At 64.1% G+C, this 107,938-nt stretch carries 103 protein-coding genes, 1 other RNA gene and 1 pseudogene; 54 read left to right on the top strand and 51 right to left on the bottom strand.

Annotated elements, in window-relative coordinates; translation table 11 throughout:
- Nucleotides 1–190: 190 nt before the first annotated feature.
- Entirely contained in the window at nucleotides 191–1,300 is a 1,110-nt protein-coding gene (locus D3I60_RS07310; protein ID WP_262775475.1) for a mannose-1-phosphate guanylyltransferase, read from the bottom strand.
- A 345-nt stretch (nucleotides 1,301–1,645) separates the two neighbouring features.
- Here D3I60_RS07310 and sdhC point away from each other — a divergent pair, with 345 nt between their 5' ends.
- The 6 genes from sdhC (at nucleotide 1,646) to D3I60_RS07280 (ending at nucleotide 7,179) form a co-directional block, all read left to right on the top strand.
- Nucleotides 1,646–2,023 carry a succinate dehydrogenase, cytochrome b556 subunit gene (sdhC, locus tag D3I60_RS07305; RefSeq protein ID WP_081770431.1) on the top strand — a complete coding sequence of 126 codons (378 nt, stop codon included), beginning with the start codon at nucleotides 1,646–1,648 and terminating at the stop codon, nucleotides 2,021–2,023.
- Nucleotide 2,024: 1 nt separating this feature from the next.
- Complete coding sequence (locus D3I60_RS07300) at nucleotides 2,025–2,474, top strand: succinate dehydrogenase hydrophobic membrane anchor subunit (protein WP_025778711.1); 450 nt, start codon at nucleotides 2,025–2,027, stop codon at nucleotides 2,472–2,474.
- Between the two features lie 9 nt (nucleotides 2,475–2,483).
- Nucleotides 2,484–4,244: a succinate dehydrogenase flavoprotein subunit gene (sdhA, locus tag D3I60_RS07295; protein ID WP_262775474.1), complete on the top strand. Its 1,761-nt coding sequence runs from the start codon at nucleotides 2,484–2,486 to the stop codon at nucleotides 4,242–4,244.
- Nucleotides 4,244–5,032, top strand: a complete 789-nt coding sequence (locus D3I60_RS07290) for a succinate dehydrogenase iron-sulfur subunit (protein WP_101546859.1) — start codon at nucleotides 4,244–4,246, stop codon at nucleotides 5,030–5,032. Before sdhA ends, D3I60_RS07290 begins: the two co-directional genes overlap by 1 nt.
- Nucleotides 5,033–5,404: 372 nt before the next feature.
- The gene (locus D3I60_RS07285; protein WP_262775473.1) at nucleotides 5,405–6,631 is read left to right on the top strand and encodes a D-alanyl-D-alanine carboxypeptidase family protein; all 1,227 of its coding nucleotides are present in this window, start codon (nucleotides 5,405–5,407) and stop codon (nucleotides 6,629–6,631) included.
- Between the two features lie 377 nt (nucleotides 6,632–7,008).
- Nucleotides 7,009–7,179 carry a hypothetical protein gene (locus D3I60_RS07280; RefSeq protein ID WP_262775472.1) on the top strand — a complete coding sequence of 57 codons (171 nt, stop codon included), beginning with the start codon at nucleotides 7,009–7,011 and terminating at the stop codon, nucleotides 7,177–7,179.
- A gap of 229 nt (nucleotides 7,180–7,408) precedes the next feature.
- Here D3I60_RS07280 and nrdF read toward each other — a convergent pair whose 3' ends face one another.
- From nrdF to nrdH, 4 genes are all read right to left on the bottom strand, one after another.
- Complete coding sequence (gene nrdF, locus D3I60_RS07275; protein WP_139908554.1) at nucleotides 7,409–8,380, bottom strand: class 1b ribonucleoside-diphosphate reductase subunit beta; 972 nt, start codon at nucleotides 8,378–8,380, stop codon at nucleotides 7,409–7,411.
- Between the two features lie 145 nt (nucleotides 8,381–8,525).
- The gene (nrdE, locus tag D3I60_RS07270) at nucleotides 8,526–10,652 is read right to left on the bottom strand and encodes a class 1b ribonucleoside-diphosphate reductase subunit alpha (protein ID WP_259357927.1); all 2,127 of its coding nucleotides are present in this window, start codon (nucleotides 10,650–10,652) and stop codon (nucleotides 8,526–8,528) included.
- 5 nt (nucleotides 10,653–10,657) lie between these two features.
- Nucleotides 10,658–11,071: a class Ib ribonucleoside-diphosphate reductase assembly flavoprotein NrdI gene (nrdI, locus tag D3I60_RS07265; RefSeq protein WP_262775471.1), complete on the bottom strand. Its 414-nt coding sequence runs from the start codon at nucleotides 11,069–11,071 to the stop codon at nucleotides 10,658–10,660.
- Nucleotides 11,072–11,073: 2 nt separating this feature from the next.
- Nucleotides 11,074–11,319, bottom strand: a complete 246-nt coding sequence (gene nrdH / locus D3I60_RS07260; RefSeq protein WP_025778731.1) for a glutaredoxin-like protein NrdH — start codon at nucleotides 11,317–11,319, stop codon at nucleotides 11,074–11,076.
- Nucleotides 11,320–12,021: 702 nt separating this feature from the next.
- On the opposite strand from nrdH, the gene D3I60_RS07255 reads away from it, so the two are divergent.
- The 7 genes from D3I60_RS07255 (at nucleotide 12,022) to D3I60_RS07225 (ending at nucleotide 18,512) form a co-directional block, all read left to right on the top strand.
- Nucleotides 12,022–13,017, top strand: a complete 996-nt coding sequence (locus D3I60_RS07255) for an AAA family ATPase (RefSeq protein WP_262775470.1) — start codon at nucleotides 12,022–12,024, stop codon at nucleotides 13,015–13,017.
- Between the two features lie 12 nt (nucleotides 13,018–13,029).
- Complete coding sequence (locus D3I60_RS07250) at nucleotides 13,030–13,914, top strand: DUF58 domain-containing protein (protein ID WP_262775469.1); 885 nt, start codon at nucleotides 13,030–13,032, stop codon at nucleotides 13,912–13,914.
- Nucleotides 13,901–14,353: a hypothetical protein gene (locus tag D3I60_RS07245; RefSeq protein ID WP_262775468.1), complete on the top strand. Its 453-nt coding sequence runs from the start codon at nucleotides 13,901–13,903 to the stop codon at nucleotides 14,351–14,353. The genes D3I60_RS07250 and D3I60_RS07245 overlap by 14 nt, the downstream gene beginning before the upstream one ends.
- Nucleotides 14,344–15,318: a vWA domain-containing protein gene (locus tag D3I60_RS07240; RefSeq protein WP_262775467.1), complete on the top strand. Its 975-nt coding sequence runs from the start codon at nucleotides 14,344–14,346 to the stop codon at nucleotides 15,316–15,318. The genes D3I60_RS07245 and D3I60_RS07240 overlap by 10 nt, the downstream gene beginning before the upstream one ends.
- Nucleotides 15,315–16,472, top strand: coding sequence for a vWA domain-containing protein (locus D3I60_RS07235; protein WP_262775466.1), 1,158 nt, complete (start codon nucleotides 15,315–15,317; stop codon nucleotides 16,470–16,472). The genes D3I60_RS07240 and D3I60_RS07235 overlap by 4 nt, the downstream gene beginning before the upstream one ends.
- Entirely contained in the window at nucleotides 16,469–17,254 is a 786-nt protein-coding gene (locus D3I60_RS07230; RefSeq protein WP_262775465.1) for a hypothetical protein, read from the top strand. Before D3I60_RS07235 ends, D3I60_RS07230 begins: the two co-directional genes overlap by 4 nt.
- A gap of 70 nt (nucleotides 17,255–17,324) precedes the next feature.
- Entirely contained in the window at nucleotides 17,325–18,512 is a 1,188-nt protein-coding gene (locus D3I60_RS07225; RefSeq protein ID WP_262775464.1) for a histidinol-phosphate transaminase, read from the top strand.
- Nucleotides 18,513–18,566: 54 nt separating this feature from the next.
- Here D3I60_RS07225 and D3I60_RS07220 read toward each other — a convergent pair whose 3' ends face one another.
- The gene (locus D3I60_RS07220; RefSeq protein ID WP_262775463.1) at nucleotides 18,567–19,988 is read right to left on the bottom strand and encodes a PucR family transcriptional regulator; all 1,422 of its coding nucleotides are present in this window, start codon (nucleotides 19,986–19,988) and stop codon (nucleotides 18,567–18,569) included.
- 145 nt (nucleotides 19,989–20,133) lie between these two features.
- Here D3I60_RS07220 and speB point away from each other — a divergent pair, with 145 nt between their 5' ends.
- From speB to D3I60_RS07200, 4 genes are all read left to right on the top strand, one after another.
- A complete protein-coding gene (speB, locus tag D3I60_RS07215) occupies nucleotides 20,134–21,144 on the top strand; it encodes an agmatinase (protein ID WP_262775462.1) in 1,011 nt (336 codons plus the stop codon).
- The gene (locus D3I60_RS07210) at nucleotides 21,145–22,848 is read left to right on the top strand and encodes a thiamine pyrophosphate-binding protein (protein WP_262775461.1); all 1,704 of its coding nucleotides are present in this window, start codon (nucleotides 21,145–21,147) and stop codon (nucleotides 22,846–22,848) included.
- 24 nt (nucleotides 22,849–22,872) lie between these two features.
- Nucleotides 22,873–24,447, top strand: coding sequence for a sodium:solute symporter (locus D3I60_RS07205; RefSeq protein WP_262775460.1), 1,575 nt, complete (start codon nucleotides 22,873–22,875; stop codon nucleotides 24,445–24,447).
- A gap of 250 nt (nucleotides 24,448–24,697) precedes the next feature.
- A complete protein-coding gene (locus tag D3I60_RS07200) occupies nucleotides 24,698–26,374 on the top strand; it encodes a thiamine pyrophosphate-binding protein (RefSeq protein WP_262775459.1) in 1,677 nt (558 codons plus the stop codon).
- On the opposite strand, the gene D3I60_RS07195 is transcribed toward D3I60_RS07200, so the two are convergent.
- The 11 genes from D3I60_RS07195 to prfB all read right to left on the bottom strand — a co-directional run bounded on the left by D3I60_RS07195 (nucleotide 26,355) and on the right by prfB (nucleotide 36,314).
- Nucleotides 26,355–27,485: a DUF418 domain-containing protein gene (locus D3I60_RS07195; protein WP_262775458.1), complete on the bottom strand. Its 1,131-nt coding sequence runs from the start codon at nucleotides 27,483–27,485 to the stop codon at nucleotides 26,355–26,357. The genes D3I60_RS07200 and D3I60_RS07195 overlap by 20 nt on opposite strands.
- A gap of 167 nt (nucleotides 27,486–27,652) precedes the next feature.
- Nucleotides 27,653–28,291 (bottom strand): response regulator, encoded by a 639-nt coding sequence (locus D3I60_RS07190; protein WP_262775457.1) that lies wholly within the window; start codon nucleotides 28,289–28,291, stop codon nucleotides 27,653–27,655.
- Nucleotides 28,288–29,496: a sensor histidine kinase gene (locus D3I60_RS07185; protein WP_262775456.1), complete on the bottom strand. Its 1,209-nt coding sequence runs from the start codon at nucleotides 29,494–29,496 to the stop codon at nucleotides 28,288–28,290. Before D3I60_RS07185 ends, D3I60_RS07190 begins: the two co-directional genes overlap by 4 nt.
- Nucleotides 29,497–29,575: 79 nt before the next feature.
- A complete protein-coding gene (locus D3I60_RS07180) occupies nucleotides 29,576–30,133 on the bottom strand; it encodes a hypothetical protein (protein WP_262775455.1) in 558 nt (185 codons plus the stop codon).
- Between the two features lie 232 nt (nucleotides 30,134–30,365).
- Nucleotides 30,366–30,752 carry an SdpI family protein gene (locus D3I60_RS07175; protein ID WP_262775454.1) on the bottom strand — a complete coding sequence of 129 codons (387 nt, stop codon included), beginning with the start codon at nucleotides 30,750–30,752 and terminating at the stop codon, nucleotides 30,366–30,368.
- A gap of 169 nt (nucleotides 30,753–30,921) precedes the next feature.
- Nucleotides 30,922–31,299: a transfer-messenger RNA gene (ssrA, locus tag D3I60_RS07170) on the bottom strand.
- 221 nt (nucleotides 31,300–31,520) lie between these two features.
- Nucleotides 31,521–31,991 carry an SsrA-binding protein SmpB gene (gene smpB, locus D3I60_RS07165; protein WP_101547462.1) on the bottom strand — a complete coding sequence of 157 codons (471 nt, stop codon included), beginning with the start codon at nucleotides 31,989–31,991 and terminating at the stop codon, nucleotides 31,521–31,523.
- Between the two features lie 163 nt (nucleotides 31,992–32,154).
- Nucleotides 32,155–33,384, bottom strand: coding sequence for a peptidoglycan DD-metalloendopeptidase family protein (locus tag D3I60_RS07160; RefSeq protein ID WP_262775453.1), 1,230 nt, complete (start codon nucleotides 33,382–33,384; stop codon nucleotides 32,155–32,157).
- 1 nt (nucleotide 33,385) lies between these two features.
- Nucleotides 33,386–34,300: a permease-like cell division protein FtsX gene (gene ftsX, locus D3I60_RS07155; RefSeq protein ID WP_262775452.1), complete on the bottom strand. Its 915-nt coding sequence runs from the start codon at nucleotides 34,298–34,300 to the stop codon at nucleotides 33,386–33,388.
- Nucleotides 34,297–34,986, bottom strand: coding sequence for a cell division ATP-binding protein FtsE (ftsE, locus tag D3I60_RS07150; RefSeq protein ID WP_262775451.1), 690 nt, complete (start codon nucleotides 34,984–34,986; stop codon nucleotides 34,297–34,299). Before ftsE ends, ftsX begins: the two co-directional genes overlap by 4 nt.
- Nucleotides 34,987–35,189: 203 nt before the next feature.
- Entirely contained in the window at nucleotides 35,190–36,314 is a 1,125-nt protein-coding gene (gene prfB, locus D3I60_RS07145; protein WP_139908580.1) for a peptide chain release factor 2, read from the bottom strand.
- Nucleotides 36,315–36,708: 394 nt separating this feature from the next.
- Between prfB and D3I60_RS07140 the strand changes: the two genes are divergently transcribed.
- Together D3I60_RS07140 and D3I60_RS07135 are read left to right on the top strand one after the other, a co-directional pair.
- The gene (locus tag D3I60_RS07140) at nucleotides 36,709–37,188 is read left to right on the top strand and encodes a hypothetical protein (protein WP_262775450.1); all 480 of its coding nucleotides are present in this window, start codon (nucleotides 36,709–36,711) and stop codon (nucleotides 37,186–37,188) included.
- Nucleotides 37,189–37,425: 237 nt separating this feature from the next.
- Complete coding sequence (locus D3I60_RS07135) at nucleotides 37,426–39,120, top strand: nucleobase:cation symporter-2 family protein (protein ID WP_262775449.1); 1,695 nt, start codon at nucleotides 37,426–37,428, stop codon at nucleotides 39,118–39,120.
- Between the two features lie 510 nt (nucleotides 39,121–39,630).
- Here D3I60_RS07135 and D3I60_RS07130 read toward each other — a convergent pair.
- Nucleotides 39,631–41,244, bottom strand: a complete 1,614-nt coding sequence (locus D3I60_RS07130; RefSeq protein ID WP_262775448.1) for an amidohydrolase — start codon at nucleotides 41,242–41,244, stop codon at nucleotides 39,631–39,633.
- Entirely contained in the window at nucleotides 41,241–42,725 is a 1,485-nt protein-coding gene (locus tag D3I60_RS07125) for a purine-cytosine permease family protein (RefSeq protein WP_262775447.1), read from the bottom strand. Before D3I60_RS07125 ends, D3I60_RS07130 begins: the two co-directional genes overlap by 4 nt.
- A 93-nt stretch (nucleotides 42,726–42,818) precedes the next feature.
- Between D3I60_RS07125 and D3I60_RS07120 the strand changes: the two genes are divergently transcribed.
- Nucleotides 42,819–43,478, top strand: a complete 660-nt coding sequence (locus D3I60_RS07120) for a TetR/AcrR family transcriptional regulator (protein WP_262775446.1) — start codon at nucleotides 42,819–42,821, stop codon at nucleotides 43,476–43,478.
- 609 nt (nucleotides 43,479–44,087) lie between these two features.
- On the opposite strand, the gene D3I60_RS07115 is transcribed toward D3I60_RS07120, so the two are convergent.
- Together D3I60_RS07115 and D3I60_RS07110 are read right to left on the bottom strand one after the other, a co-directional pair.
- Entirely contained in the window at nucleotides 44,088–44,828 is a 741-nt protein-coding gene (locus D3I60_RS07115; RefSeq protein ID WP_262775445.1) for an ankyrin repeat domain-containing protein, read from the bottom strand.
- A 34-nt stretch (nucleotides 44,829–44,862) separates the two neighbouring features.
- Nucleotides 44,863–45,384 carry a nucleoside deaminase gene (locus tag D3I60_RS07110; protein WP_262775444.1) on the bottom strand — a complete coding sequence of 174 codons (522 nt, stop codon included), beginning with the start codon at nucleotides 45,382–45,384 and terminating at the stop codon, nucleotides 44,863–44,865.
- Nucleotides 45,385–46,421: 1,037 nt separating this feature from the next.
- Here D3I60_RS07110 and D3I60_RS07105 point away from each other — a divergent pair.
- The 8 genes and pseudogenes from D3I60_RS07105 to D3I60_RS07080 all read left to right on the top strand — a co-directional run bounded on the left by D3I60_RS07105 (nucleotide 46,422) and on the right by D3I60_RS07080 (nucleotide 50,153).
- Complete coding sequence (locus D3I60_RS07105) at nucleotides 46,422–46,847, top strand: transposase (RefSeq protein ID WP_262775443.1); 426 nt, start codon at nucleotides 46,422–46,424, stop codon at nucleotides 46,845–46,847.
- 12 nt (nucleotides 46,848–46,859) lie between these two features.
- Nucleotides 46,860–47,282: an IS3 family transposase gene (locus D3I60_RS19345; RefSeq protein WP_369415278.1), complete on the top strand. Its 423-nt coding sequence runs from the start codon at nucleotides 46,860–46,862 to the stop codon at nucleotides 47,280–47,282.
- Nucleotides 47,216–47,443, top strand: a pseudogene (locus tag D3I60_RS19340) (DDE-type integrase/transposase/recombinase); the annotation flags it as partial. The gene D3I60_RS19345 and the pseudogene D3I60_RS19340, both read left to right, overlap by 67 nt.
- On the top strand, nucleotides 47,444–47,692 hold the full coding sequence (locus tag D3I60_RS19335; RefSeq protein ID WP_369415279.1) for an integrase core domain-containing protein: 249 nt from the start codon (nucleotides 47,444–47,446) through the stop codon (nucleotides 47,690–47,692).
- A 137-nt stretch (nucleotides 47,693–47,829) separates the two neighbouring features.
- A complete protein-coding gene (locus tag D3I60_RS07095) occupies nucleotides 47,830–48,180 on the top strand; it encodes a PadR family transcriptional regulator (RefSeq protein ID WP_262775441.1) in 351 nt (116 codons plus the stop codon).
- A gap of 2 nt (nucleotides 48,181–48,182) precedes the next feature.
- Nucleotides 48,183–48,551, top strand: a complete 369-nt coding sequence (locus D3I60_RS07090) for a DUF1048 domain-containing protein (RefSeq protein WP_262775440.1) — start codon at nucleotides 48,183–48,185, stop codon at nucleotides 48,549–48,551.
- Nucleotides 48,548–49,405, top strand: coding sequence for an ABC transporter ATP-binding protein (locus tag D3I60_RS07085; RefSeq protein ID WP_262775439.1), 858 nt, complete (start codon nucleotides 48,548–48,550; stop codon nucleotides 49,403–49,405). The genes D3I60_RS07090 and D3I60_RS07085 overlap by 4 nt, the downstream gene beginning before the upstream one ends.
- The gene (locus D3I60_RS07080) at nucleotides 49,383–50,153 is read left to right on the top strand and encodes an ABC transporter permease (RefSeq protein ID WP_262775478.1); all 771 of its coding nucleotides are present in this window, start codon (nucleotides 49,383–49,385) and stop codon (nucleotides 50,151–50,153) included. The genes D3I60_RS07085 and D3I60_RS07080 overlap by 23 nt, the downstream gene beginning before the upstream one ends.
- A gap of 60 nt (nucleotides 50,154–50,213) precedes the next feature.
- Here the strand turns inward: D3I60_RS07080 and D3I60_RS07075 are convergent, their stop codons facing one another.
- Nucleotides 50,214–50,555: a histone-like nucleoid-structuring protein Lsr2 gene (locus tag D3I60_RS07075; RefSeq protein ID WP_262775438.1), complete on the bottom strand. Its 342-nt coding sequence runs from the start codon at nucleotides 50,553–50,555 to the stop codon at nucleotides 50,214–50,216.
- A gap of 619 nt (nucleotides 50,556–51,174) precedes the next feature.
- Nucleotides 51,175–51,423: a hypothetical protein gene (locus D3I60_RS07070; protein ID WP_262775437.1), complete on the bottom strand. Its 249-nt coding sequence runs from the start codon at nucleotides 51,421–51,423 to the stop codon at nucleotides 51,175–51,177.
- A 130-nt stretch (nucleotides 51,424–51,553) separates the two neighbouring features.
- On the opposite strand from D3I60_RS07070, the gene D3I60_RS07065 reads away from it, so the two are divergent.
- The 9 genes from D3I60_RS07065 (at nucleotide 51,554) to D3I60_RS07025 (ending at nucleotide 60,960) form a co-directional block, all read left to right on the top strand.
- A complete protein-coding gene (locus tag D3I60_RS07065) occupies nucleotides 51,554–51,748 on the top strand; it encodes a hypothetical protein (RefSeq protein ID WP_262775436.1) in 195 nt (64 codons plus the stop codon).
- Nucleotides 51,749–52,147: 399 nt separating this feature from the next.
- Complete coding sequence (locus D3I60_RS07060) at nucleotides 52,148–53,371, top strand: CpaF family protein (protein WP_262775435.1); 1,224 nt, start codon at nucleotides 52,148–52,150, stop codon at nucleotides 53,369–53,371.
- The gene (locus D3I60_RS07055; RefSeq protein ID WP_262775434.1) at nucleotides 53,368–54,342 is read left to right on the top strand and encodes a type II secretion system F family protein; all 975 of its coding nucleotides are present in this window, start codon (nucleotides 53,368–53,370) and stop codon (nucleotides 54,340–54,342) included. The genes D3I60_RS07060 and D3I60_RS07055 overlap by 4 nt, the downstream gene beginning before the upstream one ends.
- A complete protein-coding gene (locus D3I60_RS07050; RefSeq protein ID WP_262775433.1) occupies nucleotides 54,339–55,277 on the top strand; it encodes a type II secretion system F family protein in 939 nt (312 codons plus the stop codon). The genes D3I60_RS07055 and D3I60_RS07050 overlap by 4 nt, the downstream gene beginning before the upstream one ends.
- 101 nt (nucleotides 55,278–55,378) lie before the next feature.
- Nucleotides 55,379–55,657, top strand: a complete 279-nt coding sequence (locus D3I60_RS07045) for a hypothetical protein (protein WP_276584439.1) — start codon at nucleotides 55,379–55,381, stop codon at nucleotides 55,655–55,657.
- Nucleotides 55,658–55,715: 58 nt separating this feature from the next.
- Entirely contained in the window at nucleotides 55,716–56,114 is a 399-nt protein-coding gene (locus D3I60_RS07040; protein WP_262775432.1) for a TadE/TadG family type IV pilus assembly protein, read from the top strand.
- On the top strand, nucleotides 56,107–56,556 hold the full coding sequence (locus tag D3I60_RS07035) for a hypothetical protein (RefSeq protein ID WP_262775431.1): 450 nt from the start codon (nucleotides 56,107–56,109) through the stop codon (nucleotides 56,554–56,556). The genes D3I60_RS07040 and D3I60_RS07035 overlap by 8 nt, the downstream gene beginning before the upstream one ends.
- A gap of 1 nt (nucleotide 56,557) precedes the next feature.
- Entirely contained in the window at nucleotides 56,558–57,043 is a 486-nt protein-coding gene (locus tag D3I60_RS07030; protein WP_262775430.1) for a pilus assembly protein TadG-related protein, read from the top strand.
- 146 nt (nucleotides 57,044–57,189) lie between these two features.
- The gene (locus tag D3I60_RS07025) at nucleotides 57,190–60,960 is read left to right on the top strand and encodes an FtsK/SpoIIIE domain-containing protein (protein ID WP_262775429.1); all 3,771 of its coding nucleotides are present in this window, start codon (nucleotides 57,190–57,192) and stop codon (nucleotides 60,958–60,960) included.
- Here D3I60_RS07025 and D3I60_RS07020 read toward each other — a convergent pair.
- Entirely contained in the window at nucleotides 60,934–61,974 is a 1,041-nt protein-coding gene (locus D3I60_RS07020; RefSeq protein WP_262775428.1) for a GNAT family N-acetyltransferase, read from the bottom strand. The genes D3I60_RS07025 and D3I60_RS07020 overlap by 27 nt on opposite strands.
- Nucleotides 61,975–62,018: 44 nt before the next feature.
- Between D3I60_RS07020 and D3I60_RS07015 the strand changes: the two genes are divergently transcribed.
- The 3 genes from D3I60_RS07015 to D3I60_RS07005 all read left to right on the top strand — a co-directional run bounded on the left by D3I60_RS07015 (nucleotide 62,019) and on the right by D3I60_RS07005 (nucleotide 65,224).
- Entirely contained in the window at nucleotides 62,019–62,828 is an 810-nt protein-coding gene (locus D3I60_RS07015) for a purine-nucleoside phosphorylase (protein ID WP_262775427.1), read from the top strand.
- A gap of 61 nt (nucleotides 62,829–62,889) precedes the next feature.
- The gene (locus tag D3I60_RS07010) at nucleotides 62,890–64,713 is read left to right on the top strand and encodes a phospho-sugar mutase (protein WP_262775426.1); all 1,824 of its coding nucleotides are present in this window, start codon (nucleotides 62,890–62,892) and stop codon (nucleotides 64,711–64,713) included.
- Nucleotides 64,714–64,807: 94 nt separating this feature from the next.
- Complete coding sequence (locus tag D3I60_RS07005; protein ID WP_262775425.1) at nucleotides 64,808–65,224, top strand: hypothetical protein; 417 nt, start codon at nucleotides 64,808–64,810, stop codon at nucleotides 65,222–65,224.
- Nucleotides 65,225–65,294: 70 nt separating this feature from the next.
- Here D3I60_RS07005 and deoC read toward each other — a convergent pair whose 3' ends face one another.
- The 8 genes from deoC to D3I60_RS06965 all read right to left on the bottom strand — a co-directional run bounded on the left by deoC (nucleotide 65,295) and on the right by D3I60_RS06965 (nucleotide 73,385).
- Nucleotides 65,295–65,942: a deoxyribose-phosphate aldolase gene (gene deoC / locus D3I60_RS07000; protein WP_262775424.1), complete on the bottom strand. Its 648-nt coding sequence runs from the start codon at nucleotides 65,940–65,942 to the stop codon at nucleotides 65,295–65,297.
- Between the two features lie 134 nt (nucleotides 65,943–66,076).
- Complete coding sequence (locus tag D3I60_RS06995; protein WP_262775423.1) at nucleotides 66,077–67,366, bottom strand: thymidine phosphorylase; 1,290 nt, start codon at nucleotides 67,364–67,366, stop codon at nucleotides 66,077–66,079.
- Entirely contained in the window at nucleotides 67,363–67,512 is a 150-nt protein-coding gene (locus tag D3I60_RS06990; RefSeq protein ID WP_262775422.1) for a hypothetical protein, read from the bottom strand. The genes D3I60_RS06995 and D3I60_RS06990 overlap by 4 nt, the downstream gene beginning before the upstream one ends.
- Entirely contained in the window at nucleotides 67,496–68,002 is a 507-nt protein-coding gene (locus D3I60_RS06985) for a cytidine deaminase (protein ID WP_262775421.1), read from the bottom strand. The genes D3I60_RS06990 and D3I60_RS06985 overlap by 17 nt, the downstream gene beginning before the upstream one ends.
- 74 nt (nucleotides 68,003–68,076) lie before the next feature.
- The gene (locus D3I60_RS06980; protein ID WP_262775420.1) at nucleotides 68,077–69,360 is read right to left on the bottom strand and encodes an ABC transporter permease; all 1,284 of its coding nucleotides are present in this window, start codon (nucleotides 69,358–69,360) and stop codon (nucleotides 68,077–68,079) included.
- 1 nt (nucleotide 69,361) lies between these two features.
- Nucleotides 69,362–70,594: an ABC transporter permease gene (locus tag D3I60_RS06975; protein WP_262775419.1), complete on the bottom strand. Its 1,233-nt coding sequence runs from the start codon at nucleotides 70,592–70,594 to the stop codon at nucleotides 69,362–69,364.
- Nucleotides 70,591–72,249, bottom strand: a complete 1,659-nt coding sequence (locus D3I60_RS06970; RefSeq protein WP_262775418.1) for an ABC transporter ATP-binding protein — start codon at nucleotides 72,247–72,249, stop codon at nucleotides 70,591–70,593. The genes D3I60_RS06975 and D3I60_RS06970 overlap by 4 nt, the downstream gene beginning before the upstream one ends.
- 74 nt (nucleotides 72,250–72,323) lie before the next feature.
- Nucleotides 72,324–73,385 (bottom strand): BMP family lipoprotein, encoded by a 1,062-nt coding sequence (locus D3I60_RS06965; RefSeq protein WP_262775417.1) that lies wholly within the window; start codon nucleotides 73,383–73,385, stop codon nucleotides 72,324–72,326.
- Nucleotides 73,386–73,722: 337 nt separating this feature from the next.
- On the opposite strand from D3I60_RS06965, the gene D3I60_RS06960 reads away from it, so the two are divergent.
- The 4 genes from D3I60_RS06960 to D3I60_RS06945 all read left to right on the top strand — a co-directional run bounded on the left by D3I60_RS06960 (nucleotide 73,723) and on the right by D3I60_RS06945 (nucleotide 78,680).
- Nucleotides 73,723–75,582, top strand: coding sequence for an ABC-F family ATP-binding cassette domain-containing protein (locus D3I60_RS06960; RefSeq protein ID WP_262775416.1), 1,860 nt, complete (start codon nucleotides 73,723–73,725; stop codon nucleotides 75,580–75,582).
- A complete protein-coding gene (locus D3I60_RS06955; protein ID WP_262775415.1) occupies nucleotides 75,583–75,933 on the top strand; it encodes a TraR/DksA family transcriptional regulator in 351 nt (116 codons plus the stop codon).
- Nucleotides 75,934–76,046: 113 nt separating this feature from the next.
- Entirely contained in the window at nucleotides 76,047–77,408 is a 1,362-nt protein-coding gene (locus D3I60_RS06950; protein ID WP_262775414.1) for an acyltransferase family protein, read from the top strand.
- Nucleotides 77,409–77,630: 222 nt separating this feature from the next.
- Entirely contained in the window at nucleotides 77,631–78,680 is a 1,050-nt protein-coding gene (locus D3I60_RS06945; protein WP_262775413.1) for a homocysteine S-methyltransferase family protein, read from the top strand.
- 191 nt (nucleotides 78,681–78,871) lie between these two features.
- Here D3I60_RS06945 and D3I60_RS06940 read toward each other — a convergent pair whose 3' ends face one another.
- Entirely contained in the window at nucleotides 78,872–80,014 is a 1,143-nt protein-coding gene (locus tag D3I60_RS06940) for an alanine--glyoxylate aminotransferase family protein (protein ID WP_262775412.1), read from the bottom strand.
- A gap of 184 nt (nucleotides 80,015–80,198) precedes the next feature.
- Nucleotides 80,199–81,641: an NADP-dependent phosphogluconate dehydrogenase gene (gene gndA / locus D3I60_RS06935; RefSeq protein ID WP_262775411.1), complete on the bottom strand. Its 1,443-nt coding sequence runs from the start codon at nucleotides 81,639–81,641 to the stop codon at nucleotides 80,199–80,201.
- Between the two features lie 125 nt (nucleotides 81,642–81,766).
- Between gndA and D3I60_RS06930 the strand changes: the two genes are divergently transcribed.
- A complete protein-coding gene (locus D3I60_RS06930; protein WP_262775410.1) occupies nucleotides 81,767–82,279 on the top strand; it encodes a gluconokinase in 513 nt (170 codons plus the stop codon).
- 50 nt (nucleotides 82,280–82,329) lie between these two features.
- Nucleotides 82,330–83,733, top strand: coding sequence for a GntP family permease (locus D3I60_RS06925; protein WP_262775409.1), 1,404 nt, complete (start codon nucleotides 82,330–82,332; stop codon nucleotides 83,731–83,733).
- 38 nt (nucleotides 83,734–83,771) lie between these two features.
- Here D3I60_RS06925 and D3I60_RS06920 read toward each other — a convergent pair whose 3' ends face one another.
- From D3I60_RS06920 to rsmA, 3 genes are read right to left on the bottom strand one after another with little or no spacing between them, the layout of a single operon-like run.
- Nucleotides 83,772–84,545, bottom strand: coding sequence for a FadR/GntR family transcriptional regulator (locus D3I60_RS06920; protein ID WP_262775408.1), 774 nt, complete (start codon nucleotides 84,543–84,545; stop codon nucleotides 83,772–83,774).
- A gap of 2 nt (nucleotides 84,546–84,547) precedes the next feature.
- Nucleotides 84,548–85,495 (bottom strand): 4-(cytidine 5'-diphospho)-2-C-methyl-D-erythritol kinase, encoded by a 948-nt coding sequence (locus D3I60_RS06915; protein WP_346659556.1) that lies wholly within the window; start codon nucleotides 85,493–85,495, stop codon nucleotides 84,548–84,550.
- Nucleotides 85,492–86,430 (bottom strand): 16S rRNA (adenine(1518)-N(6)/adenine(1519)-N(6))-dimethyltransferase RsmA, encoded by a 939-nt coding sequence (gene rsmA, locus D3I60_RS06910; RefSeq protein ID WP_262775407.1) that lies wholly within the window; start codon nucleotides 86,428–86,430, stop codon nucleotides 85,492–85,494. The genes D3I60_RS06915 and rsmA overlap by 4 nt, the downstream gene beginning before the upstream one ends.
- A gap of 115 nt (nucleotides 86,431–86,545) precedes the next feature.
- On the opposite strand from rsmA, the gene D3I60_RS06905 reads away from it, so the two are divergent.
- The 3 genes from D3I60_RS06905 to D3I60_RS06895 all read left to right on the top strand — a co-directional run bounded on the left by D3I60_RS06905 (nucleotide 86,546) and on the right by D3I60_RS06895 (nucleotide 89,903).
- Nucleotides 86,546–87,763 carry a class I SAM-dependent methyltransferase gene (locus D3I60_RS06905; protein ID WP_262775406.1) on the top strand — a complete coding sequence of 406 codons (1,218 nt, stop codon included), beginning with the start codon at nucleotides 86,546–86,548 and terminating at the stop codon, nucleotides 87,761–87,763.
- A gap of 47 nt (nucleotides 87,764–87,810) precedes the next feature.
- Entirely contained in the window at nucleotides 87,811–88,644 is an 834-nt protein-coding gene (locus tag D3I60_RS06900) for a sulfurtransferase (RefSeq protein ID WP_262775405.1), read from the top strand.
- A gap of 386 nt (nucleotides 88,645–89,030) precedes the next feature.
- The gene (locus tag D3I60_RS06895) at nucleotides 89,031–89,903 is read left to right on the top strand and encodes a C40 family peptidase (protein WP_262775404.1); all 873 of its coding nucleotides are present in this window, start codon (nucleotides 89,031–89,033) and stop codon (nucleotides 89,901–89,903) included.
- Between the two features lie 126 nt (nucleotides 89,904–90,029).
- Here D3I60_RS06895 and D3I60_RS06890 read toward each other — a convergent pair whose 3' ends face one another.
- Together D3I60_RS06890 and D3I60_RS06885 are read right to left on the bottom strand one after the other, a co-directional pair.
- Nucleotides 90,030–91,667, bottom strand: coding sequence for a glycoside hydrolase family 3 N-terminal domain-containing protein (locus D3I60_RS06890; RefSeq protein WP_262775403.1), 1,638 nt, complete (start codon nucleotides 91,665–91,667; stop codon nucleotides 90,030–90,032).
- Between the two features lie 38 nt (nucleotides 91,668–91,705).
- A complete protein-coding gene (locus D3I60_RS06885; protein ID WP_262775402.1) occupies nucleotides 91,706–92,071 on the bottom strand; it encodes a hypothetical protein in 366 nt (121 codons plus the stop codon).
- A 95-nt stretch (nucleotides 92,072–92,166) separates the two neighbouring features.
- Here D3I60_RS06885 and D3I60_RS06880 point away from each other — a divergent pair, with 95 nt between their 5' ends.
- Both D3I60_RS06880 and D3I60_RS06875 read left to right on the top strand, forming a co-directional pair.
- A complete protein-coding gene (locus tag D3I60_RS06880) occupies nucleotides 92,167–92,379 on the top strand; it encodes a hypothetical protein (protein ID WP_262775401.1) in 213 nt (70 codons plus the stop codon).
- A 171-nt stretch (nucleotides 92,380–92,550) separates the two neighbouring features.
- Nucleotides 92,551–93,678, top strand: a complete 1,128-nt coding sequence (locus tag D3I60_RS06875) for a glutamate--cysteine ligase (RefSeq protein ID WP_262775399.1) — start codon at nucleotides 92,551–92,553, stop codon at nucleotides 93,676–93,678.
- A 245-nt stretch (nucleotides 93,679–93,923) separates the two neighbouring features.
- On the opposite strand, the gene D3I60_RS06870 is transcribed toward D3I60_RS06875, so the two are convergent.
- From D3I60_RS06870 to D3I60_RS06855, 4 genes are read right to left on the bottom strand one after another with little or no spacing between them, the layout of a single operon-like run.
- Nucleotides 93,924–94,478: an NUDIX domain-containing protein gene (locus D3I60_RS06870; RefSeq protein ID WP_262775398.1), complete on the bottom strand. Its 555-nt coding sequence runs from the start codon at nucleotides 94,476–94,478 to the stop codon at nucleotides 93,924–93,926.
- A complete protein-coding gene (tsaD, locus tag D3I60_RS06865; RefSeq protein WP_262775397.1) occupies nucleotides 94,465–95,544 on the bottom strand; it encodes a tRNA (adenosine(37)-N6)-threonylcarbamoyltransferase complex transferase subunit TsaD in 1,080 nt (359 codons plus the stop codon). The genes D3I60_RS06870 and tsaD overlap by 14 nt, the downstream gene beginning before the upstream one ends.
- On the bottom strand, nucleotides 95,541–96,116 hold the full coding sequence (locus D3I60_RS06860; protein WP_262775396.1) for a hypothetical protein: 576 nt from the start codon (nucleotides 96,114–96,116) through the stop codon (nucleotides 95,541–95,543). The genes tsaD and D3I60_RS06860 overlap by 4 nt, the downstream gene beginning before the upstream one ends.
- On the bottom strand, nucleotides 96,113–97,060 hold the full coding sequence (locus tag D3I60_RS06855) for an aldo/keto reductase (RefSeq protein ID WP_262775395.1): 948 nt from the start codon (nucleotides 97,058–97,060) through the stop codon (nucleotides 96,113–96,115). Before D3I60_RS06855 ends, D3I60_RS06860 begins: the two co-directional genes overlap by 4 nt.
- Nucleotides 97,061–97,215: 155 nt before the next feature.
- On the opposite strand from D3I60_RS06855, the gene D3I60_RS06850 reads away from it, so the two are divergent.
- The gene (locus D3I60_RS06850; RefSeq protein WP_262775394.1) at nucleotides 97,216–97,854 is read left to right on the top strand and encodes a heme oxygenase (biliverdin-producing); all 639 of its coding nucleotides are present in this window, start codon (nucleotides 97,216–97,218) and stop codon (nucleotides 97,852–97,854) included.
- Here the strand turns inward: D3I60_RS06850 and D3I60_RS06845 are convergent.
- Genes D3I60_RS06845 through alr form a run of 4 tightly spaced genes read right to left on the bottom strand, consistent with a single transcriptional unit; the run spans nucleotide 97,851 to nucleotide 100,850 of the window.
- Nucleotides 97,851–98,303 carry a GNAT family N-acetyltransferase gene (locus D3I60_RS06845; RefSeq protein ID WP_262775393.1) on the bottom strand — a complete coding sequence of 151 codons (453 nt, stop codon included), beginning with the start codon at nucleotides 98,301–98,303 and terminating at the stop codon, nucleotides 97,851–97,853. The two genes, D3I60_RS06850 and D3I60_RS06845, sit on opposite strands and share 4 nt — an antisense overlap.
- On the bottom strand, nucleotides 98,300–99,034 hold the full coding sequence (gene tsaB / locus D3I60_RS06840) for a tRNA (adenosine(37)-N6)-threonylcarbamoyltransferase complex dimerization subunit type 1 TsaB (protein WP_262775392.1): 735 nt from the start codon (nucleotides 99,032–99,034) through the stop codon (nucleotides 98,300–98,302). The genes D3I60_RS06845 and tsaB overlap by 4 nt, the downstream gene beginning before the upstream one ends.
- Nucleotides 99,031–99,639: a tRNA (adenosine(37)-N6)-threonylcarbamoyltransferase complex ATPase subunit type 1 TsaE gene (gene tsaE / locus D3I60_RS06835; RefSeq protein WP_262775391.1), complete on the bottom strand. Its 609-nt coding sequence runs from the start codon at nucleotides 99,637–99,639 to the stop codon at nucleotides 99,031–99,033. The genes tsaB and tsaE overlap by 4 nt, the downstream gene beginning before the upstream one ends.
- Nucleotides 99,636–100,850, bottom strand: coding sequence for an alanine racemase (gene alr / locus D3I60_RS06830; RefSeq protein ID WP_262775390.1), 1,215 nt, complete (start codon nucleotides 100,848–100,850; stop codon nucleotides 99,636–99,638). The genes tsaE and alr overlap by 4 nt, the downstream gene beginning before the upstream one ends.
- A gap of 152 nt (nucleotides 100,851–101,002) precedes the next feature.
- On the opposite strand from alr, the gene D3I60_RS06825 reads away from it, so the two are divergent.
- On the top strand, nucleotides 101,003–101,680 hold the full coding sequence (locus tag D3I60_RS06825; RefSeq protein WP_262775389.1) for a hypothetical protein: 678 nt from the start codon (nucleotides 101,003–101,005) through the stop codon (nucleotides 101,678–101,680).
- 15 nt (nucleotides 101,681–101,695) lie between these two features.
- Here D3I60_RS06825 and D3I60_RS06820 read toward each other — a convergent pair whose 3' ends face one another.
- Both D3I60_RS06820 and D3I60_RS06815 read right to left on the bottom strand, forming a co-directional pair.
- A complete protein-coding gene (locus D3I60_RS06820) occupies nucleotides 101,696–103,225 on the bottom strand; it encodes a bifunctional ADP-dependent NAD(P)H-hydrate dehydratase/NAD(P)H-hydrate epimerase (protein WP_262775388.1) in 1,530 nt (509 codons plus the stop codon).
- A gap of 106 nt (nucleotides 103,226–103,331) precedes the next feature.
- Nucleotides 103,332–104,648, bottom strand: a complete 1,317-nt coding sequence (locus D3I60_RS06815) for a M20 metallopeptidase family protein (RefSeq protein WP_262775387.1) — start codon at nucleotides 104,646–104,648, stop codon at nucleotides 103,332–103,334.
- Between the two features lie 115 nt (nucleotides 104,649–104,763).
- Here D3I60_RS06815 and D3I60_RS06810 point away from each other — a divergent pair, with 115 nt between their 5' ends.
- Nucleotides 104,764–105,288: a GNAT family N-acetyltransferase gene (locus D3I60_RS06810; RefSeq protein ID WP_262775386.1), complete on the top strand. Its 525-nt coding sequence runs from the start codon at nucleotides 104,764–104,766 to the stop codon at nucleotides 105,286–105,288.
- Nucleotides 105,289–105,366: 78 nt separating this feature from the next.
- Here D3I60_RS06810 and D3I60_RS06805 read toward each other — a convergent pair whose 3' ends face one another.
- Together D3I60_RS06805 and glmS are read right to left on the bottom strand one after the other, a co-directional pair.
- The gene (locus tag D3I60_RS06805) at nucleotides 105,367–105,837 is read right to left on the bottom strand and encodes a holo-ACP synthase (RefSeq protein WP_262775385.1); all 471 of its coding nucleotides are present in this window, start codon (nucleotides 105,835–105,837) and stop codon (nucleotides 105,367–105,369) included.
- A 73-nt stretch (nucleotides 105,838–105,910) separates the two neighbouring features.
- Nucleotides 105,911–107,785: a glutamine--fructose-6-phosphate transaminase (isomerizing) gene (gene glmS / locus D3I60_RS06800; RefSeq protein ID WP_262775384.1), complete on the bottom strand. Its 1,875-nt coding sequence runs from the start codon at nucleotides 107,783–107,785 to the stop codon at nucleotides 105,911–105,913.
- Nucleotides 107,786–107,938 lie beyond the last annotated feature (153 nt).

Raw genomic sequence — 107,938 nt, 5'->3', positions numbered from 1 at the left:
CTCGATGTCATAAATGTGCCCATTGCGACCAATTTCGACATACTTCGCATCCTGCTTCCCGCCCTCGCCGAGGCGACCGCCCCCTTCATAGCCGCCCACCCCTGGCGCGCACGACCAGGTTGAGCTCCGTCCACACTTGCCGTGCCCGGCCAGGTTCGCATCCGTCCGCCCCCGGAGGCGGGCGTCAGGATCAGAGCAGTTCGTCGAGTCCGCGCTCACCGGCGACGGACACTGCCTTCTTCACATCCTGGGCGTGTGAACGGGAGGTGATGAGCAGGACGTCGTCGGTGTCGACGACGACGAGGTCCTCGAGTCCGACGATCGCCACCGTCCTCGGTCCTTCGGAGAACACGACTCCCGAAGCATCGACTTCGAGCAGGTCGGTGTTCCCGCCGATCGAGATCACTCCGCGCGGCTCCCCGGGAACCGGCTGGCGCAGTCGGGCCACCGAGTCGAAGTCGCCGACGTCGTCCCAGCCGAAGTCGCCGGGGATGACGATGACACGACCGGCCGCGGCCGCGGGCTCGGCCACCACATAGTCGATGGCTCGCTTCTCCAGTCCGGGCCACACTGCACTGACGACCTCGTCGTGGTCAGGGGTGTCCCAGGCCTCAGCGATTCGGGCCAGTCCCGAATAGAGCGGCGGGTCCTCCTCGGCGAGGATGTCGAGAAGGGAGGATGCCTTGGCGATGAACATGCCCGCGTTCCAGCGGTAGCGTCCGGAGTTCACATACTGACGAGCCGTGCTCGCCTCCGGCTTCTCCGCGAATGCCAGCGCCCGCCTGGCCGTGGGCGCCCCGTCGAGCCCGAGCAGCTCACCGGTCTCGATATAACCGTAGGCGGTGGCGGGGTTGCGGGGCATGATGCCGATGGTGACGATGTCACCGGTCTCCGCGGCAGCGACGGCCTGGTCGATGACGAGACGGAATTCGTCGACGTTCGTGATCGAATGGTCGGCGGAGAACGAACCGACGATGGCGTCAGGGTCCTCACGGGCGATGATCATGGCCGCCAGTCCGATGGCGGCGGCAGAGTCCTTCGGGGAGGGTTCGGTGATGATCTGGGCGCGAGCGATATGCGGCAGCTGCTCGGCGACCTGATCGAAGTGACTCTCACCGGTGACCACCCAGACCCTGTCTTCGCCGACGATCGGCGCGACCCGGTCCCAGGTGGCCTGGATGAGGCTGCGGCCGAGGCCGAGGACATCGTGGAGGAACTTCGGCGTCGCCCGGCGAGACAGCGGCCACAGGCGCGTTCCGGATCCGCCGGCGGGGATGATGGCGTGGAAGTGCGTGTTCACGATTTCAGTGTCTCAGAGTTCGGGCACACCTTCCCCGAGGTTGCCCGCCGTGTCGGATGAGCCGATCCCCAGGCATACGGTGGGGATCTCCCCACCTCAGAGCCGCCTCGGTGATGGTGCGCCTGAGTTCCTGGGCCGCCCAGGTCAGGACAGGAGCGCAAGAATTTAGAGCACACGACTGTGATGTAATTGAAATTTCGTGAGACGCGAAATCCCAGTTTTGAGGGAATTGCCAGGGTTGCGGTGTGATCCGGGACGCTCAGCTGTGTCTCGACTGGCACGGAAGCGGTCTTCGGCGTAGTTTCTAGACGTACACACCCGAATATTCAAGATGGAGGATGCTCCGTGGCCAAAGCGTCTACGGGCACTCTGTACCGAGGAAACGAAGGAATGTGGTCCTGGGTCGCGCATCGCGTCACAGGCGTCGGAATCTTCTTCTTCCTTCTGGTCCACGTGCTCGATACTGCACTCGTCCGCGTCTCGCCCGAGGCCTACAACGCAGTGATCGGAACCTATAAGACACCGGTCATGGCATTCGGTGAGATCGCGCTCGTCGCCGCCATCGCATTCCATGCGTTCAACGGTCTGCGCGTCATTCTCGTCGATTTCTCGAAGAGTGGCCCGAAAAATCAGAAGAAGCTGTTCTGGGGAGTCATGGTTGTGTGGCTCATCATCATGATCGCCTTCATTCCCCGCCAGCTGATGCACACCTTCGGAGGCTGACATGAGCACAACATCCATTCCGGCTCCGCGGACCGGCTACTCCCGGCACAAATCGACGCGTTCGAAGTTCGAGATGTTCGCATGGCTGTTCATGCGCATCTCCGGCGTCGTGCTCGTCATCCTCATCTTCGGCCACCTGTTCGTGAACCTCTGGGCCGGCGACGGCGTCCAGGCCATCGACTTCGGCTTCGTCGCAGGCAAGTGGGCCAGCCCGTTCTGGCAGATCTGGGATCTGCTCATGCTGTGGCTGGCGATGCTGCACGGCACCAACGGTCTGCGCACCATCATCATGGACTACTCCGAGAAGCCCGGCACACGCATGTCCCTGCAGGTGATCCTCTACATCGCTTCGGTCATCGTCATCGTGCTCGGCACGCTCGTCATCTTCACGTTCGATCCCTGCCCGGCCGGAGCGGACCCCTCGGTCCTGGCTGAGTTCTGCAAGGCCTAAAGGAGAAACATGCAGGTACATCATTACGACGTCGTCATCGTCGGTGCCGGCGGAGCCGGCATGCGTGCGGCGATCGAGTCGGGCCAGCGTGCCCGCACCGCCGTTCTCACCAAGCTCTACCCAACCCGTTCGCACACCGGAGCCGCCCAGGGCGGAATGTGCGCCGCACTGGCGAACGTGGAAGAGGACAACTGGGAATGGCACACCTTCGACACCGTCAAGGGCGGTGACTACCTGGTCGACCAGGACGCCGCCGAGGTGATGGCCAAGGAAGCCATCGACGCCGTCCTCGATCTCGAGAAGATGGGGCTGCCGTTCAACCGCACCCCCGAAGGCAAGATCGACCAGCGTCGTTTCGGCGGTCACACCCGCGACCACGGCAAGTCCGCCGTGCGCCGCTCCTGCTACGCCGCCGACCGCACCGGTCACATGATCCTCCAGACCCTGTACCAACAGTGCGTCAAGCACGGCGTGGAGTTCTACAACGAGTTCTACGTCCTCGACCTCCTCATGACCGAGGTCGACGGGGTCAAGCGTCCCGCAGGCGTCGTGTCCTACGAACTGGCAACCGGCGAGATCCACGTCTTCCAGGCCAAGTCGGTCGTCTTCGCCACCGGCGGTGTCGGCAAGGTCTTCAAGACCACCTCGAACGCACACACCCTGACCGGTGACGGCATGGCCGTGACCTACAACCGCGGAATCCCGCTGGAGGACATGGAGTTCTTCCAGTTCCACCCGACGGGCCTCGCCGGCCTGGGCATCCTGTTGTCCGAGGCGGCTCGCGGTGAGGGCGGAATCCTCCGCAACTCCGAAGGTGAGCGCTTCATGGAGCGCTACGCCCCGACGATCAAAGACCTCGCCCCGCGTGACATCGTGGCCCGTTCGATGGCCAACGAAGTGCGCGAAGGCCGTGGCTGCGGACCGAACAAGGACTACGTCCTGCTCGACCTCACCCACCTCGAGCCCTCACACATCGACGAGAAGCTGCCCGACATCACCGAGTTCGCCCGCACCTACCTCGGTGTGGAGCCCTACACGGAACCGGTGCCGGTCTTCCCGACCGCGCACTATGCGATGGGCGGCATCCCGACGAACATCGAAGCCGAAGTGCTCGCCGACAACGACACCGTCATCCCCGGTCTCTATGCCGCCGGTGAATGCGCCTGCGTATCGGTGCACGGTTCGAACCGTCTGGGCACGAACTCGCTGCTCGACATCAACGTCTTCGGCAAGCGCGCCGGCATCGCCGCCGCGGAATACGCGAAGACCGCCGAGTCCGTCGAACTGCCCGAGAACCCGGCGAACGACGTCGTCGAGATGCTCGAGAAGATGCGCACCTCGGACGGCACCGAACGCATCGCGGCGATCCGCAAGGATCTGCAGGACATCATGGACGCCAACGTGCAGGTGTTCCGCACCGACGAGACTCTGCGTGAGGCACTCGACGAGATCGCCAAGCTGCGTGAGCGCTACAACAACGTGGGCATCCAGGACCGCGGCAAGCGCTACAACCTCGATCTGCTCGAGGCCGTCGAGCTCGGCTTCCTGCTCGAGCTCGCCGAGGTCATCTCTGTCGCCGCCATCCACCGCAAGGAATCGCGTGGAGGACACTTCCGCGAGGACTTCCCGGATCGTGACGACGAGAACTTCATGCACCACACGATGACCTACCTCGATCCCGAAGCGGAGACCGACGGCATCAAGGGCATGCGTCTTGAGACGAAGCCCGTCATCGTCACCCGTTACCAGCCGATGGAGCGTAAGTACTGATGAGCACCGATACCACCCCAGAGCCAGCGTCGAAGATCGACCTGCCGACACACGTGTCAGGCGAAGGCGGGTCCATCCCGTCCTTCGACTGCACCTTCCGGATCGCTCGATTCGACCCCGAGGTCGATTCCGAGCCGCACTGGGAGGAATACAGCATCACGATGTACGGCACCGACCGTGTGCTGGATGCTCTCCACAAGATCAAGTGGGAGATCGATGGTTCGCTGTCCTTCCGCCGTTCCTGCGCTCACGGCGTCTGCGGTTCCGATGCGATGCGCATCAACGGCCGCAACCGCCTGGCCTGCAAGACTCTGCTCAAGGACCTCGACACGTCCAAGCCGATCACCGTCGAGGCGATCAAGGGCCTTCCACTCGAGAAGGACATGATCGTCGATATGGAGCCCTTCTTCCAGTCGTACCGCGAGGTCATGCCGTTCCTCGTCACCTCGGGACACGAGCCCACGCGTGAGCGCCTGCAGTCGGCCGAACAGCGTGCGGCCTTCGACGACACCACGAAGTGCATCCTCTGCGCTGCGTGCACCTCGTCGTGCCCCGTGTTCTGGACCGACGGCCAGTACTTCGGTCCGGCCGCGATCGTCAACGCGCACCGCTTCATCTTCGATTCACGTGACGAAGGCGGAGACATGCGTCTCGAGGTCCTCAACGACAAGGAAGGCGTGTGGCGCTGCCGCACCACCTTCAACTGCACCGAGGCCTGCCCTCGCGGCATCGAGATCACCAAGGCCATCGCCGAGGTGAAGCAGGCGATCCTGCAGCGCGCATTCTGATCGCGTCAGCCTGATCCGGACTGCAGCGGCCCCGCACCACACGGTGCGGGGCCGCTTTCGTCTGTCCCGACTGCACGGGAGCGGCCGCCTCGGTGGGAGGGGTGCTGCTTCGACAGCGCTCCAGCCGGATTTCGGCACACAGTTCTCTCAAATGCACAGTGAGGAACCTGAGCAGTCCGAAAGAATCTGTACCAAAAGCTCACTCGAGCCGAAGGGAGGGCACCTCTGCCGGCGGAGACGCCTCGGTGGAGACGCATCGGAGCGAGGTGTCACCACGGTGGGGACGACTCAGTAGGGATGCCTCGGTACTGGTTCGTCCCAGTGAGGGAATCCTGAGGATGAGCCGGTGGGGGCGAAAGTAGACTGGTGCGCATGCGTTTCACCGGCTCGACTGCTTCCTCACCACGGACTCTGCACCTGAGTGTCATCGGCATGGCCGCCGCCCTTCTGGTGCTCGCCGCTCAGCTCGTCCACTCCCCCGCTCCCGCGCAGGCGGTGCCCCAACCGGCGGAGTCGACGGCACCGGCCTATGTGAGTCCCGACGACCTCGGCGATGGGGCCAAGCCGCCGAAGCCGACGGGCGCCTCCTGGCTCGTGGGTGACCTCGACTCCGGCGAGCTGCATGTGGCGACGAACGTGGAGAAGCGCCACGCTCCGGCTTCGACGATCAAGCTGCTCACGGCCCTGGCGCTCGTCGACGAGTTCGATGACAAGAAGAAGAAGGTGACCGCCGAGTTCGAGGACATGCAAGTCGACGGGACGAAGGTCGGTCTCATGCAGACGAACAAGTACTCGATCGATCTGCTCTTCCACGCGATGCTGATGTCGAGCGCCAATGATGCGGCGAATGCTCTCGGTCGCGCAGCAGGCGGGCAGGCCAAGGCAGTGAAGCTGATGAATGAGAAGGCCGCGGAGCTGGGCATGTCGAACACGCAGGCGAAGAACACTTCAGGGCTGGATGCGAAAGGCCAGTACACGACCGCTGAGGACCTCATGAAGCTCGCGTGGGCGGTGTGCGAGGACGATTACCTGATGAAGGTCATCAGGACGGAGACGTTCAAGTTCCCGGGCGGGAAGAACCCGCAGACGAAAGAGAAATTCAAAGGCTACGAGATCCAGAACCACACGAAGATCGTCGGCCAGGTCGACGGCGGGCTGGGCCTGAAGAACGGGTTCACCCGGGCCGCGAAAGGCTCGTACGTGGCCGTGGCCGAGCGTGACGGGCACCGTGTGGTCGCGACGATGCTCGGCATCGACAATAACTCTCGCCAGGTCGCCAAGGACCTGCTCGAATGGGATTTCGCCCAGAAGGACCCGAAATCGCTGCAGACCGTTCCCGTAGGGGTACAGGCCACCGCCGAGGCGGATCCCACCGCCAACGGAACCTCGAGTGATGCCGGCGGTGCCGGATCGGATTCCAGCGGAGCGGTGAAAACTCAGGACTCAGACGAGTCGGAATCGTCGATGGCGGCCCAGTCCGTCGGTGTGGCACTGGAGAATCCACTCGCGCTCGGTCTCCTGGCCGGCGGAGTCGTACTGTTCGTTCTCACCGTGGTCCTGTGGTTGCGACTGCGAGCACGCATGCAGGGACGACGATAACCGAGTTCCAGGGCCGCCTCGGCGTGGGAGTCGGCGCAGGTGCCGGCGATGGAGTCGACGCGGTAGTCGGGGAGGCATTCACGAACACAAGTCGCGATCTCTGACGCCGAATGGACAACTCGAGCGTGGACGCGTTATGATTGTTCCTTGCGTTCGAAGTTGTCCGCATTCATCGAACCGATCGTTGCGTTGCTCCTGACGACAAGTTTTTGAAGTCGTAGGCCCCGATCATGGTTCGACTTTGCAGATGAATGTTCCGGACACTGTGTCTCTTCGAATCGCAGATCCCCATGGCGATCACCCAATCGCCGTATTGAGAACCTGAAGAATAGCGCGCGTCGTTGCCTGCTATTCACAACTGAAGAAAGGAGGAAACCATGTCTGAGTTCCCACAGTGGGTCCAGCGCGGACTCGCACACGCAGGAATGATCGATCCCCGGATCAGCCGTCAGGCCCCTGGTGAAATCACGATCGAGGATGCGACCGGCCGTATTGTGCTGTTCACTGGCACGTCGCTGCGTGAGATCACGCCGATGGCCGCCGCCTGATACGAACCTCGGTCACCCTGATCTGCAGGGATCAGCACGGCCCAATAGGGTCGGCCTGATCCTCACTGATCGAGAAGACGCCCACTTGCTGCCGGGTTTTACGCAGCAGGTGGGCGTCTCTCATTCACGGTCGCATCGATCACGGCACCACTCCCCTATGACAACGACCAACGGCCCGTCCGAGCGAGTGTGCTCGGATGGGCCGTATCCGCGTCTGTGGCGCGAGGACTCAGAAGTCCCAGTCGTCGTCTTCCGTGTTCTCGGCCTTGCCGATGACGTAGGACGATCCCGAACCTGAGAAGAAGTCGTGGTTCTCGTCGCTGCCGGGCGACAGAGCCGCGAGGATGGCCGGGTTGACCTTCGTGACTTCCTTGGGGAACATCGCTTCGTAACCGAGGTTCATCAGCGCCTTGTTGGCGTTGTAGTGGAGGAACATCTTGCAGTCCTCGGACAGTCCCACGGGATCGTAGAGATCGTGGGTGTAGGCGACCTCGTTCTCGTAGAGTTCGAACATGAGGTTCATCGTGTAGTCCTTGAGCTCCTGTTTGCGCTCTTCGGACTGCGACTCCAGACCCTTCTGGTACTTGTAACCGATGTAGTAGCCGTGGACGGCCTCATCGCGGATGATCAGACGGATGAGGTCAGCGGTGTTCGTCAGTTTGGCGTGCGCCGACCAATACATGGGCAGGTAGAAGCCGGAGTAGAAGAGGAAGGACTCGAGCAGCGTCGAGGCGACCTTGCGCTTGAGCGGATCGTCACCCCGGTAGTAGCTGAGGATGATATCGGCCTTCGACTGCAGGTACTTGTTCTCACGCGACCAGCGGAAGGCCTCGTCGATCTCCTTCGTCGAGCACAGGGTCGAGAAGATCGAAGAGTACGACTTCGCGTGCACGCTCTCCATGAACGCGATGTTCGTCAGCACCGCCTCTTCGTGCGGGGTGACCGCATCCGGGATGAGCGAGATCGCACCGACGGTGCCCTGGATCGTGTCGAGCAGGGTCAGACCGGTGAAGACGCGCATCGTCAGCGTCTTCTCATCGTCGGTGAGAGTCGCCCAGGACTGGATGTCGTTGCTCAGCGGGACCTTCTCCGGCAGCCAGAAGTTGCCGGTCAGGCGATCCCAGACCTCGTCATCGATCGGATCGACGACGCGGTTCCAGTTGATGGCATCGACATGCGATGCCAGAGTCAGATTCTCCAACGCTTTCTCTCTTCCCAAAGTGCTGTTCGTCGTAAGTACGTGCTGTCTGCGCGGCAGACGAAAGTCATGTGTGCGGGCCCAGCCGGCGGCTTGGGGCCCGCACGAGGCCGGCGGACCGATTCACATCGGTCCGCCGATTCCATCATCAGAGCATGCAGGAGACGCAGCCATCGACTTCCGTGCCCTGCAGAGCGAGCTGCCGGAGCCGGATGTAGTAGATGGTCTTGATGCCCTTGCGCCACGCGTAGATCTGCGCCTTGTTGATGTCACGAGTGGTGGCGGTGTCCATGAAGAACAGTGTCAGCGACAGCCCCTGGTCCACGTGCTTCGTGGCCTCGGCATACGTGTCGATGATCTTCTCGTAGCCGATCTCGTAGGCATCCTGGTAGTACTCGAGATTGTCATTGTCCATGAAGGGAGCCGGGTAGTACACGCGGCCGACCTTGCCCTCCTTGCGGATTTCGATCTTCGAGGCCACCGGGTGGATCGACGAGGTCGAGTTGTTGATGTACGAGATCGAACCGGTCGGCGGCACGGCCTGGAGATTCTGGTTGTAGATGCCGTGCTCGGCCACTTGAGCCTTGAGCTCGCGCCAGTCGTCCTGGGTCGGAATGTGCACGCCTGCTTCAGAGAACAGCTCGGTCACGCGAGCGGTGCGCGGCTGCCAGACCTCATCGGTGTACTTGTCGAAGTATTCGCCGGTGGCGTACTTCGACCGCTCGAAGCCGGCGAAGGTCTCACCGCGCTCCTTCGCGATCTCCATCGACGCCCGCACACAGTGGTAGGCGACGGTGTAGAAGTACATGTTCGTGAAGTCCAGGCCCTCATCGGAACCGTAGTAGATGTGCTCACGAGCGAGGTAGCCGTGGAGGTTCATCTGCCCCAGACCGATGGCATGCGACATGTCGTTGCCGCGGGCGATCGAAGGCACGGACTGGATGTTCGAGGTCTCGGCGACCGCGGTGAGTCCGCGGATCGCGGTCTCGATGGTCTGCCCGAAGTTGCTCGAGTCCATCGTCAGAGCGATGTTGAGCGAACCGAGGTTGCAGGAGATGTCCTTGCCGACGACGTCATAGCCGAGATCGTCGTCATACTTGCTCGGTTCGGAGACCTGGAGGATCTCCGAGCACAGGTTGGACATGATGATCTTGCCGTCGATCGGGTTCGCCTTGTTGACGGTGTCCTCGAACATCACGTACGGGTAGCCGGACTCGAACTGGATCTCGGCAAGAGTCTGGAAGAACTCGCGGGCGTTGATCTTCTTCTTCTTGATCGCCGCGTTGTCGACGAGCTCGGTGTACTTCTCGGTGACGTTGATGTCGGAGAAGGGCACACCATAGACGCGCTCGACGTCATAGGGGCTGAAGAGGTACATGTCCTCGTTGCGCTTGGCCAGTTCGAAGGTGATGTCCGGGATCACGACGCCCAGGGACAGGGTCTTGATCCGGATCTTCTCATCGGCGTTCTCGCGCTTGGTGTCGAGGAACTTGTAGATGTCGGGATGGTGGGCGTGCAGGTACACGGCACCGGCACCCTGGCGGGCTCCGAGCTGATTGGCGTAGGAGAACGAGTCCTCGAGCAGCTTCATGACGGGGATGACGCCCGAAGACTGGTTCTCGATCTTCTTGATCGGTGCACCGGACTCGCGGATGTTCGTCAGAGCGAAGGCCACGCCGCCGCCGCGCTTGGACAGCTGCAGAGCGGAGTTGATGGACCTACCGATCGACTCCATATTGTCTTCGATGCGCAGCAGGAAGCAGGAGACGAGCTCACCGCGCTGCTTCTTGCCGGCGTTGAGGAACGTCGGGGTGGCCGGCTGGAAGCGGCCGGCGATGATCTCGTCGACGAGCTGGGTGGCCAGAGTCTCGTCTCCGCGAGCCAGGAAGAGAGCGACCATGACGACGCGGTCCTCGAAGCGTTCGAGATAGCGCTTTCCGTCGAAGGTCTTCAGCGTGTAGGAGGTGTAGAACTTGAACGCGCCGAGGAAGGTCTGGAAGCGGAACTTCTGATCGTAGGCGCGCGTCGAGAGCTGCTCGATGAAATCGAACGAGTACTGCTCCAGAACCTCGGGCTCGTAGTAGTCCTTCTCGACGAGGTAGTCGAGCTTCTCCTTGAGGTTGTGGAAGAAGACGGTGTTGTTGTTGACGTGCTGCAGGAAGTACTGCCGGGCAGCCTGCTTGTCACGCTCGAACTGGATCCTGCCGTCCTCGTCGTACAGGTTCAGCATCGCGTTGAGCGCGTGGTAATCCAGATCCGTCTCTTCGCGGATGATGTCCTCTACATTGCGGTCTTCAGCGAGCTCGCGCACAGTTTGTCCAATCCTAGGTTGACAGCGTCGACATCTTCCTGAGTGCCCAGGAGTTCGACTCGATACATGAGGGGTACTTGACACTTTGCCGCGACCTTGAAGGCCGCGCGGCAGTAGTCCATGCCGAAGTTCGTGTTTCCGGCGCCGATGACACCGACCAGATAGCGCCGGTTCTCTTCGACATTGAGGAACTTGATGACTTGTTTGGGAACAGCCCCACGATTGCGACCGGCCCCATAGGTGGGGGTGACGAGAACGAATGGCTCATCCACTCGCAGCGTCGGCTCCTTGGTCAACGTCGGCAACCGCACTGCCGGGTGACGCAGCTTCGCGACGAAGCGGTGCGTGTACTCGGAGTTGGCGGAGAAGTAGACCAGCAGCATTGTCAGGCCACGACGGACGCAGACTGTTCGCCGGTCAGGGTGGCGATCTTGTCCGGACGGAAGCCCGACCAGTGATCGTTGTCGGTGACGACGACGGGAGCCTGCATGTAGCCCATGGCCTTGACGACGTCGAGGGCGTTCTCGTCGACGCTGAGATCCACCGACTTGTACTTCAGGCCCTTGGCGTCGAGAGCACGGTAGGTGGCGTTGCACTGGACGCAAGCTGGCTTGGTGTACACGGTGATCATGACGACTCCTTCATTCTGCTGTGCAGTTCGGCATTCTGATGGCTGTGACCGTGTCCCGTCAACTGCTCGATCATGATGAATATCACGAGGCGCAGACTCAGGGGTGACCACTAGATGTTGTGTTCGGGTTAGACCTTACCCCTATATCCAGTGTTACACCAGTGTCATTTGCAGGTTCCACACCCTGTGTCATCACCGTCCACAATCGTCCACAGGCTGTGAACGACAATCATGTAGTTCGATCACCTGCGCGGACGCTGGGATCGGCGGCTTCAGGACCGATTTTCGACCCGTTCTCCACCTCCGTTTTCCACCGCTTTCCACAGGAAAAATTTTTGCCTGTGGGCATGTCGCGGAGTCCACGACCGACGATTCCGAACTCCTTCGTGCGGCACCGACCACGTCGGCGCGGAGGCGATCATCACAGCACCTCCTCACATCCGTCCGTCGGTTCCATCGACGCTACAGCCCGGTCCTGACACGAGATGGCCGCACTGTGAATGGCAGGTGACGGACGGAGGCACGTCGGACACGGCGCTGCTCTGTGTGTCAGCACTGCAACGTTCCCGGCTGTTGCGTGTCAGTGCCAGCCAATATGCTGGAGACCACAGAAACGCATCAGACGGCGTGGCTGAACGACCACAGTGACACCGAAAGACACGTGGCATCGATGCACCAGTGACACCGAAAGACTGAGGGACCATGACGACAATGGCACCGGCGAACACGCAGGAGATCGCGCACGCACAGGCGATCCTCAAGGCTCTGGAGTCCTACCTCGACCATTTCGTCGTCGGGCAGCAGCGCCTGCGCGAATCCCTGCTCATCGGACTTCTCTCCAGCGGTCACCTGCTGCTGGAGAGCGTGCCGGGGCTGGCGAAGACCACGGCGGCCGCTGCTCTGGCCAATGCTGTGGACGGCAAGTTCTCCCGCATCCAGTGCACCCCGGATCTGCTGCCGGCCGACATCATCGGTTCGCAGATCTACAACGCACACGAGGGGTCGTTCAACACCGTGCTCGGTCCCGTGCATGCGAACATCGTCCTCCTCGATGAGATCAACCGGTCGTCGGCGAAGACCCAGTCGGCGATGCTCGAGGCCATGCAGGAGAAGCAGACGACGATCGGCGGCAAACGCTTCGACCTCCCCCGCCCCTTCCTCGTCATGGCCACGCAGAACCCGATCGAGCAGGAGGGCACCTACCAGCTGCCCGAAGCCCAGCTCGACCGGTTCATGATCAAGGACCTGCTCACCCACCCGAACCCCGGCGAAGAGGTCGAGATCCTCTCCCGCCTCGACTCCGGGGTCTTCGACAAGGACTCGGTTCCCGATCCGGCCTGCTCGCTCGACGATGTCGTGACCATGCAGAGCTACGCCCGCACCGTCTACATCGATCCGGCCATCACCCGCTACCTCGTCGAACTCGTTCACGCCACCCGCAATACGACGAAGTACCTCGGCCGCTTCGCCCCGTTCATCGAATACGGAGCCAGCCCGCGTGCCTCCATCGCGTTCACGAACGCCGGCCGGGCACTGGCGATGATCCGCGGCCGCAACTACGTCATCCCCGAAGACATCAAGGACCTCGCCCACAGAGTGCTGGCCCACCGCATCCAACTCAACTTCGAAGCCGCCGCCGAGAACATCACGAGCGCCCAGATCGTCGATGCCCTCCTCATGGCAGTGCCCACTCCCTGATCGGCCTCCACGATGACTGTCCTGCTCAACCGAATCAAGGCGCGGATGACCATCCACGCCCATCGGCGGACCCGGCGCCTCCTCGACGGCGACTACTCCTCGGTCTTCCACGGCCACAGCCTCGACTTCGACGACCTGCGAGACTACATCCCCGGTGACGAGATCCGCGACATCGATTGGAAAGCCACCGCCAGACACACAGAGCCCCTGGTCAAACGCTATGTCGCTCACCGTCGGCACATCCTCGGCCTCGTCGTCGACACCTCCCGGAACTTCGACGCCGTGACCTCTGCCGGAGCCGACAAACGCCACCTGGCCATCCTCATGGCCGGGATGGTCGGCTACCTCGCCGTCCGCCACGCCGACGACGTCATGCTCATCCACGGACATGCCAGTCACACCACCGCCTCCCCGCGGAAAGGCAGCGAGGCCCATCTCGAGCACCTCCTGCAGCAGATCCTCGCCGAGACCGGCAGCGACTCCCCCGGGTCGATCAACACCCAGCTGCAGTGGATCACCAGCCACATCAACCATCGGATGCTGCTGGTCGTCATCTCCGATCAGGCTCCGCTGGGACCGGAGGCCGAAGCGACGATCCGTCGGCTGCGCGCCCAACATGAGGTCCTGTGGATCACGATCACCGACGCGGACCTCGCAGGACTGCCGTCCGCCTCGGCGCCGTTCGACGTCGCCCGACCCGACCATGGGCTGCCGACCTCGGTGATGACGAAACCCGAGGTCCGACAGGAATTCGCCCTAGCCGAGGCGGCCCGCCGTCAGCAGCGCATCGACCTTCTCGCCAAGCTGGGCATCGCCCACATCGAAATCGACCATCCGAAGTCGGCCCTCGGCCGACTGCACACTCTTCTGCTGAGGCACCGCCGTGGGCCCCGCTGAACTCATCGGGCCCCTGGAGGTCTCACCGGCGTGGTACGTGGCAGCCTGCTTCGTCCTGCTGCTGGCGTGCGGAAACCTCTTCGCCCCGCTCTTCCGCGCCGCCGCCGGAGTCGCCGCAGCGGACGGACCGCGCATCCCGATTCCCGTGCGCAGCACCTACCTCACCCGCATCAGCGCCGTGGAGACGGGCCTGACCGCAGAATCGGCGGACGTGCGCGAATCGGCACAGCAGCTGGCGACGATCGTGCGCGAATTCGCCCATGACGCCTGGGGCGTCAAAGCCGAGCACCTGACCTACCGCGATGCGGCAGTCGCCGGTCTCGACGACCTCGCGCAGTGCCTGCTCGGCCTCTACGAGGCGGAGTTCGCCGAGGCCGAACCGGCCGGTCTGCAGCCTCAGATCGCCGAGGCCCGGAAGTTGGTGGCGCGATGGTCCTGATGTTCTGGTGGCTGGCGCTCATCCTGCTGGCCCTCGCCGCAGCCGCAGTCTTCTGGTTCCGCCGTCCGAAGTCGACGGAGTCCTCTTTGGCCGTGGCCCACAGCGGGCGGATGACGAGCCTGCCGAGTTTCCGCAGGGCCATGCGCAGACGACTGGTGACCACGGTCGCCCTCCTCGGAGTCATCGTCCTCACCGGGCTGTCAGCGCTGGCGGGAGTCGCACGTCCGGCTTGGGTGGAGACGGTCAACCCGGAGCGGAAGATGCGCGATGTCATGCTCTGCCTCGATGTGTCCGGGTCGATGCTCGGCTACGATGCCGATCTGCTCGAGTCCTACCAGGAACTCGTCGACCGCTTCGACGGCGAACGCATCGGCCTGACCGTGTTCAATGCCACCGCGGTCTCCGCATTCCCGCTCACAGACGACTACGACATGGTCCAGAACTACCTCGCCGAGGCCGAGGAGGGGTTCCGCACCTGGGGCGCAGAGGGCACCGACTATTCGTGGTCGACTTCGCCCCCGAACATCGGCGGCTCCTCGCTCATCGGCGACGGGCTCGTCAGCTGCGTCGACAACTTCGACCGGCAGGACGAGGACCGGTCCCGGTCGATCATCTTCGCCACGGACAATATGCTCGCCGGTGAGCCGCTCTTCGAGCTCAACGAAGCCGCCGATATCGCCGTCGACGCGAAGGTCCGTGTCTACAGTCTCTCCCCTCCCTCGGTGCTGACGACCACTCAGACGAAGGAGCTGCAATCCGTGTCCGACCGTACCGGCGGCGAACAGTTCGACATGGGTTCGGCCTCGACGATCGACCGCATCGTCGAGGAGATCCAGAGCCAGGAAGCGGCGAACACCCCCGGCCGTTCGTACACGATCGTCCACGATATGCCGGTGGTTCCGCTCGCACTCGCCGTATTCGGCCTCGCCGGAGTGTTCGTACTGGCGTGGAGGACGAAATCATGATCTTCGATCCCGTCTTCACCTGGTTCGGCTGGGGCTTCATCGTCCTCGCCCTGCTCACTGTGTGCATCATCCCCGCCGTTCGCGGCGACGGAGCACGCTGGAAGTGGTTCGCCCGCATGGGTGTCGTCGCCGTGCTCGCCATAGCACTGGCACGCCCCGGCATCCCCATCAAATCCTCGACCGAGGAGTACGAGGCACGAGCCGATGTGTACTTCGTCGTCGACGTCACGACGTCGATGGCCGCCGAGGATTTCGACGGGGACGACACCCGCCTCGAGGGAGTCAAGAAGGACATGCTCGAACTCGCCGACGCCTTCCCCGGCACCCGGCTGAGCATCATCACCTTCGCTTCGACCGCAGCCACTGTGATGCCGCTGACGACCGATCACGCAGCCTTCGCCTCCGCCGTCGACGTCCTCGAACCCGAATCATCCATGAATTCCAGAGGCTCATCGATCACCGAGGCCGGTGAAGAGCTCGATAAGCGGATGACCTCGAACGATGAGGACCGTCCGGAGAACAAGAACGTCGTGTTCTACTTCGGCGACGGTGAGCAGACCGTATCGGAGAATCCGGAGTCGTGGTCGCCCTTCGCCTCCCGCATCGACAGCGGCGCCGTCTTCGGATACGGCACCGATCAAGGCGGGAAGATGCGCGACAGCCAGCCTTTCGGCTACGGCTCCGGTGTCGGTGATCCCGGCAATGCGCCCGGCATCGGCGACCCCGATGACCCAGATGACGATCAGGCACCTCCCGAGTACATCCAGGACCGCAACGGCAATCCGGGAATCTCGAAGATCGACGAGGGCAACCTGCGCCAGATCGCCTCGGACCTCGGCGTCGACTACCACCACCGCGACGGAAACGGCGCGATCTCCAGCGTCTACACCGCCCCGAAATACGATCAGGCCCTGGTGAAGAAGGACGGCCGGGTCACCGTCGACGAATACTATTGGGTCCCGCTCATCCTCGTCTTCGCGTGGATCGCCGTGGAGCTCGTCTTCGGTGTCCGCGAATACCTTCGCCTCAAAGCGATCACCCCCAAGCGCCCTCGCCGAGGCGGCCCACCCGGACCGTACGGTCCCGGTGGTCCAGCCGGTCCCAGCGGATCGGTTCCCTACCAGGCGGTGCCCCACCAGGGAGGTCCGCGATGAACCGCCTGCAGAATCTGTGGTCACGGCTGCGTCGGATCACGAAGATCAACCTCATCCTCGGTACGATATTCGCCCTGGTGTTCGGCTATATCGCCATGGCCACATACTTCGGAACCGCCTCGCAGGTCAGATACACCTCGAATGACTTCCCCGGTGCCAAGAAAGCGGCAACGGCGTTCCTACGGGTCAGCCCGTTCCAACGCCATATCGGCTACTTCAACCGCGGCACCGCCGAGGCTGCCGTCGGCGACTTCGATGCGGCCCAGACCGATCTCGAAGCCGCCTTGGAGATCGCTCCGACCTCGGCCGAATGTGCTGTGCGGATCAACCTGTCCTACGTCTATGAGAAGCAGGCAGATCAGATCGCCTCGCAGGACCCCGACCAGTCGCAGGAACTCTACGACCGGTCGCTGAAGACCCTCGAAGACGCGCCTGAGGAATGCCAGCCGAAGAAGAGCGAAGAGAAGCAGAAGAGCAGCCAGGCGAAGGAACGCGTCGAGGACAAGAAGCAGGGCGAGAAGGCCAAGGACGAGGGAACCGACGACAGCGAGTCCGAGGACGAGGATTCGCAGGAAAAGGACTCCGGGGACGAGAAATCCTCCGGAGATGAAGGCCAGGACCCTGGGGAAGATGAGGAGAAGCCGGACGATTCCTCAGGTAAGTCCGAACGTGAGAAGAAGCGGGACGAGCTTGAGAAGCGCCGCGAGGACTCCGAACGACAGCAGCAACAGCAGGGCCCCGGCGGCGAGGGAGGCAGGTCGACCCCGGAGAAGCCCTGGTGATCCTCGTCGAGGCCGTCTGATCACTCCGGGACGTGGAGGCAGCGCTGATCCGCTGTGACATCATGAGTCCATGAACGCCTCCGACCCCGCTGCTTCAGATTCTGCTTCCACCTCCGTGCCCAGGACCTCATCCTCGAGTGCATCCGGATCCACCGTTTCGGCGTCCGCTCCCTCGGCACCGTCACCGCGACTGCGGGCCGCTCTGGAGACCTTCCCGCCCTATATTCCGGGCAAACCTCCCCGCCAGGTCGAGGGTCTCAAGTCGTTCAAGCTCTCCTCGAACGAGAACTTCCTGCCTCCCCTGCCGGCAGTCCTCGACACCATGGTCGCTCACGCGACGAACCCCGCGCTCTACCCCGACGATGCGGCACTGGCGCTGCGCCAGGGACTGGCCGGCCGCCTCGGAGTCGGGCTGGATCAGCTCGTCGTCACCACCGGTGCCAGCGAACTGCTCGTCGCGCTGACCCAGATCACCTCGGACGCCACCACCGAGGCGATCTATCCGTGGCCGTCGTTCGAGATGTATCCGCAGACCACCGGGCTCGTCGGTTCGACTCGCCACGAGGTTCCGCTGACGGCAGAGGGCCGTCACGACCTCGACGCGATGGCGGCGGCGATCACCGAAGACACCCGTCTCATCATCCTGTGCTCACCGAACAACCCGACCGGCCCGGTCCTGCGCGACGACGAGGTCCGCGCCTTCCTCGACAAGGTACCTGACCACGTCCTCGTCGCGCTCGACGAAGCGTACTGGGAGTTCGCCACCGAACCCCGGCGAGCCGATGGACTCGGTCTTGTCCGCGACTATCCGAATCTCGTTCTGCTCCGCACCTTCTCCAAGGCGCATGGACTCGCCGGGCTGCGTGTCGGCTACGCCGTCGCCCATCCGCCGGTCATCGACGGGCTGCTCAAGGCCGTCATCCCCTTCGGCGTCACCGACCTCAGCCAGGCAGCCGCCCTCGAATCCCTCAATCATTGGGACGAGGTGCTCGAGCGGGCCGGCGAGATCGCACAGACCCGCGATGCCTTCGCAGCTGCACTGCGCGAACAGGGCTGGGAGGTGCCCGAAGCACAGGCGAACTATGTCTGGCTGCCGCTGGGTGAGAAATCTGATGCCTTCGAAGATGCCTGCGTCGATCAGGCCGTGGCCGTGCGCAACCTCGGGGCCGGTGTGCGCATCAGCATCGGCGAAGACGAAGCCCTCGCCCGAGTGCTTGAGATCGCCGAACGCTTCCACATCGAACACTTCGAGAAGTAGTCAGCGAGCACAGCCGCACAGACCACCGGGCCGCGCGGTCGGTGAGAGGTGCACCTAGATTTCGGCAAGCTCGAGAGCCAACGACACCGCCTGCAGCGTCTCGGCGCGGGAGAGGTCGCGGCCGAGCAGCGTTTCGATCTTCGCCAACCGTGCCCGCACCGTGTGCCGATGGATGCCCAACTGGGCGGCGATGCGCTCCCGTGCTCCGGACTCGGCGATATAGGTCCGCAGAGTCTCCAACAGCTCCTGACCGCCGCGGGCCCGGAAGAGTTCGCCGAGAACCCGATCGACGAACCGGTCGGCGGCCTCCTCTTCGACCGCCGACAGCAGCGCCCTGACCTCGGAGGCCTCGGACTCGTGCTGCGTCCGCCACAGCATCCACGTGTGATGGAGGTGTCCCAAGGGCAGTCTCTTCTCCGCGAGCTCCTCCAGGCCAGCGACCTCGGCGGCCGTCGTCACCAACGCATCGAGTCCCCGCTCTCGCGCGCCGATGACTCCGAGGAGCGAACCGGTGCGAGTATGCAGACTCCCGCCGACGATGTCGGCGATGAGGCGTTCGGCGAAGTCCCCGCGGACTCCCCCGAAGATGCGCATCCCCACCGTCGCCACCGGCGCCAGCCCCGTCGCCCGCGTCCACTCCCCGCGCGCTTCGTCCTCACTCAGATCGGCCTCGAAGAGCAGCGCCCGACCGGAGGGAACGGGCAGATCTGCCAGCGACATCGCCAACAGCGCCGAGGCGGTCGACAGCAGCAGGGCACGCGTCTTCGGGGAGCCGGCCGCCTCGGCGGGGGTGAGGATCCATCCGAGCGGATGGTCACCCCCGATCGGAACGGCCTCGACGATCCGCGAGCTCGTGCGGATCAGGCGGGGCCCCGCAGTCGATTTCGCCGATTCCTCGATGAGTGCCGAACGCACGTCGTCCTCGGCATCGTCCCCGCTCAACGCTCTGCCGGTTGGCGAGACGACCCGGACCGGCGCCTTCAGCGTCTCCGCCAGGTCGGCCACGAGAGCCGCGGGCCCCTCGCCGGCCAATGCGGTCGCGAAACGGCGGGCGGCGCTGCTCGCCCGGGTCAGCTCCCGGTTGGTCTCGGCCTCACGCATCCGGGTGAAGGCATCGACGACGGCGACGAACGGAACGGGCTCGGGCACCCCGAACAGCGCCAGCCCCGCCTCCTGCGCGGCGGCGACGAGCTTCGGTGGGACCTGCTGCCACGGCAGGTCGGAGCCCAGCCCGATGCCGAGTGCATGAACGCCGACGGCCTTGAGGCGGCGCACATAGTCCCTGACCGTCTCCCCGCCGAGGTCCTGACCTACACCGATCGTCAGAAGCACCTCACCGCCGGCCAGCCATTCGTCAACCTCCGGCAGCTCCGAGGAGTGGACGATCGTGACATTCTGCTCCGCTGCGGTGGGTGAATCGACGATGACCTCGAGCGCGAGTTCTGTGCGTGACCAGATCTGTTCCAAGGTGACCATGCACCCGATTCTATCCATAATGGATAGGGGAGGTTCCAATTGCTCCATTGTGGATATCGGTGTTGTGTGAGCCACGTCCTAGGCTGAGCACACAGCCTCCGGCCCGTCCGGGTCGGGTCAGCCGCTACGACGAAGGAGCAAGCCAGTGACGTCTCAGCCGCTCGGCCCAGCCGACTACAGCAAGACACCCCGCTACGCAGGACCCCCGACGTTCGGTCTGCTGCCGCGCATCGATGAAGTCGAAGCCGAGCGTCCCGGTGAGAAGATCGACGTCAAGGTCATCGGCATTCCCTTCGACGCCGGTGTCAGCTATCGTCCCGGTGCCCGCTTCGGGCCCGCTCACATCCGCCAGTCCTCGAAGCTGCTGCGCCCCTACAACCAGGCGACGAACGTCCACCCGTTCAGCTGGCAGCAGGTTGCCGACTGCGGTGACCTCGGCGTCAATCCCTTCGACATCGAAGAGGCCATCACCACCGTCGAGGCCAACGCCGACGCCATGCGCGCCGACGGGGCCAAGCTGCTCACCCTCGGCGGGGATCACACCCTGGCCCTGCCGAACCTGCGCTCCCTGCACAAGACGCACGGGAAGATCGCCGTCCTCCACTTCGATGCGCACCTGGACACCTGGGACACCTACTTCGGTGCGCCCTACACCCACGGCACTCCCTTCCGCCGCGCCAGCGAAGAGGGCCTCATCGACATGACCTCGTCGATGCACATCGGCATCCGCGGTCCCCTCTACGGACAGAAGGACCTCGAGGACGATGAGGTGCTCGGCTTCCAGATCATCCGCAGCGACGAATACCAATTCACCTCGGTCGCCGACGTCGTCGCCCGCATGCGCAAGCGGCTCGGCGATGCTCCGGTCTATATCTCCGTCGACATCGACGTCCTCGATCCGGCGGCCGCTCCCGGCACCGGCACCCCCGAAGCCGGCGGAATGACCAGCCGCGAGCTGCTCAATTCGATCCGCGGGCTCCAGGGCCTCAACGTCGTCGGCGGCGAGATCGTCGAGGTCGCCCCTGCCTACGACCATGCCGAGGTCACCGGACTCGCCGCCGCCCATGTCGGCTACGAGATCCTGTCCCTGTGGGCGGCGGAGAACAACGGAATCACGGCACCCTCCGGCCCGTCCGGCAGTGCCCTGGGTATCTGAATGAGCACTGAAATCAATGTCCGCAACGGCGGTCGTGCAGTGGTGGCGACCCTCGCCGCCCACGGTGTCGATACGATCTTCGGCATCCCCGGCACCCACAATCTCGAGTTCTATCGGCATCTGCCTGAGTTCGGGATCCGCGCCGTGACTCCTCGTCACGAGCAGGGAGCCGGCTACGGTGCCGACGGGTACTTCCTCGTCTCCGGCAAACCCGGGGTCGTCATCACGACCTCGGGGCCGGGGCTGACGAATGTCCTCACCGCCGCCGCGACCGCCTATGCCGAATCCCGCCCGATGCTCATCCTCTCCCCCGGTGTGCCCACCGGGTTCGAGCGCGCCGACGTCGGAATGCTGCACGAGACGAAGGACTCCTCCGGAGCGGTGGGTCGCCTGCTCGTGTCCTCCCAGCGCACCCGCACTGCCGAAGGTGCAGCGCAGGCCGTCGCCGAGGCGTTCGCCATGTTCGACTCGGCCCGTCCCGGGCCCGTGCACATCGAGGTTCCCCTCGACGTTCTCGAGGGGGCCTGGAACGGCAGCGTTCCGGTTCCGTTCGCAGGTCGTCGTCCCGGCCTCGATGACCATGTCGTGGCCCGCGCCGCCGAGGCGATCCGTGCGGCGAAGAGTCCGATGGTCATCGCCGGCGGCGGTGCCAGAAGGGCCCACGCCGAGGTGGCACGTCTCGTCGAGGCCCTCGACGCTCCCCTGGCGACGACGGCCAACGGCAAGGGCATCGTGTCCGAGACGCATCCGCTGTCGTTGGGTTCGAACGTGCGCTTCCCCAGCGTGCAGGCCGAGTCCGCGGCCGCCGATGTGCTCATCGTGCTCGGCTCCGAACTGGCCGACTCGGATCTGTGGGGCGGAGTCATCGGTGCCCAGACGAGCATCGGTGTGCGTGACGAGGCCGCCCGGCAGACCGTCATCCGCTGCGATATCGACCCCGACCAGCTGAACAAGAACCTGCCCGGAGACATCCTCGCCTGCGCGGACACTGGCGAATTCCTCACCGCGCTCACGAGCGCGCTTGGAATCGGAAACGACGGCGCCGCCTCGGCGAACGACGACGGAACGGAATCGTCCGACTCGAACGGATCGGCCGCCTCGGCGAAGGAATCCGGTGCCGATCGGGTCGCCCGGATCCGGGAGACCTGGGCCACCGATTTCGACTTCGATGCGATCGGTGCCCGGGTCACCCGGCTCGTCGAAGAGGGAGCGGGATCGACCGTCGTCATCTCCGGTGACTCCTCGCAGGTCACCTACGACGGCACGGTGCACGCGCTGACGGCGAGCACACCCGACCAGCTGCTCTACATGCCGGGATTCGCCACCCTGGGCTACGGCATTCCCGCCGCCCTCGGAGCGAAAGTCGCCGATCCTGCACGACCGGTCGTGTGCATCCTCGGCGACGGTGCGGCCATGTTCTCCATCCAGGAGCTCATGACCGCGGCCGAGCTGGGACTGGGCATCCCCTTCGTCGTCGTCGACAACGGCGGATATGCGGAGATCGAAGGCCAGATGGTCGAGCGCGACATCGAACCCTTCGCTGTCAGGCTCGCCCGTCCCGACTTCGCGAAACTCGGCGAATCCATGGGTGGTGCCGGGGTGACGATCGCCGAGGCGGACATCGATTCCGCTCTGCCTGCGGCCATCGCCGAGGCGCTCGATCGCTCCGTTCCCACCGGCATCCACATCACCGTCGGTCATTGAGCCGATCCAACAGAAAGGGTCGCTGTGGACTCTTTGGTAGTCATCATCTATCTCGCCGTCATGGTGGGATTCGGAGTCTGGGGCCGTTTCAAGGCCCATAACCAGGAGGACTTCTTGGTCGCGGGGCGCCGCCTCGGCGGACTGCTGTACACCGGCACGATGTCGGCCGTCGTCCTCGGCGGCGCGTCGACGATCGGCGGTGTCGGCCTCGGCTACACGGCCGGGCTGTCGGGAATGTGGCTCGTGTTCGCGATCGGCTTGGGCATCATCGCGCTCTCGCTGTTCTTCGCTCCGAAGATTCAGAAGCTCGAGATCTACACGGTCTCGCAGATGCTCGAACTCCGCTACGGCAAGGGCTCACGTTTCGTCTCCGGAGCGATCATGACCGCCTACGGTCTGATGATCTCGACGACGTCGACGGTCGCCTACGCCACGGTCTTCCATGCCCTGTTCGATCTCGACAAGGTGTGGTCGGTGCTCATCGGCGGCGGCATCGTCATCCTCTATTCGATGCTCGGCGGCATGTGGTCGATCACACTGACGGACTTCGTGCAGTTCTTCATCCAGACGATCGGCATCTTCCTCATCATGCTGCCCATCGTGCTTTCGAAGTCCGGAGGCATCTCCGAGCTGTTCTCCTCGCTGCCCGAATCGCACACCTCACCGGTGGGCATCGGCTGGGAGGCGGTCCTCGGCTACATCCTCATCTACACCCTCGGTCTGCTCATCGGCCAGGACATCTGGCAGCGCGTGTTCACCGCCCGCAGCCCGGGTGTGGCCAGGTGGGGCGGCTTCTCCGCCGGCGTCTACTGCCTGCTCTACGCTGTCGCCGGTGCGCTCATCGGCATGGCCGCGACGAAGATCGTGCCCGGCATCGAGGTCCAGGACGATGTGTTCGTCGCCGTCGTCGATGCCTCGATGTCTCCGGTGCTTGCCGGAATCGTGCTCGCTGCGGCTCTGGCCGCGATGATGTCGACGGCCTCGGGTTCGCTCATGGCCGCTTCGACCGTCTGTCGTCAGGACATCGTCGAACCGATCCTCGCCCGCAAGGACATCGTGCCTGGTCCGGCCGGCGGGTCGGACGCTTGGGTCGGGGACGAGGCTGCTGCGGGGTCCGCACCCGCCGACGGACACGGCCACGGCGTGGCGACGGATGGATCGGCCGCCTCGGCGAGTGGATCCGGATCCGGCGCGAAGTCGACGCTCGTGCGGTCGCTGGTCCGCGAGACCGGTGACGAGGTGCGCGACTCGCGCATCTACCTCATCGTGCTCGGCGTCGTCACGCTGGTGCTCGCGATGATCATGCCCAGCGTCGTCGAGGCGCTCACCGTGGCCTACAACCTGCTGGTGGCCGGTCTGTTCATCCCGATCCTCGGCGGTCTCGTGTTCAAGCGCGGCACGATCGTCGGCGTCATGGCCGGCATGATCCTCGGCGCCGTGACCACCATCGTCGTGATGATCGTGGCGGGCATCTACGCCAACGAGGCCATCTACCTGGGCCTCATCGCTTCGCTGGTCGGCTACCTCGTCGGATCCTTCGCGTCGAAGCCGACCTCGCCCGAGGTCATGGCGGCATGGAAGGACCGCATCACCCGCTAATTGCTACCTGACGGCGGCCCAGCAACCTCGCGCGAGGTTGCTGGGCCGCCGTCAGGTAGTTCTGGGGCGGACGTTCTCCTCGCTAGGCCACCACCCGGATTGGTGCGCCGGGCCACGGTCCCCTATATTCGTAAACGTCAGGCTGAGCCGCCTCTCAGCCGGTGCCCGAAAAAGGGGCACGAAGCCGCAACCCGCGCGTGAGACATATATGGATCCCTCATTTCCATATCTCATTCGCGAAAGGCCTGCCATGGCTCATACCTCCGCGCACGTCGCGCACACCCTTGCCGCCCACATCGACGAGGTCTTCGGTCTCATGGGCAACGGGAACGCCTATTTCCTCGACGCCCTGCTGCGAGAGACCTCGGCGACGTACACCGCCGTCCGCCACGAGGCCGGCGCCGTCGTCGCCGCCGACGCTCACTTCCGCACCTCCGGGCGGATCGCCGCGGCCACCACGACCTATGGTGCCGGGTTCACGAATACGCTCACCGCCCTCGCCGAGGCGGCACAAGCCCGGGTTCCTCTCGTCCTCGTCGTCGGGGATGAGCCCACATCCGGTCCCCGACCATGGGACGTCGACCAGATCGCCATGGCCTCCGCCGTGGGTGTGCGAACCTACACCGTCGGTCGGGTCGATGCCGCCGCAGCCACCGTGACCGCAATCGAGCATGCTCTGACCTACAGAATGCCCGTTGTCCTGGCCATTCCCTACGATGTCGCGACTCTGGACCTCGGCGAGATCCCCGTTGTCCCCGGCCCCAGTCGTCCCTCGCCGATGGCACCGACCGGTGAATTCGCTCATGCGGCTCTTGATCGCCTTGCCGCAGATCTGGCTGGAGCAGAACGTCCCCTGCTGCTCGCCGGCCGCGGAGCTTGGTTGGCCGGAGCCGAGTCCGAACTCGGTGCACTCGTAGAGCTCACAGGTGCCCTGAGTGCGACGACCGCGCTTGGACGCAACATCTTCCCCACCGCCGAACACGACTTGGGAGTCGCCGGCGGCTTCGGTGCCCCGGCCGCGATGGACCGCGTCCGCGAGGCCGATGTGGCCGTGGTCTTCGGAGCCTCGCTCAATCAGTTCACCATGCGTTTCGGAGACCTCTTCCATCCCTCGACGACGGTATGGCAGATCGACACCGACGACCGCGCCACGAATGCTCGAGTCGGCGGCTTCATCCGAGCCGATGCGAAACTCGCCGCCGCCGAACTCGTGGCACGGCTGACGGCGACCGGGATCGATGGTGCACGGAACTCGGACAGTGCCGACGCACGCTGGCACGATTCCGTCGACACCGCTGCCGACCGCGCCTACTTCGTCGGGTCGGAGCTCGCCGACGATGGTCGGCTCGATCCGCGTGCGGCGGCGAACCGCCTCGGCGAGGTTCTGCCCGAGGATCGGGTCGTCGTCTCCGACGGCGGACATTTCATCGCCTGGGCGAACATGTTCTGGGAGCCCAGCGCACCGGACCGACTGGCGATGGTCGGCACTGCTTTCCAGTCGATCGGGCTCGGTTGGCACAGCGTCGCCGGGGCCGCCCGCGCTAACCCGGGCTCGACGATCGTGCTCACTACTGGTGATGGCGGCGGAGCCATGGCGCTGTCCGACCTCGACACCGCAATCCGGGTGGCCGGGGGTCGAGGCATGGCTGTGGTCTTCAATGACGCGGCCTACGGCGCCGAGGTCAACCTGTACGGGCTCAAGGGGCTGGAGAAGTCGCCCATGCTCATCGACGAGATCGATTTCGCGGCCCTGGCGACGGCCGCAGGTGGGCACGGGGTCACCGTCCGCACCCTGAGCGATCTCGCAGTCGTGGAGGAGTGGAAGTCCCGCCCGGTCGACGAACGGCCCTTCCTGCTCCTCGATCTGCGGATCTCGGGCGAAATCATCGCACCGTACCAAGAAGAGGTCATTCGCGTGAACTCGTAAAGGTGCCCGACCGGTTGCGCGGCTGATTGCGGCCCGGGTTCAGACGCTGGTCTTGCTGTACCGTCTGACCCCAGGTGACGAGGCGCCACAGCTTCTCCAGCGGACCCTGTCCGAAACGGCGCAGCCACAGTGTTGACACGACGACCTGAACGATGATGATCGCGGCACAGATGACGAGTCCGGCGACGTATCCGCCGTGGTCGTCGAACCGGGCGAGGTCGGGCGCTGCCACCCGAACGGCGACAAGGATGACAGTGGCGCCGAGGTAATTGCTCAGCGCCATCCGACCCAGCGGTGCGAATACGGACTTCAGGACCGCCTCAGCGGGGGTGCGCAGGAGCAGCAGGATGGCGACGATATAGGTCAGGGCCATACACAGGCCCAGGCCGGCATTGATCCACTGGTCGACCTGACGAGTCGTGTAGTCCGTCGCGGCGAAACCGACGACCGTCACGATCAGTGCGAGACCACCGGCGATCGCGACTCGTGCCGGGCGGTTGAGGACGGAACGGAGGAAATCGCTGCCGCCGATGGCGAACCCGAGCAGAAAGAGTCCGGGAATGACGGCCATTCCGCCTCCGGTGGCCACTCCGGCGATGAGCAGAACGACGCCGAGGATCGTAATGACGACGTTCCGCCACCGGTCAGCGATCCACGTGGCCGGCAGCAGGAAGACGATCCCGGCGAGCGCATATGGAAGCAGCGCCTCGCCGGGCTGGAGGAGCTGATGGAGGCCACCGAGGATGCCGAGGAAGGCGAACCGGCGCAGCAGAGCCAGGCGCGGTCGGTGGCTGCGGGCCCGGGCGGACAGCCACAAGAGTCCGAACCCGATTCCGAAGAGGAACGAGAAGATCGGGAAGAAGCGGTTCTGCACGAAGTCTTCGTAGAAACGGTAGAAGTCGAGGCTCCCACCCTCGACGCCGAGGCCGAAGATCGGCGGCAGGTTGACCAGCAGGATCCCGCACAAGGCAAACCCGCGGATGACGTCGAGTGCTGCGATGCGGGGTCGAGATCGGATATCGGCGGGCCTCGCGGTGTCGGCGAGCCTCGCCGAATCGGCAGGGCTCACGTTGGCGGCAGGGCGTGTGCTGTCGGATTGAGGTTGTGTCATGGCTTCTATCCTTCCCGGATCGATGACCTGGCACATCGGCCGTACGATCGAGAATCGACGAACGGGGTCGGCCATTCGGCTGATCCCGATACGACGGGCGGGGTGAGGTGGGTGCAGCGGTTGGGGTGGGTGAGACGACTGCACCGTGGGAGAAGAGTCCGCGCTCCTCAGCCGTTGGAGTTCATGACCCCGGATTCCCACATCCGGGCGGCGATCTCGACGCGGTTACGGGCATCGAGTCTGGCCTGGATGCTGCCCAGATGGGTCTTCACGGTGCCGAGTGAGATGAAGAGCTCGGCGCAGATCTCCTGGTTCGTCCGTCCCACGGCAACGAGCTTCGCGATCTCGGTCTCCCGATCGCTGAGGCTGTCGATGCGTGCGGTCTCCGACCGGGGTACGGCGGTGCGCCGGCGGAGCAGGTCGAGAGTGAGCGAGGGGGAGATCAGCGCATCGCCGTTCGCCGCCGCTCGGACTCCGGCAAGCAGGAGGTCGGCTCCGGCGTCCTTGAGCAGGAATCCGCTGGCTCCCCCGGCGAGAGCCGCATCGACATAGTCATCATCGTCGAAGGTGGTGACCATGATGACCTGCGAATACGGAGTCAGTCGCGGAAGCGCAGCCAAACCGTCGAGGCGCGGCATACGTATATCGAGCAGCACCACATCGGGCTGTTCGCGTTTGACAAGAGCGATCGCGTCGACCCCGTCGGCGGCTTGCCCGATGACGCGGATATCGGCTTCGGTGCCGAGGATGAGTGAGAATCCCATCCGCACCATCTCCTGATCGTCGACGACAGCGACGGTGATCATCGGTTCTCCCCTGTTCGATGGTCGTTCAGTGGATTGAGCGGCAGTCGCGTGACCACACTCCATCCTCCCCCGGGTTCGGGTCCCGCCTCGATCCTCCCGCCGAGGTGGCTCACTCTCACGCGCAGGCTGTTCAGTCCCGTGCCGCTTCCGGAACCGACCCCACCGGAACCGGGTCCGTTGGTCACGGTCATAATCAGGGTGCCGGGAGCCTCGGGGCCGGCCCGGTTTTCAGCGACGGCTGAGTCAGTCGCGGTGGTGGGCTCGGTCATGACGGTGACCGTCACCGGGGCATCGGCGCCGGCGTGACGGCGCACGTTCGTCAGGGATTCCACGAGTACACGGTCGAGGACGGGCCAGACCGGGGCGGCCACCTCGGTGGGGGTGTCGATTGTGATCGTCGCAGACTCGCCGAACGCCGCGACCCGGTCACGCAGGGACTGCGGGCCCGAAGCGATCGGGATGCGGGAAGCGGTCTCCCGGTCGGGTGCGGACGCCGTTCCCCCGGCGGTAATCGGTGAAGCCGTGGTCTGGGTTTCACCGCGGGCGTCGGAGACGAGGCGACGGATCTCCTCGAGAGCGCGGGTCCCCGACTGTTCGATCTTGGTCAGCGCCGTCGTCCTCAGATCCGGGTTGTCGCTGCGCCCGGCGGCTTGGGCGAGGACGACGATTCCGGTCACCTCGTGGGCGATGAGGTCGTGGAGTTCGGTGGCGATGCGACGTCGTTCCGCCTCGGCGGCGGTTGCCTGTCTCTCGATCAAGGTGCGGTCATTCGATCGCAGCATCAGACCGATCGCAATCGCGGCGATGACCAGGGCGAATACCATGAGCGCGAAGGTCTCGCCGTCGGCCATGGCCATGGGGCAGACGATGTTCGCGACCGCGAGGACGACGATGGAAGCGATGCTCAGCCGGCCCGACGTTGCCCGCGTGAGCATCGCCAGCGCCACGAGGCTCAGCCACAGGGTCGTCAGACTCAACGTGGCGGCGACGGCGGTCAGGACGAGCCCTGTGAGCAGGCCCAGGGCGGCCCATTCCACACGTGCGGACCGACCCGGGTGCACCTGAGCCCGGATGAGGATCGGCAGGGCCACGGCAACGGCGATGACGTTGCCGAGGATCAGCGGCCACCCGCTGCCGATGAGCAGTTCGAGGGCGAAGGTCAGCGGGACCGGGACCAGCCACAGCCAGGTGAGGAGTCGTCTCATTTGCTCACAGTCTAGTCAACGCCGGATGCCAGGTTCTGGTTTCTCGGGTTCGGCATTGTCGTGCGCTGCGCTGACCGTATCAGCGGCAGTCGGTGTCAGCGTATTCGACCTCGACGAGCACGCCATCATCTCCCGCGGACACGTTCCGCACTTCGGCCGCCTGCGGCAGGGCGCGGTCGGTGAGGGAAAGCCCATCGGCGAGAACATCGAGCCGGTTGCCTTCCGCCCGGGCGGAGAAGGTCACCCTCTTGCCGTCGATGATAGCCACATCGGTGTAGGAGTCATCGGGATTCTTCACCGGCCGGACCTGGCCTGACGGGTAGTCGAAGGTGATGAAGCGGGTGAGCCGGTCGGCGTGGCCGTCGACGAGGTGGTGGACGAGAACCTGATCCTTGCTCGTTCCCTTCGCTGGGTCGAGATCGACGTAGCTGAGGTCTGCAGTGTGCTGTGTGGCATAGAGCAGGTAGGGGCGACCGTGAACGTCGATCGTGTCGGGGCTGATCGCGCAACCGTCCAGGTAGTCGGCGACGTCGGCTTCGAGTGCGACTTTCGCACGGTTCTCAGCCACGATGAGTCCGCCGATGAGAGCGATGAGGATGATGACGATGGTGCCGAGGGCGATGAGTGCCTTCTTCATGAGTGTGGAGCGTCCTTATCGGATCGGAGTGAGCAGTCACTGTGCTGGGCCGGGGTTTCTCGGCCGGCGCGTGGCTGCTGTCTGACACCCTCGATCCTTCCCGTTTCAGGCAGGCCGGACCTCGGCCGAATGGCTGATCGTGATCGGCCGAGTGGTCGGAACTCCGGGGTCTCGCGAGGGCGTCGCGAAGTGGGTGCCCGGACAACTGTATGGCGGTCGTCGCCGTGGCAGGTCAGTTGTCTGCGGACCGCGCCGCGCGGTTGGCCCTCGTCCAGACTCTGACAAAGAGGCCGAGGATGAGCAGCCAACCCGAGACCGCGAGAACGGCTCCGACTGCCTTCGGCCAGGCAAATTTCTCAACGCTCAACAGTGCAGTCGAGAACCCGACGGCGATGATGCTGATGGTGATGAGCATGGGAATCGCCGCACGGTGGCCAGCTTTCCAAGCAACCTCGGACCGCAGCGTCAGCGCCGACCGGATTCCGATTACACGATTGCGGGGCAGACGGTCGCCGCGGATGACCAACACGAGAACGACGCAGACAACGGCAAGGAGCAGATAGCCGATCAGCGGCGGATAGAACATCGGTACCGGTCCCCTCTCTGAACTCGGATCCACCGTATCTCATCGGGGCTGAACTCAGCCGCTCTCCAAGGGACCGACGGGAACGGCCCTGTCCGGCCGTCTCGGCGATGGTGTTCACCGGTGTCGATGTGGTGAAACTGCAGGTCTGGGGACTTCCGGACAGCGAAAAGCCCCGGATCCTTGCGGAATCCGGGGCTGTGACACGTGGAGATGGCGGGAATCGAACCCGCGTCCGTCGGCAGATTGTCAGGACTTCTCCGGGCGCAGTTCGTGAACTAGTGTCTTAGGTTCTGGCTATCGCACGAACACGTAAGCCAACGAACGGAGTTGAGTGAAAGTCCCTCAGGCACCCCCAACATGTGCCTGAAGCAGTGGCCTCTTAAGCGACGCCAGGATCTAGAGCAGAGGCAACTCTAGGCTGACGGATTCGCAGCTCGCGCTCTATCAGGCAGCGAGGGCGAAATCGGTGCGGTTGTTAGACTTAGCACCTATTGTTTTGCAGAGGACATTAACGAGATGACTCTGCATTCTCGGCCCGCTTCTCCCGACGCAGTGTCCAACGTCGAAACCGATCATCCCCATATTCTGTTACCAATCCTGATCAGCTGTTTCATCCGCCGAGGCGGCTGCTGGTGCCGATCAGATACTCCAGCATACTCGTACAACGCAGACCGAGCCAATTGCATTCCCTGAACTCCGCGAATATGTGACCGGGCGTGCGCGGATGCGCTCCGGCCGCCTCGGCGACGGAACCGGGAGACGGTGGAGATGGCGGGAATCGAACCCGCCGTCGACCAACCCTTACAGGTACTGCTTGGACTTCATGGCGCGTTCGGCTTCGCGCTTGTCCTGCGCCTCGCGCAGAGCCTGACGCTTATCCCATTCGCGCTTACCGCGGGCCAGAGCGATCTCGACCTTGACGCGCGAGCCGTCGAAGTACAGCTCCAGCGGGACCAGGGTCCGGCCGGATTCCTTGACCTTCTGCGAGATCTTGAGGATCTCCTCGCGGTGAAGCAACAACTTCCGACGGCGGCGGGCCGAGTGATTCGTCCACGTCCCCTGCAGATATTCGGGAATGTAGACGTTCTCCAACCAGGCCTCATTCTGGAAGATGAGGGCGAAGCCGTCGGTGAGCGAGGCTCGACCTTCGCGCAGCGATTTCACCTCGGTGCCGGTGAGTACGAGTCCGGCCTCCCACGTGTCTTCGATGTGATAGTCGTGGCGCGCCTTGCGGTTCCTCGCAATGACTTTCTTGCCTGTGTCCTTCGGCATGACCGGCCTCCTCTCTGCTCCCGATCACCTGTGCACGCGTTTGCGGGCACAGCCATCAATTCTATCCCATCGCCGCCCTTCCGCACGCCCGTCCCCTCCCAGAACTACCTGACGGCGGCCCAGCTACCTCGCGCGAGGTTGCTGGGCAGCCGTCAGGTAGCAATTAGAAGATGAACGGTTTGGGGTCGACGTAGCCGCCGTTCTCCATGATCTCGAAGTGCAGGTGGCAGCCGGTCGACGCTCCCGTCGTACCGGAGTACGAGATGATGTCGCCCTTCTTGATCCTCTGCCCGTCGTGGACCTTGAGCTTCGTATTGTGGTTGTACGTCGACGCGATCGATTTGCCCTTGATCTTGCCGTGGGAGATGACGACGCGGTTGCCGTATCCGCCGGTCCAGCCGGAGGTGACGACGATTCCGTCGCCGGCCGAGCGGATCGGGGTTCCGCAGGGAACGCCGAAATCCATTCCGGTGTGCAGCTTCCGTGCACCGGTGATCGGGTGGACGCGGTATCCGAACGGAGACGTCGTCGGGTATCCCTTGGCCGGATTGGCCAGGACTCCGTCACCGAAGACGAACTTGCCCTTCTTCTCCTGCTCTTTCTCCCATTCCCGGACCTTCTCGGCCAACCGGTCCTGCTCGGCCTTCTCATCGGCCAGCTGCTTCTCGGTCTTGTCCTTGTTGTCGGAGATCGTCTTCTCCGCATCGTCCTTCGCGGAGATGAGGTCGTTGAGGCTGTCGGCCTTCTTCTTCGCATCGACCTGCGCGGCCTCTTTGGCCAGCACCGCCTCGGCGGCTTCGTCCTTGAGGTCGGAGATCTTCTCGGTCACGCCCGAGAGCCGCTCTTCGTTGTTCTTGTTCAGCGCCCGCTGTTCGGAGAGTTTGTCGATCGTGCGCTGCTGAGACCGCACCGCCGAGTCGACGCGGCCGATGCCGCCGTCGGCGCTCGTGCCCTCGGCCATCTGAAGCAGCATCGCCAGATCGGAGGTGATGCCCGAGTTCTGATAGGCCTGTCTTCCGATGCGGGCCGCCGAGGTCTTGTGCTTGCCGATCTCCTCCGTGCCGGACTTGATCGTGTCCTTGAGATCCTTCTGCGCGTTCTCCGCCGAGGTCAGGCGCGCGGCCATGTCCTCATCCTTCTCGATCGCCTCAGCCAGCGCATCGTCGGCGGCCTTCGATTCGGCTTCGGCATCCGGCAGCTTCTCCTGCGCCGCATCGCGTTCGGCGATGACGCGGGCCAGGTCCTCGTCGAGACCTTCGAACTCCTGCTGGAGCTCCTTGACGCGTTCGTCGACCTCGCTCTTATCGTCGCGAGGATCGGCCACCACCGAGGTGACCGGCATGACCACTGCCAGCGCGGCTGCCGTGAGGACGAGTCCGAGTCTGCGTCTCATCTCAGACCTTCGTGTACTTGTTCAGCGTGATCAGCGACGACGCTCCGGCCATGAGCACGCCGATGATGATGAGCACAGGGGTGATGAGGAGAACGTCCCATCCGGAGATGAGGCTGAATCCCGTCGCCTGCGACTGCAGCCAACCGCTGACTCCGAAGTGGACGAGCAGTCCCAGAGCACCGGCGGACAGCGTCGCACCGACGGCCGAGGCGATGACGCCCTCGAGCAGGAACGGCATCTGGATGAAGGTGTTCGACGCGCCGACGAGCCTCATGATGCCGGTCTCCCGGCGTCTCGAGAACGCGGAGAGTCGAATAGTGGTGGCGATGAGCAGCATCGCGCACAGCAGCATGATGCCGGCGATCGCGATCGCCACGATGGTCGCGATATTCAGCACCCCGAACAGACGGTCGAGCAGCTGATTCTGGTCGACGACCTCTTCCACCCCGGGAGTCGACGAGAACGTCTCCTTGATGATGTCGTACTTCTCGGCATCCTTGAGTTTGACCCGGAAGGACTCGTTCATCTCGTCCTTGGGCACGGTGCCTTCGAGGCTGGTGCCCTTGAACTGGTCCTGGAAGTGCTCGTAGGCCTCGGTCTTGTCTTCGAAGTAGACCTTGTCGACGTAGGGGGCCAGATCGGAGCTTTCCAGTTCGGACCGAATCTGACCCTTCTGGTCTCCCGTGACCTCACCGTCGACGCAGTTCGTCGCCTCCGAATCAGGCGGGCACAGGAACACGGAGACCTGCACGCGGTCATACCAGAAGTCCTTCATCTGCCCGACCTGCATCTGCAGCAGGATCGCGGCACCGACGAAGAGCAGGGACACGAAGGTCACGAGCACGACAGAGATGACCATGGAGAAGTTCCGGCGCAGACCCGACCAGACTTCGGAGAGGATGAAACCGGCCCTCATGATGCGACTCCGTAAGTGCCGTCTTCGACGTCGCGGACGATTTCGCCTTCGCGCAGTTCGATGACTCTCCGGCGCATCCGATTGACGATCTCTCCGTCGTGGGTGGCCATGAGCACAGTGGTGCCGTTGCGGTTGATCTTCTCGAGAACGTTCATGATGTCAGCGCTCGTCGCCGGGTCGAGGTTGCCCGTCGGCTCGTCGGCGAGCAGGATTCCGGGCTTGTTGACCACGGCGCGGGCGATGGCCACACGCTGCTGCTCACCGCCGGAGAGCTCACTGGGGTACCGCTTCTCCTTGCCGGCCAGACCCACGGTCTCGAGGACGTCGGGGACGAGAGTCGACATGGCCGCGCGGGATTTTCCGATCACTTGGAGTGCGAAGGCCACATTCGCGAACACGGTCTTGTTCGGCAGCAGGCGGAAGTCCTGGAACACGGTTCCGATCCCCCGCCGCAGGTAGGGCACCTTCCAGCTGGGCATCTTCACCACGGATTTTCCGGCGATGTGGATGCGACCGGAGCTGGGGACCTCTTCGCGCAGGATGAGTCGGATGACCGTGGACTTCCCCGAGCCGGACGCCCCGACGAGGAACACGAATTCCCCGCGGTCAGCCTCGAAGGAGATGTCATCGAGTGCTTTGCGGGAACGTGTGTCGTAGGACTTCGAAACGGAGTCGAATCTGATCAAGTCGGTCTTCAATCATGTTGCGGGTGGCTCGGCCGCTTCCACTGTACGTAACAGTTCCGTGATGTTCGCGGAGGCGGCCGGGCGTGTGTTGCGATCTGATGAAGTTCACAGTCGCCTCGGTGATGGTCGAAACCTCGCCGAGGCGGCCGACCCTCAGTCGGCCATCGACCGAGTGAGACAGCTCGGTACCGTTGCTCGAAGAGTCAGGCCTCGGCCTCTTCGGCCATCTCCTGTTCCTTGCGCCAGCGGATGCCGGCTTCGATGAGTCCGTCGAGGTCACCGTCGAAGACGGCCGAGGGGTTGTTCACCTCGTAGCCGGTGCGCAGGTCCTTGACCATTTGGTACGGATGGGTGACATAGGAGCGCATCTGATCGCCCCAGCTGGCCTTGATATCGCCGGCCAGCTCCTTCTTCTGCGCGGCCTCTTCCTGGCGCTTGAGGTCGAGCAGTCGCGACTGGAGGACACGCATCGCGGCCTCACGGTTCTGGATCTGGGACTTCTCGTTCTGCATGCTCACGACCACGCCGGTGGGGATGTGCGTGATGCGCACGGCCGAGTCAGTCGTGTTCACCGACTGCCCACCGGGGCCCGAGGACCGGTAGACGTCGATGCGCAGATCGTTCTCGTCGATCTCGACATGGTCGGTCGATTCGATGAGCGGGACCACCTCGACGGCGGCGAAGGAGGTCTGGCGGCGGCCCTGGTTGTCGAAGGGGCTGATCCGGACGAGACGGTGAGTGCCCGCTTCGACCGACAACGTGCCGTAGGCGTAGGGTGCGTCGATCTGGATAGTCGCGGATTTGATGCCCGCACCTTCGGCATAGGAGGTGTCGAGCTCCTGGACCTTGTATCCGCGGTTCTCCGCCCACCGGACGTACATGCGGGTGAGCATCTGCGCCCAGTCGGTCGCGTCGTCGCCGCCGGCACCCGACCGCACGGTCACGACGGCGGAGCGCTCATCATATTCATGGCTGAGCAGGGTCGAGATCTCGAGTTCGGCCAACTGATCGCGCAGCTTCCTGATGTCACGGTCAGCCTCTTCGAGCGAGTCCGAGTCACCTTCATCCTGGGACATCTCGACGAGCAGCTCGGCATCGTCGATCCGCTCACCGAACTTCTCGAGCTTTTCCAGGGTGCCCTGCTTGTGCGAGAGCTTAGCCGAAGTCTTCTGCGCCGAATCAGGGTCGTCCCAGAACGTCGGCGACGACGCCTGCTCCGTGAGTTCGGCAACCTCGTCGCGCAGGTTGTCCAGATCGGACACGTCGAGAATCGCTTTGTACGTCTGGCGGAGGTTGGCGATTTCAGAAGAGTAATCAGTGGAGGCCATAATGATCCGATTCTAGTGCATGCCCTCCCCCGAGCATGAAACGGCGCCGAGGCAGTCGACCGTTGAGATATCAAGGGCTGATCGGTCGAGGCAAGCCCCGATCGGTCGCCCCGGCCCCTTAAAGCGCCGCCGGCGGGAGATCTGATTCATCCCGCCGGCGGCGCGGCTCACGTCACTTCATACGAAGACTGGTGTGGAAAATATAGTCCGAAACCCACCTTTGCGCAAGACGAAAACGCCCCGCAATGACATTCGTGAAACTACACCGTGAGCATTTACAGAACTCATTCCCGGTTATCCACAGATTTGGGATTTCACTAGATTCTTCATTCGACTACAGATAGATTAAACAGCAAATCACACTGTGAGTTGAATGATCAGGCAAGGGTTCAGAGTGGAAGCCACCGAAGTCATCACCAGCGAGGTTCACAAACGGATCAGAGATCTCGATGTGGACCCCCGCGCCGATATTCAGCGCTCTCGCGAGCTCATCCGCACCGTCATCGCCGAATACGATGAGCGCAGCCTCCTCGCCGATCTCCCCGTGCTCGAAGACAAAGAGGCGACGTTCCGACATATCGATCATCAACTCTCCGGGTTCGGTGCCCTGCAGGACTATTTCGATGATCCGCACGTCGAAGAGATCTGGGTGAACTCCCCGAGCGAAGTCTTCATCGCCGTCAACGGAATCCACCAGCTGACAACGACGAAGCTCAGCGCCGGTGAACTCGATGACCTCATCGAGCGGATGCTGCGCACCTCAGGCCGCCGCGTTGACCGATCCGAACCAGACCACGACTGGAGAGCCCGGTCAGAAGTCTTTGCCGAGCAGTTTCACTCGGTTGAAAACACTGGTGCTGCGACCACCGATTGATTCCGCCACCAGCTAATATCAATTCGAACAGTTGCCCTGAACCGTTGCTTAAACGCGCTGGTGGCTGCGGACCAATCAGATTTGACATGCGGCAACATTCGGTCCATGGTGACCAGTATTACATTTTTGGAAAATGTGATCCACGATACGGAAACAGTATGAGGTTCGGCGCGAAGCCACAGTGGCGTAGGTGAGTCTGAGCCCCGTGCTGGAAGGCCCTCCTGGAAGGTTCTGACGATGACAAAGAAGTCGACGAAACGCCGCCTATCCTCAATTCCACCGGATTCCAATCGGCCCGAGGACGCTTGGTTACCGCTGTCGCAGCAATTCGCCTACGGGCTGCAGCACGTGCTCACGATGTACGGCGGGATCATAGCTGTGCCCATCATTATCGGAGGTGCAGCGGGCCTCTCTCCAGCCGAGAGCGGACAGATGGTAACGGCAAGTCTCTTCGTCGGCGGCCTCGCCACGCTCATCCAGAGCATCGGCATCGGCTTCATCGGGTCAAAGCTTCCCCTCATTCAAGGCGTCTCGTTTGCTGGCGTTGCCACCATGCTTGCAATCTTGCAAGGCGGCGGTACCATCAACTCAATCTTTGGGTCGATCATTGTCGCCAGCATTGTCGGCTTCGTCATTGCGCCCTTCTTCGCCAAGATCATCCGGTTCTTCCCACCAGTGGTCACTGGTGTGGTGATCACCTCTATCGGCCTTACCCTCATCCCCACCGCCGCTGATTGGGCGATGGGTGGGGATGAAGAAACTTCCGGATACGGTCAGGTCAGCAACATTCTTCTGGCATTTATCACCTTCGGTATTATCCTTTTGCTCAGTAAGGTTGGCTCTGCAACGATTTCACGCCTGTCGATCCTAATCGGCCTGGTTCTCGGCACCGGCATTGGCGTCCTCATGGGTAAGGCCGACTTCTCCGAGATCGGGGCCGCGGCCCCAGTGGCGCTACCGGAGCTCCTACCGTTCGGGATTCCCACTTTCGATATCGCATCGATCCTGTCGATGCTTATCGTGATCCTCGTCATCAAAACCGAAACGGCGGCCGATGTCATTGCCGTCGGAGAAATCGTCGGAACCCCGGTGAATTCTCAGCGGGTGGCCAATGGCCTGCGAGCCGACATGCTGTCGTCGGCCGCTGCTCCGCTCTTCGGTTCCTTCACGCAGTCCGCGTTCGCTCAGAACGTCGGGCTAGTCGCTTTGTCCGGAATCAAATCCCGATTCGTCGTTTCGGCCGGTGGTGTGATCCTCGTCGTGCTCGGGCTCATCCCGTTCCTCGGCGAGGTCGTCGCGGCCGTGCCGATGCCTGTGCTCGGCGGTGCCGGTTTCATTCTCTTCGGCACTGTGACAGGTTCCGGCATTCGTAGCCTCAAGACGGTGAGCTTCGAAGGGAACATGAATCTCATCATTGTCTCCTCCTCGCTTGCGTTCGCGATGCTCCCGGTGATGAAGCCGGACGTCTATGACGCTTTCCCCAACTGGTTCCAAGTGGTCTTCCATTCCGGTATCTCTTCGGCAGCGATCATGGCTGTCGTGCTGAACCTGCTATTTAACGAACTCACTGCTGGCAACTCAAAAGACCCTTCGGTATTCGCAGCGAAACCACTCAGGTACCTCACTCCCACTAATCTCAAGGATCTTCGTGAAGGTGACTGCTTCATCAACGGCAAGTTCGTCGACTGCGACGGAGAAGAAATCCCAGTCATCCCCGACGAAAAAGAAGATGTCGTCAAAACAGCGATTGAGAACGGGAAGATCGCCCATACGTCCGAGATAATACACGTGGTCGAGAATCCAACAAGCTCTGGAATCGTATCGCCATCCATTTTCGCATCAGAGGCCGACGGCACTGCCTTAAAACAGTCAACCGAGAACTCCAACGGCGTTCACGAAAAGACCACTCGATCAGGGTCAGAGCGAAGTTGAACAAAGCCCCTGTCGATACTTCAAGATTGGTGTGCTGCAGATTCTGTTAGCAAACAGGCTCGACGCGTTTCCTGATGCGGATCGCCGCTCGATGGTGTGGCTCGGTCGGAGTCGCCGTAGTCATCGCATTGAGCGACGGTCCACAGATCCCCCTCGGTTTGCTAGAAGCTGGCTTCACCTCATACCTGGTCGCGGAGCGGAGCTTCACCCGTGACGAAGGAAGAGTAATGCGCGAGATGACCATGAGCTGGCAGTGACGGTCTGTCATTCGCCGTGACTAAGATTGCCTACGGTGCGACCATATGATGGAGGGGCAACTGCACGTCCTCAGCTGCCCCTCCGCAATGCTCAGGCCCGTTCGTCTTCACGCCAGAGATAATCCGACAACGCATTCCTGGACACGCTCATCGGAGTGGTCAGCGAACGAACGAACAGACTCAGCGGTCGTTAGGAATTGACTATTTGAATCGGCGCGGGTTGACCGGCCTTATGGGGTGGTTCCGCGAAGAGTCAACGGGAGACTTCATGGACGACTTTTCCGCCGAGAACGGTTATTGCTACAGTCGCCGACAAAAGCGTTTCAACCGGTTCGTCGAGCACGTTGGCATCGAGAACGATGAAGTCAGCCAAGAGTCCTGCACGCAGCCGACCCACTTCGTCTTCGGCTCCGCACACCCACGCTGAGTCGGCTGAACCGTGGACAATAGCCTCGGAGAGAGGCAAGGCGAATTCAGCGATGTTCGGTTCCAGCTCCGGCGCATCGGCCGATCTACGTGTTGCGGCCATGAACATGTTCGGCAACGGTGGATGGGCGGCCGTGGGTGAATCCGTGCCGAAGGCAAGTCGAGCGCCGGCCTCGGTCATCCATGGCCAAGGGAATCCGCGATCGGCCCGATCATCGCCCAGCTGTGAGCGCCAAAACGCAGCATTGGCGGGATCGGAATGAACAGGTTGCATGCTCGGTGTAATGCCCAACGCAGCCAATCGCTCAACATCTGCCCGGTCAACGACCTCGAGATGTTCGATACGGTGGCGGCGCGGAAGCGGACCGTTGATACTGATGGCATGTTCGACCGCCGAGATGGCGATTCGTACCGCCTCGTCGCCAATGGCATGCATGGCGACCTTGAGCCCATTGGCATCGGCGGCCGCGACCACTGGAGCCAGATCCTCGGCCGGCCAAATCGGTTCGGCGGTGCTCCCGTCGGCATAGGGCGCTCCGAGCACTGCTGTACACCCATCCACAGTGCCGTCGATGATCATCTTGATCCCGACAACCTCCAGATAGGGGGACGAGATGGTCGCTGCCAGCTCGGCAGCGCGGGCTACCTGTGCCAGGTTCCGCTCGGCATCGCCGGTGTTATTGACCCGCCAGTACGCTTTTAACCGACTAGTCAACCGACCGTCCTGCTCCGCGGCGAGAAAAGCGTTCAAGTCTGCTTCGTTGAAGCCCATATCCGTCGACGTGGTCACACCAGTCTCGCGGTAAGCCTGTTGAACGAGGTCGAGGCTGCGAGCATGTGTCGCTTCGTCGGCGAGCTCGTCCAGGAAAGGGGCAACGATCGTGTGGAATGCCGTCTCATCGACAAAACCAGTCGCCGTTCCGTCATCATCACGGTGAATCGTCCCGCCCAGCGGATCGGGTGTCTCGTCGGTGATGCCGACTTCATTGAGCGCTGCGGTATTCAGCCACACCGAGTGGTAGTCGTAGGCGACTGCATAGACGGGTGTGTCCGGATACTGGTCATCGAGCATCGCCCGGTGAGGTTGGCCGCCGGGGATAGCACCATGTGGCCACCCCATGGCATAAACACGTGGACTATCAGGGTTCTCGGCCCGCCACTGGGCAAGCCTATTATGAATCTCTGACAGATTTTCCACACCCCACAGAATGGCCTGGCCCAATGCCTCCCCAGTGCCGATGACATGGGCATGACCGTCGACAAATCCCGGGAGCATCAGGCGACCGCCAAGATTGATCTCTTCGGCTTCCGGGCTCAAACGACGGGCCGTCGCCTCATCGCCGACGTAGAGAATCCGGTCACCGCGTACCACGACGGCTTGCGCCCATGCCCGGGAATCTGCAGTAAAGACTGAGGCATTGAAGTAGAGCTGATCGCTCACGGAGTCACTCCTTGTATCGAGACGCTTTTCGTTTGATCTTGAACTTTCTCAGCAGGCAAAGTGGCACATTGGCGTTGCACACCACCGCCGGCGAAGAGAATATAGAGGCTGGCGCTGGCCACCAGCGCAATCGGCACAGAGAGGTCAATGAGACCCATCGAAGCAGCAACCGGTCCGGTGAAGACTTCCGTTGTCATGAAAAGTGAGCCGAGAACAGCGCCCACGATCACCGATGTCATACCGGCGAGGGACCAGCCGTCGTGGAACCAGAACGGCCCCGTCGGGTTCTCGATGAAAAGTCCAGGACCGTCATACCTGTTGCGTCGGACGATGATGTCAGCCACGTAGACAGCGATCGTTGGCGCGGAGATGAGGATGAGTAGCTGCAACATGAGGTTAACGGCCGAAAGCAGGCTTGTGGCATTGACCAGGAAGAGCGTCAATGCCGTACCCAGGACACCGATGATCAATGCAGAAGGGATCCGTCGAATCGGAACTCCGATCGATTGAAAAGCCATCGAGGCCGTGTACGTGGTCATGCCGTTTAACGCAATCGTCGTAGTGATGACCCCGAGAACGAAGATCGGTGCAAGCCAGACAGGGATCAAGTCGAGTAAGGCGTATTCAATTCCCAAGTCCAAGCTTTCTGCGGGCACGATCGTCGCCAAATAGATACCGACGATAAAGAAGACAGTGCCTGGTATTGCTCCGCCCAGAGCGGTAGCGGCGACAATCGCCCACGGCTTAGTATCGCGGGGCAGGTAGCGGGCCATGTCCGCACTGTTAGAAAACGACAGCGGCGTTGACGCTTGGATGGCAAAGCCGATCGTCACCGCCGACCACAGGGCCACCCCGCGTAACGGTTCAGGCTGGGAAAATCCCCAATCGATGTCGACTGCGATGAATCCCGAAGCAACGAGGAAGATCACCAGGAGGCCGACGGTGATCACACTGAACGCACGCAGAATCAGACCATGGCCGAAGATCGCGACGAGGACCGTAATCGCTGCGACCACTACAGTCACGAGGACTAAAGCCACCGGCTTCGACATCCACCCCCACCGCGAAAGAAGCTCAGCTCCCATGAACGAGGAGGCAACCCAATTCAAAGCCAAGAAGATACCGGAGATAAACCAACCATAGAAAGCAATGACAACCTTGTTACCACGTATACCGTAAATCGCACGCTGAATGACTGAACCTGAGGTGCCTGCGGCAGGTCCGCTGATAGAAACGATTCCCGGCAATATCCACAAGAGTCCTGAAGCAACGCTGATGAGGATCGACTGCCAGATCTCAAGACCCATGGTCGTCAGGGTCGCCCCAACAGTGAGGTTGAGGACGCTGATGTTGGGAGCGGCCCAGACAGCAAAGAGGTCACGGGCTCGCCCGTGACGTTCAGCATCAGTCACTATCTCGATTCCCCTGGCTTCAGGGGTACGCGCCGAGTCGACAAACCCGGAAGTCTCTGATGGGGACATAGAAGATCCTTTCGCTGCCACGAGCGTCGTTGCTGGCGCCGAAAACACTATTGGTCATGCGACCAATTCACTGTTGGTCACCAATGCAATAGCATGGCAAGCATCATGTCAACTCCTCCGCGATCTCGAACACGCAAGTCCCCCACCGCGCGCCGAGCCGAGATTCTCACCGCTGCCGCCCGAATCGGCCTGTCGGCGGGGCTGGAAAATATCACATTGCGTGCAGTTGCCAACTCGCTCGACGTACGCCCAGGACTCATCCATCATTACTTTCCTTCAGTTGACGACCTGATCGTTGCTGCGTTTCGAAGCGCTGCGGGCGCTGGACGCTTCGAACGGCAAGCAGGCCATGGCACCGCAACCGAGCGGATTGCACGCTTTGTCACCAATCTCGAGAGCCGGGAAGCGAAAGATCAGTTCCGGCTGTGGTTTTCGGCTCGCGAAATCAGCCGCTCAAGCGCCGCAATGGCCATGGCGCTTGAGGAGTTGGAGGAAATGGGCAGAGCCAGCATGACTCAGACGATCGAAGCTGGAATCCGCGACCGCGAGTTTCCAGACGTTGATGCAACAATGGCGTGTGTCCGTATTTACATGGCACTCGACGGGTACGGGGCGTATGTCAATAGTCCACTGCCGTTCGAGCACATCGCATACCGATACTTCGTCGCCGATGTCGCCGAATGGGCACTCAGCCTGCCCCCCGGCACGCTCAGAGCTCATGCCGAAATCTCGCACACCCTGGAAAGGCCTTAACTCGACACAGTCGAGTAAGACTGCGGCCGAAACTGATGTGACCGATTACTGATTCAAACAATCAATTGAGATTCTATTCGGCAAGTAGAAAACGTGAACAAGAGACTTTGCTCAGCTGCCGAATCAAAATGAAGTTCAGAGGACCGAGAGCGTTCACGCACGACGGCCTCCCCGCACTTGACCCCAGATCTGCATCCCGACATTGACCGCCGCTCCACCTTCCTCAGCGCATCATCGCGGCTTCAATGGTCGCCTAAGGACCGCGAAATCAACGTGGTTCAAGGAAGGCAGCTTTAATCCACATCCGTCAGTAGCCGCAGGCCAGAGAACAGTTTCCTGCTGCACTAGTTTGATTCCAAATAGCCAACTGCAGAGATCATTCACAAAGTCTGCGAACTGACACCAGGTCCAGTAACCGACTCGACTCGAGCCGAAACCTCGGTCAAATGAAATGTGCACCGTACACCACCGATACATTGCAGCGTCTGCACACAGAGAACGACATCTCCACATTAGTCAAAACTGCGAGGACAAGCCGATAAAGGCCTGTACACAATCGAGCAGCTGTTGTATGGGCCCCAGGCTCCGAGTCGACTGGTCGCAAGTTCCTCAGCGTGCAGCTTGGATGAGGTCAACAATTTCCGTAAACCCCTTGTCTGCGGCGAGGTCCTCCGGGAGGGTACCCTGCCCGTCAGGAATCGTGACATCAGCACCGCCCTCGATGAGCAAACGCACCGTCTCGATATGGTCTCGACCACCTGAACCGAGAACGATCGCTTCGTGCAGTGCTGTCCAGGATAGATTATTTACGTGGTTGACCGGAACACCAGCTTCGAGAAGGATCTTCACGGTGCTGACATGACCGTGCTCACTGGCGGGAATGAGCGCAGTTCCTCCGTACCGATTGGTCGACTTCACGTCAGCTCCATGCTCCAAAGTCGCTTCTAGGATACTGTCGAGGCCCTCGGCTCCGGCATACAAAAAAGCGGAATCGTCGATCGCATCCTTCGCATTCGGATCCGCTCCGGCGTTGAGGAGCAGCCGAGCGAGCTTGCTGTCGCGGTTACGTGTGGCGGTGAGCACCGCGGGTTGCCCCTCAGAGTTGCGAAGGTCGACATCTGCTCCGGCGTCCAACGCCCGTCGCGCAGCATCGCTGTCTTCGGAGGCGACAGCGCCGATGAGTGCTTTGTTCTGATCTGACACAGTGTTCTCCTCAAAATCAGACTTCGCAGAATCCAAGGTTTCAGATCTGCTGGCTTCAGTTGAGTCGACCTGACTGCAGGCTGTCGTTGTGATGAGCATCGCAGCAAGTGCTGTCGAGCACAGCGCGAGGCGTACGACTCTTTTCATGGGCACTTCCATCTATTGCGGACCGTAGTTCTGATCATTGGTCTTCAGCCTCCTCCTCGGCGATGCCGTGATACGTGGCATGCACGCCCTTGACCTGCGGGATCAATTCCGCAACTGGTCCCACACTCTCGACAGTGGGCGCAACCTGCTGGATCGACAGAGGTGCTACGGGACCGGAATCAACTCCCCACTGGCTGAGCCATGACCGGAGCTGTTCGCCACTCGCGGCATAGACAATCGTGCCCAGGCCCACCCAGGCATGAGCGGCACTGCACATCGGGCAGTGCTCTCCGGAAGTGTAGACAACAGAATCCGCCCGGACTTCTCGCGACAAGTTCTCCGCAGCCCAACGAGCGATCGCAAACTCCGGGTGCTGTGTGGCGTCCCCATCCTTCACCCGATTGCGATCTTCGTAGATCACGCGACCGTTCGGATCGACTAGGAGAGAGCCGAACGGCTCGTCTCCAGCCGCAAGAGATTCCTCTGCGAGCTCGATGCAACGGTGAAGGTGCGCGAGGTCGTCGCCTGTCAGTGAGATAGATGCTGATTCAGCCAAAGCTTCCTCCTATATGTCGATATTCAGTGGCGACCAAGACAGAGCCGGCCATCCGGCACACGCTGCCTATGCAGTTCAAGCTCCGAAACCGCATCAACGTCTTAAGCTTTCGCATACTCAGCGAGTCGCGGCCTGGCACGTTCTGAATGGAAGTGGTGCACCCTTTGCGCCGATCATCCCGGTCAGTCCTCCTCTTGCAGCAGTAGACTAATTGGGCCCGGCGGTATGACCAGGGTGGCTCTCTGTTTGGCACATCCCACCCTCGCCGCTGGATGCGGCTAAGCGCACTTGGTATACCAATTTCTATTCTCTTTCATTTCATCGCAACGGGCAAGAACACTCCTTTCGTCTTTCACAGTCCGTTGAGACCACCTTCCGACAACCGGCGGAACGGAAACGTCGACGACAGACGCACCAGCGGAAGAGCGAATATGCGCTGCGCACAACTGTCGCATTATTCGACTCGTGGATGAGAGTCCATTGTCGTCACCTGGGCGATATCACCATTGACAGAATCGTTCACCGCGCCGAAGGATTACGGACAACGAAAAACGTAATGGGATCTCCTCCCCACGGGAAGCGGCACCCCAAGTTCCTTTTCCCGAAGCGGCATTCGCACCGTGGTCTAAAGTCACACCGACTCCGGACCCGTCAGGCAATACGACAATCGACATGCCGCATCGCCTCAAACGGGACATCGTCCTCAGTTCAGATCAAACTTGCCGCGTCCCGAGATCATCAGCAAAGGCACGTTCGCAGTGGCAACGATGCGCGAAGTCCACATGTCGTCATATATTGGCGCCTCAAGTCATACGGGTATCGATTTCCTTTTCCGCGAGTCCAGCAGACGGCATCGACACCCACTTCGCGGTATGCCAGCCTCCGACTAAAGAAGAGAATCGAATACTGTCACACGACCGAATAACATCGTCCGCACTCGGCATTTGGGGCGCCCACTTCGCCCCGTCACAACCAGCTGAATCGCCCCGGGGATAATAGAGGCAGGGAGATTCGAAGAAGGAGATTCTCTCTTGCCAGTGAGATACACTGACGAACTCAAGGCTCGCGCCGTAGAGCTCGTCATCCGCGCCCAGGCCGATCCGGAGACCGCGAACGGGGCAATCACCCGTGTCGCCGGCGAGCTCGGTCTGAGCAAAGAGACCTTGCGAGTCTGGGTGCGTAAGCACAGGGACTCCGGCAAGGCCACACCGACTGAGTCAGTCGATTTGGAAGCGGAGAACCGTCGGCTGCGGGCGGAGTTGGCTGAAGCGAAGCGAGCCAACGAGATCTTGAGTCTAGGTCGGCTTTCTTCGCGGCGGAGCTCGACCGCCCTTCGAAGAGGGGTACCTCCCGCTTGCGGGGGAATCGTCGCCGTCATCGATGACAACCGTCACGAGTTCGGAGTCGAGCCAATCGTGCGCTCCCTGTCCGGGACTGCGGCACGGATTGCTGTGAGCTCGTAGTACGCGTACAAGTTGCGTCAATCATCAGCCCGGGCCCGTCGGGACCAGGCGCTGATGGTGGTGATCCAGGATGTCTATGAGGCGAACTACTCCTGTCACGGGCAGTGGTTGATGGGGAAGGCGATCAACCGTGGGTACGCCGATCAGTTCGGCCCGGTGGCCCGTTGCACGGTAGAGCGGTTGATGCGCCAGTTGGGCATCGACGGTATTCGACGCAGGAGTAAGCGTCCGAAGACGGCTGCGGCTAGGGCTGACGAGTGTCCGGATGATCTTGTCGAGCGTGAGTTCGCGGCACCGGCACCGAATTGTTTGTGGGTCGTGGGCATTCCCCGCAAGCGGGAGGTGCTCCCTCCTATGTTCCGACGTCTGCTGGGTGGGTGTATACGACGTTCATCCTCGATGTCTTCCACCGAGAGATCGTCGGTTGGCAGGTGACGAACCATATGCGGAAGTCCCTGTCCCGGGACGCTCTGACGATGGCTCTGGCTGCGAAATACCGGGCCGGTGAAGACGTCTCCGGGTTGGTGCATCACTCGGATCGTGGGGTGCAATTCCGGTGGATTCACTATGGCGAGACTCTGGCGGAGTCCGAGGTCGTGGCGTCGGTGGGGTCGGGTGGGGACGCGTACGACAATGCCATGGCCGAGGCACTGAACTCGGTCTACAAGGCAGAGCTTATCGGCCGGAAGGCATGGTCGGGGTTGATCGAGGTGAAGGCTGAGACATCGAAATGGGTGGCTTGGTACAACCAGTCCAGGTTGCATTCAGCGATTAACTATCGACCGCCCGTCGAGGTCCGTTCCGAATGGATCAACCAGTCCGCGACAGAACCTGCGGCTGCTTAGGAATCCAAGAAAAGAAGCCTCTACGAAACCCGGGCTTGACATAGTCTCCCGAATTCCTTCTACTCAATGTTGCCAATTACCGGTACCCATGATTACTATCTACTGGTAGTCATTGTTACTGAGTAGAGGATGATCCGGTGGGCAAACAGGCAACAGAAATGCTCAAAGGCACTCTGGAGGGCATTGTGCTGGCGATCCTGGCTGGACGGTCAGCGTATGGATACGAGATCACGGCGTGGCTGCGCGACCAAGGATTTGATGACATTGCCGAGGGCACCGTCTACGCCCTGCTGGTCCGGATCGAACAGCGAGGTCTGGTTGACGTGGAAAAGGTGCCCTCAGATAAAGGTCCGCCCCGGAAGGTCTATTCATTGAACGCCCGGGGCCAGGAGCACTTGAACGACTTCTGGAGAACGTGGAGTTTCCTCGCCGAGCGAATCGAACAGCTCCGTACACAGGTCAGTCCCCCTCAGAGACAAGGAGAATAATCATGGCAGCACGATGGATCGAGATGATCACCGGCTCACTCGAGGACAAGAAGCGCTGGCGCGCCTACAAAGCGCGCATCCAGCAGTTGCCACCGGCCTACCGCACGACTGTCGAAGGCATCGAGCGATACCTCATCGTCACCGGCCCAGCCGATGGCGATCACTTGGTGCACATGGTCGAAGACCTCGCTGACCTCTTCGAACGAGCCGCGGTCGACGCCACACCGATCCGTGAGATCGTCGGCGACGACCCGGCAGAGTTCGTCGACACTTTCAAGAGCAATTACGGGCTTGCCGGGTGGATAGCAAAGGAACAGCGTCGGCTCGCTGACTCGATTGACCAGGCGGGGAGGGAACAGGGATCCCCATGACGACTAGTTCAGAAAGCCCACAAAGACCACCGGCGATTCGGGTCAGCGGTATAGAGAAGGCTTTCAAGGATCTGCCTGTGCTTCGAGGAGTCGATTTAGAGGTCGAGCATGGCAGCATCTTTGCCCTGCTCGGCTCCAATGGCGCGGGCAAGACAACGCTAGTACGAATACTGTCGACGCTGCTCAACGCCGACGCCGGTACCGCGACCATTCAAGGCTTCGACGTCGCTGGCGACCCGGCGCGGGTGCGGGAATCGATCAGTTTGACCGGGCAATTCGCAGCCGTCGACGAGGTGCTCACCGGTCGAGAGAACCTCGTCCTCGTCGCCAGATTGCGACACCTGAAGAATCCCGGTCAGATCGCTGACGTCATGCTTGCTCGATTCGGTCTGAGCGCCGCGGGTCTCAGACGGGCGGGAACCTATTCCGGCGGGATGCGACGCCGACTCGACGTCGCGATGAGCCTCATCGGTAACCCACCGGTAGTTTTCCTCGACGAGCCGACCACCGGTCTGGACCCGCAGTCCCGCCAGGATGTCTGGCAGACCGTCCGTCGCCTCGCCGACGACGGCACCACCGTGCTGCTGACGACCCAGACTCTCGATGAGGCCGAACAGCTCGCCGACCGGATCGCAATCTTGCACCGCGGCAGGATCATCCAGAACGGCACTCTGACCGAACTCAAGAAGCTCCTCCCGCCAGTGAAAGTCGAGTACGTCGAGAAACAACCCTCGTTGGAGGACGTGTTCCTCGCTCTCGTCGACGAGACCGCTAGCCCTGACACCACGCTCGGATCAACCGTTGAAGCGACTCGGGCCGGAAGGAATTCCGATGACCAGCCACGTACTAGCTGACACCTGTGTCCTCACTGGACGATCGCTGCGCCATATCCTCCGCAGCCCGGATACCATTATCACCACCGCCGTCATCCCGATCGCACTGATGCTTCTATTCACCTATGTCTTCGGTGGCGCGATCGACACCGGCGACGGGCAGTCTTACATCAACTACCTTTTACCCGGAATCCTCCTGATCACCATTGCTTCAGGTATCTCATACACCGCGTACCGCCTCTTCCTCGACCTGCAAAGCGGCATCGTCGATCGCTTCCAGTCGATGCCGATCGCCAGGTCCAGCGTTCTTTGGGGGCATGCACTGACCTCTTTGGCGTCGAACATGGTATCGGTCGGCATCGTCATCAGCGTCGCGCTGATTCTGGGCTTCAGGACTAGCGCGTCACCCGGATCCTGGATCGTAATCGTCGGCGTTCTCTTGCTCTCCACGCTTACCCTGACGTGGGTGGCGATCATCGCCGGGTTGGCAGCGAAGACCGTCGATGGTGCCAGCGCGTTGAGCTACCCGCTGATCTTCCTCCCGTTCATCAGCTCAGCCTTCGTGCCGATCGCGACGATGCCCGGACCCATCGCCTGGTTCGCTGAGAACCAACCGGTGACTTCAATCGTCGATACCATCCGCGCGCTCTTTGCCCAGCAATCCATCGGCAGTGACATCTGGATCGCTCTGATCTGGCTCATCGGCATCCTCGTCGTCGCCTATGCCCTCGCGATCGTCCTCTACAACCGAAAAACCACCTCTGCATGAGTCGCCTATCGGCGTGCTGTGGACCCGGCGAGCTTGCTGGGCTTTGGCGCGGGACTCGCGTTAATGAGCGTTGTCGTAGGCTTCGACGACATACGTTGGGATACGGCCACGAGTGTAGATGCCGTAGTCGTTGTCTCGAGCCCACTTCCGAATCCCCTCGAGATCGCCTCGTCCTTGCCAAGAGTCACGGATGCGACTCTTGGTCTGGGAGCTCCTGACCGCTCTGGCCACCCTGGTGAACGGTCGCAGGTTCTCTTCTAACTCCTCGGCGTGAGCAGTAGTGAGGTCGATCGCATAGCTGGTTCTATCGATCGCGAAAGTGACGGTTCGCCCCTCACTGGGGTCGGAAATAAGTGTGCCGTCGAGGTCGTCGTAGATGTGCTCAATGAGTTTTCTCGCCATCGGCATATTCTTTCGAGCTCGCGGGCAGTGTGAGGCAGGACGTCACCGCTAGATCGCGGCCCATGAGGACGAGCCCCGATCCGACTAGACGGGGGTCCACTTCTCCCTCTGCGCATCCATCTACTCGCTGTTTAACACCGTACCGTCGCCTCGGCGGCGAACATTCGATTAGGCATGTGCAATCTCTCGTGCTGCTAGTACCAGGGCTTAGTGGTCAGAACCCTGCAGCTGACGCGGGCCAGGCGTAGGGAGATGAAACAGACGCCGTTTCCTCAAGGGATCCGAACGAAGAACGATCGCATGAATATCCGTCAGACAGCGGTCCCGAAATGTCGACCTGGACCAAGAAGACGCATTCAAGTTCTTCGCATCAACCACTCCCCTAGAGCGTCATTCTCGGCGGCCGGACTGAGGACATTGGTCTCTGAACCATGGTCAGCGGCCGATGAGGATTTCAATCGTGGGCCCAACTGTAGGCCAAGACATGCAAGTCAGCCACGACCGATCATCAACCGCTCTGATACCGAGCCCTACCGGCGAACGGATACCGTTATCGACTGTTAATCTGCCCGGAACTGATGAGCTGACGAACTCGCATCTTCTGCTCACCGTCGCCAAATTATTCAACGGCCGCCATCAGGTCGACACCATCGTCCAAAGCAAGATTGATCTCATCACGGCGCTCGCGAGATCCACCCAATGCGTTCACACCGCCCACAGCATTGAGTTCAGGCGCTTGGAGCTGCGCTCTTCCAACGAAGTCCGCGACAACTTCGTCCCCAACAGCATCGAAGTCCGGCACGTAGTCAATCCCGGAGTCCAGATCATTCGTGTCGTATCCCAACTCAGTGAGCTCCGACTTGTCCATGAGACCTCCTGCTCGCAGAGATGTTGCGCCACTGCTTTTCCAGCTCCCCGTTCGAGCGTTATACACCGAGCAGACAGGCTCCAGCCAAATCGAGGAACACCTCGTTTGGCTAGTGCTCCAGCAAACCAAAATGGACTACACCCGGCAATCCGTCTACGGTGACCGGTCCGTAATCGGCCCGGCAAGCTCAGCAGTAGCCGCTGGCATCCTCGACAATGAAATCGGCGTCGATACCGATAATGTCACCAAGTGGCTTGGTGAATCCATCGGCGAAGGAGCCGCACGCAGAGCCGAGCAGGTCATGGCCGGGACTGCTGAAGGTTGAGTTGACCCCGGTTGAATACGAGCTTATTCGTCGCAAGGCCGTCGCCCTGGCGGCATAAACCTCCGTAGTCAACTCCGCCTTCAGCAGACCCGAGCAACTGCACCTGGCCTCGTTCCCATCAGCCCTGCCGGATGTCCGCAAGGACGGACGGGTCGAGACTGGGTAGATTTCACGGTCAAAACTATATGAGGCATCGACTACTTTTCGCGGGCATATCGACGTGAGGCACTGCGAACGACGAATCGCCTCAATGACATTCGTGAAACTACACCATGAGCATTTACAGAACTCATTCCCGGTTATCCACAGATTTGGGATTTCACTAGATTCTTCATTCGACTACAGATAGATTAAACAGCAAATCACACTGTGAGTTGAATGATCAGGCAAGGGTTCAGAGTGGAAGCCACCGAAGTCATCACCAGCGAAGTTCACAAACGGATCAGAGATCTCGATGTGGACCCCCGCGCCGATATTCAGCGCTCTCGCGAGCTCATCCGCACCGTCATCGCCGAATACGATGAGCGCAGCCTCCTCGCCGATCTCCCCGTGCTCGAAGACAAAGAGGCGACGTTCCGACATATCGATCATCAACTCTCCGGGTTCGGTGCCCTGCAGGACTATTTCGATGATCCGCACGTCGAAGAGATCTGGGTAAACTCCCCGAGCGAAGTCTTCATCGCCGTCAACGGAATCCACCAGCTGACAACGACGAAGCTCAGCGCCGGTGAACTCGATGACCTCATCGAGCGGATGCTGCGCACCACAGGCCGCCGCGTTGACCTATCCCAGCCGTTTGTCGACGCCATCCTGCCCGACGGATCTCGGCTGCATGTCGTGCTGCCCGATATCACCCGCACTCATCCGGCCGTGAATATCCGCAAGTTCATCGCCCGGCCGCGCAACCTCGCCAACCTCGTCGCTCACGGATCCCTGACTCCCGGGGCCGCCGATTTCCTCGATGCGGCCGTGACCTGCGGGGCCAATATCCTCGTCTCGGGAGCCACCCAAGCCGGCAAAACCACCATGCTCAACGCCCTGGCCGGCTCGATACCGGCCCGCGAACGCACGATCTCCTGCGAAGAGGTCTTCGAACTCAACCTGCCCAGCCGCGACTGGGTCCCCATGCAATGCCGTCAGCCGTCACTGGAAGGCACCGGCGAAGTCACTCTCCGCGCCTTGGTCAAAGAGGCGCTGCGGATGCGGCCGACGCGCATCATCGTCGGCGAAGTCAGAGAAGCCGAAAGCCTCGACATGCTGATCGCGTTGAATTCTGGCCTCGCCGGCATGTCGACACTCCACGCCAATTCCGCCCGAGCTGCGATCACGAAGATCTGCACTCTGCCCCTGCTGGCCGGGGCGAACATCTCCTCGGCGTTCGTCGTGCCCACCGTCGCAGTCAGCCTCGATGTCGTCGTCCACCTGCGCAGGGATCCGTCCGGAGTGCGCCAAGTCGATGAGATCTGCGCGGTGCCAGGCGGAGTCGAAGGCGACGTCGTCGAACTCGACACGATCTTCCATTCGCCACGCGGACAGCTCGTTCGCGGTCAGGGGTTCGGCCACCTCGGCGAGCGATTTGCGGCCATCGGCCGCGATCTTCACGCCATTCTGGAGGCGGCGTGAGCTATTCCCAGTCCGCTCTGCTCATCGGTGCCTGCCTCGGGGCAGGACTATTCCTCATCTGGATGTCGCTGTGGCGGCGACCGCAGGGCAAGCGGACCCAGTCGCGGTGGGTGCGCGAACTCGATGACATGCTCACCGGGGCCGGGTTCCCCAGGCTGCGGCCGGCCCACTTGCTGCTCATCTCCGTCGCAGCGTTCTGTGTCGTTGCGGTCGTCGCGACAGTGTTCACCGGATCGTGGGCGATCGCGCAGTGCTTCGGTCTGTTCGCCTCCTGGCTGCCGCATCGGGCGCTGCAGCATCGGGCTCGGAGCCGACAGGTGATGCGGCGGGAGCTGTGGCCAGAGACTCTAGACCATCTCAATTCCGGTGTCCGTGCGGGTCTGTCCCTGCCTGAAGCACTGAGCTCTCTGGCCCATCGCGGACCCGAACCGCTGCGACCGCTGTTCGAAGTCTTCGCCGAGGAGTATCGGGCCAGCGGCTCGTTCGCATTGGCGTTGGAGCGCTTTCGGCAAGTCAGCGCCGACCCTGTGGCCGACCGCATCGTCGTCGCGCTCAGCGTCACCAGGCAGGTCGGCGGCAGCGATCTGGGCACCATGCTCCGAGCCTTGGCTCAGTTCGTCCGCGACGATGCCCGCACCCGCAACGAGCTCTCTGCCCGGCAACAATGGACGGTCAACGGCGCCCGATTGGCCGTCGCCGCACCGTGGGTGGTCCTCGCTTTCCTGTCGACTCGGCCCGAAACGGCAGTGGCGTACAACTCGCGGACCGGGCTGGTCCTCCTGGCGGCGGGCTTCGTCGTCTCTCTGCTGGCGTATCAGGCGATGAAGCGCATCGGTCGGCTCCCGTCCGAACCCAGAGTCATCGAGGGATCCTCACTCAGCGCCGCCCATCGACGTTTCTCAGGCAGCGTCGGCATGAGCAACGGATTCTCCGCAGACGACACAGACGCTGCGGATGGGCCGGCGGCATGAGTCTCCTCGGCGAGCCTCTGTCGATCCTGGCTCTCGGACTCTTCAACGGCTTCGCCCTGTATGTCTTCGTCCTCTCCCTCCCGCCGCTGCGCAGACCGACTCTGTCGTCGCGGATCGCTCCCTATCTGCGGGATCAGGAATCCTTGGTCGACATCTACGCTCCGCCGACCCCTCGCACCGAGGGGTTCGGGGGACTGGTGAAGTCCTGGTTGATCGGTTCGACTCTGTGGGTGACGTCGCGCATCACCACGGATGCGACTCTGCGGCTGCGCATCGACCGTCTCGGCGGATATGCCACGATCGAGCGCTTCCGCATCAGCCAGGTGCTGAGCATTCTCGTCGGGATGATCGTCGCCGGCGGTCTGGCCGGTGCCCTGTCGGCGCAACGTGGTTTCTCCCCCATCGTCACCGTCGTACTCGTCTTCAGCGGCGGCATCGCCGGGCACGTCTTCAACGATTGGCGGCTCAGCCAAGCGATCGCCCGCCACGAATCCCGCGTGCTCGCCGAATTCCCGACCGTCGCCGAACTCCTCGCACTGTCCATCACCGCCGGTGAGGGGATCGTGGAGGCTCTCGAACGCGTGTGCCGCACCTGCTCCGGCGACCTCATCGACGAACTCCGCGCGGCCCTGGCCGCCACCCGCACGGGCACACCGTTGGTCGAAGCGCTCGATGTGATGGCCACGCGCATCGCCATCCCCGAGATCGTCCAGTTCGTCGACGGCCTCGCCGTGTCGATGACCCGCGGCACCCCGCTGGCCGAAGTCCTCCGCTCCCAAGCCGCTGACGTGCGCGAACAGTCTCGACGACGGCTGCTGGAACTGTCCGGTCGCAAAGAGATCGGGATGCTCATTCCTGTTGTCGTATTCGTGCTTCCCGTCACCGTGATCTTCGCCGTCTTCCCGTCTCTGACCGTCCTCGACCTCAGCCCGTAGCGACCGCACTCCGCACCACCGACCAAACCCGTTCCCACAGCCAGTCCCGCCCCACCGACCACGCGGGTCGAAACCTCGACCTCGCCGATGAAGGAGACACGATGTTCCGCCAGTTCACCTACCGCCTGATCCCGCTCGTGCTCGGGCTCATCCCGGGTCCTCCTCCGCGAGGTCGAACCACCATCACCGAGGCGGCCGAGACCGACATCGATGCGAATCTCACCGCCGATGTCGACCGTCCCGATCGCGGTGACGTTCCCGGCTGGGTCCTCATCACCCTGATGACTGCGGGGTTGGTGGTCGCATTGTGGGCACTGGCAGGCGAGGCCTTCACCTCGATGTTCCAAGACGCGATGAACAAGGTCCGCGGGGCCGGGTGAACCAGCTGTGACCAGTGGCGACGAGACACTACCGGGAAGTCGGAGGAAGGTTGCCTCGATGACGGAGACAGGCGAGCACAGCGATTCGGGATCCGCTGTCGCCGAGTTCGTCCTCATCGCCTCGCTGCTGGCCCTCATCCTGGCCGGCGCCCTGCAGATCGGTCTCGTCATCCACGTCCGCAACACTGTCATCGACTCCGCCATCGCAGGGGCGAGGCAGGCGAGCCTGGCCGATCAGACTCCGCGCGACGGGCAGAAGCTCACCCGCGACCTCATCCGAGTGTCCGTGGGCGAGCGCTATGCCCAGAAGGTCACAGTCTCGACGTCACAGCGCGGAACTGTCGAGATCGTCGAGGTGAGGGTGACGACCCCGCTCCCGGTCCTCGGACTGTGGGGACCCGCCGAGGTCTGGGACCTGCGCGGACGATCCATCGTCGAGGACATCGACCGTGACTGAACCCGAGTTCGTTCAGGGAATCGCGACCGACGACGGAGACGAAGGAACGGCGGTCATCGAGTTCATCTTCGCCTCCATCGTCCTGCTTATCCCGGTCATCTACCTCATGCTCACCCTCTCCCAACTGCAGGCGGCCAGCTATGCGACCACCTCGGCGGCGATGTCGGCCTCACGTATCGCCGCCCGCGACGCGACCCCCTCGGAGGCTCGCGCCCATGCCGTCGCGAAGATGCATTTCGCGGACTTCGGGCTGCGGGATGCGCCGACTTCCATCACCTACTCATGCGCCGGACCCTGTGGACAGGCCGGCTCTCTCGTCACTGCACGAGTCGAGACGAAAGTGTCACTACCCGGGTTCCCGCTCCTCTTCGGCTCCGACCGGTCACCGCACATCACATTGCGCGCAAACCACACCGACGTCGTCGCCACAGGACTTCAGTGATATGCCGACCACGGGAGAGCACCGCTGTGAACGGGGACGCGAATCGCAGATCGGCCGCAAATCGGATCATGATTCGGATGCCGGGTCGATCACGCCGCTGGCCATCGGCTTCGTCGTCATCGCCTTGCTGCTGGCCTTCCTCATCGCGGCCCTGACCGACCTGCACATGGCCCGCCGAGAGCTGCAGGGGCTGGCCGATTCTGCGGCGCTGGCGGCCTCGGACTCGTTCGAACCGGCTCCCGGTGACGACCCCGGTCTCGTGTTCTCGCCTCCGGCGGCCAAACGCGCCGCCGGACGGTACCTCGACGCGGTGCCGACTCCGAAGGACATGGGCAATCTGCGGTTGAGTGCCGATGCGGATGGGATGCATTCGGTGCGCATCCGCATCGAGGCCCGCTATTCTCCGGCTCTGCTCTCACCGTTCGTGCCCGGCCTCGTCGACCTCCACGCCACCGCTTATGCCCGGGGTGCCCTGCGCCTCGACTGATCAACCCGAGTCGTCTCCACTTCGACGCCGATTCCTGTGGGCACAGGCTCCACTCACGCATCCTGAGGCTGTAGATGCCCAAACCGTATCCACATGGCGCTTTCTCGCTCTTGCCCTAGCCATGCGTCCGCGGTGAGTCTGTGGGTATGAGAACCCTGGGGCTCATCCACCGCATTGGGACGAACGGAGCCGTCACAAGCATGAGCATCGAAGCCGAATCAGCCCAACCGGCCTTCGACGTCTTCCGTTCTGCCCTCGGAGCGGAACTGACTTCGCAGGACTTGGTCGTGGGCAACCGGCTCGACAACCACAGAATCGAGTCGATCAGCTGGGGTCAATGGCAGGGACTCAATCCCATCACCGTTGTTGGAGCGAATGTTCTGCGCACCACCGACGACTGTGCCGACTCCGCACAGACGAGCGTATCCGTCCTTGCAGGACCGGATGCGGGATTCACCCTGACACTCGACCCACGGCGGGCCCACTTATCTCGACTGCCCCACCCCGATTGCCTGACTATCATCGACCCTAGTATCTCCCGCGCCCCTCAGCCGCTGCGGCTCGATGCCACGGGGCCTGGGCCCGCCGTAGCTCTGGGGGCGACTGTGCTCGCACCGGTCCCGTCATACGGTTCTTCAGCCGGCACTTCTTCCTCTATTCCCCGTTCGGCTCCGCCGATCCGGTCCCCGCCGCTGCACCACAGCCATGACATCCACATCGCCCCGAAGACGATCGACGATCCTCGGCCGGCCAGACCCCCACAGTGGTGGACGTTCCTCATCCCCGTCGGCATCGGCGTGGTGCTGGCCGTGGCCACCGGAATGTGGTGGTTCCTGCTCTTCAGCATCTCGGCCCCGCTCTCCGGGTGGGTCGCCTACTTAGTGGAGAAGAAACGCTTCACCCGCGACAGCGCACAATGTCGACTTGACCGCGACGAGGCGTTGGCCGAGGCGCGGGCCAGGCTGAAGCGCCTGGAGACGGCTCACCGTCAGATGATCTTCTCTTCCCCTGGTCTGTGTCTGGGTTTCGGGACGGTCTTCAGCGACCTCACCATCGACGAACGCTTGCAGGACAGAATCGACCACGTCGACGGTCGGATCGTCTGCACCGATATGCCGGTCCGCATCGATCCGCGTACAACCACGGTCACCGTCAGCGGAACGCCCGCAGTCCTGCGCACCATGGCCTTCGCCTGGTTGGCCGACCGGCGATTCAGATGGCGACCGAGTTCCGAACTCTCATTGCTGCCGGAATTGGCAGGCACCCGGTTCTCCGCCGACCACGCATCGACCACGGTCGGGACAGGGTCACGCCCAGACGCCGGCATCGACGACCCCATCTCGATCACCCTCGACGAGGCGTCTCACCCCGCAGTGCTCACGCTCAGCGCCCCGCATGCCGGCTCTGCGGTCTCGCTGACGGTGGGCTCTCTTGCGCAGGCACGCACCACGTCCTCGACTGCGCCCGGTGGCCCGGTGCCAGGACGGGCACTCGTCGCTACTCTCATGCCGGCCGCGCGATTCGTCACTCTGCACTCTGGCCGCTCAGCCGAAACCGGCCCCCGCACCTGGCCCGACCATGGGCTCGGCGAGCTCTGTGACGATGCGCCCGAGGCCATCAGAGCGCGGTGGCGGTCTCCTGCCTCGGGGCCGGTGCCGATCGGGCGCGGAACCGACGGTGAGGTCGGCATCGATCTGTTCTCCGACGGTCCTCACGCTCTCGTCGCCGGCACCACGGGCAGCGGAAAATCCCTGCTCCTGCAGACATGGCTGCTGTCGATGGCCTTGGCACAGCCGCCTCGGCGATTATGTTTCGTCCTCATCGACTTCAAAGGTGGGGCCACGTTCTCACCGCTGCAGGATCTGCCGCACACCGACAGTGTGCTCGACGATTTCGACTCCGGTCTCGCCTTTCGCGCTCTCGTATCCGTGCGTGCCGAGATCACTCATCGGGAGCGGCTGCTGGCCGACCACGGGTGTGCCGATGTCGCCGATCTTGCCGACCCTCCCCCACGACTCGTCGTCGTCATCGACGAGTTCCATGCGCTGATGGCCACTCATCCTCGCGCCGCCGACCTGCTCGAACGCCTCACAGCTCTCGGCCGGTCTCTCGGCGTCCACCTCATTCTCGCCACTCAGCGCCCGATGGGCGTCGTCACCGGGCAGATGAAGGCGAACATCAACATTCGCGTGTGCCTGCGAGTGCGCGATGAGACCGATTCCTTCGACGTCATCGGCTCCGAGGCGGGTGCGTTCCTGCCCGCGGACAAGCCTGGCGCCGCCTGTCTGGACTCCGGGATCAGCGTCACCCGGTTCCGCGTGGCGGTTCCGTTCGGAGATGACGCCCACACCGAGGCGGCCCTCCGCCCTCGCGTTCGTTCCTGGGGTCCGGGGCCGGTTCCGTCCCTGGCCTGCGGCGCCCACGGCGTTCACGTCGACAACATCATCGCCGCGGCTCACGACATCGCCAGGGCCGAGGACGCTTCAGCTCATCGACAGGTGGTGCTGCCTCCCTTGCCGGAACCTGAAGAGATGTCGGACGGGGCGGCAGGAAGCCCGGCCCGTTCTGCTGGAGAGCTCGCCTCTTCCTCTGCGGGACCGGTGACGGCAAGTGGTGAACTCGATCCGACCGTCACGGGGATCATCGATGTCCCCAGTCAGCAGCGGCAGCAGATGTGGACATTCGACCCGGACGTGGACGGTTCCACGATCCTCACAGGCGGTAGCCCGGACACCGTGGAATCCGTGCTTGCGACCATGGCACGGGCGGCCGCTCCGACCCGACGGATCATCGCGATCGGCAGAATCGCCGCGGTCCTCGACTGGGCCGAGATCAGCTGCGGATTGAGCTCGGGCTGGCAGATTCAAGCGGTTCTCGACCATCTCGCTGTCCGTGGGGACCCGAGCAGATTCTCGCGCGACAGTGAAAGCACAGATTCCCCGACCGGGTCAAGGCAGAGTCGACAGCCACCGAGCCTAATCGTCTGCAGCAATTGGGCCGAGTTCGTCGACTCGCTCGACCACTATTGGGCCGAACGGGCCGAACTTCTCCTCGGACATGGTGCCGAATCGGATCTCGTGTTCCTGCTCGCCGGGTGCCGGAATATGACGAGCAGGAGTTCTCGATTCGCCACCCAGATCATCTTCCCGCCCGAGGCCGGCGAAGACGGAACGAGCGTCGGGCTCAGCCGGCAGCGATTCGCCGGTTCGTGGCCGGATCTCCGCGCCGTCATCCGCGGTCCCCGCGCGCGGGCCGCCGGCGGGGACGGTGCCGATGTGCAATTCGCACCCGGTGATGCGGCACAATTCGATTCGTCCACGTGCGGGACGGGCACGAGCATCCTCGGCGGACCACCCGGCATTCCGGAGTCCCGAAAGGGATTCGCTCCATGCTGGCGGGGGCTTGACCAACTTGTGGGCATGGGCGAAGAACCCTGCGGCGGCATGCCGGGCTGCATCCCGGTAGGCGTTGACGCTTTCGGCGACTCCGTCGTGTGGGATCCCCGGCGAGACGGTTCGGTTCTCACCGTTCGCGGTTCTCCGCAGAGCGGCAAGACCGGATTCGCGACGTATGTTGCCCGCCTCGGCGGGGTCTCTGTGCACGACGATGCACACATGGCCTCAGATCCTGTCGACTGGGATCTGCTCGACGGACGATTCCATGTGCTCACTGTGCCGACACGGTTCACTCCCGGCTATGGTTCCCCTCTGACCAAAGCTCAGAGTCTCGGACCGCTGCTCGTGCTCGGTGCGCATACCAGGCAAGATCTCACCGGGCTCGGAGTGTTGCGACAGGCCCCGCTCGACGGGCTGCCGGGGACGGGCTGGTTCGTCACCGAGGACCGGGCTCGCCCTGTTCGCCTCTTCAGCCCAACGGGAGTCGAGCCTGAGTCAGCTGACGTCGGAAGGCGGTCCTGAGAGAGTCTCGTAGCGGTAGAGCTCGGTGGCGGTTCCGGCGTCGAGCAGTCGATCGGCGAGCGAGGAGATCACGGGCATTCCGCTCGTGACTTCGATGACGACATCGGCGTCGACCGACAGCCTGGCCAAAAGGAGTTCAGCATCGGCGACGGCCGCAGCGAAGTCCTCACCCGTGGTGTCTGCGGCATCGTCGCGAGTCTCGAACATCGACCCGAGGATGAGCTCGGTCGGCGGTTCTTCGTCGACCTGATCGACGGTGGCTCTGCCGTCCCCGACAGTATCTCCGGCACCCGGTTCACCGGCCGAGGGCAGAACACCGGCGGTTTCATCGGCCTCCCGCGCATACGACACGGCGAAGGCGCTGAGTCCACCCGCCTCGGCGGTTCCGGCAGCGCCGTTCAGCAGTGCGGCACCATGAGCTCCGGCTGCCTCGGAGAGGAAGACGTTGTTCACCTGTCCGATGGTCAGCGGGCCGACGGCATCGTCGCGGTTGACTGCGGTGTACCAGGCGAGGAACGCCTTCGTCAGCTTCACCGAACCGGTCGCAACGATCTCGAGGTCCTCGGCCCGACCGCCGCCGGCCGGAGGCAGAGCACCGGCGGCCACCTTGACCACACGGGTCGTCGTCAGCGGGGTGAAACCGAGAGCCTGCGCGAAGCCCTCTCCCGGGCTCCCGGCGTGCACACGGGCGCGCAGATCGAGGCCCTCGAGCGCGGTTCCTCGCGTCTCCGCGCACACTGCGTCGAAGAGTTCACGTCCTTGACCATGTCCCTGCTCCTCGGCGGCGACCTCGACGTGGACCCACGCCCGGTAGGGGTGAAGCGGGGATTCGGCGATCGCGGCGGCTCCGACCGGAACATCGGGGACCACCTCGGCGATGACGGAGCGGATCAACGGCGAATCCGAGGACGGACGGAACAGGGACCTGGCCATATGACCGGCCGGGGTGGTCGCGTCGGCGAACACCTCATTCAGGCGCAGATCGTCACCGTCGGTCAGCTCTCGAATCGGCATGTGCTCGCTCCTTGGGCGGTGGGGAACTTGATAATCTTGGCGTCATGACTGACTTAAGCGATCCTACCGCCGCCGCGCACGCCGCGGCCACGACCATCAACGCGAACGCGGGCATCGAAGCCCATGACATCGCGCTCGTCCTCGGCTCCGGTTGGGGTGGGGCGGCGGACCTCCTCGGCGAGACCGTTGCCGAGATCTCCGCGGCGGAGGTCCCGGGATTCCACGCCCCCGCCGTCGAGGGCCACGGTGCGACGTTGCGCACGGTGCGCATCGAAGCCAGCGGCAAGCATGCGCTCGTCCTCGGATCGCGCACCCACTACTACGAGGGCAAGGGTGTCCGGGCAGTCGCCCACGGTGTGCGCACCGCCGCTGCGGCCGGCTGTTCATCGCTGGTGCTGACGAACGGGTGCGGCGGGCTCAACCGCAATTGGGGGCCCGGCACTCCGGTGCTCATCTCCGATCACATCAATCTCACCGGCACCTCTCCGATCGAGGGCGCGAACTTCGTCGACCTCACCGATCTGTACTCCCCGCGGATGCGCGCCATCGCCAAGGAGATCGACCCGACGCTAGACGAAGGCGTGTACGCACAGTTCCGCGGACCTCATTACGAAACCCCCGCCGAGGTGCGCATGGCCGGGATCCTCGGTGCCGATCTGGTGGGAATGTCGACGACGTTGGAGGCCATCGCCGCACGTCAGGCCGGGCTCGAACTCATGGGAATTTCGCTGGTGACGAACCTTGCCGCCGGCATCCAGGAGACCCCGCTCTCCCATGCAGAGGTCATCGAAGCCGGAGCCGCCGCCGCCCCGCGCATCTCCCGTCTGCTCGCCGACATCGTCGCGAAGCTCTGAGACGGCCAGCCCCACTCCGCACTCCCCCTCCCCGCCACCGCGAATTCGCAAAGGACCTCCTATGACCCGCGTAGCCGACCGCTTTACGAATGGATTCGACGCCGAGGTGGTCCGCGCCTGGATCGCCGACGACCCCGATCCGCAGACGGCCATCTCCTTGGAGCACATCCTCGCCGAGGCCGAGGGCGGCGACGAGGCGGCGGTCGCCGATCTCGAGGACCGGTTCTCCGGTCCCCTCGTCTTCGGCACGGCCGGTCTGCGCGGTGAGATCGCCGCCGGCCCGAACCGGATGAACCGGGCCGTCGTCATCCGTGCCGCCGCGGGACTGGCCGCCTTCCTCGCAGACACTGTCGGTGAGGGCTTCCAAGTCGTCATCGGGTGCGACGCCCGGTACAAGTCCGCGGAGTTCGCCGCCGACACTGCCGCCGTCATCACCGCTGCCGGCGGTGTCGCGATTCAGCTGCCCGAGCAGCTGCCGACCCCGCTGCTGGCCTTCGCGCTGTCGCTGCGCGGGGCCGATGCCGGGGTCATGGTCACCGCCAGCCACAATCCACCAGCCGACAACGGCTACAAGGTCTACCTGGGACAGCGTCCGCTGCAGGCGATCGGATCCGAGGCCGACGCCGAGGCGGGTGCCGGAGCGCAGATCGTCAGCCCGGCCGATGCGCTCATCGCCGGAAGGATCTCAGCAGTCGAGTCCGTGGCGACTGTGCCGCGTGCGGAGTCCGGGTGGGAGCACCTCGACGAGTCGATCGTCGAGGACTATCTGTCGCGCATCGACGATCTGGGTGTCCGGGCGGAGTCGGATCTCTCGATCGTGCTGACCTCGCTGCATGGTGTCGGTGCCGGAGTCGCCGAGGCGGCCCTGTCCCGCACCGGGTTCACAAGCCTCCACCCGGTGGCCTCCCAGCAGGCACCGGATCCGAACTTCCCGACGGTGTCCTTCCCGAACCCGGAGGAAGCCGGCGCGCTCGATGAGTCCTTTGCCCTGGCCCGTGAGGTCGGTGCCGAACTCATCATCGCCAACGATCCGGATGCCGACCGATTCTCCGCGGCCATCCCGGATGAGTCGGCGGCCATCGGCTACCGTCAGCTCACCGGCGACGAGGTGGGTCTGCTGTTGGGTGAGGATGCCGCGACCCGATTGGCCAAGGGAACTCATCACACGGAGGGTGCAGATGCTCCTGTCTTCGCGAACTCAATCGTGTCTTCCCGGAGTCTGGCGGCAGCGGCAGCCAGCCACGGGTTCGGAGCGGTGAACACGCTCACCGGGTTCAAGTGGATCTCCCGCGTGGCCGGACTCGTCTTCGGATACGAAGAGGCACTCGGCTACTGCGTCGACCCGACTGCAGTTCGTGATAAGGACGGCATCTCTGCCGCTGTGACGTTCGCAGCGCTGGCCTCACGGCTCAAGGCTGAGGGGTCGAGCATCGAAGCCGAGCTCGATCGGATCCGCGGCCGTGACGGCTACTTCGCCACCGCTCCTCTGTCTTTCCGCCTCGACGATGTCTCACTCATCGCCACGGCCATGGCGAAGCTGCGCGAGAACCCCCCGGCTACGCTGGCCGGCTCCCCGGTCGCCGAGGTCCACGACCTGTCTGCCGGGTATGAGGGGCTGCCGCCGACCGATGGAATCCTGCTCCTCTCGGAGTCGAACTCGCGGGTCATCGTGCGTCCTTCGGGTACCGAGCCGAAACTGAAATGCTATCTCGAGGTCGTCGCCGAACCCTCGGAGATCCAGGCTGCAGCCGAGGCCGATGCACGTGCGGCGGCCAGCGCCGGAGTGCGCCTGCCGACCGCCTCGGCGAGTGCGTCCCTCAAGCCAGCCCTGACGGAACGGTTGAACTCGATCAGCACCGAGCTCAAAACCTTCTTCCCCCTCTAATTGCTACCTGACGGCGGCCCAGCAACCTCGCGCGAGGTTGCTGGGCCGCCGTCACGTAGTATTAAGGTCCCTTGGGAATCAGAAGGAGGTAACGATGGACGTTCCTCACGATCCAGAGGTCGACGCGGTTCTGACCAGCCTGCTGGGATCACTGGGCGAAAGCAGCAGCGTCTTCGGTGCCGGTCGGCTCGGTGCCGAGTGGTCGGCGAAGCGGCTGAAGACTGAGACCCATCATGCCGTCATCGAGGTTCCACCGGATGTGACCGAACGCGTTCTCAACGAGGTGACTCAGCTGGTGTCCGCACACACTCCTGCGACAGACGACCCTGTCGTCACCTTCCGCGGTGTCATCGGATCAGGCTTCGCGTCGATGAATCCGGCCTACGTCATCGTCGTGCTCGACCGGAGAGAGTCGACTCTGGGGATCGCGGCCCATGCGAAAGAGGGCCTCATCAAACAGCGAACGGCGCAGAAGGCCGTCACTAAGATCCGGGAAGCCATCGCCCTCTGACCCTCCCAGAACTACCTGACGGCGGCCCAGCAACCTCGCGCGAGGTTGCTGGGCCGCCGTCAGGTAGCAATTAGAGGGAGTTGAGGATTGCGGCGCTGCCGGAGAGGCCCAAGCGGGACGCACCGGCGGCGATCATCTCCTCGGCGGCCTCGGCGGTGCGGATTCCGCCGGAGGCCTTGACGCCGAGGCGGTCGCCCACGGTCTCGCGCATGAGCGCTACAGCGTGAGCGCTGGCTCCCCCGGCCGGGTGGAAACCGGTCGACGTCTTGACGAATCCGGCACCGGCGGCCTCGGAGCGGCGGCAGGCCTCGACGATCTGCTCATCGCCCAGCGCCGCCGACTCGATGATGACCTTGACGAGGGCGTCCCCGCTGGCCTCGACGACGCCGCGGATATCGGCCTCGAGACCGTCGAAGTCCCCCGCGACGGCCTGTCCGATGTTGATGACCATGTCGACTTCGGCAGCACCGTCGGCGACGGCCTGAGCAGCTTCGGCGGCTTTGATCTCCGGCTTCACCTGGCCGGAGGGGAACCCGACGACGGTCGCCACGACGAGCTCACCCGGATCGGTGACCGGCAGCATGGACGGTGACACGCAGATCGCGAGCACGCCCAGCTCCTTCGCCTCCGCCACGAGAGCATCGACGTCGGCGGGGGTCGCTTCGGGCTTGAGCAGGGTGTGGTCGATGATGTTCGCGACATCGGTGCGGCTGGTCATTCGGTCCTCCAGAAGTGGTCGTGGGAAGTTGCGTGGTCGTGCATGGTTGCGCGTGCAGGTGCCGCGCAGAGTCATCATGTCCAGCGTAGCGAGGCCAGCGGCCGCGCGGCAGTGCTGAGAGTATGCGATTCGGCTCAGGTGATCGTGTCGAAGACAATCGATTCCGGCACCGAGGCGGCATCCCCGCCGATCTCGACCGCGGACTCCAATGCCTCGATGGCGCGCTCGAACCGTTCCGGGGTCGCCGTGTGCAGTGTCATGAGCGGCTGACCGGCCGTGACCGTGTCCCCTGGTTTGGCGTGCAGTTCGATTCCGGCCACGTCCTGAACCGGATCTTCCTTCCGTGCCCGTCCGGCGCCGAGACGCCACGACGCCACCCCGACACACAGCGCATCGAGCTTCGTAAGCACCCCAGAGTCGGTCGCAGTGACGACCTCGGTGTGCTCGGCGACCGGCAGAGCGGCGTCCGGGTCGCCGCGCTGGGCGCGGATCATCTGCTTCCACTTGTCCATGGCCCGACCGTCGGCCAGCGCGGCTCGGACGTCGACATCGGTCTTGCCTGCCAGGCGCAGCATCTCCTCCGCCAGAGCCACGGTGAGATCGACGACGTCGGCGGGTCCGCCGCCGGCGAGGACCTCGACGGATTCGCGGACCTCGAGGGCATTGCCGACGGTCAGGCCCAAGGGCGTGGACATGTCGGTCAGCAGCGCCGATGTGTTGACGCCTGCGGCCTTGCCGAGTTCGACCATCGTCTGCGCGAGTGTGCGAGCCTTCGCCAGGTCCTTCATGAACGCACCGGAGCCGACCTTGACGTCGAGGACGAGACCGGAGGTGCCCTCGGCGATCTTCTTCGACATGATCGAGGAGGCGATGAGCGGAATGCAGTCGACCGTCGACGTGATGTCGCGCAGGGCGTAGAGCTTCTTATCCGCCGGCGCCAGACCGGATCCGGCGGCGCAGATGACAGCGCCGACGTCCTCGAGCTGGTCGACGATCGCCTCGTTGCTCAGTCCGGCCCGCCAGCCGGGAATCGATTCGAGCTTGTCCAAAGTGCCTCCGGTGTGGCCGAGGCCGCGGCCGGAGAGCTGTGGGACGGCCACGTCGAATACGGCGACGAGCGGAGCCAGGGGCAGGGTGATCTTGTCCCCGACTCCTCCGGTCGAATGCTTGTCCGAGGTGGGCCGGGACAGGGACGAGAAGTCCATGCGCTCACCGGAGTCGATCATCGCCTGCGTCCAGTGCGCGATCTCAACCGGTGCCATGTCGTTGATGAAGATCGCCATGGCCAGGGCCGCCATCTGCTCTTCGGCGACAGCACCCCGAGTGTAGGCGTCGATGACCCAGTCGATCTGCTCCTTGCTCAGGGCTCGGCCATCTCGCTTCGCAGCGATGACGTCGACGGTGTCGAATGCTTCTACGCTCACGGTCTCAATCCTTCGTTGTCGTCGAATTCTGTGTTGTCAACGATGCGTGCGTCGTCGTCGAAGTCTTCGTTGTCAGCAATCCCTGCGGTGACGTTCCGGGCCACAGCCGCCTCGGCGGGGTAGGAATCGTCAGTGCTTGGCCTCATGCCCGTCGTGCGCCCCGGCCAGGTGGTCGGGTCCGAAGGCTTCGGGCAGGACCATGGACATCGGGGCACGTCCGCTGGGCATGTTGATGACGAGGTCGTTGCCGCCGTGTTCAAACAGCAGCTGTCGGCATCGTCCGCAGGGAACGAGGGTGTTGCCCTCTCCGTCCACGCAGTCGAAGGCGACGAGGCGGCCCCCGCCGGTCATGAACAGCTCGGAGACCAGCGAGCATTCCGCGCACAGCGTCACCCCGAACGAGGCATTCTCGATATTGCAGCCGCCGACGATGCGACCGTCGTCGACGAGACCGGCGGCTCCGACAGGGTAGTTCGAGTACGGCACATAGGCCTTCGCCATCGCCCGTTTCGCCTCGGCTCGCAGCAGCTCCCAGGTGCCTTCGCTGAGGTCTTCGGGGCTTACCGGGGTGGGTTCCTCGCTCCAGACCGGGTCGGTCGACTCGGGTGCGGAAGCGCGGGGTTCAGGGGCAGTCATGGGGATATCTCTTCCTTCGGGTGGTGACTGTGGGGTGATCGAGGGGAAATGCCGATCCATCGCCGAGGCGGGGCTCACTTCACGTAGGGCACACCTTCCGCGGCCGGCGGGCGGACCCGACCGACGAATCCGGCGACAGCGAAGACGGTGACGATGTAGGGCAGCATGAGCAGCAGCTCGTTGGCCACCGGGGTGCCGATGGACTGCAGAGTGTTGCCGAGGCTCTTGGAGAATCCGAACAGCAGGGCCGCGAACAGCGCACCCTTCGGGTTCCACTTGCCCAGGATCATCGCGGCCAGGGCGATATAGCCCTGTCCGGCCGACATCTCCTTGCCGAACGCCAATCCGGAGCCGACGGTGAAGAAGGCACCGCCGAGGCCGGCGATCGCACCGGCGAGCAGCGTATTGCGCACGCGGGTGAAGTTGACCTTGATGCCGACGGTGTCCGCCGCCTTCGGGTGCTCACCGACGGCGCGCATCCGCAGACCCCACTTCGAGCGGAACACGAAGATCTGCAGCGCGATGACGACGACGTACATGATGTAGACGAGGATGTTCTGGTCGAACAGCACCCGTCCGAGCACCGGAATGTCCGAGAGCAGCGGGATCGGCAGGTTCGGCAGCTTCTGGCGGGAGTTCCACAGTTCCGGGTCCTGGGTGAGCACCGTCGAGTAGAGGAAGCTCGTGATGCCGACGACGAGGACGTTGAGGACCACGCCGATGATGATCTGGTTGACCCAGTATTTCACCGCGAAGAACGTGAGCACCACTGCGACCAGGGCACCGGCGATGGGAGCGGCGAGCAGTCCCGCGTACGGGTTCTTCACCACCGAGGCGACGACCGCGGCGAGGAACGCACCGGCCAGCAGCTGGCCTTCGATGGCGATGTTGATGATGCCCGAACGTTCTCCCACGAGACCGCACATGGCGCCGAAGATCAGCGGCACGGACAGTGCCAGGGCACCGGCGAGCAGCGTCGTCAGCGGGATGACGCCTCCGGATCCGCCGCCGGCCCAGGCGAGGAAGGAGAGAACGAAGATGACGCCGAAGAGCATCGGGAACCACGAACCGAGGTCGATGCGCTTGATCGCCACATAGATGGACACGGCGGCCATGATGATGAGCAGTATGCCCAGCGTCAGCCCCGCCACGGTCGAGGACACGGCGAAGTCGGGGATGGCGAAGAAGTCTCCGCCGGTGGCCACCCGGAAGGTCGTCTCCCCGTCACGGCCGATGAGGCCGAAGAAGATGAGCGAGACGAGGGCGAGGATCGTATAGACGATCGGGAACTTCCAGGCGATCGGCGCAAGCGCCTTGACCTGGGTCGAAGGTGTCTTATCCATGGTCTGAGCAGTCATCTCAGTCCTCCTTCCGCTTGAGCACCGGTGTGGGCAACCGGAAGATCGACCTCACCAGGGGCGGGGCCGCGATGAGCAGCACGATGACGGACTGGACGACGAGGACGATGTCGATCGGCGTACCGGTCTGGGACTGCATGAGGTAGCCGCCGGCCTTGAACGCACCGAAGAGCAGGCCCGCAAGGAACGTCCCCAGCGGCTTCGACCGTCCCAGCAGGGCGACGGTGATGGCGTCGAAGCCGATCGATCCGCTGATTCCGCCGGTGAGTTTGTATTCGGTGCCGAGCACCTGAGCGGCACCGCCGAGTCCGGCCAGGGCACCAGCGACGATCATGACGAGGATCGTCACCTTCGACACGGAGATGCCTGCGGTCCGGGCCGCGTGCGGGTTCGCGCCGACTGCCTTGAACTCGAAGCCGATCGTCGAGCGCTCGAGCAGCCACCACACGAAGATCGTGGCGAGGATGGCGATGACGAACCCGAAGTGGAGACGGAACGGCGGCGGCAGCAGCAGGAACATCTGCGCGGAGTCGTCGATGACGCGGGACTGCGGGTTCGCCGAGGTCGTGTGGGTGAACCAGTTCTGCTTGAGCAGGTAGCCCAGTGCGTAGCCGGCGATCGAGTTGAGCATGATCGTCACGATCACCTCGTTGGCTCCGGTGCGTGCCTTGAGGACACCGGCGATTCCGGCCCAGATCGCACCGCCGATGATTCCGCCGATCGCGGCCACGAGCATGTGGAGAACGGGAGGCAGCGGCAGCGCGTAGCCGAGGAAACCGGCGATGGTCGCGCCGAGGATGACCTGGCCCTGACCGCCGATGTTGAACAGACCGCAGCGGAAGGCCAGAGCGATGCCGAGACCGGTGAGGATGAGCGGGGTGCCCGAGACCATCGATTCTGTCAGCGGGCGGATGGCGCGTTCGGTGGTGCGTGCGTCCCAGTCGAAGATCGCTCCGCGGAACAGCGCCGAATAGGCGTTGCCGACGGTCTGGAAGAGCGTGGCGAAGAACTCGCCGGGAGCGGCGAAGAAGTTCTCGGCTGCCGCGACGACCTCCGCGTTCGACACGGCGATGAGGACACCGCCGAACAGAAGGGCGAGTACGATCGCCAGCAGCGAGACCAGCCAGGATCCCGACATGATCTGCTGGAGCAGAGTCTGTTCCTTGCCGTCCTCGGTCTCGGACTCCGGCGGCGGTGCCGCGGAAGGAGCCGCCGGTGAGATATCAGTCGTCATTTGGTCTCCTCCGCCGAGGTGGTGGCTGAGTCATCGTCCGCGGGCTCGGTCGCACTGGAGGCGGGTTTCGCCGAGGCCGCGGCCGATTCCGTACCTTCTGCTTGGTTCGCGGCACCATCGGTGCTCGTGGTGCCGGCCGTCGCCTCGAGAGCTTCGCCGGCGGGAACGCCGGCCATCATCAGGCCCAGTGCCTCGCGGGAAGTCTCGGGCCCCACGATGCCGACGATGCGCCCGGCGTACATCACGGCGATGCGGTCGGCGAGGCCGTAGACCTCGTCGAGTTCGGTCGAGACGATGATGCAGGGGGTGCCGGAATCGCGTTCGGCGATGACGCGCTTGTGCACGAATTCGATCGATCCGACATCGAGTCCGCGGGTGGGCTGGCTGGCGATGAACAGTCGCAGATCGCGTCCGAGCTCGCGGGAGAGCACCACTTTCTGCTGGTTTCCGCCGGAGAGGGTCGAGATCGGGTCGGAGACGCTGCCGAGGCGGATGTCGAACTCCTCGACCTTCTTCTTCGCCTCTTCGCTGATGACCTTCGACCGCATATTCAGGCCCTTGGCATAGGGCTCACGGTCGTAGACGTCGAGGATCATGTTCTCGCGGATCGCGAACTCCGCGATGATGCCGTCGGTCGACCGGTCTTCGGGAACGAAGCCGATACCGGCACCGAGGCGGTCCTTGACCGAATCCCCGACGAGCTTCTTCCCATCGAGGGTGATCGTGCCCAACCGCGGTTCGATGAGACCGATGATCGTCTCGGCCAGTTCGGTCTGCCCGTTGCCCTGGACTCCGGCGACGGCGAGGATCTCGCCGCGACGGACGTCGAAAGACACATCGTCGACGACGACGTTCTCGGCCTTGTCGACGACGGTGAGTCCGCGCACCTGGAAAGTGGCATCGCCGGGATCGGCGGCATCCTTCTCGGTCGTCAGAGACACGGCACGGCCGACCATCTGGCTGGCCAGCTCGGTCTCGGTCGACTCCGGCGAGGCCTCTCCGACGATCTTTCCGCGGCGGATGACGGTAATCGAATCAGCGATCGCACGGACCTCACGGAGTTTGTGGGTGATGAAGACGATCGACGTGCCCTGCTCCTTGAGCTGGCGCATGATCGAGATCAGCTCGTCGGTCTCCTGCGGAGTGAGCACAGCCGTGGGCTCGTCGAGGATGAGGATCTCGGCATCCCGGGACAGGGCCTTGATGATCTCCACTCGCTGCTGGGCGCCGACAGGCAGATCCTCGATGAGGGCATCGGGATCGATGTTGAAATTGAAGCGCGAAGAGATCTCCTTGACCTTCTTGCGCGCCTCGCTGATGTCGAGGAGCCCGAGGCTCTTCGTCGGTTCGTAGCCCAGCGCCACGGATTCGGCGACGGTGAACACGGGCACGAGCATGAAATGCTGGTGGACCATGCCGATGCCCGCGGCGACGGCATCGCCCGGCCCGGAGAACTTCACCGGCTTGTCGTCGATGAGGATCTCTCCCCCATCGGCGTCGTAGAGTCCGTAGAGGACATTCATCATGGTGGATTTGCCGGCGCCGTTCTCACCCAACAGGGCGTGGATCTCGCCCGGTTCGATGGTGAGATCGATGTGGTCGTTGGCAACGAACGATCCGAACACCTTGGTCATCCCGCGAAGCTCGAGTTTCACTGCTTCCGGTTCTCCTCACAAATTTGAAAACTGCAGGGCCGAAAGAACTCGGCCCTGCAGTTTAACCGACGAGCTTACTTCGGTGTGCTCTCTGACTCGACGACCAGGCTGCCATCGACGATCTGCTTCTTCAGATCCTCGACCTTCTTCTTCACGTCCTCGGGAACCTTGTCTTCGAAGTCGTGGTACGGAGCGAGGCCCACACCTTCGTTCTCGAGCGTGCCGACGTAGGGCTCATTCGAGAACTTGTCCTCCGTGCCTTCCTTGATGGTGTCTTCGACGGCCTTCGAGATCTGCTTGACCACCGAGGTGAGGATGATGTCGCCGTATTCGGTCGACTCGTAGCCGTCGGAGTCGACCCACACGAGGTTGACGTCGCCGGCTTCCTTCGCGGCGGCCGCGGCACCGAGGCCGACGGGTCCGGCCACGGGCATGATCACGTCGGCACCCTGCGAGATGAGCTGCTTGGTCAGCTCCTGACCCTGGCCCTGGTTCTCGAAGTCACCGGAGAACGATCCGTCCTGCTTCTTCTTGTTCCAGCCGAGCAGCTTGACGTCTTTCTTGTTGTCCTTATTGAACTTGTCCACGCCGTCGGCGAATCCGTCCATGAAGATCGTCACGGACGGAATCTGGATGCCGCCGAAGGTGCCGACCTTGCCCGACTTCGAAGTCGCGGCCGCAACATAGCCAGCGAGGTACGCGGCCTCGGCGGTGTTGAAGACGACGGCCTTGGCGTTGTCGATCGTCACCGGCTTGCCGTCGGCGTCGGAGAACGTGGAGTCGATGAGTGCGAAGTTGAGGTCGGGGTTCGCTTCTGCGGCTTCCTGGATCGTGTCCTCGAGGAGGAATCCGACACCGAAGGTGAGGTTGCAGCCCTGCTGCACCATGTTGTCGACGTTCGGCTTGAAGTCCGCGTCGCCCTGCGACTCGGCGAGCTTCTCTTCGATGCCGAGGTTCTTCTTCGCGTTCTCCATGCCCTCGCGGCCGGACTGGTTGAAGGACTGATCGTCCCAACCGCCGGAGTCGGAGACCATGCACGCCATGTAGTCGGAGCCGGATTCTCCACCTGAGCCGCAAGCCGAGAGGACCAGGGCAGATGCGGCGATCATCGACACCGCTGAAGCGAGCTTCTTCACGTTTTCTCTTTTCTGATACAGACAGCGCACACGGATGAGGGCCCTGTCTGCCCTTACCGAAAATGTGAAACCACTGGACGAACTGTCATATTTTGATGAGTTTCGGTCAGTCTAATGCACTGAGGTCATTTGGAAAGGTCCGTTAGCACCTCAATCGCGGACACCGATATGAAAAAGAAATAATCCGTCATGCGGTGGCGTTATCGGTCCGAAATGCGAACAGAAAACGCCTTGTGTTTGAGACAGAAGGACACGGCAAACGATGCGGCAAGCGGCCGGCCGGACGGGCCCGTCCGGTCACTCGCGCGAACCGCGGTGAACTAGGCTAGAGACTGCTATGGCACATCTCCTCGGGGCAGAAGCCCTCCACCTCGAATACCCCACGCGCGTCGTCTTCGACTCGGTCACTCTCGGTGTCGAGTCCGGCGACATGATCGGCATCGTCGGCCGCAACGGCGACGGCAAGTCGAGCCTGCTCGGCATGCTCGCCGGCACCATCGAACCCGATTCCGGACGCGTGACGTATCGCGGCGGGCTGCGTTTGGGCATGCTCGGCCAGCGCGATGACCTCGATGACGAGGCGACCGTCGGCTTCTCCGTCGTCGGCGATGCCGCCGATCACGAATGGGCTGCCGATCCGCAGGCCCGTGACATCATCTCCGGTCTCATCGCCGATCTCGATTGGGATGCGCAGATCTCCTCGCTCTCCGGCGGTCAGCGCCGTCGAGTGGCCCTGGCGGCTCTGCTCATCGGCGATTGGGACATGCTCATCCTCGACGAGCCGACGAACCACCTCGACGTCGACGGCATCGCGTGGCTGGCGAAGCATATTCGCGGCCGGTGGCCGAAGAACGCCGGAGCCCTGCTGCTGGTCACCCACGACCGGTGGTTCCTCGACGAGGTGTGCACGAAGACCTGGGAGGTCCACGACCGCATCGTCGAGCCTTTCGAAGGCGGTTATGCCGCCTATGTCCTCCAGCGCGTCGAGCGCGACCGGATCGCCGCCGCCACCGAGGCGAAGCGGCAGAATCTCATGCGCAAGGAACTCGCATGGCTGCGACGCGGTGCTCCCGCCCGGACGTCGAAGCCGAAGTTCCGTATCGAAGCCGCCAACCAGCTCATCGCCGACGTGCCGGAGGTGCGCAATCCGATCGAGCTGAAGAAGATGGCCACGGCCCGCCTGGGCAAGGACGTCGTCGATCTGCTCGACGTGTCCAAGCACTTCGCCGAGACCACAATCCTTGAGGATGTCACGTGGCGCATCGGTCCCGGTGAGCGCACCGGGATCCTCGGCCCCAACGGTGCCGGGAAGTCGACTCTGCTCGGTCTGGTCTCGGGAGAGATCGAACCCGATGCAGGTCGGGTCAAGCGCGGCAAAACCGTACAGATCGGTGTGCTCGATCAGCAGTTCAAGGATCTGGCCCGCATCGCCGAATCCCGTGTGCGCGAGGTCCTCGCCGAATCGAAGACCTCGTTCAATATCGAAGGCAAAGACTTCACTCCGGCGCAGCTGCTCGAACGGCTCGGCTTCGCGAAGGAGCATCTGTCCGCCCGGGTCAAGGAGCTCTCCGGCGGGCAGAAGCGACGACTCCAGCTTCTGCTGCTGCTCATGGCCGAACCCAATGTCATCATCCTCGACGAGCCGACTAACGACGTCGACTCGGACATGCTCGCGGCGATGGAAGATCTCCTCGATTCCTGGCCAGGGACCCTCATCGTCGTCTCCCACGACCGGTACCTGTTGGAGCGCGTCACCGATCAGCAGTACGCGATCCTCGACAACGGACTGCGCCATGTTCCCGGCGGCGTCGAAGAGTACCTGCAGCTGCGGGCCGAACAGGAACGCCGCGGCGCTGCAGGTTCGAACAGGGCTTCCGGCGGTTCGAACGGGGCCTCAGCGGGAGCCAGCGATTCGGCCGGAAACGGCGGGGCCGCCTCGGCGAGCGATGATTCCGGATCGGCACCGAAACTGTCCGGTGCGGAAGCCCGGGCAGCGAAGAAGGAACTGTCGTCGATCGAGCGGCGGATGGACAAGCTGGGTACTCAGATCGCGAAGAAGCACGAGGAGATGGCCGCCCACGACCAGACCGATTTCGAGGGACTGGCCAAGCTCACGGCTGCGATCCGCGAGTCCCAGGACGAACTCGACGAGCTCGAGATGCGCTGGCTCGAAGCGTCTGAGGCACTGGAGGCCTGAGTGGTCGACGAACCGACGATGCGGGATCTGCTCGAGGCGGAGCGGGCGGAGACGCAGGCGCTCATCGACCGCCTGACTCAGGGAATCGATGAGGTCTCGGCCGCTCGTGAGGGCGATAACAGCGACGACGAGCACGATCCGGAAGGGGCGACGCTCGCCTTTGAACGGTCGCAGGCCGCGACCCTGCTCGAACAGTCCGAGAATCGTCTCGATGAGATCGCCGAGGCGGTTGGCCGCCTGAACGCGGGCACGTTCGGGACCTGCATCGACTGCGGCAGCCCCATCGCCGAGGCGCGGCTGGAGGCCCGACCCTACACGGCGAAATGCGTGAACTGCTCTGCCCGCGGCTAGTCGTTTCCATCCCTGTTCGCACACACGAGTGCACCGTCGCACACGACCGGGCGACCGCCTCGGCGATGGTCTGAACTTTCCCCTTATCCGACCGGGTGCGGTAGTGTATCGGCGTGTCATCACGGGACTATCGCATCGACCGCGCCAAGGGAATACTCATCTTCCTGGTGGTTCTGGGCCACCTCCTCGCCAGGACCTCCCCATGGGAGTCGCCGATCCTGGGCGCACCGATGTACTTCATCTACATGTTCCACATGCCGGCGTTCGTCTTCCTCGCCGGCATCACGGCGAAGTCGAACAGGCTGGCGGAGCGCGTTCTGACCTACCTCGTCCTCCTCGCCACGGTGCTGCCGTTCATGTGGGGGTGGATGTGGATCTTCGGGCTCAATCCCGACTACGACTTCCTCAGACCGTTCTGGTACACGTGGTTCCTGCTGTCGATGGCCTGGTGGATGATCACGGTCCCCTTCATCGAGCGCTTCCCCCGCACAATGCTCGTCGCTTCCCTCGTCGTCGGTCTCTTCGGCGGACTGCTGCCGATCCTCGACACCGAACTCTCCGCGGCACGGACGATGGCGTTCTGGCCCTTCTTCGTCGTCGGCAAGCTCTACGGCAAACAGATCATCGACTGGGCGGGCAGCCTCGCGATCTGGCAGAAGCTCTGCCTCAGTGCCGCTGCCCTCGCAGCCGTCGGATACTTCTTTCTCGACCAGGTCGACTACAACTGGCTCTACGGCAGCCTCAACTTCGCCCACTTCGATGTCAGTGTCCCCGAAGGCGTGGGACTGCGACTCATCGTCGACATCGGAGCGGTGCTGCTGACGCTGGCGATGCTGTCGTGGCTGAGCAACACGAAGGACACGATCGCAACGATCGGCAAGAACAGCCTCGCAGTCTACATCCTCCACGGATTCGTCGTCCGCGGACTGCAGCCGATCCTCGGTGACAGCCGCAATGTCCTCCACGACGCCGTCGTCCTCCTCATCTGTGTGGCCCTGGCCGTGGTCTGGACGGGCCTGCTGGCCTGGTCGCCCTTCGAACGCGCCCTGCGCTGGTGGTCCTCGACCGTCACCGGCCTGCTGCTCAAACCGTTCCCATTCCTGCGACCGGAGGACTCCGACCGTCGCGGCGAGCGTCGTCGCCGGGGCGCTACCTCCAGTCCGGGCGACACCTATCACCCCGGGGACGCCTACAGCGAGGGTGATGGCCCGGACCGGCAGGGTCTCGGCCTGCAGCCGCTGCCCGGTGTCGGCTACCAGCACTCCCTTGGCTACGAACAGCAGCCAGGTCAGCAGCAGTCCTACGCCTCCCCCGCGCCCGTTGCGGCCGAGCCGTACCCGCTGCCCGGTTCGCACGAGGTTCCGCAGAACAACGCCACCTACGAGACCACTCAGGAGGTGCCCGCCGGCGCCGCCCAGCGGGCAGTGCGCTACCGTCGCCTGCCGGTCTATCTCAGCGGCGACGAGAGCCGCTGACGATCGGGCCGCCTCGGCGGTCGCTGATCTTCACGGGGCCCCACCGGAGCCCAGCGTTGCAGGCTTTCGGTCGGGCCGCCTCGGCGATGGTCGTGTCCTTTCATGGCGATCAGCGTCGAATTATGTCGATGTGACGGACCTCGCTGCGCCGATTGATGGTGTGATACCCGGGTTCGGGCCGCTCGCCCGAGCTCGACCACATCATCGAATCGGAGAGCATCCATGACCGCGACCAACGCCCTGACCCAACGCCTCGATGCCGGCCCCGTGATCTGCGCGGAAGGCTTCCTCTTCGAGCTCGAGAAGCGCGGATATCTGTCCGCCGGCGAGTTCGTCCCCGAGGTGGCCCTCGAATTCCCCGACGCCCTGCGCTCCCTCCACATCGACTTCCAGCGGGCCGGCTCCGACATCGTCGAGGCCTTCACCTACAACGGGCACCGCGAGAAGATGCGCGTCATCGGCAAGGAGGATCTGCTCGAACCGCTCAACCGTGCCGCCCTCCAGATCGCCCGGGCCGTCGCCGACGCCAAGCCCGGGAACTTCATGGCCGGCAACATCTCGAACTCGAACATCTGGGACCCCGCCGACGAGTCCAAGCAGGCCGAGGTGCGGGCGATGTTCGCCGAAATGGTCGCCTGGGCGGTCGAGGAAGGTGCCGACCTCATCATCGGCGAGACCTTCTACTTCGCCGGTGAGGCCATCGCCGCCGCCGAGACCGCCAAGGCCAGCGGCCTGCCCGTCGTCCTCACCCTCGCGCCCATGGCCTTCCAGCAGATGGCCGACGGCGTCGGGATCGTCGAGACCGCGCAGCGCCTCGAACAGCTCGGCGTCGACGTCGTCGGCCTCAACTGCTTCCGCGGCCCCGCCACGATGCTGCCGTGGCTGAAGGAGATCCGCGCGGCCGTGTCCTGCCACGTCGGTGCCCTGCCGATTCCCTACCGCACCACGGAGACCGAGCCGACGTTCTTCAACCTCTCCGATCCCCGCGCCGAGGTGGCTTCCCCGCACGGACGCACGTTCCCCACCGCTCTTGATCCCCTGCAGACCAACCGCTACGAGATCGGTGCGTTCGCCAAGGAAGCCTACGACCTGGGCGTCAACTACATCGGCGTGTGCTGCGGAGCGACCCCGATGCACATCCGCGAGGTCGCAGAGGCAGTCGGGCTGACCACCGATGCCAGCCGGTTCTCCGAGAACATGGCCAACCACTTCATGTACGGCAGCAACGAGCGGCTCGCCGACAACGTCGTCGCCCTCGGAGACACTGCCTGAGGTCCGGGAGCATCGCTCACCATTAGGGCCAATACATACAGTCAGCGCCCTAACCCCTCGTTGCAACGGGAGGTTAGGGCGCTGACTGTATGTGGGGCGACTACCGGTTGGCAGTGACATTGTCGGTGCGTGATGCTTCCCGGCGTTCTGTGCCTGTAGGCAGTGCCGGTTACGGTGCCTGCTGAAGCCCCTCAGGCTTCGGCGGTCACACCGATCGAGTCGAGAGCGGCCTCGAGGCGCGCGATCGTGCCGTCGATGTCGCCGAGCTTGTCGAGGCCGAACAGGCCGATGCGGAAGCTCGAGAAGTCCTCGGGCTCATCGCACTGCAGCGGCACGCCGGCAGCGATCTGCACACCGACTTCCTTGAAGCTGGCACCGGTCGCGAGCTTCGGGTTGTCGGTGTGGACGACGACCACGCTCGGCGAGGCGAACTCGTCCGAAGCCACAGAGGGCAGTCCGCGTTCGGCGAAGACCGCGCGCACGCGCTGTCCGAGTTCGGCCTGCGCGGCGGCGAGCTTATCGAAGCCGCGCTCCTCGCTCTCGACCATGAGCTTGGCATTGTGCGCGAGAGCATCGGTGGGCATCGTCGCGTGGTACGGCGCACGGCCGGCTTCGTATTCGTCGGCGATGAACAGCCACTTCTTCAGATCCATCGCGAAGCTCGTCGAAGTCGAAGCTTCGACGGCGGCACGGCCGGCCTTGCTGAGCATGACGTAGCCGGCGCACGGCGATCCGCTCCAGCCTTTCTGCGGAGCGGAGATGAGCACGTCGACCCCGAGGTCGGTCATCGACGCCCACACCGCGCCCGAGGCGATGCAGTCGAGAACGAAGATTCCGCCGACCGAATGCACGGCCTCGGCAACCTGGCGGACGTAGTCATCGGGCAAGAGCATCCCCGAGGCGGTCTCGACGTGGGGAGCGAACACTACAGCGGGCTCCTCGCGCTCGATGGCGGCGACCACCTCGGCGACGGGGGCCGGCGACCACGGCGACTGGTGCTCGGCACGGTCCGGGGAGGCCTTGAGCACGGTCGTCTCCGAGGCGATGGCTCCGGCGTCGAGGATCTGCGACCAGCGGAAGGAGAACAGACCGTTGCGCACGATCAGCGCCTTCTTGCCGGTGGCGACCTGACGGGCAACGGATTCCATGGCGTAGCTGCCGCCGCCGGGGACGATGGCAACGGAATCCGCATCGTAGGCCGAGCGCAGGATCCGGTTGATCTCCTGCATCACGGACACGAACCGCTGCGACATGTGGTTGAGCGATCGGTCGGTGAAGACCACCGAGTATTCGAGCAGTCCGTCCGGGTCAACATCTTCGTGTGGCAAAGTCATGGCTCTAACATATCGACAGTCCGCCATCCGGGCCACCGGAGTCGATCAGTGAGACCGCAGCGACCCTCACCGAGGCGGCCGAACGTCAGTTTCATCCTGCACCGAGGGGGCCCCGTCGTTCCGGTCGACCATCACCGAGGCGGCCCTGTCGTTGGAGTCCCCCGTCACCGAAGCGGCCCGACGATCAGAGTTCGACTTCGCCCCGATCCCCTGACCACAGGGTATGGAAGATCCCGGGACGGTCGGTGCGTGCGTAGGTGTGCGAACCGAAGCGATCGCGCTGGGCCTGGATGAGGGCGGCACTGCCCGCCTCGGTGCGCAGTCCGTCGAAGTAAGCCAGCGTCGAGGACAGTCCAGGCACGGCGATTCCGTGACAAATGGCTTCGACCACGGTCGCCCGCAGGGATGCCTGGCATCGATCGGCGACCTCGCGGACGAAGTCGGCGGCGAGCAGGTTCTCAGGCGGAGTCGGGACGTCGAAGGCCTCGACGATGCGATCGAGCAGGCGGGCCCGGATGATGCACCCGGCCCGCCAGATTCCTGCGAGCGCCCCGAGCTCGATGTCCCAACCGTGTTCGGCCGCCCCGACCGCGATCTCGTGGAAGCCCTGGACGTAGGCCATCACCTTGCCCAGCAGCAGGGCGCTGCCGATCTCCTCGATGCGAGCCGCACGCTCGTCCGGAGACAACGACGACGATCCGGCGCCGGGACGGGGACCGGTCAAGCGGAGTCCCTGAGCGCGCAGATCGACCGCGGATGACAGCGAACGGGAGAAGACCGCCTCGGCGATGGTGGGCACCGGAACCCCGAGGTCGAGTCCGACCTGCGCCGTCCACGCACCCGTGCCCTTGGCCTTCGCGGCATCGGCGACGACGTCGACAAAGGGCCGGCCCGTCGCGTCATCGACGTGGGCGAGGACGTCAGCGGTGATCTCGATGAGGTAGGACTCGAGCTCTCCGGCGTTCCAGTCGGCGAAGACCTCGGCGATCTCGGACGGTGTCATGCCCAGGCCGTCGCGCAGGAGGGTGAAGGCCTCGCCGATGAGCTGCATATCGGCGTATTCGATGCCGTTGTGGACCATCTTGACGTAATGCCCGGCCCCGTCGGTGCCGATGTGATCGACGCAGGCCTCGTCTCCCGCCTTCGCAGCGATGGGTTCGAACAGGGGACGCAGGCGCTGCCATGCGGTCTCCGATCCGCCGACCATGAGGGAGGGTCCGAGCAGGGCGCCGACCTCTCCCCCGGAGATGCCGACCCCGGCGAACTCGATACCGGTGCCCTCGAGTCGGGTCCCGCGGGCGATCGTGTCCCGGAAGTGGGAATTGCCGCCGTCGACGATGATGTCTCCGGGGGCGAACGCCTCGGCGAGATCGCCGATCGCCGCATCCGTGGCGCCTCCGGCATTGACCATGAGGATCGCCACTCGCGGTTGGTTGAGCTTCCCGGCCAGGTCGGTCGGGTCGGCGGCGACGAGGAAGTCCGCCTCGGGGAAGTCCTGCGCCAAACGTTCGGCGCGTTCGACGTCGCGGTCGTAGACGGCCACCCGGCGGCCCGACTCACGGGCGAGGTTGCGGGCGAGATTCGACCCCATCACACCGGTTCCGATCACCGCGACATCGGCCTTCATGAGCACTCCTCTTCCCTGCGATCTGCAGTGTTGACAGTCGCTTCCCACCAGCACTACGGTGCAATAAATCTGTTTTAATAATTAATTATAGATATTTCTTCATATTTTATCGAGAGGTTTCGGTGATGGGTCACAGCCCTTTCCTTCCGCCACTCGTCATCATGGGTGTCTCGGGAACCGGCAAAACCGTCCTCGGCGCGCGGGTGGCACACGCCCTTGACCGTCGATTCGTCGACGCCGACGATCTGCACTCCGCGGCGAACAAAGCAAAGATGAGTTCCGGGGTGCCGCTCACGGATGAGGATCGGGCACCCTGGCTCAACAGCGTCGCCGTCGAAGCCGCCCGCACCCCGGCCCCAGTCATCGCGTGCTCCGCGCTCAAGCGCACCTACCGTGACCTGCTGCGCAGGTCGGCACCCTCACTCGTCTTCATCCACCTCGACGGTCCTCGCGAGGTCATCGCCGAACATCTGGCCCACCGCGACCACGAGTTCATGTCTCCCGATCTGCTCGATTCGCAGCTGGCCACCCTCGAACCGCTCGCTGCCGAGGAAGCTCACGCCACCGTCGACGTCGGCCAGTCGATTCCCGAGGTCCTGAATGCGATCCTCGAATCCGTGAAGCGGCTGAACGCATGATCGTCCCGTCCGCCGTCCGTCCATCCATCTGACCTCAAGGAAGAGGAACAATGACCGAACTCGACTTGGCCTGGACCCTGCCGACTCCGGCCCTGCTGGGAATCGCAGCCGCAGCGATCGCCGTGCTGCTCCTGCTCATCATCAAGGCACGCGTCCACGCCTTCATCGCCCTCGTCATCGTCTCAGTGATCACAGCACTGGCCGCCGGCATCATGCCCGGCGACCTCATCGACGTCCTCTACGACAGCTTCGGATCCACCCTGGCCAGTGTGGCCCTGCTCGTCGGACTCGGTGCGATGCTCGGGCGGATGCTCGAACTCTCCGGCGGAGCCGAGGTGCTCACCGACGCCCTCATCCGCCTCTTCGGTGAGAAACGCGCACCCTTCGCGCTCGGCGTGACCTCGCTGCTCTTCGGCTTCCCGATCTTCTTCGACGCAGGCCTCGTCGTCATGCTGCCGATCATCTTCACGATCGCTCGCCGCCTCGGCGGGTCTCTGCTGCTCTACGCGATGCCCGCGGCCATGGCATTCTCCGCCATGCACATCTTCGTACCCCCGCACCCCGGCCCGGTCGCAGCCTCCGGACTGCTCGGCGCGAACGTCGGCCTCGTCCTCATCTGCGGAATCATCATCGCCATCCCCTCCTGGTACCTCACCGGGTATCTGTTCGGGCTCATCATCGGCAAACGCATCGACGTCCCGGTCCCGACGGTCCTTTCGGCCGGGAAGGACGACAACTTCAAAGATTTCGCCTCGCGCCCGAAGCTCGGCCACGTCATCTTCCTCCTCGTCCTGCCTCTCGTGCTCATCTTCCTCAACACCGGGCTGAACTTCGCCGGTGAAGCAGGGTGGGTCGATATCGAATCGGTGGGCATCAGCTCCCTGCGACTGCTCGGAGAGACCCCGATCGCCCTGCTCATCACCGTCGTCATCGCCATGTGGCTGCTCGGCTGGAAGCAGAAGAAGGACCAGTCGCTCATCGAGACCGTCGTCGACTCCGCGCTCGGCCCGGTGTGCTCGATCATCCTCATCACCGGTGCCGGCGGCATGTTCGGCGGAGTGCTGCGTGCCAGCGGCATCGGCGATTCCCTGGCCGATTCGCTGGCTGCCCTCGGCCTGCCCGTCATCATCGCCGGCTTCGTCATCGCCGCGATCGTGCGCATCGCACAGGGTTCGGCCACTGTGGCGCTGACGACCGCGGCGGCGCTCGTCCAGCCGATCGTCGTCGGCAATCCGGACTTCTCGAGCCTGCAGGTCGTGGCGATCGTGATATCGCTGGCCGCCGGTTCGGTCTTCGCCAGCCACGTCAACGACTCCGGCTTCTGGCTGGTGTCCCGCTTCTTCGGCATGGATACGAAGACGACGCTGAAGACCTGGACCGTCGCCGAGACGCTGCTCGGCACCGTCGGATTCCTGCTCAGCCTCGCCCTCTACGGAGTCGTCAGCCTGTTCTGAAGCCAGTGCTCAGCCGCCCGGGCGCCTCGGCACATCCGTCAATTGTTGGGGTGCCGGGGTTCGTCGGCCCAGACGCTGCCCATCTCCGCATCGGCCTTGGCCACGATCTTCGCCATCGCGTCCTTCGCCCGGGCCGGGTCCTGCCCGCCGATGGCATCGGCGACGTCGAAGTGCCATTGCAGGGCATCCGGGTGCGGGAACTTCGGCATCAGTCCCGCACCGGTGCGGCCGGCGAGGATCTCGCCGATGACGGTGTCGAAGGCGGCGAACAGCTCGTTGCCTCCGGCGCCGAGCACTGCCCGGTGGAATTCCACATCGGCTTCGAGGAACGCCTCGACATCGCCCTGCCTGCCAGATGCTCGCATCCGAGCGGCCAGACCCATGATCTCCTCGGCGGCTTCTGCAGGGGCATACTGGGCGGCCAGTCCGGCCGCTTCGGGCTCGATGGCCACTCGGAGCTCCGTCAGCGACCGCAGCTGCCGCGCAGGCGCCTCGGTCATCCTCCAGCGGATGACGAGCGGATCGAGCAGCATCCATTCGCTCATCGCGAGCACGACGAGGCCGACCCGACGGATCGGCTGCAGCATGCCCAATGATTCGAGGACTCGGACGACTTCGCGCACCACCGACAGCGACACGTCGTAGCGGGCACGCAGATCTTCGGCCTTGATGATCGTCCCGGCGGCCAGCCGCCCGGCGACGATGTCCTGCCCGACCTGGTCGCGCAGCGTTTCATGGAGATTGCCGCGATTCTCCGGGCTCGATTTCGGACTGTCGGCCGCCTCGGCGGGGGTGCAGTTCTCCTCCCCCACGGTCAGCTGCCGTCCACGATATGCGCTCCCGGCGCGGGCCCGGTGGTGCGCAGTGCTTCGTTGACGCCGCGCGTGGCCTGCAGGAGCACAGCGAGGTCGAGGGCGTGGTGGGCGTCGCGGGCGAGGAAGCCGATCGTCGGCCCTGACCCGCTGAGCAGGGGCAGGACGGCACCGGCGTCCCGGCCGGCCTCCATCACCTCGGCGATTTCGGGCATGAAGGATACAGCCGACTTGGTGAGGTCGTTCGCCGCGAATTCCGCCAGCGTGTCGGGTTCGCCGGAGGCGAGCGCCGTGAGCACCTGATCGGGGACGGTCGCGGGTGCCGGGTCGGGGTTGAGTTCGTCGAAGCGAGCGTAGACGTCCGGTGTGGGCAGGGGCGACGCGGAGGTGGCCATCACCCAGTGGAAGGTTCCACGGGTGAGCACGGGGCTCAGCTTCTCCCCGCGTCCGTGGCCGATGGCCGTGCCCCCGCGCAGGAGGAACGCGACGTCGGCCCCGACGGCGACCGCGCATTCGTGGAGGATCGCCTCATCGACTCCGCCGACGAGGTGAGCGGATCCGACGAGGGCGGCGGCCGCATCGGCCGATCCCCCGCCCATTCCACCGGCCACGGGCACCTGCTTGTCGATGACGATGTCGAGGTTGCGCAGCACGTCGACATCCCGGTCGCCCTCGAGCGCGGCGATGAGGAGGTCGACGGCGCGTCTGGCGAAGTTCGAGTCATCACGTGGGACCGCGGCATCCGCGTAGCGGCCCTGGACGATGATCGTTCGTGTTCCGCCCGGAATGAGAGTGAGAGTCTCGCCGAGGTTGAGCGCTTGGAATACGGTCGCGAGTTCGTGATATCCGTTGTTCGCCGCACCCACACCGAGGTGGATGTTGATCTTCCCGGGCGCCTGCACTTTCACCGGGGCCGGAATCGTCATGCGCGGATGCAGCGGGACGGTCACGGTGAGGGTTCCTCGGCAGGCGGGGCTGGCGCGGCGGCGTCACTGTTTCCGTCTCCGGCGACGGCGGCGAGTCGTTGGAAGTCGGCGACGGTCAGGGCCTCGCCGCGGGTCTTCGGGTCGATTCCGGCAGCTGTCAGCAGGTCTTCGGACTGCTGGGGGCTGCCGGCCCACCCGGACAGGGCTGCGCGCAGGGTCTTGCGGCGCTGGGCGAAGGCGGCGTCGATTAGAGTGAAGAGGCGGCTGCGCACGGCCGGGTCGCGGTCGATGCGGGTGACGTCGATGCGGACGAGTCCGGAGTCGATGTTCGGGGCCGGCCAGAACACGTTCTTGCCGATCTTGCCTGCCAGCTCCACATCCCCGTACCACTGGGCTTTGACGCTGGGGACGCCGTAGGTGCGGGAGCCGGGTGCGGCGGCGAGCCGTTCGGCGACTTCGAGCTGGACCATAACGAGGACGGTTGTCAGGCTCGGAAAGGTCTCCAGGAAGTGCAGAAGCACGGGCACGGCGACGTTGTAGGGCAGGTTCGCCACGAGAGCGTCGGGTTGGTTCTCACCGGCATCGGGCCGATCGTCCGCGAGTTCGGTAGTGTGCTGCGGCGCGGGCAGCGTCGTGACGCGCAGGGCGTCGGCGTTGACCAGCTGGAACGGGGCATCACTGCCGGCGAACCTGTCGACGGTGCTCGGCAGCTTCTGCCCGAGCAGTTCGTCGATCTCGACCGCGGTGACCCTGTGACCGGCTTCGAGCAGGCCGAGGGTGAGCGAACCGAGTCCCGGACCGATCTCGACAACGTTCGAGTTCTCTTCGAGACCGGCGGCGGTGACGATCGAACGCACGGTATTGGGGTCGATGACGAAGTTCTGGCCCTTCTGCTTCGTCGGGCGCAGACCGATGTCGGCGGCTAATTCGCGGATATCGCGGGCGGTCAATAACGTCACAGCCAACAACTTACCGCACCACCCAGCCGTCACAATCACCTCGGCGGCCCGGCGGTTCGGGTGGGCCGCCTCGGCGAGGAGAATGCCTCACCGCGCAGACGATAGGGTGAAGCCTATGGATCCGCAGACACTGACCGAACTGCTCGACGTCGCCGTCCTCGACCGACTCGACCGCATCGACGACCTCAAAGGCGACGAGCTCGCACGGTCAACCGCACTGCGCAAAGAGGGCTTCTCCGCCGAGGTGACTGCGGCCCTGCTCACTCAGGCCCGGCTGCGGCAGGAGGCGGCAGCGAAGCTCGGACCCTTCGCAGAGGACATGCTCTTCACACGCGACGGACTGGCCCAGGCCACGCGGCTGCCGGTCGCCGCTCATCACGCGCGTCGCCTCATCGGCGACGTGGCCGGGGGTGAGTCCTTCCGCATCGCCGATCTCGGATGCGGGATCGGCGCGGACTCGGTCGCCTTCGCCGGAATGGGCGCGCAGGTCTCGGCTGTCGACGCCGACGAGGTCACCGCTGCCATCGCCGCCTTCAACCTCCGCCACCTGCCCGATGCCGCCGTCGAACATACTCGCGCCGAGGATGTCGACCTGGATGGATTCGATGCCCTCTGGTTCGATCCGGCCCGACGAACCATCGGCAAGGCCGACAAACGCGGGTCGACTTCCCGCATCACCGACCCCGAGGCCTTCTCCCCTTCTCTGTCATGGGTGATCGAGAAGGCGAGCGCAGCGAAGGCAGCCGGAGTGAAGCTCGGCCCGGCACTCGACCACGACCTCGTCCCCGAGGATGCCGAAGCCCAGTGGATCTCCCATAACGGAGAGGTCGTCGAGGTCTGCCTCTATTTCGGTGCAGCCAGGCAGCGCCCCGGCCGCGGAGCCCTCGTCATGGGCGAACGCACCCTCCTCGTCCACGAGGACAACCTGCCCGACGAGGACGAGTCGGGCATCGGGGAGCTCGGGAAGTATCTGCTCGAACCCGACGGGGCAATCGTGCGCGCCGGACTCGTCGCGGCTTTGTGCGCACCGCTGCAGGCGCGCCGACTGCACCCGAAGATCGCGTATATGACCACCGATGTCGAACCGAGCGGGCCCGCCTCCGCAGGCGTCACCTCCTACGAGGTCGTCGACGTACTGCCCGCGAAGGTCCCGAGTCTGCGCAAGGAGCTCGTCTCCCGCGGAATCGGCTCGGTCGTGATCAAGAAACGCGGCGCCGACATCGTCCCCGACCAGGTCCGACGCCAGCTCAAACTACCCAAGGGCGACAAAGCCACGCTCGTATTCACCCGGCTCGGCGACAAGCACGTCGTGCTGCTCACCCAACCGATGTGACCCCTTCAACCTGCCCGTGAAGAAATCTGCCCGTGAAGGAGATCGAATTGACCCGCTCCGACGTTCTCATCAGCGCCGATGAACTGCTCACCCGAATAGCCGACTCCCCAGCACCGAGGCTGCTCGACGTCCGTTGGACCCTGCCGAAGCCCGATGGCCGCGACGACTTCGCCGCCGGACACATCCCCGGTGCTGTCTATGTCGACCTCGACACGGAGCTCGCCGACCACGGCACCACCGATCCGACGGCCGGTCGCCACCCGCTGCCGAGCCCCGAAGCCTTCCAGGAGACGGTGCGCTCCTGGGGCATCGACGAAGGCACCGAGGTAGTGGTCTATGACGACAACTCCTCCCTCGGAGCGGCCCGAGCCTGGTGGCTGCTGTGCTGGGCCGGACTGAGCGCACGGGTCCTCGACGGCGGACTCGCAGCGTTCCGTGACGCCGGCGGGACGCTCGAGACCGGCGACTCCCCCGAGGTCACACCGAGTGCCGTGGAGATCAGTCCGGGTCGACTGCCCGTCATCGACGCCGAGGCGACAGCCGGTTTCGATGGAGTCCTGCTCGATGCCCGCGCCGGTGAGCGCTTCCGCGGAGAGACCGAACCGCTCGATCCGCAGGCCGGTCACATTCCCGGGGCGAAGAGCGCCCCGGCCACAGACAACGTTCCCGCGGGGACGTTCCTGCCCGAGGCGCTGCTGCGCGAACGCTTCGATGAACTGGGTGCCCTCGATGGTCCCGTCGGCGTGTACTGCGGTTCGGGAGTCACCGCCTGCCACAACGCTCTGGCACTAGCGACCCTCGGCGTCGAGGCCAGCCTCTACCCCGCGAGCTGGTCCGGTTGGTCATCCGACCCCGACCGACCGGTCGAGACCGGCTCCTGACGCTCAGTCACAACCGGCGCCTGAAGCTCAGTCACCACCGCACGTGCGCACCACCGCATCCGTGCGCGATTCAACGCCGACGGCATTCTTTGGTCGATCCACGGTTGTTTGGGCGCGGCGGAAACCGCCGCGGATCGACCCAAGAATCACGTCTTGCGAATGTCACGAAACGTTATTCAAGGCTGAGACTGAGCGCTGAATCACAGTCACAATCGGACGGAACCGCAGCCCACCACCAGCTGTTCTCGCCGACTTCAGCACTCTGACCAGCAATTATGGTCTCGAATCTGCCTGAGAATCCTTTTGTAACAAAAACGTGACAGAAGGTCACGAATTCGTTACAGTGGAGGACATCGTCACACTCAGACAGGCAACGAGAGGAAATCGTGGCATCTAAGCAGCACGGCCGCCGCGCCGCGAACGCCAAGGCCAAGACACCACTGACCGAGCTGAGCGACCTGCTCGCAGCGAACTCCGGCGCATTCGGCCGCCGTGCTGCAGTCGTCGCCGCCAGCGGCGGACTGCTCACCGCAGCAGTCCTCCCCGCCGCCGGGCAGGGAGCCGACGACGAGGCGAAGGTCGCAGCCGAGTCCGAGAAGCAGGCACCGGTCGAGTTCAAGAACCAGAAGCCGACCATCGATGCCGGCGGCGCGTCGAAGAAGGGTGATCAGGAGGCTGAAGTCACCGTCGACACGGACGTCGTCACCGCCGAAGCCGCCCCCAAGCCGAAGCCCAAACCGAAGCCCGAGCCGAAGGAGGAGCCGGAGACGACCGTCGCCGAGCCGGCTCCCGCTGAGGAGCCGGAAGAGGAGCCGAGCGAGTCCTCGGACGATGGCTCCGACAGCCCAGACGCGGGCTCGAAGGATGAGAGCCCGAAGAAGGATACCGGCGGCTCCGACGACTCGGGCCCGATCGATGGGTCCAAGGCCGAGCAGGTCCTCGGCTGGGCAGAGAAGGGCGTCGGTACCCCGTACGTCTTCGGCGGAACGTCGCAGAGCGGCTGGGACTGCTCCGGCTACACCTCCTGGGTCTACAGCCACGTCGGCGTCGATCTGCCACGTCAGTCGGGAGCTCAGAAGGAATCCGGAACGGTCGTGTCCGAGTCAGAGGCGAAGCCCGGCGACCTCATCTGGCACCCGGGACACGTCGGCATCTACGCCGGCGACGGACAGATGTACGATGCCGGTTCGCCCGGATCCGGTACATCGAAGCGCAGCTACAGCTGGATGGGCGACGTCACGTTCATCCGCGTGCTCTGAGCCCCACCCGGAACCGAACACACAGAGATCCCCTCGTCTGCACTGTGCCGACGAGGGGATTCCTTATGTGAGCCGCTCGTTCACGAACTTGGCTCGTTCACAGCCATGATCGCAGCTGCCTAGTTGTCACCCGCAGTCGGGGGCCTTGTCGCTGCCGTCGTATTCGGCAGGCAGCTGACCCGATGCCTCGAGGTCGCCCTTCAGCCACTTCGCCACGGCCCGCAGTGCATACGGGTTCGAGTCGTACGCGGTCACGGCGGACTTCGCCGAGGTGCTGCGCATCGTCCATGGAGCAGCGGTGCCCACGGCCACCTCGGCGGAGGTCGACGGGCTCAGACTCACGGAGGTTCCACCGGATCCGACGGTGAGGTCCTCGTCCTCGGCTGCTTCCTTCAGTGCCGCCTTCTCCTTGTCGCTGCCGCCGACGATCGAGATCGAGTCGGTGCCTGCGAAGGAGCATTCGCCCTTGAGCACGGTGAGGGACTGATCGGCGACCTTCGTGAGGACCTTCTTCGGATCCTTGGCGCCGGAGTCCCCGGCCTGCACGCTCTTCTGGGCTTCGGCGGTGGCCAACTGTGCGGCGACGACGCGTTCGGACTTCTCGACGAGGTCCTTCTTTGTCAGCGTCCCGTCCCCCACCGCCTTGAGAATCGCCTTCTGTGCCGCACCGGAATCCGGGGGCATGAGCGCGATATCGGCTCCGGCAGCGAGCGCCTTGACCGTCTCACCGCCCTTGAGGTTCTGCGGCACAGCCTTCATGTTCAGCGCATCCGTGGTGATGACACCGTCATAGTCGAGGGTCTCCCGCAGTGCGGAGTAGGCCTTCTTGTTCAGCGTCGCGGGAGTGGTCTTCGCATCGGGCAGTCCGATATGGCCCATCATCACCATCGGCACTCCGGCCTCGACCGCGGATTTGAACGGCAGGAGGTCCGTGTCCTCCATCTCCTCGATCGATTTCTCCGACACCGGCAGACTCTCATGCGAATCCACGCCGAGGCGGCCGTGCCCCGGGAAGTGCTTCGCCGAGCTCGACACTCCACCGGACCGGTATCCCTCGACGGCGTCGGCGACGACCTCGGCGACGTCCTCATGGTCGGTGCCGCCCGAGCGGACATTGATCGCCTTGTCCTTCGGCCCGACCGTGACGTCGGAGTCCGGAGCGAAGTCGATGGTGAAGCCCAGGTCGGTGAGGTCCCGCCCCTGCACGGTCGTGGCGTCGGTGATGAGATCGGAATCGTCGGTCGCGGCCAGGCCCATGAGCGGCGGGAACGGCAGCGCTGCGGTGCCGAGGCGTGACACCGGTCCACCTTCCTGATCCACGCCGATCGATACGGGCTGACCCTTCGTCCGTGCCGCGGAGATCTGACCAGTCAGTTCCGTGACCTGGTCCTTCGTCGGGTTCTCCTGCAGGTTGTAGCCCATGACGATGACCCCGCCGAGGTGGTTCTGCTTGATCATGTCCACCGGGGTCTGTGTGTCGGTGCCTTCCCAGGTGCCGATGATGAGGGACCCGGCGAGTTCCTCGTCGGAGAAGTCTCCGACGATGTCCGCGGCTTCGTCCTTGAAGCCGGCCGGATCGGCGTCGGCGGGGTTGTCCAGGGACGATTCGGTCTGGGCTTCAGACTGCGCTTGGGTCTGAGAACCCGAATCGGCGGAGGAATTCTGTCCGGCCGTGGAGGGTACGGGGGCTGACGCTCCGCCGGAACAGCCGACGAGCGCGAGAGTCGTGGTCAGAGCCAGGAGGCTCAGGCGAGAACGCAACATGTCTCCATGCTAGACGTTCCCGCCTGCACGCCGCCTGTTCAGAGTTCTTCGTGGACGGCCAGGCGGCGGGCGGTCTCCTTCGCTCCCCGTTCGTGCAGCGATGTCAGTGCCTTGAGATAGGGTTCAGTGGACCTCGACTCCTCGACGAGCGGTCCGAAGAACTGTTCCTGTCGGACGAACGCCAGCGGGTCGTCTTCCTGTGTCGCGGCAACCGCCTGCAGTTCCTTCGCATAGCGGTCGACGATGGTGAACCGACCGCCGGTCTCATCATGTCCTTCGGCGTACCGGGCCCACGAGGCGCAGATCGCCGCGGCCACCTCGATCGGATGGCCCGAGGCGAGGTTGTCTTTGACGACGGGCAGAAGCCATTTGGGGATCCGGTCGGAGGATTCGGCCGTCAGCATGGTCCGCCTGCCCGCCCCGCTGCTCGTCACCGAGGCGGGAACCGCTGCTGACCTGCGGGCACTGCCCGAGATCTCCGGGACCTTGGCCTCCGCCGATGACCTCGATCTTGCCGTGGTCTCTGTGGCTTCCTGGGCACGGTCGAGCGGGCCTGGGCTCGGGCGAGAAGACAGTGGTGGCGCGTGTCGCCGGTCGGTCGACGATCCGTCGCGGGAACACCGTGCGCGTCGTTCCCGACGCCGGGCGCCTGCACCTCTTCGACACCGATTCGGGCAGCCGATTGGCCGAGGTCGCACGCCGCGCCGCGTGATCGGTGCGCCGCGTGACCGGCGGGGCGACGAAGGCGAGCGCACCCCGGGACGGCAGGGCCGCCTCGGTGGGGGAATCCTGCGCCGCCTCGGGGAGGGAATGGGGAGCATCACACAGCTCGAAAGTCGCCGCTGAGTCCGGGGAATCGGGCGTGCGCGTTTATGATCGGACCATGGTCGATTTCGCACGCTCTCCCCGCTCCACCCTTGGTGTCGAGTGGGAACTGGCTCTGCTGGATTCTCGCAGCCTGGATCTGACCCCGGCTGCCGAGACTCTGTTGGCCGATGTGGCCGAGCATGCGCCCGAGTTCGAGAAGCACATCGTCGGCGAGATGCTGACGAACACCCTCGAACTCGTCACCGGCGTGCACAGACAGGTGTCGACCGTCGCCGAGGATCTGGCCACCTCCATCGGGGCGCTGCGGAAGCTGACCGAGCACCGCGGCGTCGAACTGATGTCGGCGGGCACCCACCCGTTCGCGCAGTGGCAGTCGCAGGAGGTCCGGGCGAAGGACCGCTATCTCGAACTCGTCGATCGCACCCAGTGGTGGGGTCGGAACATGCTGATCTTCGGTGTCCACGTCCACGTCGGCATCGACTCACGCGACAAGGTGCTGCCGATCGTCAACGCACTGCTCGCCTATGTCCCGCACTTGCAGGCACTGTCCGCGTCGTCTCCGTTCTGGGGCGGCACGGACACCGGCTATGCCTCGAACCGGGCGATGATGTTCCAGCAGCTGCCGACGGCGGGGCTGCCCTTCCAGTTCGATGCGTGGGCTGACTACGAGAAGTATGTCGACGATATGCTCACCACCGGGATCATCGACAACATCAACGAGATCCGCTGGGACATCCGCCCCGCACCGCACTGGGGCACCGTCGAGGTCCGCGTCTGCGACGGACTGCCGACCCTCGAGGAGATCCTCGCTGTCACCGCGTTCATCCAGTGCCTCGTCGACGACATGTCCGAGCGCCTCGACGCCGGTGAGACCCTGCCGACGATGCCCGATTGGTTCCACAACGAGAACAAATGGCGCGCCGCCCGCTACGGCATGGATGCAATCATCATCGAGAACGCCGCGGCCGACGAGCGTCTCGTCACCGAATGCCTCGCCGATGAGATCGAACGCCTGATGCCCGTGGCCGAACGCCTCGGCTGCGTCGAGGAACTGCGCTCGATCACCTCGATCATCGAACGTGGCGTGCCCTATCAGCGTCTGCAGAAGGTCTTCGGCACCACGGGCTCGCTCACCGAGGTGACCCGCTCGCTCATCGCCGACCTCCGAAACTCCTACAGCTGACCCAGCTGTACATCGAGATTCGAGCTGAGTGTCGAGTCACTGCTGTGCCGCCGGGCTGCTCGGGCTGGGACCGATTCCCCACTCTCCTTAGCCCGAGCCTGCACCTTGAGGTCGCCAACGAACACTGCCCCTCAAACTTAGGTCGCAATCGGACATTTCTGAGCCCCGAAAGTATCCGTTGCTGACCTCAATTCAGCTCAGCATCCGAAAGTGACCACTATTTCGCGCCAGCCACCCCACCCGGCTCACAGGTGGGGGCGCAGCAGCTCCAACAGCGTCGGCAGTGCCGAGGCGACTCCAGGGTGCAGCTCATAGTCGTCGAGCTCATCGAGTGGCACCCACGACAGTTGGATGCTCTCGGGGTCGTTGATGACGGCGTCGAAGCGGCGCAGAGTCGTCGCGATCACTGTTGTGTAGCTCCAGGTATCGAGGTCGAGGACATGCGTCTCGAGGATCTCGATGCCCGACCCGTCCTGGTCCGGCACCCCGGCCTCTTCCCATGACTCCCGGACCGCGGCGTCGACGGCCGACTCGCCCATGTCCCGGGCTCCGCCGGGGAAGCCCCAGGTTCCGCCCTCGACCGACCACAGTGCCCGGTGCTGCATGAGCACACCGCGATCGGGGTCGACGAGCATGAGCCCCGCGGCCCCGTTGAGACCCCAGTGCTTCTTCCCATCGGACCCGTACGTCCAGCCATCACCCGATCGCCGAGGCGGCCGACCGTCGGGCAGACGCGTGGACTTCGCCGCCTGCGCGTTCCGCTCGGCGGCACTGTTCGGGCCGTTCTCAGACGAGGACATGATCGACGTCCAATGAGGAGACGGCGGCGAAGGACAGGTCGCTCGGCCCGATTCCGCGGGAGACGAGCTCCGCGCCGAGAGCTGCGACCATGGCTCCGTTGTCAGTGCAGATCTTCAAAGGCGGCACCCGCAGAGTCACGCCCGCCTCGGCACAGCGAGCGGCCAAGACTTCACGCAGGTGCGTATTCGCGGCCACTCCCCCGCCGAGGACGACATGGTTGATGCCCGTGTCGGATGCCGCGAGCAGAGTCTTGGTCACGAGGACGTCGACGACGGCATCTTCGAACCCGGCGGCGATATCGGCCACCCGCAGGTCCGTGCCCAGAGTCTCCGCCTTCGTCACCTCGCGCAGGGCCGCGGTCTTCAGCCCGGAGAACGAGAAGTTATACCGGCGCTCGGGGTCACGGAGGTCCTGCTTCTTCGCGAGTCCGCGCGGAAACTTCACGGCATTCCGGTCGCCGGGGACTCCGGTGCCGTCGAGCAGGCCGAGAGCCGCCTTCGAGATGTTCGGGCCTCCAGGATAGTTGAGTCCCAGCAGCCGCGCGGTCTTGTCGAAGGCCTCACCTGCGGCATCGTCGATGGTGGCGCCGAGGAGTTCGATGTCGTCGACAACGTCGCCGATGCGCAGGATCTCAGTGTGCCCACCCGAGACGAGCAGGGCGATGGTCGGCGTGGTCAATCCGTCGATGTCCTCGGCGACGAGGTCGACAGCCACATGCGCGGCCAGATGATTCACTCCGTAGAGCGGCCTGTTCAACGCCGCGGCAAGCCCCTTGGCCGCACCGACCCCGACCATGAGTGCACCGGAGAGCCCCGGCCCGGCGGTGACTGCGATGGCGTCGATGTCGGCCAGCTCCACCTCGGCGGTCGCACACGCCGAGGCGATGGCCGGGCCGATGGCCTGCACATGGGCGCGGGAGGCGACTTCCGGCACGACCCCGCCGAAGCGGACGTGTTCGTCCATCGACGAGGACACGGTGTTCGTCAGCAGCGTGCGCCCGCGGACGATGCCCACCCCGGTCTCATCGCATGAGGATTCGATGCCGAGGACGAGAGGTTCGCTCATGATTCGGCCCCGTCAGCCGAGGCAGCTCCCACACCGTCCCCGGAATCCGCAATCTCAAGGGCAAGGTTGGCGTAGACCGCGTCGAGTTCGGGTTCGGTCGCCTCGGCGACGTCGAGGCCGAGGGCCCGGGCGAACAGGCGCAGGTGGGTGTCCCACATGGGTCCGAAATCGGCGGCCTGGGAGCGAGCAGAGTCGACGTCGGGGGCGGTGTGGGTGAACACGAGCAGGGTCTCATCACCCGACTCTCCTTCGACCGGCAGCAGCCGGATCCCCATCACTCCGAAGGTCTCGAGTTCGAGCAGCACGTGGTCGTACTCCTCGCAGCTGAGCACCGCGCCGTCCAGATCGGCGTCCTCGAGCTCGAAGGTGATCGGACGGGACGCAGGTACGTCGGGATCATCCTCCGCATCCGCCGATTCCTCGCCGAGGCGGAACGGTGCGAACCATGTCCGCGCACTGTCCGAATCGGTCAGTGCGCTCCACACCGTTTCGACGTCGCACCCCAGGAGCAGCTCGATGACGAGGTCGGTGCCGTTCTCCCAGGTGACCAGGCGGGGGCTGGTTGCGCTCATGCTTCCACCCAGGCTCCGTCGAGGGCGGTCTTCTCTTCTGGACTCAGCTGCATCTCCATGCCGGCGAGCAGCTCGGTGAGCTGCTCAGGCACCCGCGCCGAGGCGATGGTCGAGGGGATGAAATCGTGCGTGAGCTGCCAGGCGATGGCCGTGGCCGTCATCGACGCCTCGTGGTCGGCCGCGACATCGTGGAGGACCTCAAGGGCGCCGAGGGCCTTCTGGTCGTCGACGAAATCGGCCACACGGTCACCGCGCACGCTTCCGGTGGCGTCGCCGCCGGTGTGCTTGCCGGTAAGGAACCCGGAGGCCAGTGAGTGGAAGGGCAGTTCGGCCATCCCCTCAGATCGCAGGTACGCCTGCTTCTGCGGATCGACTGCGGAACGCGAGACGAGGTTGAACCGGTCCTGGACGACTCGGTAGCAGGCCAGGGAGAACTTCGTCGAGATCTTCCGTGCCTTCTGCAGTCGTTCGAGACTGAAGTTCGATGCTCCGAGGTAGCTGACCTTGCCGGAGCGGACGAGCGCGTCGAAGGTCTCGGCGACCGCGACCTGGTCGACGTCGTCATCGTCTCTATGCGCGTAGTAGACGTCGATGCGGTCGGTGCCGAGTCGGCGCAGCGAAGCATCGACGCAGTTGCGGATGTTCGCCGGGTCGAGGCCGCGGCCCTTCGGGTGCATGCCGACCTTCGTCGCGATGACCATGTCGTCGCGATTGCCGCGCGCCTTCATCCATTCGCCGATGATCGTCTCGGACTCTCCGCCCGAGTTCCCCTCGACCCAGGCCGAGTACGCATCGGCGGTGTCGATGAAGTTTCCACCGGCCTCGGCGTAGGCGTCGAGGACGGCGAAGCTCTGATCCCGATCCGCGCCCCAGCCGAAGGGGTTGCCGCCCAACTGAAGAGGGTGGACGAAGAGATCGGTATCTGCCAGTTGCACACGTGTCATACCCTCCAGACTACCCTTTTGACCTCCACGGCTTCGGGGCCGGACCGCCTCTCGGAACTCAGGTTAGGCTAAGCTATAGACACGGAATGATGCCGATCACACCACCTCGGCGGCAGATCAGCATTCGATTGGCCGCACTCCTCCAAGGAAACATCATGTCTGAACCGTTCTCCGCTCGCCTCAAGGCCGGCACCGCCACCATCCACGACGAGGTCGAGCACACCACGTTCATGGTCGACCTCATGGAAGGACGGCTCGATTCCAGTGCCTACGCTCTCCTGCTCAAGCAGTACGACGTCATCTACGGAGTGCTCGAGTCCAAATCGCGGGAGTTCGCCGACAATGCGGTCTTCACGCCGTTCTTCGACGCCGATCTGTTCCGGGCCGAACGCATCGCCGCCGACCTGGCCGCACTCGACGGCGTCGAGCTGCCTGTGATGCCCGGCGCCAGCGCCTATGCCGCTCATCTGCAAGGCCTCGACCGAGCCGAGCAGGTCATCGCTCACCACTACACGCGCTACCTCGGCGACCTCTCCGGCGGTCAGGCGATCGGCACTCTCATGGGCCGGCACTACGGTCTGCCGGCGACCTCGCTGACGATGTGGGACTTCGCGGAGATCGGCAAGACCAAGCCGTACAAGGATGTCTACCGCAGCCGCCTCGACCAGGTGGCGGCGACCGGCGGCGATGAGCAGATGGTCATCGACGAGACGATGGAGGCCTTCCGCCTCAACGGAGCACTGCTCGTCGACCTCACCGAGGCGACCGAGCTGCGCACGGTTCCGGTCGCCTAGTCGCCGACCCGCAGACGCATGAGAATTCCTGCCGCACCCGGATAGTAGTCCGGGCGCCGGCCCCATTCCTCGAATCCGAAGGATGCGTACATCCCCAGCGCCGCGGCATTGCGTTCATCGACCTCGAGGTGGACGACCTCGCAGCCGCGGTCCTTCGCCCAATCGATTCCTGCCTGCAGCAGGTCGCGGCCGATTCCCTTGCCGCGTGCCGCCTCGGTGGTGGCGATCGTCATCACGTCGGCTTCTGCGCCGGCCCCTGACATGACGATCCACCCTGCCAGGTCTCCCACCGAGGCTGTCCTGGCGGCGAGCATGACCGTGCCGTTCTGTGCCTTCACCGACCAGTAATAGCCGAGCGTCCACGCGGTCGGGCCGAAGATCGCCTCATCGTGGTCGGCCACCTCGGCGAGGTCCCACCAGGGAAGCTCCGCGATGGTCGTCGAGGTCATCTCAGAGAGCTCTCACGCACCGGGGTCGCCTTCGCGTCGGGTTCGCGCAGGTACTCGGGGATCGGTTCGCTCAGTTCTCCGCCGCCGGCGATTTCCCGTGCCGCGGCCAGCGCGAGGTATTCGGCGCGAGGATCGGTGATCGACTCGGCACTCGACGCTCCGAGGATGTCCGGGTAGAGGAGGAACCCGCGACCGAGCTTCTCCTCGGTCATCTCTAACCGAAAGCCGTTGTCAGCGAGGACCGAGGCGACCTCGGCCGGTTTCGCCACGAACGGTCCGGCGCTCAACGTGGCGTCGGCGGATTCATAGACGCTGAAATAGACCTCTTTGCGACGAGCGTCCGAGGCGATGAGGACGGGGCGACCGGATTCGTTCCCCGCGGTGGCGGAGACCTCCGAAGCAGGCGCTGATGAGCCTTCTGCACGGCGCACGAACTCTTCGGCGATCGCGTGTTGAGACAGCAGTCCCCTGACGGGGATCCCGCGGGCCTGACCGACGGCGATTCCGGCGGCGATGCCCACCCGCAGTCCGGTGAAGGGACCCGGTCCGATGCCGACGACGACGAGTTCGGGTCGGACATCTGAGGCAAGCACGTCGGCGAGCGCGGGACCGATGAACTCGACGTGTCGACGCTGGTCATCGGCCTGTGCGGCGGCGATGATCGAACCGGTGTCCGTATCCACGAGGGCCACGGAGGCCGACTGCGAGGTGTCGATGCCCAGAATGATCATGATTCGTCTCCCTCTTTCGCCGAGTCCTCAACGGGACGGTCCGCGGCGGCCGGCCCTTCGACTCTCACGCCCGGCAGTGCCGAGACGGCGGCTTCGACCGCCGACATCCGCTCGGCCCAGGCGGCTCCGCGACCGGTGAGGTCGACGGTGCGCCGTTCGTCTTCGTCTGCGTCATCGGCGCCGACCGACTCATTGCCCCCGGCGGCAGCGGCGGCCTCGTCCCACACCGGGGTGATGGTGATGTCGAGGTGATCGCTGCTGAGCTGCTCGGCCATGCCGGCGCCCCATTCGACGACCGTGATCGACTCGTCGAACTCGGAGTCGAGGTCGAGATCTTCGAGCTCCTCTCCGTCGGCCAACCGGTACGCATCGACATGGACGAGTGCCGGGCCGCCCGAGCGCGACGGATGCTCGCGAGCGATGATGAACGTCGGCGAGGTGATCCGCCCGGCCACATCGAGGGCTTTGCCCAGCGACTGCGTGAACGTCGTCTTTCCCGCACCGAGGTTGCCCGTGAGGATGAGCAGGTCACCGGCGCGCAGATGGTCGGCCAGGGCCGCGGCGAACGTGCGCATCTGCTCCAGGGATTCGAGATGGACCCTCATCGCCCATCTCCTTTCCGGGCGACCCGGTCGACGCGGGCGCTGAGCTGGGTGACGATCTCGTAGTTGATCGTGTTCGCCCAGGTCCCCCATTCGGCCGCACTCGGCCCACCGGGACCGAAGATGACGACCTCGTCGCCGATGGCCACCTCATCGTTGCCGGCACCGATGTCGATGATCATCTGATCCATGGCGATACGCCCGACGACGGGGTAACGACGACCCCGGATGGCCACCTCGGCGCGGTTCGAGGCCGCCCGCGGCAGTCCGTCCCCGTACCCACCGGGCACGAGCGCGAACCGGGTATCGGTCGCGGCGGTGAACGTCAGCCCGTAGGAGGCGCCGTGACCTGCTGGGATGTCCTTGAGATTGATGACGCTGGAGGTCAGCCGCATGACCGGCCGGAGCCCGAGAGCCGCCGGATCTCCGTCTTCGAGCGGGGACAGACCGTAGAGGGCGAGCCCCACCCTCGCCGAGGTGCCCGGGCACGGCCCCAGGGTGAGCGCTCCCGGTGAGTTCGCGATGTGCACATCAAGGTCATCCGATTCGCCGAGGCGGCCGTCCGCGGCGTCGAGAACAGCCCGAAGCTGCCCGTGGGCGGAGGAGAAGACCGCGCTCTGCGCAGCGGTCTCGGGGCGTTCGGGCTCGTCGGCGACCGCGAAGTGGCTCATGATTCCGACGATGCGGATATCGGCTCCGGCCTCGGGGCTCCCGGCGTCATCAGTGTGGCTGTCTTCGGCGTGGCGGCGCAGCCAGTCGAAGGCGCGGACGAGTGCTTCCGGGGACAGTCCGTTGCGGCCGAGACCGGTGTCGATCTTGAGTTGGGCTCGGGCGGTGATGCCGGTGCGGCGGGCCGCCTCGGCGAGTCGGTCGAGGGCTCCGACCGTCGAAATGCCCAGTTCGATGTCGGCGCGCACCGCCTCGTCGAGGTCGGTGGTCGGTCCGTAGAGCCAGGCGAGGATCTGCGCTTCGGGGCCGAGCAGACTGCGCAGGCGAAGGGCCTCGGGGATCGTGGCCACACAGAACTCGCGCCACCCGGCCGAGAAGAGAGCAGGTGCGACGAGGTCGATGCCGTGGCCGTAGGCGTTGGCTTTGACGACGCATTTGAGTCGGGCGGGTGAGAGGCGATCGGCAAGGACGGCGGCGTTGTCGCACAGGGCCGCCTCGTCGATCTCGGCCCGTACGAGAGCCTCGGGGATGTCGAAAGATGTCACTGGATAAGACTACCGCCGACCCCCGCCGACCAGCACCTTCGTTACGCTGATCCCCCGCAACATTCGGCTCTGGCGCCGGTGTCGCAGGTGCAGCCGACGACGTGTTCGGCGAAGACCGGCTCGACGAGCCATTCGACGAAGAAGGAGACATCATGCACACCACTCCAGCCCGCATCCTCGCGATGGTGGTCGCGGCTGTCCTGTTTGCGACAGGCCTCACCGTGGTCGGACAGACCGGTCCCGCCGAGGCGGCCGCGAAGTACTGCACCGGCGTCGAGGCGAACAGCTCGGTCACAGCCGCGAAGGCCATCGAGGTCAAGCAGCGGTCGACGATCGCCGCCGATATCTACCTGTGCAAGAAATCCGGCGACCGGTACGTCCGCGACAGCGGACCGTTCAAGGCCCGCCTCGGCTACAACGGCACCACGTCGAGCAAACGGGAAGGCGACGGCAAGACCCCAAAGGGTGTGTTCTGGATGCGCGATGGCTTCGGCACCTCGGCGAATCCCGGGCTGGGCAAACCGTGGACGAAGGTCACCCGCGATCATGTCTGGGTCGACGGTGACGCGACGAAGGCCGAAGGCTACAACACGATGCAGCGGAAGTCCGAAGGGTACACGGGCGAATCCCTCTACCAGCCGAAGCCGTACAAGTATGCCCAGGTCATCGGCTACAACGAGACTCGTACACCGGGGAAGGGATCGGCGATCTTCCTGCATGCGAACACGGAGTCGATGAAGACCGCCGGCTGTGTGTCGATGTACGAGTCCAGTCTCGTCAAGGCGATGAAATGGGAGGGCGCGACGAAGACGCAGATCCTCATCCACTGAAGTGGATGAGCAGATTCAGTCGGTGCCGTGGATGAGTTCGCCGACCACCTCGGCGAGGGCATCGGCGAGCCCGGACGCGGTCACCGCGCGCCGGCCGGCCTCGTTGTGCAGCAGCACTCCGAGTCCGGCCAGGCGAGCCCACTCGCGGGGTGGACGTGTCCGGTCCTCGCTGTCGTAGCGGCCGTGGGCGGCGGTGATCGCGGCGAGCGTGCCGAGGATCCCGGCGAGCACGTCCCCGGAGCCCGCCGTGGCGAGGGTGCCTGGCCCCGGCGTGGGCAGAACGACGTGCCCGTCGGGGGCGGCGATGACCGTGTGATGGCCCTTGAGCAAGACGATCGCGCCGGTCAGCTCCGCGGCTCGCTGCGCCCACCGCATCGGGTTCGCCCCGATCCGACCGGCAGTGATGATCTCGCCGAGGAGGCGGCTGAGCAGCCGCGCCAGCTCGGCGGCGTGCGGGGTGATGATGAGCGGGCGGTCTGCCAGCCAGGTGCCTGCCATCGATTCGGCGCGGGCGATCATGTCGAGGCCGCCTGCGTCGACGACGACCGGTGTGCGGTTGCCGGCCAGCGCCTCGGCGACGCCTTGCACGAATTCGGGTTCGGGGTCGCCCGGGCCGAGGACGACGGAGTCGATGCGTCCGGAGGCGTTGACGACCTCGGGGTGGAGGCCGAGGACATATTCGGCGACGAGCGGGGAGCCGAGATAGCGGACCATCCCGGCTCCGGTGTTCACCGCTGAGGTGGTGGTGAGCACGCCCGCGCCGGGGTAGTCCTCGGAGCCGGCGAGGACCCCGGTGACACCTCGGGAATATTTGTGCCCGGTCTCATCGGGGCGGGGGAATCCGGCGACGAGATCATCGCGATCGAGCAGCTCCGCGGCGGCCAAGCGGGGGTCGAGGCCGAGGCCGATGTCGATGACGTCGGCGGTTCCGGTGAACTCGTCCACGCGCGGATCGATGAGTTCGGTCTTGAGCCCGCCGAAGGTCACAGTGTGGTCGGCGTGGAGTCGTTTCTCTGCACCGGTGTGGTTCGGGTCGAGGTCGGAGGGGACATCGACGGCGATGAGGCGGCCGGTCCGGTGCGGGGCCCAATCGGCGATGAGTGAGGAGATGTGGTCAGGCAGTCCGCGCCGACCGCCAGTGCCGAGGACGCCGTCGAGAACGAGGTCGGCGCGGGAGAGTTCGCGCAGGGCGTCGGCCCGGGCCGCATCGGCCTCGGCCGAGGTGAACGCGATGACCTGCGCACCGGAGCTTCGTGCCGCGGCCAGTCCATCGGCATGAGTGCGATCGAAGAGAGTGATGACCGTGACGGCGGCACCGCGCCTTCCCAGAGTCGCCGCGGCGAAGAGCGCGTCGCCGGCGTTGTTGCCCGGCCCGGCCAGTACGCTCACGCGGGTGCCGGTGACCTGTCCGTGGTCGGCCTTCAGCATGGCGGCCGCGCTGTTCGCGAGTGCTCGGGCAGCCCGGGCCATGAGCGGGATGCCGGCTTCGAGCAGCGGCTTCTCGGCCTCCCTGATGGTTTCACTCAGGTAGGCGAACACGCTCATCGACTGTTCCTCTTCACAATTCTGCTCCTGATACGACGTCGCCCTGCACGGGACCTATCCCTGCACCGTATGCCGTTTCCACCGTCCGGGCCAGGGGTCGGGCGGATCAGCCCTCGGACAGCTGCGCCAGCCGGCGCCCGGCCAGATGAGCGAGGAACAGAGCCTGGTCGGCGAGACCGTCGTCGCTGTGGCGGGCGCGAGGGGAATGATTGGCTTCGCGTTCTTCGACCGGCAGATTCGGCAGAGCGACTCCGAAGTGTCCATAGGCTCCGGGCACGGCGTCGAGCACGCGGGAGAAGTCCTCGGAACCGGGCAGCGGATTCGCCTTGCGCACGGTCCGCTCCTCGCCGAAGAGGTCGGTGAAGGTGGAGAGGAAGAATTCGGCTTCGGCGTTGTCGTTGATCGTCGGCGGCAGGATCTGCTCGTACTCGACGTCGGCGGTCAGACCGTGAGCGGCGACGAGGTCACGAACGAGCTGAGGCAGCTCTGCCTCGGCGCGGGACGTCACCGCTTCAGAGAACGTGCGCACACTGACGACCAAGGTCGCGAAGTCGGGGACGACGTTGGGAGCGGTGCCGCCGTTGAACTGGCCGACGGTGACGACGAGCGGGTCGAAGATGTCGAAGCAGCGGGTGACGTACTCCTGCAGCTGGCCCACGAGCATGGCGCCGACCTGGATGGGGTCCTTGCCGGTGGCCGGGCGGGAGGCGTGCGTGCCTTTTCCGTTCACGGTGATCGTCATCTTCGAAAACGCCGCCATGTACGACCCGGGCCGGGAGCTGGCGACCCCGAGGTCGGCGTCGGCGGAGACGTGGATGCCGAAGGCGGCCTTGACGCGGGGGCCCGCGGCGTCGAGGACGCCTTCGTCGATCATCTTCCCGGCCCCGTCATAGCCTTCTTCGCCGGGCTGGAACATGAACACGACGTCGCCGGGCAGGGAGTCGCGGTCGCGGTGGAGGAGTTTGAGCGCGCCGACGAGCCCGGCGGTGTGCAGGTCGTGGCCGCAGGCGTGCATCCTCCCCGAGGTGGCCGCGAAGTCGAATCCGGTCGCCTCGGTGACGGGCAGTCCGTCCATGTCCCCGCGCAGGAGGACGGCGGGCACGACCCCGGTCGAGTCCTCCTTGCGGGCACCGCCGCGCAGGACGACGACGATCGACGACAGCCTCTCCCCCGTGCTCACCTCGACGTCGAGGCCTTCGATGGCGTCGAGGACGAGTTTCTGCGTCACCGGCAGGTCGAGTCCGACCTCGACGTTCTCGTGCAGTGCACGGCGCAGGGTGACCAGGCCGGGTGCGATGTCGTTCGCGTCATCGGCGGTGGGCAGGTGCACCTGGGTGGCGGCCGCCTCGACGGGGGTCGGGATCGTCGGTGCGGCGAGGTCGGCAGCGGCGGTTTTGTCGGTGTGGTTGGGAAGTGAACTCATGCCCTGAGTCTATTACCGTGCCTCTTGTCCGAGTCGTCAGTTCTTCCTTCAAGGTCACGGTCAGGGAAAAATCGGCATCCCTCGTCCCGATGACCGGTGGGGCATACTGGTGGCCATGGTCCACGATGGCGGCATCCGCACTGCCCGACTGAGACTGCGCCCGTGGAGGGCCTCGGATGCGGCGTTTCACCGCCGCCTGTGGGAGGAGCGCGACGAGCGCGTTCCCGCACGGCGGCGCATCTCGGCCGACGGTCGTCCCACTCAGGTGGATCTGGAGGAATGGATTCGCACCTACGATTCGACTCCGCAACCGGGGCTGCTCGTCGTCGACAATGTGCTGACGGAGGTCCCAATGGGCTATTGCGGACTCGTCGACAACAGCGTGGGTCGGCCCGACGAGCCCGAACTGGCTTTCGAGTTCCTGCAGGAGTTCTGGGGACGGGGGATCGCCACCGAAGCCTCAAGAGTGATCATCGATCGTGCCGAGACAATCGGATATCGGTACCTGGCCTCCACCGTCCGCGAGTGGAACTCAGCGTCATTCAATGTGCTCGGCAAGTTGGGATTCGTCTTCACCGGAGAACAAGAGCCTGACTCCGTGCACGGGGATTCGCTTCTGCTGAGACTCTCGCTGCGCTGAGAGGATCCCGATCGGTCGCTCGATCACGTTAGGCTTGTGGCGACGACGTCAGGCCAGAAAGGATGGGGCAACGAAGCCCTAGCCTTCCGGCCGCTCGCCCAGGCGCGCGCCCTTCCCGTACATCGAGTGGGTGAAGTGCTCAGCGGCACCTTCGATGCCGGGGCTCAGCGACGGCCCGTCGCCCTCGGCGATGACGAACGTCATCGTCAGGTGTGCATCGTGGGTGATCGACAAGTGGATGTTCGTCCCGCCGATGGCACGGAAGTGCTCGAGCACGAGCCCGCGCAGACGGAAACTCGGCGCACCGGACCTCGCGGGGACCACCTCTGCGGACTGCCACGGCAGCCATCCGGGGAAGCCGATCGCCTTCTTCAGCGCCTCCTTCGCGGAGAACCGCGCCGCCAAGGAGGCATCCGTCCGACGTTTGCCGTTGCGTTTGAGCTGCTCACCGGGAGTGAGCAGACGATCGAGGAGTTCGGGCACGCGTTCGATGTGCTCCGCGAAGCGCGGCACATCGGCTATGTCAGTTCCGATGCCTAAGATCGCCACAATCGAACCTCCTCAGATACCCGACCGGCTCAGATGCCGGACCGACCGTCGTCGTGCCCGGCACCGATGCGGATCATTCGACCGTGACCGACTTCGCGAGGTTGCGCGGCTGGTCGACGTCGAGGCCCTTGGCCGTGGCCAGCTCCATCGCGAAGATCTGCAGCGGAACCGTCGTCAGCAGCGGCGCCATGAGCGTCGTCGTCTCGGGCACGTAGATGACCTCGGAGGCGAACTGATCGACCTCTTCGTCGCCCTCCTCGGCGATGACGACGGTGTTCGCACCGCGGGCACGGACTTCCTGGATGTTCGAGATGACCTTCGCATGCAGCGAATCCCGGCCGCGCTTGGACGGGACGACGATGATGACGAGCTGACCGTCATCGATGAGCGCGATCGGTCCGTGCTTGAGCTCACCGGCGGCGAAGCCCTCGGCGTGGATGTACGCGAGCTCCTTGAGCTTGAGCGCACCCTCCATCGCCACCGGGTAGCCGACGTGACGGCCGAGGAACAGCACCGAGCCGACGTCCTGGTTGCGGTCGGCCAGCTCGAGGACCTGCGACTTCGTCTCGTCCAGGATGTGCTGGATCTTCGCAGGGATCGACTGCAGCTCGGCGAGGATCGTGCCGATCTCATCGCGGAACTTGTTCCCCCGCAACTGGGCGAGGTAGAGGCCGAGCAGGTAGCAGGCGACGACCTGTGACAGGAACGCCTTCGTCGAGGCCACGGCGATCTCCGGGCCGGCGTGGGTGTACAGGGCGGCATCGGACTCGCGTGGAATCGTCGAGCCGAAGGTGTTGCAGATCGCGATGACCTTCGCACCCTGCTGACGTGCGTGGCGGACGGCCATGATCGTGTCCATGGTCTCCCCGGACTGCGAGATCGCCACGACGAGCGTCTTCTCCGTGACCACCGGATCCCGATAGCGGAATTCGTGGGCCAGCTCCACCTCGGTGGGGATGCGGCACCAGTGCTCGATCGCGTACTTCGCGACCTGACCGGCGTACGCGGCGGTGCCGCAGGCGATGACGACGATCTTGTCCACAGACTTGAGCACGTTCTCGTCGATGTGCATCTCGTCCAGCGTCAGGCGACCCTCGGTGTCGAGGCGGCCGAGCAGCGTATCGGCCACGGCCTGCGGCTGGTCGTGGATCTCCTTGTCCATGAAGGACGCGAAGCCGCCCTTCTCCGCCGAGGCGGTGTCCCAGTCGACCTCGAACTGCTCACCCTCGACAGGGTTGCCTTCGGTGTCAGTGATCGTGACCGTCTCCGGGGTGATGGTGACGACTTCGTCCTGGCCGATCTCGACGGCCGTGCGGGTGTAGTCGATGAATGCGGCGACATCGGAGCCGAGGAAGTTCTCGCCCTCGCCGAGGCCGATGACCAGCGGCGAGTTCCGGCGTGCGGCGACGACCTGGCCGGGAGCATCGGCATGGACGGCGAGCAGGGTGAACGCACCTTCGAGTTCGGTGGCGGTCTTGCGCATCGCGGCGGTGAGGTCGCCGGTCGCCTTGTAGTTCTTCGCCAGCTGGGCGGCGGCCACCTCGGTGTCGGTCTCGGAGAGGAACTCGACGCCCTCGGCGACGAGGTCCTTCTTCAGGTGGGCGAAGTTCTCGATGATCCCGTTGTGGATGAGCGCGAGCTTGCCGCCGTCGGCCAGGTGCGGGTGGGCGTTGAGGTCGGTGGGTCCACCATGGGTGGCCCAGCGGGTGTGGCCGATTCCGGTCTGCGCAGCCGGCAGCGGGTTGGCCTCGATCTCCTCGGTCAGGGCGGAGAACTTTCCGGCCTTCTTCGCCGAGGCGAGCTGACCGTCGGGCGTCACGAGCGCGACACCGGCCGAGTCGTAGCCGCGGTACTCGAGCCTCTTCAGGCCGCCGAGCACGACATCGAGCGCCGAGTGGTCGGCATTGTCAACGGGGGCCTTGGATACATAGCCAACGATTCCACACATGAGGGAGATTTTACGCACTGATAGCCGATCTCGGGTATTCCGGCGAGTCACGAGCAGGTCAACGTGACGAACTACACGCGCACGCGGGCTCGGGATGGGACGGTCGGGGCACACCTGACGGGGCCGGGGACGGAACGATCACCTCGGTGGGGG

Source organism: Brevibacterium permense (genome assembly GCF_025506275.1).
Classification (GTDB): Bacteria; Actinomycetota; Actinomycetes; order Actinomycetales; family Brevibacteriaceae; genus Brevibacterium; species Brevibacterium permense_A.
The sequence above is the reverse complement of the archived record's forward strand: the minus strand, read 5'-3'. Positions and strand labels throughout refer to the sequence as shown.

What these genes read in the sequence shown, in the direction of transcription:
- D3I60_RS07300 (WP_025778711.1), top strand. Translation starts at nt 2,025, where the DNA reads ATGAGCACAACATCCATTCCGGCTCCGCGGACCGGCTACTCCCGGCAC.
- sdhA (WP_262775474.1), top strand. Translation starts at nt 2,484, where the DNA reads ATGCAGGTACATCATTACGACGTCGTCATCGTCGGTGCCGGCGGAGCC.
- D3I60_RS07290 (WP_101546859.1), top strand. Translation starts at nt 4,244, where the DNA reads ATGAGCACCGATACCACCCCAGAGCCAGCGTCGAAGATCGACCTGCCG.
- D3I60_RS07285 (WP_262775473.1), top strand. Translation starts at nt 5,405, where the DNA reads ATGCGTTTCACCGGCTCGACTGCTTCCTCACCACGGACTCTGCACCTG.
- D3I60_RS07280 (WP_262775472.1), top strand. Translation starts at nt 7,009, where the DNA reads ATGTCTGAGTTCCCACAGTGGGTCCAGCGCGGACTCGCACACGCAGGA.
- nrdI (WP_262775471.1), bottom strand. Translation starts at nt 11,071, where the DNA reads ATGCTGCTGGTCTACTTCTCCGCCAACTCCGAGTACACGCACCGCTTC.
- nrdH (WP_025778731.1), bottom strand. Translation starts at nt 11,319, where the DNA reads ATGATCACCGTGTACACCAAGCCAGCTTGCGTCCAGTGCAACGCCACC.
- D3I60_RS07255 (WP_262775470.1), top strand. Translation starts at nt 12,022, where the DNA reads ATGACGACAATGGCACCGGCGAACACGCAGGAGATCGCGCACGCACAG.
- D3I60_RS07250 (WP_262775469.1), top strand. Translation starts at nt 13,030, where the DNA reads ATGACTGTCCTGCTCAACCGAATCAAGGCGCGGATGACCATCCACGCC.
- D3I60_RS07240 (WP_262775467.1), top strand. Translation starts at nt 14,344, where the DNA reads ATGGTCCTGATGTTCTGGTGGCTGGCGCTCATCCTGCTGGCCCTCGCC.
- D3I60_RS07235 (WP_262775466.1), top strand. Translation starts at nt 15,315, where the DNA reads ATGATCTTCGATCCCGTCTTCACCTGGTTCGGCTGGGGCTTCATCGTC.
- D3I60_RS07230 (WP_262775465.1), top strand. Translation starts at nt 16,469, where the DNA reads ATGAACCGCCTGCAGAATCTGTGGTCACGGCTGCGTCGGATCACGAAG.
- D3I60_RS07225 (WP_262775464.1), top strand. Translation starts at nt 17,325, where the DNA reads ATGAACGCCTCCGACCCCGCTGCTTCAGATTCTGCTTCCACCTCCGTG.
- D3I60_RS07220 (WP_262775463.1), bottom strand. Translation starts at nt 19,988, where the DNA reads ATGGTCACCTTGGAACAGATCTGGTCACGCACAGAACTCGCGCTCGAG.
- D3I60_RS07210 (WP_262775461.1), top strand. Translation starts at nt 21,145, where the DNA reads ATGAGCACTGAAATCAATGTCCGCAACGGCGGTCGTGCAGTGGTGGCG.
- D3I60_RS07200 (WP_262775459.1), top strand. Translation starts at nt 24,698, where the DNA reads ATGGCTCATACCTCCGCGCACGTCGCGCACACCCTTGCCGCCCACATC.
- D3I60_RS07195 (WP_262775458.1), bottom strand. Translation starts at nt 27,485, where the DNA reads ATGACACAACCTCAATCCGACAGCACACGCCCTGCCGCCAACGTGAGC.
- D3I60_RS07190 (WP_262775457.1), bottom strand. Translation starts at nt 28,291, where the DNA reads ATGATCACCGTCGCTGTCGTCGACGATCAGGAGATGGTGCGGATGGGA.
- D3I60_RS07185 (WP_262775456.1), bottom strand. Translation starts at nt 29,496, where the DNA reads ATGAGACGACTCCTCACCTGGCTGTGGCTGGTCCCGGTCCCGCTGACC.
- D3I60_RS07180 (WP_262775455.1), bottom strand. Translation starts at nt 30,133, where the DNA reads ATGAAGAAGGCACTCATCGCCCTCGGCACCATCGTCATCATCCTCATC.
- smpB (WP_101547462.1), bottom strand. Translation starts at nt 31,991, where the DNA reads ATGCCGAAGGACACAGGCAAGAAAGTCATTGCGAGGAACCGCAAGGCG.
- D3I60_RS07160 (WP_262775453.1), bottom strand. Translation starts at nt 33,384, where the DNA reads ATGAGACGCAGACTCGGACTCGTCCTCACGGCAGCCGCGCTGGCAGTG.
- ftsX (WP_262775452.1), bottom strand. Translation starts at nt 34,300, where the DNA reads ATGAGGGCCGGTTTCATCCTCTCCGAAGTCTGGTCGGGTCTGCGCCGG.
- prfB (WP_139908580.1), bottom strand. Translation starts at nt 36,314, where the DNA reads ATGGCCTCCACTGATTACTCTTCTGAAATCGCCAACCTCCGCCAGACG.
- D3I60_RS07135 (WP_262775449.1), top strand. Translation starts at nt 37,426, where the DNA reads ATGACAAAGAAGTCGACGAAACGCCGCCTATCCTCAATTCCACCGGAT.
- D3I60_RS07125 (WP_262775447.1), bottom strand. Translation starts at nt 42,725, where the DNA reads ATGTCCCCATCAGAGACTTCCGGGTTTGTCGACTCGGCGCGTACCCCT.
- D3I60_RS07120 (WP_262775446.1), top strand. Translation starts at nt 42,819, where the DNA reads ATGGCAAGCATCATGTCAACTCCTCCGCGATCTCGAACACGCAAGTCC.
- D3I60_RS07115 (WP_262775445.1), bottom strand. Translation starts at nt 44,828, where the DNA reads ATGAAAAGAGTCGTACGCCTCGCGCTGTGCTCGACAGCACTTGCTGCG.
- D3I60_RS07090 (WP_262775440.1), top strand. Translation starts at nt 48,183, where the DNA reads ATGGCAGCACGATGGATCGAGATGATCACCGGCTCACTCGAGGACAAG.
- D3I60_RS07085 (WP_262775439.1), top strand. Translation starts at nt 48,548, where the DNA reads ATGACGACTAGTTCAGAAAGCCCACAAAGACCACCGGCGATTCGGGTC.
- D3I60_RS07080 (WP_262775478.1), top strand. Translation starts at nt 49,383, where the DNA reads ATGACCAGCCACGTACTAGCTGACACCTGTGTCCTCACTGGACGATCG.
- D3I60_RS07075 (WP_262775438.1), bottom strand. Translation starts at nt 50,555, where the DNA reads ATGGCGAGAAAACTCATTGAGCACATCTACGACGACCTCGACGGCACA.
- D3I60_RS07070 (WP_262775437.1), bottom strand. Translation starts at nt 51,423, where the DNA reads ATGGACAAGTCGGAGCTCACTGAGTTGGGATACGACACGAATGATCTG.
- D3I60_RS07065 (WP_262775436.1), top strand. Translation starts at nt 51,554, where the DNA reads ATGGACTACACCCGGCAATCCGTCTACGGTGACCGGTCCGTAATCGGC.
- D3I60_RS07050 (WP_262775433.1), top strand. Translation starts at nt 54,339, where the DNA reads ATGAGTCTCCTCGGCGAGCCTCTGTCGATCCTGGCTCTCGGACTCTTC.
- D3I60_RS07045 (WP_276584439.1), top strand. Translation starts at nt 55,379, where the DNA reads ATGTTCCGCCAGTTCACCTACCGCCTGATCCCGCTCGTGCTCGGGCTC.
- D3I60_RS07040 (WP_262775432.1), top strand. Translation starts at nt 55,716, where the DNA reads ATGACGGAGACAGGCGAGCACAGCGATTCGGGATCCGCTGTCGCCGAG.
- D3I60_RS07030 (WP_262775430.1), top strand. Translation starts at nt 56,558, where the DNA reads ATGCCGACCACGGGAGAGCACCGCTGTGAACGGGGACGCGAATCGCAG.
- D3I60_RS07025 (WP_262775429.1), top strand. Translation starts at nt 57,190, where the DNA reads ATGAGAACCCTGGGGCTCATCCACCGCATTGGGACGAACGGAGCCGTC.
- D3I60_RS07020 (WP_262775428.1), bottom strand. Translation starts at nt 61,974, where the DNA reads ATGCCGATTCGAGAGCTGACCGACGGTGACGATCTGCGCCTGAATGAG.
- D3I60_RS07015 (WP_262775427.1), top strand. Translation starts at nt 62,019, where the DNA reads ATGACTGACTTAAGCGATCCTACCGCCGCCGCGCACGCCGCGGCCACG.
- D3I60_RS07010 (WP_262775426.1), top strand. Translation starts at nt 62,890, where the DNA reads ATGACCCGCGTAGCCGACCGCTTTACGAATGGATTCGACGCCGAGGTG.
- D3I60_RS07005 (WP_262775425.1), top strand. Translation starts at nt 64,808, where the DNA reads ATGGACGTTCCTCACGATCCAGAGGTCGACGCGGTTCTGACCAGCCTG.
- deoC (WP_262775424.1), bottom strand. Translation starts at nt 65,942, where the DNA reads ATGACCAGCCGCACCGATGTCGCGAACATCATCGACCACACCCTGCTC.
- D3I60_RS06990 (WP_262775422.1), bottom strand. Translation starts at nt 67,512, where the DNA reads ATGAGGCCAAGCACTGACGATTCCTACCCCGCCGAGGCGGCTGTGGCC.
- D3I60_RS06985 (WP_262775421.1), bottom strand. Translation starts at nt 68,002, where the DNA reads ATGACTGCCCCTGAACCCCGCGCTTCCGCACCCGAGTCGACCGACCCG.
- D3I60_RS06980 (WP_262775420.1), bottom strand. Translation starts at nt 69,360, where the DNA reads ATGACTGCTCAGACCATGGATAAGACACCTTCGACCCAGGTCAAGGCG.
- D3I60_RS06975 (WP_262775419.1), bottom strand. Translation starts at nt 70,594, where the DNA reads ATGACGACTGATATCTCACCGGCGGCTCCTTCCGCGGCACCGCCGCCG.
- D3I60_RS06960 (WP_262775416.1), top strand. Translation starts at nt 73,723, where the DNA reads ATGGCACATCTCCTCGGGGCAGAAGCCCTCCACCTCGAATACCCCACG.
- D3I60_RS06945 (WP_262775413.1), top strand. Translation starts at nt 77,631, where the DNA reads ATGACCGCGACCAACGCCCTGACCCAACGCCTCGATGCCGGCCCCGTG.
- D3I60_RS06940 (WP_262775412.1), bottom strand. Translation starts at nt 80,014, where the DNA reads ATGACTTTGCCACACGAAGATGTTGACCCGGACGGACTGCTCGAATAC.
- gndA (WP_262775411.1), bottom strand. Translation starts at nt 81,641, where the DNA reads ATGAAGGCCGATGTCGCGGTGATCGGAACCGGTGTGATGGGGTCGAAT.
- D3I60_RS06930 (WP_262775410.1), top strand. Translation starts at nt 81,767, where the DNA reads ATGGGTCACAGCCCTTTCCTTCCGCCACTCGTCATCATGGGTGTCTCG.
- D3I60_RS06925 (WP_262775409.1), top strand. Translation starts at nt 82,330, where the DNA reads ATGACCGAACTCGACTTGGCCTGGACCCTGCCGACTCCGGCCCTGCTG.
- D3I60_RS06905 (WP_262775406.1), top strand. Translation starts at nt 86,546, where the DNA reads ATGGATCCGCAGACACTGACCGAACTGCTCGACGTCGCCGTCCTCGAC.
- D3I60_RS06890 (WP_262775403.1), bottom strand. Translation starts at nt 91,667, where the DNA reads ATGTTGCGTTCTCGCCTGAGCCTCCTGGCTCTGACCACGACTCTCGCG.
- D3I60_RS06885 (WP_262775402.1), bottom strand. Translation starts at nt 92,071, where the DNA reads ATGCTGACGGCCGAATCCTCCGACCGGATCCCCAAATGGCTTCTGCCC.
- D3I60_RS06880 (WP_262775401.1), top strand. Translation starts at nt 92,167, where the DNA reads ATGACCTCGATCTTGCCGTGGTCTCTGTGGCTTCCTGGGCACGGTCGA.
- D3I60_RS06875 (WP_262775399.1), top strand. Translation starts at nt 92,551, where the DNA reads ATGGTCGATTTCGCACGCTCTCCCCGCTCCACCCTTGGTGTCGAGTGG.
- D3I60_RS06870 (WP_262775398.1), bottom strand. Translation starts at nt 94,478, where the DNA reads ATGTCCTCGTCTGAGAACGGCCCGAACAGTGCCGCCGAGCGGAACGCG.
- tsaD (WP_262775397.1), bottom strand. Translation starts at nt 95,544, where the DNA reads ATGAGCGAACCTCTCGTCCTCGGCATCGAATCCTCATGCGATGAGACC.
- D3I60_RS06860 (WP_262775396.1), bottom strand. Translation starts at nt 96,116, where the DNA reads ATGAGCGCAACCAGCCCCCGCCTGGTCACCTGGGAGAACGGCACCGAC.
- D3I60_RS06855 (WP_262775395.1), bottom strand. Translation starts at nt 97,060, where the DNA reads ATGACACGTGTGCAACTGGCAGATACCGATCTCTTCGTCCACCCTCTT.
- D3I60_RS06850 (WP_262775394.1), top strand. Translation starts at nt 97,216, where the DNA reads ATGTCTGAACCGTTCTCCGCTCGCCTCAAGGCCGGCACCGCCACCATC.
- D3I60_RS06845 (WP_262775393.1), bottom strand. Translation starts at nt 98,303, where the DNA reads ATGACCTCGACGACCATCGCGGAGCTTCCCTGGTGGGACCTCGCCGAG.
- tsaB (WP_262775392.1), bottom strand. Translation starts at nt 99,034, where the DNA reads ATGATCATTCTGGGCATCGACACCTCGCAGTCGGCCTCCGTGGCCCTC.
- tsaE (WP_262775391.1), bottom strand. Translation starts at nt 99,639, where the DNA reads ATGAGGGTCCATCTCGAATCCCTGGAGCAGATGCGCACGTTCGCCGCG.
- D3I60_RS06825 (WP_262775389.1), top strand. Translation starts at nt 101,003, where the DNA reads ATGCACACCACTCCAGCCCGCATCCTCGCGATGGTGGTCGCGGCTGTC.
- D3I60_RS06820 (WP_262775388.1), bottom strand. Translation starts at nt 103,225, where the DNA reads ATGAGCGTGTTCGCCTACCTGAGTGAAACCATCAGGGAGGCCGAGAAG.
- D3I60_RS06815 (WP_262775387.1), bottom strand. Translation starts at nt 104,648, where the DNA reads ATGAGTTCACTTCCCAACCACACCGACAAAACCGCCGCTGCCGACCTC.
- D3I60_RS06810 (WP_262775386.1), top strand. Translation starts at nt 104,764, where the DNA reads ATGGTCCACGATGGCGGCATCCGCACTGCCCGACTGAGACTGCGCCCG.
- glmS (WP_262775384.1), bottom strand. Translation starts at nt 107,785, where the DNA reads ATGTGTGGAATCGTTGGCTATGTATCCAAGGCCCCCGTTGACAATGCC.